Annotated in this window: 61 protein-coding genes, 3 tRNA genes and 1 pseudogene; 20 read left to right on the top strand and 45 right to left on the bottom strand. The window is 69.3% G+C overall.

Annotated elements, in window-relative coordinates; all coding sequences use genetic code 11:
- Positions 1–145: 145 nt before the first annotated feature.
- From ABZ717_RS14265 to ABZ717_RS14220, 10 genes are all read right to left on the bottom strand, one after another.
- Entirely contained in the window at positions 146–331 is a 186-nt protein-coding gene (locus tag ABZ717_RS14265; RefSeq protein ID WP_358509519.1) for a hypothetical protein, read from the bottom strand.
- Positions 328–2268 (bottom strand): TIGR03960 family B12-binding radical SAM protein, encoded by a 1941-nt coding sequence (locus tag ABZ717_RS14260; protein WP_358509516.1) that lies wholly within the window; start codon positions 2266–2268, stop codon positions 328–330. Before ABZ717_RS14260 ends, ABZ717_RS14265 begins: the two co-directional genes overlap by 4 nt.
- A gap of 190 nt (positions 2269–2458) precedes the next feature.
- Entirely contained in the window at positions 2459–3637 is a 1179-nt protein-coding gene (gene rodA / locus ABZ717_RS14255) for a rod shape-determining protein RodA (protein WP_358509513.1), read from the bottom strand.
- Positions 3637–5742, bottom strand: coding sequence for a penicillin-binding protein 2 (gene mrdA, locus ABZ717_RS14250; protein ID WP_358509510.1), 2106 nt, complete (start codon positions 5740–5742; stop codon positions 3637–3639). Before mrdA ends, rodA begins: the two co-directional genes overlap by 1 nt.
- 4 nt (positions 5743–5746) lie before the next feature.
- The gene (gene mreD, locus ABZ717_RS14245; RefSeq protein ID WP_358509507.1) at positions 5747–6307 is read right to left on the bottom strand and encodes a rod shape-determining protein MreD; all 561 of its coding nucleotides are present in this window, start codon (positions 6305–6307) and stop codon (positions 5747–5749) included.
- The gene (mreC, locus tag ABZ717_RS14240) at positions 6304–7203 is read right to left on the bottom strand and encodes a rod shape-determining protein MreC (protein ID WP_358509504.1); all 900 of its coding nucleotides are present in this window, start codon (positions 7201–7203) and stop codon (positions 6304–6306) included. Before mreC ends, mreD begins: the two co-directional genes overlap by 4 nt.
- Before the next feature lies 1 nt (position 7204).
- The gene (locus ABZ717_RS14235; RefSeq protein ID WP_358509501.1) at positions 7205–8239 is read right to left on the bottom strand and encodes a rod shape-determining protein; all 1035 of its coding nucleotides are present in this window, start codon (positions 8237–8239) and stop codon (positions 7205–7207) included.
- Positions 8240–8493: 254 nt separating this feature from the next.
- Complete coding sequence (gene ndk, locus ABZ717_RS14230; RefSeq protein WP_067602072.1) at positions 8494–8898, bottom strand: nucleoside-diphosphate kinase; 405 nt, start codon at positions 8896–8898, stop codon at positions 8494–8496.
- Positions 8899–9056: 158 nt separating this feature from the next.
- Positions 9057–9461, bottom strand: coding sequence for a DUF4233 domain-containing protein (locus ABZ717_RS14225; RefSeq protein ID WP_358509496.1), 405 nt, complete (start codon positions 9459–9461; stop codon positions 9057–9059).
- 34 nt (positions 9462–9495) lie between these two features.
- Positions 9496–10845 carry a folylpolyglutamate synthase/dihydrofolate synthase family protein gene (locus tag ABZ717_RS14220; protein ID WP_358509493.1) on the bottom strand — a complete coding sequence of 450 codons (1350 nt, stop codon included), beginning with the start codon at positions 10843–10845 and terminating at the stop codon, positions 9496–9498.
- A 111-nt stretch (positions 10846–10956) separates the two neighbouring features.
- On the opposite strand from ABZ717_RS14220, the gene ABZ717_RS14215 reads away from it, so the two are divergent.
- Together ABZ717_RS14215 and ABZ717_RS14210 are read left to right on the top strand one after the other, a co-directional pair.
- Positions 10957–12201: a hypothetical protein gene (locus tag ABZ717_RS14215; protein WP_358509490.1), complete on the top strand. Its 1245-nt coding sequence runs from the start codon at positions 10957–10959 to the stop codon at positions 12199–12201.
- 150 nt (positions 12202–12351) lie between these two features.
- A complete protein-coding gene (locus ABZ717_RS14210; protein WP_358509487.1) occupies positions 12352–13218 on the top strand; it encodes a hypothetical protein in 867 nt (288 codons plus the stop codon).
- Between the two features lie 66 nt (positions 13219–13284).
- Here the strand turns inward: ABZ717_RS14210 and ABZ717_RS14205 are convergent, their stop codons facing one another.
- Both ABZ717_RS14205 and ABZ717_RS14200 read right to left on the bottom strand, forming a co-directional pair.
- Complete coding sequence (locus ABZ717_RS14205) at positions 13285–14691, bottom strand: hypothetical protein (protein ID WP_358509484.1); 1407 nt, start codon at positions 14689–14691, stop codon at positions 13285–13287.
- 131 nt (positions 14692–14822) lie between these two features.
- The gene (locus tag ABZ717_RS14200) at positions 14823–16232 is read right to left on the bottom strand and encodes a hypothetical protein (RefSeq protein WP_358509481.1); all 1410 of its coding nucleotides are present in this window, start codon (positions 16230–16232) and stop codon (positions 14823–14825) included.
- 364 nt (positions 16233–16596) lie between these two features.
- Here ABZ717_RS14200 and ABZ717_RS14195 point away from each other — a divergent pair, with 364 nt between their 5' ends.
- Positions 16597–17310 carry a DUF305 domain-containing protein gene (locus tag ABZ717_RS14195; protein WP_358509478.1) on the top strand — a complete coding sequence of 238 codons (714 nt, stop codon included), beginning with the start codon at positions 16597–16599 and terminating at the stop codon, positions 17308–17310.
- A gap of 125 nt (positions 17311–17435) precedes the next feature.
- On the opposite strand, the gene clpX is transcribed toward ABZ717_RS14195, so the two are convergent.
- The 5 genes from clpX to ABZ717_RS14170 form a co-directional block, all read right to left on the bottom strand.
- The gene (gene clpX / locus ABZ717_RS14190) at positions 17436–18713 is read right to left on the bottom strand and encodes an ATP-dependent Clp protease ATP-binding subunit ClpX (RefSeq protein WP_358509474.1); all 1278 of its coding nucleotides are present in this window, start codon (positions 18711–18713) and stop codon (positions 17436–17438) included.
- A 294-nt stretch (positions 18714–19007) separates the two neighbouring features.
- Complete coding sequence (locus ABZ717_RS14185) at positions 19008–19664, bottom strand: ATP-dependent Clp protease proteolytic subunit (protein WP_358509471.1); 657 nt, start codon at positions 19662–19664, stop codon at positions 19008–19010.
- A gap of 60 nt (positions 19665–19724) precedes the next feature.
- Positions 19725–20273 (bottom strand): ATP-dependent Clp protease proteolytic subunit, encoded by a 549-nt coding sequence (locus ABZ717_RS14180; protein WP_067602127.1) that lies wholly within the window; start codon positions 20271–20273, stop codon positions 19725–19727.
- A 288-nt stretch (positions 20274–20561) separates the two neighbouring features.
- A complete protein-coding gene (tig, locus tag ABZ717_RS14175; RefSeq protein WP_358509468.1) occupies positions 20562–22025 on the bottom strand; it encodes a trigger factor in 1464 nt (487 codons plus the stop codon).
- A gap of 227 nt (positions 22026–22252) precedes the next feature.
- Positions 22253–22327: transfer RNA gene (locus ABZ717_RS14170), tRNA-Pro, on the bottom strand.
- Positions 22328–22444: 117 nt separating this feature from the next.
- Here ABZ717_RS14170 and ABZ717_RS14165 point away from each other — a divergent pair.
- The 3 genes from ABZ717_RS14165 (at position 22445) to ABZ717_RS14155 (ending at position 25378) form a co-directional block, all read left to right on the top strand.
- Positions 22445–22518, top strand: a tRNA-Gly gene (locus ABZ717_RS14165).
- A 381-nt stretch (positions 22519–22899) separates the two neighbouring features.
- On the top strand, positions 22900–23409 hold the full coding sequence (locus ABZ717_RS14160) for an adenylyltransferase/cytidyltransferase family protein (protein WP_358509464.1): 510 nt from the start codon (positions 22900–22902) through the stop codon (positions 23407–23409).
- Positions 23410–23515: 106 nt separating this feature from the next.
- On the top strand, positions 23516–25378 hold the full coding sequence (locus ABZ717_RS14155) for an ABC transporter ATP-binding protein (protein ID WP_358509461.1): 1863 nt from the start codon (positions 23516–23518) through the stop codon (positions 25376–25378).
- Between the two features lie 72 nt (positions 25379–25450).
- Here the strand turns inward: ABZ717_RS14155 and ABZ717_RS14150 are convergent, their stop codons facing one another.
- The 9 genes from ABZ717_RS14150 to ABZ717_RS14110 form a co-directional block, all read right to left on the bottom strand.
- A complete protein-coding gene (locus ABZ717_RS14150; protein WP_358509458.1) occupies positions 25451–25972 on the bottom strand; it encodes a (2Fe-2S) ferredoxin domain-containing protein in 522 nt (173 codons plus the stop codon).
- 205 nt (positions 25973–26177) lie between these two features.
- Complete coding sequence (locus ABZ717_RS14145; protein WP_358509455.1) at positions 26178–26444, bottom strand: Rv0909 family putative TA system antitoxin; 267 nt, start codon at positions 26442–26444, stop codon at positions 26178–26180.
- A gap of 143 nt (positions 26445–26587) precedes the next feature.
- On the bottom strand, positions 26588–27928 hold the full coding sequence (gene mgtE, locus ABZ717_RS14140) for a magnesium transporter (protein WP_358509452.1): 1341 nt from the start codon (positions 27926–27928) through the stop codon (positions 26588–26590).
- A gap of 274 nt (positions 27929–28202) precedes the next feature.
- Positions 28203–29306 (bottom strand): PP2C family protein-serine/threonine phosphatase, encoded by a 1104-nt coding sequence (locus ABZ717_RS14135; protein ID WP_358509449.1) that lies wholly within the window; start codon positions 29304–29306, stop codon positions 28203–28205.
- A gap of 491 nt (positions 29307–29797) precedes the next feature.
- Positions 29798–30265 carry a ribose-5-phosphate isomerase gene (locus ABZ717_RS14130; RefSeq protein WP_358509446.1) on the bottom strand — a complete coding sequence of 156 codons (468 nt, stop codon included), beginning with the start codon at positions 30263–30265 and terminating at the stop codon, positions 29798–29800.
- 110 nt (positions 30266–30375) lie between these two features.
- Positions 30376–30522 carry a hypothetical protein gene (locus ABZ717_RS14125; protein ID WP_358509443.1) on the bottom strand — a complete coding sequence of 49 codons (147 nt, stop codon included), beginning with the start codon at positions 30520–30522 and terminating at the stop codon, positions 30376–30378.
- Between the two features lie 150 nt (positions 30523–30672).
- Positions 30673–32094 (bottom strand): aldehyde dehydrogenase family protein, encoded by a 1422-nt coding sequence (locus ABZ717_RS14120; protein ID WP_358509440.1) that lies wholly within the window; start codon positions 32092–32094, stop codon positions 30673–30675.
- A 223-nt stretch (positions 32095–32317) separates the two neighbouring features.
- A complete protein-coding gene (locus tag ABZ717_RS14115; RefSeq protein ID WP_200816045.1) occupies positions 32318–32473 on the bottom strand; it encodes a hypothetical protein in 156 nt (51 codons plus the stop codon).
- Positions 32474–32491: 18 nt separating this feature from the next.
- Positions 32492–33124, bottom strand: a complete 633-nt coding sequence (locus ABZ717_RS14110) for a DsbA family protein (protein WP_358509437.1) — start codon at positions 33122–33124, stop codon at positions 32492–32494.
- A gap of 224 nt (positions 33125–33348) precedes the next feature.
- Here ABZ717_RS14110 and pepN point away from each other — a divergent pair, with 224 nt between their 5' ends.
- Positions 33349–35889: an aminopeptidase N gene (pepN, locus tag ABZ717_RS14105; RefSeq protein ID WP_358509434.1), complete on the top strand. Its 2541-nt coding sequence runs from the start codon at positions 33349–33351 to the stop codon at positions 35887–35889.
- 73 nt (positions 35890–35962) lie between these two features.
- On the opposite strand, the gene malQ is transcribed toward pepN, so the two are convergent.
- Positions 35963–37996: a 4-alpha-glucanotransferase gene (gene malQ / locus ABZ717_RS14100; RefSeq protein ID WP_358509432.1), complete on the bottom strand. Its 2034-nt coding sequence runs from the start codon at positions 37994–37996 to the stop codon at positions 35963–35965.
- A gap of 199 nt (positions 37997–38195) precedes the next feature.
- Here malQ and ABZ717_RS14095 point away from each other — a divergent pair, with 199 nt between their 5' ends.
- Entirely contained in the window at positions 38196–39560 is a 1365-nt protein-coding gene (locus tag ABZ717_RS14095; RefSeq protein ID WP_358509429.1) for an MFS transporter, read from the top strand.
- On the opposite strand, the gene ABZ717_RS14090 is transcribed toward ABZ717_RS14095, so the two are convergent.
- A complete protein-coding gene (locus ABZ717_RS14090; protein ID WP_358509426.1) occupies positions 39457–40896 on the bottom strand; it encodes an amidase in 1440 nt (479 codons plus the stop codon). The two genes, ABZ717_RS14095 and ABZ717_RS14090, sit on opposite strands and share 104 nt — an antisense overlap.
- Before the next feature lie 211 nt (positions 40897–41107).
- Between ABZ717_RS14090 and ABZ717_RS14085 the strand changes: the two genes are divergently transcribed.
- Entirely contained in the window at positions 41108–41890 is a 783-nt protein-coding gene (locus ABZ717_RS14085) for a nuclease-related domain-containing protein (RefSeq protein ID WP_358509423.1), read from the top strand.
- Positions 41891–42167: 277 nt separating this feature from the next.
- Entirely contained in the window at positions 42168–44030 is a 1863-nt protein-coding gene (gene ilvD / locus ABZ717_RS14080; RefSeq protein WP_358509421.1) for a dihydroxy-acid dehydratase, read from the top strand.
- 138 nt (positions 44031–44168) lie between these two features.
- Here the strand turns inward: ilvD and ABZ717_RS14075 are convergent, their stop codons facing one another.
- Positions 44169–44375 carry a zinc ribbon domain-containing protein gene (locus tag ABZ717_RS14075; protein WP_358509418.1) on the bottom strand — a complete coding sequence of 69 codons (207 nt, stop codon included), beginning with the start codon at positions 44373–44375 and terminating at the stop codon, positions 44169–44171.
- A 158-nt stretch (positions 44376–44533) separates the two neighbouring features.
- Positions 44534–45034 (bottom strand): HNH endonuclease, encoded by a 501-nt coding sequence (locus ABZ717_RS14070; protein ID WP_304069805.1) that lies wholly within the window; start codon positions 45032–45034, stop codon positions 44534–44536.
- Positions 45035–45412: 378 nt separating this feature from the next.
- Between ABZ717_RS14070 and ABZ717_RS14065 the strand changes: the two genes are divergently transcribed.
- Both ABZ717_RS14065 and ABZ717_RS14060 read left to right on the top strand, forming a co-directional pair.
- Positions 45413–47509, top strand: a complete 2097-nt coding sequence (locus tag ABZ717_RS14065) for a prolyl oligopeptidase family serine peptidase (protein WP_358509416.1) — start codon at positions 45413–45415, stop codon at positions 47507–47509.
- 175 nt (positions 47510–47684) lie between these two features.
- Positions 47685–48116, top strand: coding sequence for a thioesterase family protein (locus ABZ717_RS14060; protein ID WP_358509413.1), 432 nt, complete (start codon positions 47685–47687; stop codon positions 48114–48116).
- A gap of 9 nt (positions 48117–48125) precedes the next feature.
- Here ABZ717_RS14060 and ABZ717_RS14055 read toward each other — a convergent pair whose 3' ends face one another.
- The 9 genes from ABZ717_RS14055 to cobC form a co-directional block, all read right to left on the bottom strand.
- On the bottom strand, positions 48126–48674 hold the full coding sequence (locus tag ABZ717_RS14055) for a globin (RefSeq protein ID WP_358509410.1): 549 nt from the start codon (positions 48672–48674) through the stop codon (positions 48126–48128).
- 169 nt (positions 48675–48843) lie between these two features.
- The gene (gene ettA, locus ABZ717_RS14050; protein WP_358509407.1) at positions 48844–50508 is read right to left on the bottom strand and encodes an energy-dependent translational throttle protein EttA; all 1665 of its coding nucleotides are present in this window, start codon (positions 50506–50508) and stop codon (positions 48844–48846) included.
- 101 nt (positions 50509–50609) lie between these two features.
- The gene (locus ABZ717_RS14045) at positions 50610–51809 is read right to left on the bottom strand and encodes a DUF4192 domain-containing protein (RefSeq protein ID WP_358509404.1); all 1200 of its coding nucleotides are present in this window, start codon (positions 51807–51809) and stop codon (positions 50610–50612) included.
- A gap of 89 nt (positions 51810–51898) precedes the next feature.
- Positions 51899–53248 carry a GGDEF domain-containing protein gene (locus tag ABZ717_RS14040; RefSeq protein ID WP_358509401.1) on the bottom strand — a complete coding sequence of 450 codons (1350 nt, stop codon included), beginning with the start codon at positions 53246–53248 and terminating at the stop codon, positions 51899–51901.
- Positions 53249–53647: 399 nt separating this feature from the next.
- Positions 53648–56299 carry a GTPase gene (locus ABZ717_RS14035; protein ID WP_358509398.1) on the bottom strand — a complete coding sequence of 884 codons (2652 nt, stop codon included), beginning with the start codon at positions 56297–56299 and terminating at the stop codon, positions 53648–53650.
- The gene (locus ABZ717_RS14030) at positions 56296–58188 is read right to left on the bottom strand and encodes a dynamin family protein (protein ID WP_358509395.1); all 1893 of its coding nucleotides are present in this window, start codon (positions 58186–58188) and stop codon (positions 56296–56298) included. Before ABZ717_RS14030 ends, ABZ717_RS14035 begins: the two co-directional genes overlap by 4 nt.
- A 72-nt stretch (positions 58189–58260) precedes the next feature.
- Positions 58261–59541 (bottom strand): uroporphyrinogen-III C-methyltransferase, encoded by a 1281-nt coding sequence (cobA, locus tag ABZ717_RS14025; protein WP_358509392.1) that lies wholly within the window; start codon positions 59539–59541, stop codon positions 58261–58263.
- A 258-nt stretch (positions 59542–59799) separates the two neighbouring features.
- Entirely contained in the window at positions 59800–62268 is a 2469-nt protein-coding gene (gene cobT / locus ABZ717_RS14020; protein ID WP_358509389.1) for a nicotinate-nucleotide--dimethylbenzimidazole phosphoribosyltransferase, read from the bottom strand.
- A 148-nt stretch (positions 62269–62416) separates the two neighbouring features.
- A complete protein-coding gene (gene cobC, locus ABZ717_RS14015) occupies positions 62417–63448 on the bottom strand; it encodes an Rv2231c family pyridoxal phosphate-dependent protein CobC (protein WP_358509528.1) in 1032 nt (343 codons plus the stop codon).
- A 221-nt stretch (positions 63449–63669) separates the two neighbouring features.
- On the opposite strand from cobC, the gene ABZ717_RS14010 reads away from it, so the two are divergent.
- Together ABZ717_RS14010 and ABZ717_RS14005 are read left to right on the top strand one after the other, a co-directional pair.
- Positions 63670–64785, top strand: coding sequence for an N-acetylmuramoyl-L-alanine amidase (locus tag ABZ717_RS14010; protein WP_358509386.1), 1116 nt, complete (start codon positions 63670–63672; stop codon positions 64783–64785).
- A gap of 152 nt (positions 64786–64937) precedes the next feature.
- Positions 64938–65522, top strand: coding sequence for a GNAT family protein (locus tag ABZ717_RS14005; RefSeq protein WP_358509383.1), 585 nt, complete (start codon positions 64938–64940; stop codon positions 65520–65522).
- A gap of 58 nt (positions 65523–65580) precedes the next feature.
- On the opposite strand, the gene ABZ717_RS14000 is transcribed toward ABZ717_RS14005, so the two are convergent.
- Positions 65581–65868 (bottom strand): DUF6504 family protein, encoded by a 288-nt coding sequence (locus tag ABZ717_RS14000; RefSeq protein ID WP_358509381.1) that lies wholly within the window; start codon positions 65866–65868, stop codon positions 65581–65583.
- Between the two features lie 250 nt (positions 65869–66118).
- Here ABZ717_RS14000 and ABZ717_RS13995 point away from each other — a divergent pair, with 250 nt between their 5' ends.
- The 3 genes from ABZ717_RS13995 to ABZ717_RS13985 all read left to right on the top strand — a co-directional run bounded on the left by ABZ717_RS13995 (position 66119) and on the right by ABZ717_RS13985 (position 71414).
- Positions 66119–67963, top strand: a complete 1845-nt coding sequence (locus ABZ717_RS13995; RefSeq protein ID WP_358509378.1) for a serine/threonine-protein kinase — start codon at positions 66119–66121, stop codon at positions 67961–67963.
- A 144-nt stretch (positions 67964–68107) separates the two neighbouring features.
- Positions 68108–70312 (top strand): protein kinase, encoded by a 2205-nt coding sequence (locus ABZ717_RS13990; protein WP_358509375.1) that lies wholly within the window; start codon positions 68108–68110, stop codon positions 70310–70312.
- Between the two features lie 136 nt (positions 70313–70448).
- Positions 70449–71414 (top strand): quinone oxidoreductase, encoded by a 966-nt coding sequence (locus tag ABZ717_RS13985; RefSeq protein WP_358509372.1) that lies wholly within the window; start codon positions 70449–70451, stop codon positions 71412–71414.
- Between the two features lie 76 nt (positions 71415–71490).
- Here the strand turns inward: ABZ717_RS13985 and ABZ717_RS13980 are convergent, their stop codons facing one another.
- The 3 genes from ABZ717_RS13980 to ABZ717_RS13970 all read right to left on the bottom strand — a co-directional run bounded on the left by ABZ717_RS13980 (position 71491) and on the right by ABZ717_RS13970 (position 76195).
- Positions 71491–72573, bottom strand: coding sequence for an SPFH domain-containing protein (locus ABZ717_RS13980; RefSeq protein WP_358509369.1), 1083 nt, complete (start codon positions 72571–72573; stop codon positions 71491–71493).
- Positions 72574–72652: 79 nt separating this feature from the next.
- Positions 72653–73156, bottom strand: coding sequence for an NfeD family protein (locus tag ABZ717_RS13975; protein ID WP_358509366.1), 504 nt, complete (start codon positions 73154–73156; stop codon positions 72653–72655).
- 153 nt (positions 73157–73309) lie between these two features.
- On the bottom strand, positions 73310–76195 hold the full coding sequence (locus ABZ717_RS13970; protein WP_358509525.1) for a penicillin acylase family protein: 2886 nt from the start codon (positions 76193–76195) through the stop codon (positions 73310–73312).
- A 340-nt stretch (positions 76196–76535) separates the two neighbouring features.
- Between ABZ717_RS13970 and ABZ717_RS13965 the strand changes: the two genes are divergently transcribed.
- Positions 76536–77045 (top strand): hypothetical protein, encoded by a 510-nt coding sequence (locus ABZ717_RS13965; RefSeq protein WP_358509363.1) that lies wholly within the window; start codon positions 76536–76538, stop codon positions 77043–77045.
- A gap of 57 nt (positions 77046–77102) precedes the next feature.
- Here ABZ717_RS13965 and ABZ717_RS13960 read toward each other — a convergent pair whose 3' ends face one another.
- Both ABZ717_RS13960 and ABZ717_RS13955 read right to left on the bottom strand, forming a co-directional pair.
- Complete coding sequence (locus tag ABZ717_RS13960; protein WP_358509361.1) at positions 77103–78578, bottom strand: cobyric acid synthase; 1476 nt, start codon at positions 78576–78578, stop codon at positions 77103–77105.
- Positions 78575–79438: a cobalamin biosynthesis protein gene (locus tag ABZ717_RS13955; RefSeq protein WP_358509522.1), complete on the bottom strand. Its 864-nt coding sequence runs from the start codon at positions 79436–79438 to the stop codon at positions 78575–78577. The genes ABZ717_RS13960 and ABZ717_RS13955 overlap by 4 nt, the downstream gene beginning before the upstream one ends.
- Positions 79439–79947: 509 nt before the next feature.
- Between ABZ717_RS13955 and ABZ717_RS13950 the strand changes: the two genes are divergently transcribed.
- Positions 79948–80023: transfer RNA gene (locus tag ABZ717_RS13950), tRNA-Arg, on the top strand.
- Between the two features lie 700 nt (positions 80024–80723).
- Positions 80724–81153, top strand: a pseudogene (locus ABZ717_RS13945) (hypothetical protein); the annotation flags it as partial.

Raw genomic sequence — 81153 nt, 5'->3', positions numbered from 1 at the left:
CTCCTGCGGGTAGGCCGGTCGGGTCCTAGGCATCTTGAATCTCCTCATTCAGTAGCAAACTATCCGAAAGTGGACATCTGTCTACCGAACCGAAGCAAGATCACTTTTGTGTTTCAGGTGGCCTCTTTGGGCCGCCCAGCTCTGGCTATCCCCATTCCACCTCGAAGGTCACCTCGGTCTCGGAGTGGGCTTCTGGGATCTCACGAGGGGCGCTGTGGAACCGCTCGGGCTCGGGCCTGCGGGTGAACGGGAGGCCGGCGAGAAGATTTTTTTGCTCGGCCTCGGACAGGGTCATGAACTGTTCGGCGACGTGGTCGAAAGCCCTGTTCATCGGCGGTTCACCACCGTCAGGGGCAGGAGCTTCCTGTCAAGGTCTGCCAGTTGTGGGGTTGAGCCCATGCTGGGGCACACGCCGCAGTCGTAGCAGGGGTTCCAGCGGCAGTCGTCGACCTCCAGCGATTCCTCGCCGTGCAGGGAGTCCTGCCAGTCCTGCCAGAGCCAGGCCCGATCCAGCCCGGCGTCCAGGTGGTCCCAGGGCAGGACCTCGTCTTCGTCCCGATCTCGGGTGGTGAACCAGTCCAGGTCCACCCCGGTACCGGCGAGGCCGACCTCGGCCGCCTTCTTCCAACGGTCGTAGGAGAAGTGCTCGCTCCAGCCGTCGAAGCGGCCGCCCTCCTCCCAGGCCTGTTCTACGATCCGACCCACACGGCGATCGCCGCGGGACAGCAGTCCCTCGATGATCGATGGTCGGCCCTCGTGGTAGCGCAGACCGATCGACCTCCCGTACTTGCGGTCACCGCGCAGTCGGTCCCTCAACTTGCGCAACCTGGCGTCCACGTCCTCGTGGGAGGTCTGGCCGACCCACTGGAACGGTGTCTGCGGCTTGGGCACGAACCCGCCGATGGAGACCGTGCAGCGGATGTCCTTGCGCCCGGTCACCTCTCGCCCGGTCCGAATGACCTCGGTGGCCAGGTCCGCGATGGCCAGGACGTCCTCGTCCTCCTCGGTGGGCAGCCCGCACATGAAGTACAGCTTCACCTGTCGCCACCCGGCCGCGTAGGCGGCGGTGACGGTACGGATGAGGTCCTCTTCGGTGACCATCTTGTTGATCACCCGGCGCATGCGTTCGCTGCCGCCCTCGGGCGCGAAGGTCAACCCGGAACGGCGGCCGTTGCGCGTGAGTTCGTTGGCCAGGTCGATGTTGAAGGCGTCGACCCGGGTGGAGGGCAGCGACAGGCCGGTGTTGGTGCCCTCGTACTCGTCGGCGAGGTTCTTGGCGATGTCACCGATCTCGCTGTGGTCGGCGCTGGACAGGGAGAGCAGACCGACCTCCTGGAAGCCGGAGTTGCGCACGCCCTCCTCCACCATCTTCTGGACGGTGTCCTGGTTGCGCTCTCGTACCGGGCGGGTGATCATCCCGGCCTGACAGAAACGGCAACCGCGGGTGCAGCCGCGGAAGATCTCCACGCTGTAGCGCTCGTGCACGGACTCGGCCGTGGGCACGATGGGTTTCTTGGGGTAGGGCCACTCGTCCAGGTCCATCACGGTGTGCTTTTGCACCGTGCCCGGAACCCCCGGCCGGTTCGGTGTGTAGGCGGCGATCCGGCCGTCGTCGTGGTAGCCCACGTCGTAGAAGCGCGGGATGTACACCCCGCCGGTGGCGGCCAGGCGCGACAGCAGTCCGTCGCGCCCACCCGGTTCGCCCTCCTCCTTGAACTCCCGGATGATCTCGGTGACGGCCAGGGTGATCTCCTCGCCATCGCCCAGCACCACTGCGTCCAGGAAGTCCGCGATGGGTTCGGGGTTGAAGGCCGCGTGCCCGCCGGCCAGCACGATCGGGTCGTCCTCGGTGCGGTCGGCTGAGCGGCGCGGGATACCGGCCAGGTCCAGCGCGGTGAGCATGTTGGTGTAGCCCATCTCGCTCGCGAAGCTCAGTCCGAGCACGTCGAAGGCGCGTACGGGGCGGTGACCGTCGACCGTGAACTGCGGGATGCCGTACTCGCGCATCAGCCCCTCCATGTCCGACCAGACGGCGTAGGCACGCTCGGCCAGGACCCCCTCGCGTTCGTTGAGGATCTCGTACAGGATCTGCACGCCCTGGTTGGGTACGCCCACCTCGTAGGCGTCCGGGTACATCAGCGCCCAACGGACCCGGGTGTCGTCCCACTCCTTGACCACGGAGTTGAGCTCACCGCCCACGTACTGGATGGGTTTGCTCACCCGATTCAGCAGGGGTTCGATACGCGGGAAGAGACTTTCGACGGACATGGTGTGGGCCTTCGATCGGCGGACATCGTGTCTGCCCGGCTCCTGGCCGGATACCCGCGGGGCCGGTATCGCCCACGCGCGGTGGATCTCCCAGGTTACAGCCGTAGGGGGCCTCCGACCGGTTTTCCACAGGGTCTTCGGTCCGGGTCCCTGTCGGGTGCGTCCCTGGCGGGGCCCGGACCGAACGGGCTCAGTACTCGAAACCGCGGTCGCGGGAGTTGACGCCCAACACCAGCCCCAGGGCGAGCATGTTCGCCATGATCGCGGTGCCGCCGTAGGAGACGAACGGCAGTGGAAGGCCGGTCACCGGCACCACGCCCAGGCACATACCGATGTTGATCAGGCCCTGGAACGCGAACCAGGCGGCCACTCCCACGCACAGCATCCGCGGGTAGGGCAGGTCGCAACCCAGGGCGATCCGCAGGATCCTCCAGATGATCACGCCCATCAGCACGATGATCGCGGCGGCACCGACGAACCCGAGTTCCTCCCCCGCCACGGTGAAGATGAAGTCGGTGTGCTGTTCGGGTACGAACCGTCCGTGGGTCTGCTCGCCCTGGAACAGGCCGGTGCCGTCGAAACCGCCGGACCCCACCGCGATGAGGGCCTGGGCGGAGTTGTATCCCGAGCCCTGCGGGTCGGCGGCCGGGTCCATCAGGGTGGCGATGCGGTCGACCTGGTAGGGCTCCAACATCTCGAACCACCACACGGCGAACGCGCCGGCGGCCCCGACGGCGAGCATGCTCCCCACCCACACCAGGGGCGCCCTCGACAGGGTGAGCATGCCGAGGAAGGTCGCGCACAGCACCAGGGTGGTGCCCAGGTCGGGTTGGAGCATGACCAGGGCGAGCGGGATCGCCACGACCAGCACGCACAGCAGCACGTCGCGGCTCATCGGCCGGGTCTCGCCGTCCCGGGGTTCGCCCAGGAAGGTGGCCAGGACCAGGACCAGTCCGATCTTGGCGAGTTCGCTGGGCTGGAACTGGAACCCGGCGATCACGAGCCAGCCCCGCGACCCGTTGACGACCGCACCCAACGGGGTGAGCACCAGGACCAGGGCGATGACCGTCACCGCGTAGACGATGGGCGCGTAGGCACGCACCGTCCGGTAGTCGATCGTCGCCACGACCAGGCACACCACCCACGCCACCGCCAGGTGGGCCAGGTGGCGCAGGAGCGCGTCCATGGAGTCACGGGGGTCTCCCCCGTCACCCGGCAGGGTCGCGGACCACACCAGCAGCGCCCCGATGGCTCCCAGGAAGAGCACCGAGAGGACGAGGACCCAGTCGAGGCGTCGAGCGTTCCCCATCGCGGTGGCGGCGGTCCGGCCGAGGTTCCGTCGCCGGGACGTTCCGCTGTAGGTGTCCATCAGGGCTCCAGCGAGTCGATGGAACCGTCCGAACGAACGGTGGGCAGGTCGGAGTGGGGCTTGCCGTCGGGCAGCAGTTCCTTTCCGTCCCCGATCCCGTAGATGGCCTCGTAGATCTCGCGGGCGATGGGCGCGGCCGTCTCGCCACCGGTACCGCCCTGGGAGACCAGGACGGCCACCGCGTACTGCGGGTCGTCGGCCGGGGCGTAGGAGGCGAACCAGGACGACACCTGGCGCTGCTCGGCGTCGGCGCTACCGGTCTTGCCCGCCACGGACACCTCGTCCTGCGGGAAGTCGCCGAAGGCACCGCCACCGGTACCCGTCTTGGTCACCTCGGTCAGCGCCTCCTGCAGGTAGCGAAGGGTCTCGTCGCTGACGGGAAGCTCGCCCTTGACCGTCGGTTCGATGGGTTCCACGTCGGATCCGTCCGCGGCGACCAGGGCCTTGGCCACGCGCGGCTCGTACAGGGTCCCGCCATTGGCGATGGCGGCGTAGGCGGAGGCCAGCTGCAACGGGCTCACCAGCACGTCGCCCTGTCCGATGGAGAAGTTGATGGCCTCGTTGGCACGCCACTCGAAACCCTGGACGCAGTGTTCGTGCGCGAGTCGTTGAAGGTAGGAGGCGTGCGATGGGTTGGTCTCGGCGATCTCCGGGTATCCCTCGTCGGCGCGGGCGCAGTTACCCTCCCGGGTCTCCTCCCAGAAGGTGCGCTTCCACTCGCGGTCGGGGATGCGACCACCGGTCTCGTAGGGCAGGTCCACCCCGGTCGGCGAGCCGAATCCGTAGCCGCGGGCCATCTCGGCCATCGCTTCCTTCGGTTCACCGTCGGGATGCAGCCCGCCGTCCTGTTGCCACATCTGGTAACCGAAGTTGTAGAAGACGGTGTTGCAGGACTTGACGATGGCCTGCTTCAGACTGATGCTGCCCTGTCCGGCGCCCGCGTAGTTCTCGTAGGACTGCCCGGCCAGACTGACCGAACCGGGGCAGGCGTAGCTGTCGTGCAGCGAGTAACCGTTCTCGGCCGCCGCCGACATCGACGACACCTTGAAGGTGGAGCCGGGCGGGTAGGTGCCCTGAACGGCTCGGGAGAGCAGGGGTTCGCCCGCCTCCTCGCTGAGGATGTCGTCGAAGGTCTGCTGGTCGATCCCGCCCTGCCAGATACTCGGGTCGTAGGTGGGCAGGCTCGCCATGGCGACGACTCCACCGTTGGTGACGTCGAGGACCACGGCGGCGCCGGAGTCGGCGCGGTACTTGGGTCGTGCGCCCTCCATTCCCCGGGCGAGCGCCTCCTCGGCGGCCTTCTGCACCTCGATGTCCATGTGGGTGACGATGTGGCGGCCGGCCACGGGCAGTTCGTCGGAGATCACGTCCATGACCTCGCCGTGGTTGTTCACGCCCAGGGTGCGAAGACCGGCGGTGCCGCGCAGTTCCTGGTCGTAGACGGCCTCCAGGCCGTCCCGGCCCACCTGGTCGATTCCGGTGAAGCGGGTGCGCAACTCCTCCCGGGCGTCGAGTTCCTCCTGGGTGACGGGCTGGAGGTAGCCGAGCATCTGTCCGGCGTGCTCGCCCTGCGGGTACTCGCGCGAGGCCTGGGCCTGCGCGGTGATGCCGGGAAAGTCCTCGGAGCTCTCCATGATCTGCAGTGCCACCTGGCCCTCGATCCCCTCTGCGAGGGTGACGGGCTGGTAGGGCGAACCGGGCCAGCATGGGCGCTCGACCTCGGGGCTGCACAACCGCACGCGCTGTTGGAGGTCCTCCACGGGGACGTCGAGGACCTCGGCCAGGTCCGTCAGGACCTTCTCGCCGCCGTCCTCCATCGCCTGGAGCTCGTGGTAGTCGGCGGAGACGACGAGTTCGGTGCGGTTGTTGACCAGGGGTCGCCCGGCCGAGTCCAGGATCTGGCCTCGGGTGGCCGGCACGACCAACTGCTGGTGGTGGTTGGCCACCGCGAGCTCCCGGTAGTGGTCGGCCATGGGCACCTGCAGGTACCAAAGACGACCCACCAGGGCGGCGAACATGATCAGCACCATGAACTGGACGAAGAGCAGACCGGCCCGGCCGAGTTTGGGGCCGGGGAGCCTGGGGTCGATCGGTGGTTTGCGCACGACGTCACCACCTGCCCACGGAGGTCGGTCCCTGGATGGTCGCGAAGTCCTCCTCGGTGAACATGGATCGCGCGCCCAAGACCGGCAGGGTGACCAACGGGGCGACCAGAGTGGTCGCCAAGGTACCGATTCCGACGTTGGCGGCCACCGAGCCCACGGTCACGTGGGCGTCGCCCATGACCAGCCCGATGAACGCGTACCCGAGTCCTACGATGAGAGAGCCCACGGCCACGACGCCGAGGGCGGTCCACCAAGGGATCCGGCCTCCGACCGAACCTCCCAGACCGGTGTTGGCGCGCAACAGGGCCACCAGGTAGGCGGCCACGCACAGCACCAGGGCGTAGCGGCCCATGGGGTGCTCGGCGGGCGGCAGGACGTCCATGGCCAGTCCGGCCGCGAAACCGCAACCGGCGGCCGCGGCGGGGCTCGTGGTCAGGGCGACCGCCACCACGGCGGCCAGCACCAGGTCGGGCCCCGGCCCCCAGTCGAACGGGAGCCGGTTGACGATGGTGGCCTGGACGAGCACCGCGACGGCCACCATGAGCAGGGTTGCGACGGACCTCACTGGTCCCCCTCCGGTTCGGGCTTGGGCGGCAGGAGGGAGTCGCGCGGGTCCTCGGACGGACCCTTGACGACCACTCCCACCACGTCCAGGGCGGCGAAGTCCACCGCCGGGGTGATCTTGGCGATCCGGCTGAGCGCGCCGGGCGCCACCTCCACCTCGTCGACGGTTCCGATGGGCACCCCCGGAACGAAGGGCGCGCCCTCGTGCGAGCCGAGCGTGACCACCCGGTCGCCCTGGTCGATGGGCGCCTCCAGGTCGAACAGTTCCAACGTCATGTCGGCCTCGGGACCACCGGGGACGCTCCCCCCGGTGATCGCGCCGATCTTGCGGGACTCCTCCAGGCGGGCGCCGACCGAGGAGTCGACGTCGGTGGCGAGTTTGACGGTGGCGGTGCGCGGACCGGCCTCGATGACCCGACCGACCAGACCGTCGCCGTTGACCACGGTCATGTCCGTTTCGATGCCCGAATCCGTGCCGGCGTCCAGGGTCGCGGTGTGCGCGTAGCCGCGCGCGGTGGTGCGGGTGACCGCCTGGGCCGGAACGACCTCGTAGGAGCCGAGGCCGGACAGGTGCAGCATGTCGTCGAGCCTGTCGGCGCGATGGTCGTCGATCCGGGCGGCCTGGAGTTCGGACTCCAGCTCGGCGTTGGCGTCCTCAAGCTCGCCGATGCGGTCGGCCGCCTCCGGCCCGGCACTGAATCCTTCGTGGACACGAACGAACGGCCCGGAGACCAGACCGACGGCGGCGGCGGTGGGCGCGAAGACCAGTTCGCCACCGCTGCGGGCGATCGAGGTGACCGGATCACTGCCGGGACGCGCGTCGACGACCAGCAGGACCAGGGCGATCGCGGCCAGCACCGCGAGGACCAGCCGGGACCGCGTGGTGTCGCTCAGCATGTCAACGCCGCCGTTCCGGGACGAGGACCTGATGCAGGCGCTCGTAGTTCTCCACGCAGGTGCCGGAGCCGATGGCGACCGAGTCGAGCGCGTTCTCGGCGACGTGGATGGGCATCCCGGTCTCGTGGAGGAGTCGTTCGTCCAGGCCGCGCAGCAACGCGCCGCCGCCGGTCACGGCCACTCCGCGGTCCATGATGTCGCCGGACAGCTCCGGCGGGCACTTGTCGAGGCTGGTGCGGACCGCGTCGATGATCGCGATGACCGGTTCCTCGATGGCCTGACGCACGTCGGACTCGGACATCACGATGGTCTTGGGCAGACCGCTGACGAGGTCGCGTCCACGCACCTCGGCGTGCAGCTCCTCCGCCCCGGTCGGATAGGCGGAGCCGATGGCCACCTTGAGCTCTTCGGCGGTGCGCTCCCCGATCATCAGGGAGTACTCCTTCTTGACGAAGGTCGTGATCGCCTCGTCGAGCTCATCGCCCCCCACCCGGATGGACTGGGAGGTGACGATCCCGCCCATGGAGATGACGGCGACCTCGGTGGTACCACCGCCGATGTCGACGACCATGTTCCCGGTGGGTTCGTGCACGGGCAGCCCGGCGCCGATCGCGGCGGCCATGGGCTCCTCGATGATGTAGACCCGCCGGGCTCCCGCCTGGTAACCGGCCTCCTTGACGGCGCGGTGTTCGACGGAGGTGATACCGCTGGGCACCGCGACGATGATGCGGGGCTTGGCGAAGTGGCGACGGCGGTGGATCTTCTGGATGAAGTAGCGCAGCATCCGCTCGGTGACCTCGAAGTCGGCGATGACGCCGTCCTTGAGCGGTCTGATGGCCGTGATGTTGGAGGGCGTGCGCCCGATCATCTGTTTGGCCTCGATACCGACCGCCACGATCTTGCCGCTCGATGTGTTGAGCGCGACCACAGAAGGCTCGTTCAGTACGATTCCGCGCCCGCGCACGTACACCAACGTGTTGGCGGTACCCAGGTCGACGGCCATGTCCCGGCCTAGAAATGCAAGGTTGTTCGGCATGTAACGTCCTCAGAGGCGCCCTACAGGCGCGGAAACGCGGACGACCATACGTAGTCGTTCCGGCACGTTATGTATGCAGTCCCCCGTATCGTAACCCTAGGCACTTAGTCCGTTACGCAAACACACCGATTCGTTGCCCCGCTCCGCGCACACGGCGCGAAGAACACCACCGAACGCCCCGGAAACGACGAACGCGCCCCCGAAGGGACGCGTCGCGTCGATACTCGTCGCCCACGAGGGGCGCGCCGCAACCCTTACAGGTCCGGGAAGAAGAGCTTGATCTCGCGCTCGGCCGAGTAGGTCGAATCCGAACCGTGCACGATGTTCTGCTGCACCTCCAGGGCGAAGTCGCCGCGGATGGTGCCCGGGGACGCCGTCACCGGGTCGGTGGCGCCGGCCAGGGCACGGAAGGCCTCGATGGCGCGCTCGCCTTCGACCACCATGGCGACCAGCGGTCCACCGGTGATGAAGTCGACCAGCGACTCGAAGAACGGACGCGTGGCGTGCTCCTCGTAGTGCGTCTTGGCGGTGTCGGCATCGAGCGTGCGCAGCTCCATGGCGGCCAGGTTCAGGCCCTTGCGCTCGATGCGCGAGATGACCTCACCGACGATGTTGCGGCGGACACCGTCCGGCTTGATGAGAACGAGAGTGCGCTCCACGTGCGTTTCAACTCCTCACTGGACCCCCGCGCGGCACACGCGGCACTGGGCCCTCGGCGAGGCCGCGCGCGGTGGGGTGTACGGGTGTGCGTCCGGGACCGGCGGATGAGGGGAGGCCCGCTCGACGCGGCTCCTGGCCCGCCCGGACGTGCGTCACACTATCGCGTTTGCGGCCCCGACGACGCGGTGGTCACGTCCTCACCGCCGGAAGCGCCCTCGCCCGCCACGGACTCCGCGCGCGCGGCGTGGGCCGCCCGCGTCTCGTCGACCCGACGGCCCAGGATCACCGCGACCACCCACAGGGACACGAACACGATCGCGACCAACAGCGCGCCACTGACCATGAACGAGCTGAACAGGAAGGCGGCCTGCAGGGCCCAGGACGCGTAGTGCGCCCAGGTGTACTTCTGCAACCCGGACAGCAGCAGCGCGGCCACGGCCATGCCGCCCCACACCCCGCCGGCGATGGACGGGTCCACCCCTTCCAGCTGGATGGCGATGGGGATCGCCAGGCCGATCACTACGGCCTCGAACACGAGCACTACGGCGCAGACCACGCGCATGGTGTTTCCCTTCGTAGGAGGATCGTGGCGCCCGCTATCCGCCGGCGCCGCGCAGCAGGTGCACGACGTCTCCGGAGGTGACCACGGAACCGGTGACCAGCACGCCGACCCCACCGAACTCGCCTTCCGCCTCGGCCAGGCCCACGGCCCGGTCGATGGCGTCGTCGAGTCGGGGAGCCACGTGCACCCGGTCCTCACCGAAGATCTCTTCGGCGAGCGCGGCCAGCCTCTCCGGTTCGAGGGAACGCGGCGAGGAGTTACGGGTGACGACGATCTCGTCGAGCAGTGGTTCCAGGGGATCCAGAATCCCCTCGACGTCCTTGTCGGCCATGATGGCCACCACGCCGATCAGCCGGGAGAAGGCGAAGGCCTCCTCGACGGCGGCGACGGTGGCGATCATCCCGGCCGGATTGTGTGCGGCGTCGGCGATGACGGTCGGGCTGGTGCGCACGACCTCCAGACGCCCGGGTGCTTCCAGCCCCGCCAGAGCCTCGGCCACGATCATGGGATCGAGCCCGATGGCGTCCTCGGCGGCGGAGAAGGCCTCGACGGCGGCGACGGCGACGGCGGCGTTGCCTGCCTGGTACTCGCCGAACAGCGGCAGGAAGAGGTTGTCGTAGGTCCCGGTGAGGCCCTTGACGACGATCTGCTGACCTCCGACGGCCACCTCACGGGAGGTCACCCCGAACTCCAGACCCTCGCGTGCGACGGTCGCACCGACCTCGGCCGCGTGCCGGAGCAGGACCTCCGCTGCGGGCAGCGGCTGCTGCGCGACCACGGCGAGGGAGTCGGGTTTGATGATGCCCGCCTTCTCCTCGGCGATGCCGTCGAGGGTGTCGGGCAGGTAGTCGGTGTGGTCGATTCCGATGGGTGTCACCACCGCGACGTCTCCGTCGACGACGTTGGTGGCGTCCCAGGTCCCGCCCATGCCCACCTCCACCACGGCGACGTCCACGGGGGCGTCGGCGAAGACGGCGTAGGCCATGACGGTGAGGATCTCGAAGAACGACAGAGGGGCGTCGTTCATCGAGTCGGCCATCTCGATGTAGGGGTGGATGTCGTCGTAGGCCTCGACGAACCGCTCCTGGGAGATGGGCTCGCCGTCCACGACGATGCGTTCGCGTATCGTCCGCAGATGCGGGCTGGTGTAGCGGCCCGCGCGCAGGCCTCGTCCACGCACCAGGGCGTCGATCATGCGTGCCGTGGACGTCTTGCCGTTGGTCCCGGTGACGTGGATGACCCGGAAGTTGCGCTGCGGGTCGCCCAAGAGGTCGAGGACGGTACGGACCCGGTCCAGGCGTGGATCGATGTCGGTCTCTGGGGCGCGGGAAAGGATCTGCGCGGTGACCTCGGCGTAGCGCTCATGGGCGCCCTGGCCGCTCACAGGGTCTCGTTGGTCGGGGTGTACACCCGCGTCAGTGTACGCGGCCTCACCTGGGCCCGGGCTCCGGGTCGGTCGTGCGAAGCCCGATGTCACCGAGACCATACTTGGAGCATGCCAAGCCTTGACCCCTTCTTCTCCGAGTGGGCCGGCCGCGCCCCCGGACAGGCCCGCAGCCTGGACCGGGCGACCGCCCTACTGACGGCCTTGGGCCTGTCCAGCGAGCGCGCCCCGGTGTTGGGGGTGGTGGGTTCCAAGGGCAAGGGGAGCACGGCGACCGTGGCCGCGGCGACCCTGTCCGCGGCCGGGGCGCGCACGGTCCTGGTGACCGGGCCGAGCTTTCGGGGGTACCGCGAACGCGTGCGGGTGGACGGGACCTCCGTCACCGACACCGAACTGGACGCCTTGGGCGCGGAGATCGAGAACGCCCGGGGGACTCTCCCCGAACACGGCGGCTACCTGGCCCCGAGCGGGTTGTTCCTGGTGGCGGGGCTACTCAAGGCGCGTGAGATCGGCGCCGACGTCTGTGTCCTGGAGGCCGGCATGGGCGGTCACCGGGACGAGCTACGTCTGGTCGGCCCCGAGGTCGTGGCGCTCGGTATGGTCTTCGCCGAACACCTGGGGGTTCTCGGCGACACCGTGACCGAGATCGCCCGGGAGAAGACCCGGGTGGCGGGTGAGCGCACCCGGGCCCTGGTCTCCCTGCCGCAAAGCCCCGAGGTCTCCCCCGTCATCGAGCGAACCCTGTCGGAGGTCACCGCCGGCCGTGTCTCCCCCGAGATCGTCGACCCGGATCTCCCCGGCTCGGCGCCGCCTCCGGCCCTGCGTCCCCCGGGTCTGTCGGCCGCCTCGGGTGTCCTGGGCGTGGCCGCGGGGACCCGCGCGCTCGAACTCCTGGGCCACGGGCCCGCCCCCACCGACCGTCTGCACCAGGTGCTGGGGACCCTGAACCTGCCCGCCCGGCTGTCCGAACATCCCGTGCCCGGCAGCGCGACCGCCCGCGCGCTGGTGGACTCGGCCATCGACCGCGTGGGAGTGGCGACCGCCCTCGCGCGGGCCCACACCCGTTGGGGCGGTGTCGACCACGTGCTGCTCTGCCTGCCCGACCACAAGGACGTGTCCGGCGCCATAGGTGCCCTCGGTGGAACACCGGTCACCGCCGTGCGCTTGCCCGAGGCCCACCTGCGCTTCGACCACGACCTACCCGCCCACTGGGACCGGATCGACGCCGAGAGGATCACCCCGGACTTCGTGGCGTCCCTGGGCGACCGCGTCCTGGCCCTGGGCACGGTGTACTTCACCGGCCGTATGACCGAGGTCCTGGACGCCCCCACCGATCGCCTCTTCGCCCCTCGCTGACCTCGGGTTCCGGCCATACCCGTATTCGTCGATTCCTCGAAAACACCGACGCACCGCCGGAAATCACGCCATGCTCACTCTTGGTAACCCCTCGCAGGTCGGAATGTCTTCATGGCGTTGTTCGACCGTGTCCGAACCCCAGGAATCCGCATGCCCACACGAGAACACGAGATCCCACTGCGGCTCGTGCAGAACCAGCCCGCGATGGCCCCCGCGCTGTTGGAGTCCCTCGGTTTCGAGGTCCCGCGACACACCGAAGTGCTCAACACCAGTTCGGTGCTGACCAACTGCGACCCCAAGGAACTCAACAGCGACGGTGCCGTGGTGTTGCGAGACGGCACCACGAACGTCATGGCGGTGGTGATCGAACGTCAACACGGGTATGACCGAGAAAAGCACCGTAGTTGGCCCGCCTACTTGGTCACCCTGTACGTCCGATTGGGGTGTCCGACGATGCTCCTGGTCCTGTGCCCGACCGACACCATCGCGTCGTGGTGCGCCAAGCCGATCCGCACCGGCCATCCGGGTTTCGACCTGGAACCTCTGGTGATCGGGCCAAGCGACACACCAAGGATCATCGAGAAGGAAGAAGCTCGGAAACTTCCCGAACTGGCGCTGCTGTCCGCCAGGGCGCACGCCGACCACGACCCTGAAGCCCTGAAGGTCGTGGTGGAGGCTTTGAACTCCACGACCCCGGAAAATCGGACCTTCTATTATGACTATGTGCTCGCCGGCCTCAACGAGGCCGCTCGGAAGGAGCTGGAGGACTTGATGGCCGTGGAAACCTACGAGTGGCAAAGCGATTTCGCCCGCAAGTACGTCGGGATCGGTCGCGAGGAAGGTCGATCCATCGAGGCCGCCGAGAACGTCATCACTTTTCTGCAGGCTCGCGGGCTCACCATCACCCCCGAGGTTCGCACACGGATCGAATCCTGTACGGATCTGAAGACTCTGCGGCGATGGGTCCTGGCGGCGGCCAAGGTCGACCGGGCCGAGGAACTCTTCGAGCGGGAGTAGAACCCGGTTCGCCCACGGGGCGCGGGAAGGGGTCTCCCCCTTCCCGCGCCCCGTCCTGTCAGCCGGTCAGCGGCCGGGTCGGTAGCTCGGTTGGGTCTGCGGGTTGAACTCGTCGTAGGTGACGCGTTCGGCCGGGCGCAGACGCGGGTCGGTCAGTTCCAGGACGTCCAGGCCCCGGCGCATGTCCGAGGAGTAGACGTGGCCGTTGTAGTAGTAGGCCGACCAGGAGCTGCCGTTCTCGATGTCGGGGTCGATGCGGTCGTCCGGGTCCCAGTGGCCGATCTCGCGGGGGTTCTTCGGGTCGTTGAAGTCGATCACCGAGACACCGCCCTGGTACCAGGCCTGCACGAAGTAGTTCTGGCCGGGCACCGGGATCAGGGAACCGTTGTGCGCCACGCACACCTGCTCGTCGCCCTGGTGGCGTTCCAGTTTGTAGTAGGACTCGAAGTCGAGGGTGGCGTCGGTGCCCTCGCCGTCCAGGGTGTAGATGGCGTTCGCACCGCGTTCCGGGCCGATCTCCTCGGTGCAGGTGGCCGCGCCGCCGCCGCCGAGCTCGTCGGTGAAGATCACCGTGCTCGCGTCGTTGGTGAAGGTCGCCGAGTGCCAGAACGCGAAGTTCTCGTCCTGGACGACCTCGGTCACGACCGGTTCGACCGGGTCGGAGATGTCCATGAGGACGCCGTCGCCCATGCAGGCGCCCGCGGCCAGGTCCTTCTCCGGGTAGGCGGTGATGTCATGGCAGCCCTCGGTGGGACGTAGCAGGCCGTCCTGGTCGTGGTTGCCGCCGTCGGGGAACAGCACGGGTTCGTTGACGAGCGCGGCCGAGGCCGGATCGTCCAGCGGCACCTCGATGACGGAGATCTTGTCGTGCGGCGGCTGACAGTTCGGGAACTCCTCGGCCGGGGCGTAGGAGGACACGTACACGTACTCGCGTTCGTCGTCGCCGGGCACGAGGGTGAGGGTGTGCGATCCGCAGTCGGTGCGCACGGCCGCCACGTACTGGGGGTTGGCCTTGTCTGAGATGTCGAAGACGCGCACACCCTCGAAACCGTCCGGGTCGGTCACCGGAACCGCGGGGGCGCCGCACTCGTCGCTCGCGTTGGGGTAGTCCACGGCGAAGTACACCAGGTCGCCACTGACCGACAGGTCCCCCTGGCCGCCCGGGCACAGGACCTCGGAGACGATCTCCGGGTCCGCCGGCTCGGATACGTCGTAGATGACGAACCCGTCGTAGTTGCCACCGATGACGTAGTCACCGGTGAAGGCCATGTCCGAGTTGGTGTTGCTGACCGCCTCGGGCTTGGGCAGGTTGGCGATGTGTTCGACGTTCTCGCTGGTGACGTCCTCGGAGGGCGGGGCATCGGCCTGGGCGCTCGCCGGGCCGAGCAGCCCCGCGAGCAGGGTCGCCGCCGCGGTGAGGGCCACGACGGTCGATCGTCGAACTCCTCCGTGTCTCGGGGAAGCTGCGGGCATGCTTTCTCCTGTTGGTCGCATAGAGGGCGGGGGCTGTATGCGGCGGGGCCGCGGCGAACGCCGCGGCCCCTGGTCCTCCCGTTTGCCCTGACTCCCCAGGAGGAGCCACCGGGAGGGATTCGTGGGGTCGGTCAGCGGCCGGGTCGGTAACTCGGCTGCGACTGGGGGTTGAACTCGTCGTAGGTGACGCGTTCGGCGGAGCGCAGACGCGGGTCGTCGATCTTCAGGACGTCGAGTCCACGGGTGATGTCGGAGGAGTACACGTAGCCGTTGTAGTAGTACGCCGACCAGGAACCACCGAGGACGAGCCGATCGTCGTCGATCGGGTCACGGTCGAAGTGGCCGATCTCGCGGGGGTTCTTCGGGTCGTTGAAGTCGATCACCGAGACACCGCCCTGGTACCAGGCCTGCACGAAGAAGTCCTGGCCCGGGACCGGGATGAGCGATCCGTTGTGGGCGACGCAGTTCTCGGTGGCGGTCTGCACGCGCGGAAGCTTGTAGTAGCTCTCGAAGGTGAGTTCGGGATCGTCGTCGGTGCCGCCGATGGTGTAGATGGCGTTGGCGCCGCGCTCCTCCCCGTACTCCTCGGTACAGATGGCGCCGCCGCCACCGCCGAGCTCGTCGGTGAAGATCACCGTGCTCGCGTCGTTGGTGAAGGTCGCCGAGTGCCAGAACGCGAAGTTCTCGTCCTGGACGACGTCGGTCACCACCGGGTGGGCCGGATCGGAGGTGTCCATGAGGATGCCGTCGCCCATGCAGGCGCCCGCGGCCAGGTCGATCTCCGGGTAGGCGGTGATGTCGTGGCAACCGGTGGTCCTGGTGTTACCGCCGTCGGGGAACAGGACCGGCTCGCTGACCAGGGCGGCCTCGGACGGTGCGTCGATGGGGATCTCGACGATGGAGATCTTGTCGTGCGGCGGCTGACAGTTCGGGAAGTTCGCGTTGGGCGAGTAGGAGGACACGTACACGTAGTCGTGTTCGCCGTCCTTGCCCGGGACGAGGGTGTGGGTGTGCGATCCGCAGTCGGTGGCCACCGCCGCCACGTACTCGGGGGCGGCCTTGTCGGAGATGTCGAACACTCGAATGCCCTCGAACCCGTCCGGGTCACTGGTGGGCACGGACGGCGCACCGCACTCGTCGCTCGCGCGCGGGTAGTCGACGGAGAAGTACACCAGGTCGCCGCTGACCGACAGGTCGCCCTGACCGCCCGGACACAGGACCTCGGAGACGACCTCGGGGGCCTCCGGCTCGGAGATGTCGTAGATGACGAAGCCGTTGTAGTTGCCGCCGATGGCGTAGTCGCCGGTGAAGGCCAGGTCCGAGTTGTAGTCGTCCATGGCCTCGGACTTGGGGAGGTTCGCGACGTGGGTGACGTTGGGGCTGGTCTCGGCGTCGCTTTCGAAGGGGGTGGTGTCGGCGGCCGCACCGACGGGGCCGAGGAGGCCCACGGTCAGGAGTGCGGCGGCGGTGAGGGCGACACCGGTGAGTGCTCTGCGGTGAAGCGGGCGTCCTGCACGGGGGTGGGTGGGGGATGACGCCATGTGTACTCCTGATTCCTAATGGAGCGAAACAGAAAGAACGTACACAGTTCAACATCAATATGTATAGAGGGAAACAAAGGAAATATAGGTCTTAACAGTTCGAAGGCGCGGTACTGCGGGCCTCTGCGACGGTGACATCCTCCTGTCTTCGGGGACACACGACTGTGGCCCTCAGGACATCCCCACGAACACGCCGCCATCGGCCGCGCACCGACGGCGGACGCCTGGAGCCGGCCGGACGAACACCGGCTCCGCACTGGACAAAACACCCACGGAGTGAGTAGAAAACCCGCAGGATGTCGCATACCACCGACACCGGCGGTCCCCACCCGGCCCGTCCGCCCCACCCCCTGGAGGAGACCACGTGCGTCGCCTGGCACTCGCCGCCGGAACCGCCCTCGTCCTGCTCGCCGCCCCGGCCTGCAACGCGGACGACGACGGACAGGAGTCCGCCAACGTCATCTCCCCCGGCGCCCCCGGAGAGTCCTCCACCCCCGCGACCGCCGAGGAGATCGCCGCGCTCGCCGAGGAACAGGGACACAACGAAGCCGACGTCACCTACCTGGTGATGATGATCGAACACCATTCCCAGGCCCTGGAGATGACCGACCTGGTCCCGGACCGTTACCGGCGCGACGGCGTCGAACGCATCGCCGACCGCATCGCCGCGGCCCAGGACCCGGAGATCTCCGCGATGGAGAGCTGGCTGGAGGAGAACATCTTCGGTCCGGCCCGGGACAACCCCGCCCACCAGAACTTCTGCGGTCTGGAGGGCGAGGGCGGCCACCACTCGGAGGGCGAGGACGTCCCCCTCTGTGACCTGGAGGTCGACCATGACGACATGCAGGGCATGGTCTCCGAAGAGGACATGCGACGGCTCACCGACGCCGAGGGCGACGAGTTCGACCACCTGTTCGTGGAATTGATGACCGCCCATCACGAGGGCGCGGTGGCCATGGCCGTGGACGTCCTCTCCGATGGACACGACCAGACCGTGATGCGGATGGCCAACGACCTCATCGCCGAGCAGAACACCGAGATCGCCCGCATGGAGGCGGTCCTGGAGGACGAGGACTGATCCTTCCCGGCCGAGCCCCCGGGGTGCCCCGGGCACCAGGTGGTCGCACACACGACGGGGCGCCCTCGCTCGATGCGAGGGCGCCCCTTGTCGTGCGAGAGCGGTTCAGGGCCGCACGGAATCGATCAGGCGGACTTCTCCTGGCGATCGTCGTCCTCCGGCTTGCGGCGCGGGACGATCGTAGGGTTGACGTGCTGCTCCACCGACTCGCGCGTGATGATCACCTGGCCGACGTCCTCCCGGCTGGGCACCTCGTACATCACCGAGAGCAGGACCTCCTCGATGATGGCGCGCAGACCACGGGCACCGGTACCGCGGATGATGCCCTGCTCGGCGATGGCCTCCAACGCGTCCTGGGTGAACTCCAGCTCCACGTTGTCCAGCTCGAACAGCCGCTGGTACTGCTTGACCAGGGCGTTGCGCGGTTCGGTGAGGATCTGGATCAGCGCGGCCTTGTCCAGGTTGTGCACGCTGGTGATCACCGGCAGACGACCGATGAACTCCGGGATCATCCCGAACTTGAGCAGGTCCTCCGGCATGACCTCGCCGAACAGCGCCCGCTCGGACTCCTCGGTCTTGGGCCGCAGCACGGCGTTGAAGCCCATGCCCTGCTGCCCGGTACGGGACTCGATGAGCTGTTCCAGCCCGGCGAAGGCGCCACCACAGATGAACAGCACGTTGGTGGTGTCGATCTGGATGAACTCCTGGTGCGGGTGCTTGCGCCCGCCCTGCGGCGGAACACTCGCGGTGGTGCCCTCCAGGATCTTCAGCAGCGCCTGCTGCACACCCTCCCCGGAGACGTCCCGGGTGATCGACGGGTTCTCGCTCTTACGGGCGACCTTGTCGACCTCGTCGATGTAGATGATCCCGGTCTCGGCCTTCTTGACGTCGTAGTCCGCGGCCTGGATCAGCTTCAAGAGGATGTTCTCGACGTCCTCGCCGACGTAACCGGCCTCGGTCAGCGCCGTGGCGTCGGCGATGGCGAAGGGAACGTTCAGGATCTTGGCGAGGGTCTGCGCCAGCAGGGTCTTGCCCGAACCGGTCGGACCCAGCAGCAGGATGTTGGACTTGGCGATCTCCACGTCCTCGTCACCGGGACGGTCGCCCTCGGAACGAACCCGCTTGTAGTGGTTGTACACCGCCACCGACAGAGCCTTCTTCGCCTGCTCCTGACCGATCACGTACGAGTCGAGGAAGTCGAAGATCTCCCGCGGCTTGGGAAGGGAATCCCACGTGAGCTCGGTGGCGTCGGCGAGTTCCTCTTCGATGATCTCGTTGCACAGATCGATGCACTCATCGCAGATGTACACGCCGGGGCCCGCGATGAGCTTTTTCACCTGCTTCTGGCTCTTACCGCAGAATGAGCACTTCAGCAGGTCCCCGCCGTCGCCGATGCGTGCCACCCAGCCACTCCTCAAAACTAAGGCCACCCCGCCCCCGACGCGTTTCACGTCGGACGGCACGGAAGCGAACTCCCGTGAATCTTCCGTCCACGACCGACCGGTCACGGACGGGGCGATCTGTGTGTCGCTCCCCGCCAGGGTAAGCGAAAAACCGGACCGGCTTCACCACCGGGTTGTTCCAGGCGGGTCCCGAACCGGTCCGGCGCATGCTTTACGAGGCCGGAGAACCCCTACCGGAACATCCACGCGAATGCGCGGAGTCCGGTTCGGCTCGGGGTTTCTCCGGCGGGTGCCCTACTTCAGGGAAGCCTTGCGGTAGGGCAACACGAAGTCGATGAGACCGTACTCGACGGCCTCCTCCGCGGTGAGGATCTTGTCGCGCTCGATGTCCTTGGACACCTGCTCGGGCGAGCGACCCGTGTGCTTGGACAGGGTCGTCTCCAGCTGCTGCCGGATCCGGGTGATCTCGTTGGCCTGGATCTCGATGTCGCTGGCCTGGCCGTGCATGCCCTCGGTGGCGGGCTGGTGGATCATCATGCGGGCGTTGGGCAGCGCGCCGCGCTTGCCCGGGGTGCCGCCCGCCAGCAGGATCGCGGCGGCCGACGCGGCCTGTCCGATGCACACCGTCTGGATGTCGGGGCGCACGAACTGCATGGTGTCGTAGATCGCCATGAGGGAGGTGAAGGAACCACCCGGCGAGTTGATGTACATCTGGATGTCCCGCTCGGAGTCGAGCTGCTCCAAGGTGATGAGCTGGGCCATCAAGTCGTTGGCGGAGACATCGTCGATCTGCACGCCGACGAAGATGATCCGCTCCTCGAAGAGCTTGTTGTACGGATTCATCTCCTTGACGCCGTACGACGTGCGCTCCACGTAGGACGGCAGCACGTAGCGGCTCTGGGGAGCCATCGAGGCCGCGCCGCCGATCAGACTGGGGTTGAACTCGGTCATTTCACGCCTTCCACGCACTACGCCGATCCATGGACTGGGTCAGGACAGCACTGAGTACGGTCAACTGGTCACATCGAGGGTGCCTTCGAGCACCTCGTCGATGAAGCCGTACTCCAGCGACTCCTGGGCCGTGAACCAGCGGTCCCGGTCGGCGTCCTTCTCGATCTGCTCGACCGTCTGCCCGGTGTGCTCGGAGATCTTCGTGATGAACATCTTCTTCACGTAGAGCAGCTGGTCCGCCAGGATCCGGATGTCGGAGGCGGTGCCCCCGATGCCACCGGACGGCTGGTGCATCATGACGCGGGTGTGCGGCAGCGCGTAACGCTTACCGGCCGCACCGGCGCACAGAAGCATCTGCCCCATGGACGCGGCCATACCGATACCCACGGTACGCACGTCGTTGGGGATGTACTGCATGACGTCATAGATCGCCATGCCCGCCGTCACGGAACCACCCGGCGAGTTGATGTACATGGTGATGTCCCGCTGGCGGTCCTCGGCGGACAGCAGCAGGAGCTCACCGACAAGGCGGTTGGCGATGTCGTCGTCGACCTGTTGGCCGAGGAACACGATTCGCTGGCGCAACAGGCGCTGAGGCGTCTGCTCAATAAAAGGGGAAAGTTGCGGGTCCGACGTACGAGCGTCGAATCCCGGGGACTCATCAAAGGTCGGCGGCACTCTCGTCACCTGCTCCGGAATCGAAACGGTTGCGATACAGCGACACTAACGCCGCTGGGCGTCGGGCTCGTCCGTATAACGTCCCTGTTCGCTTTGAGCGCAGGGTGCGGGAGGGGTGGAAGACACCTTTTCTCCTGACAGCGAACAAAGCACCACGGGCCCCGATCGCCCCGGTTCCGGGGCGGTCGGGGCCCGTGCGAACGCTACGGACCCGAAGGACTACTTGCTGTCGTCCTTGGCGTTCTCGTCGGCCTTCTCGGACTCGGCGGCGTCGTCTTCGACGACCTCCACGGTCTCGACGACCTCGACGTCCTCGGTGGCGGCGGCAGCGGCCTTGGCCGCGTCCTCCACCACGTCGGTGTCCTCGGCCGCCTCGACCTGCGGGGTCTCGATGACGTTGCCGTCCTCATCGGTCACCTTGGCGTCGGCCAGGACCAGGTCCATGGCCTTGCCGCGGACGACCTCGGTGAAGGCGACGCGGATCTGGTTCGACTCGACCAGGTGCTGGGCCAGCTGGTCCGGGCTGACGCCCATGCGCTGGGCCTGCTCGAACACGTACTGGCTGAGCTCGCCCTGGTCGGCGCTCAGGTCCTCCTGGAGGGCCAGCTGGTCGAGGATGAAGCCGGCCTTGACCGCCGAGTTGGCGCCGGTCTTCAGCTCCTCCTCGAACTCCTCCTCGGTCTTCTCCTGCGACTCGAGGTAGGCCTCCTTGGTCAGACCGCTCTGGGCGAGCTGCTGCTCAAGGCTCTGGCGACGACGGGTGATCTCCTCGTCGACGACCGCGTCGGGCAGCGGCACCTCGACGGACTCGATGAGCTTCTCCAGCGCCTTGTCGCGGGCGGCGGAGAGCTGCTGCATGCGACGCACGTCGGCCATGCGCTTGCGCACGTCCTCGCGCAGCTCGTCGATGGTGTCGAACTCCGAGGCCAACTGGGCGAACTCGTCGTCCAGCTCCGGCAGCTCCTTCACCTTGACCGAGTGCACGGTGACGGTGACGTCGGCTTCCTCGCCCTCGTGGTCGCCACCCACCAGGGTGGTCTTGAAGGTGGCCTCGCCCTCGGCCTCCATGCCGCGCAGGGTCTCGTCGAGGCCCTCCAGCATGGCGTTGGTGCCGACCTCGTAGGAGTAGCCGCTCACGGCCACGTCCTCGAGCTTCTCACCGTCGACGGCCGCCGACAGGTCGATGGACAGGTGGTCGCCGTCCTCGATCGGACGGTCGGCGCCCACGAGCGTGGAGAAGCGCTCGCGCAGGGTGCCGATCTGCTCGTCGACCTGCTCATCGGTGGCGGCCGCGTTGTCGACGGTCACCTCGATGCCCTTGTAGTCCTTCACCTCGAACTTGGGGCGGACGTCGACCTCGGCGGTGAAGGCGAGCTCGTCGTTGTCCTCCAGCTTGGTGACCTCCACGTCGGGCTGACCGAGCGCGAAGATCTCCTCCTTCTGGATGGCTTCGTTGTAAAGCTCCGGAACGGCGTGGTTGACCGCTTCGCTGATCACCGCACCTCGGCCGACGTAGCGGTCGATCAGCCGCGCCGGTGCCTTGCCCGGGCGGAAGCCCTTGATCCGAACCTGCTTCGCGAGCGACTTGTAGGTCACGTCGAAAGCGTGCTCGAGCTCCTCGAAGGGCACCTCGATGGTCAGCTTGACCCGGGTCGGGCTGAGCTCCTCGACATCGGTCTTCACGGGGCGGTACTCCTAGGTTTGCCGGCTGGTGTCCGCGTCGGCCCGCAGTCGCACCACACGAACGGCGAATGCACGCGAGCACCCCGGACCGTGGAGACCACGTTCTACTGGGGTGCCCTGCGACGGGCTGGGACTTACAGTTTCCTGCTGATCGCACCAAGTCTAGGGCAGATACGCAGGGGGCCACGGCCGCCGGCCGAGAGGCCGGACGGCCGCGAAAGATTTCGTCGGGGTGGCGGGATTCGAACCCGCGGCCTCATGCTCCCAAAGCATGCGCGCTAACCAAGCTGCGCTACACCCCGTTGCCCGGCGGGGACACACCAATCCGAAAACGAGTGTGCGACCACCGCCCTGGAGACTGTACTCTTATCTCCAGCGGCAGGACGAGTCTAGAGGAAACTCAAGGGCTCTGAAGCCATGCGGGCGTAGTTCAATGGTAGAACCCCAGCCTTCCAAGCTGGTCATGCGAGTTCGATTCTCGTCGCCCGCTCCACTCGGAGCGAGCCGTGTGCCTCCAGGCACCGGCTCGTTCCGCTATTTCACCACGGGGACGACCCCCTGACCCCCGCCCCACTCGGAGCAAGCCCTATGCCTCCAAGCACCGGCCCGCTCCGCCATTTCACCAAGGGGACGACCCCCTCACCCCCGCCGCACCACTTTTCCGTTCCACATCGCGAACTCTTCACGTGATGGGGCACACATACCGCTCACGGGGTTCCCGGCAACGTCCGTCACACCCGAGGTGAACACCGTTCGGTTCTCCTCCCCAGAGGCGGAATACCCCCGCCCGGCAGGTACGTTGACCTTTCGGGTGAGCCCGTCCACGCGAGCGGACGCGGACGCCCCTCGGTCGTATGGAGGGAACGGGGGCCACATGCGGGAATCTGGCACGGACGAGGCGTACCAAGCGGCCACGCCGCTGGGTCTGCGTTGGTTCGAACGACCGGACCCCCTCGAACGACCGGTCGTGGTCACCGGGGTCTTCGACGTACTGCACGTGGGACACATCCGATTCCTGGGTGCCATCGCCGAACGCGGCCACCCCCTCGTCGTGGGCATCGAGTCCGACGAGCGAGTGCGAGCCTGGAAGGGCCCCGAACGGCCGATCAACCCGGCCGAGGAACGGGCCGAGACCATCGCCGCGCTCGCCTGTGTGACCGGTTCCTTCATCATCGACGGACCCCCCACGGTCGCCGACTGGGCCGCCTACGCCGACCTGCTTCGCCCCCTGGCCCCCGCCGCCCTGGCCTTCACCGCCGGGGACCGCTACACCCAGGCCAAGATCCGCGGCGCGGAGGCGCTCGGCGCCCGCTCCTGGGAGCTGCCCTTCACCCCGGGCCGCTCCACCACGGCGGCGCTGGGTCGCCTCTCGCACTCGCTCTGAACCCTCGATTCCCCACCATCCCCCTCCCCCGCATGCTCGGGAAGCGGCACGGCCCCATCGGTGTTGACACATGCGTGGCGAACCGATGTACGAAACGAGGCCGTCGATGATGTCAGGGAGGCCCTCCTACAGGGCCCTGGTCAACGATGGGAGCGCGCGAGGGCAGAGGCTGCCCCCGGGGATCACCCGACGCATCCTGTCGTACGCCCGACCGCACTGGCGGTCGATCCTGTTGTTCCTGTTGGTCACCTCGATCGGCGCGGGCGTGGTGGTGGCCAACCCCCTGCTGCTGCGAGCCATCATCGACCAGGGAATCATCCCGGGGAACACCTCGGTGGTGGTGTGGTTGGCGGTCGCCGCGGGTGCTCTGGCCCTGCTGGAGGGCGTCATCACCCTGACCGGCCGGTGGTTGTCGGCCCGGATCGGGGAAGGCGTCATCTACCTGCTGCGCACCCAGGTGTTCGCCCACGTGCAGCGAATGTCGATCTCCTTCTTCACCCGCACCCAGACCGGTTCGCTGATCAGCCGCCTGAACACGGACGTGGTGGGCGCCCAGCGGGCGATCACCTCGGTACTGCAGTCGGTGGTGTCCAACCTCATCAGCGTGGTGGCCGTGCTCATCACCATGCTGGCCCTGTCCTGGCAGGTGACCCTGCTGGCGTTGGTACTGGTACCGCTGTTCATCGTGCCCGCGAAACTGCTGGGCCGCAGACTCGCGACCATCTCGCGCGACGCCATGGACAACAACGCGTCGATGAGCTCGCTGATGACCGAACGGTTCAACGTCGGCGGCGCCATGCTGGTGAAGCTGTACGGCCGTCCAGACGAGGAGAACCGCGGGTTCTCCGAGAAGGCCGCGCGCGTTCGTGACCTGGGAGTCCAGCAGGCGGTGTTCGGTGGCCTGCTGTTCACCATGCTCGCGACCATCACCGCGCTGGCCGTGGCGATGGTCTACGGCGCGGGCGGCCTGCTCGCGGTGCGGGGCTCCTTCGAGGTCGGCACCCTGGTCGCGCTCACCACCCTGCTGACACGGCTGTACGGTCCGGTGACCACCCTGTCCAACGTGCACGTGGAGATCATGACCGCCCTGGTGTCCTTCGACCGGGTCTTCGAGGTGCTGGACCTGGAACCGCAGATCAAGGAGGACCCGCACGCCCGGCCGTTGCCGGAGGGTCCGTTGAGCGTGGAGTTCGACCAGGTGTCCTTCCGTTACCCGGGCGCCGCCGGGTCGTCGGTGGCCTCCCTGGAACTGGCCCCACAGGCGGAGAAGGACGAGGACACCCAGGTGCTGAGCGGGGTGTCGTTCCACGCCGAACCGGGCCGGATGGTGGCGTTGGTGGGCCCCTCGGGTGCGGGAAAGAGCACGCTCACCCACCTGGTGTCACGACTGTACGACCCGACCGAGGGGCGGGTACGGGTGGGCGACCTGGACCTGCGTGAGGCGACCGGCGACTCCCTGCGTTCGGCGATCGGCGTGGTGACCCAGGACGCGCAGCTGTTCCACGACACCGTCGGCGCCAACCTGCGCTACGCGCGTCCGGAGGCCACCGACTCCGAGTTGGTCGAGGTGCTGCGCATGGCACGTCTGGGCACGCTTCTGGAGCAGCTGCCCCAGGGCCTGGACACCATGGTGGGAGATCGCGGTTACCGGCTCTCCGGGGGCGAGAAGCAGCGGCTGGCGATCGCTCGGTTGCTGTTGAAGGCGCCGTCGGTGGTGATCCTGGACGAGGCCACCGCCCACCTGGACTCGGAGTCGGAGGCCGCCGTTCAGGAGGCCCTGGCCGTTGCCTTGGAGGGGCGCACCTCCCTGGTGATCGCGCACCGGTTGGCGACCGTGCGGGAGGCCGACCAGATCCTCGTGCTGGAGGACGGGCGGATCCTGGAGCGCGGGTCACACGAGGAACTCCTCGGCGCGGGTGGCCTCTACACGGCGCTGTACCGCACCCAGTTCGCCCCGCAGAGTCGCTGACGGCCCACGGCGCGGTCCGGGCCTCCGGATCGCGCCAGTGCCGCGTCGGTCAGGGTTCACCCCGTCGCGGCACTAGACCTTCTCCGGCTTCTTCCTTTTCTTCTTGGACTTCTTGGACTTCTTCTTGTCCTTGCCGTCCTTCTTGCTCTTCTTCTGCGCCTTGGCGTCCTCGCCCTTGCCGTCCTTGGGCTTCTCGCGCTTGGGCTTCTTGCGTTTCTTCGGCTTCTTCGCGTCCTTGGAGGTGACGTGGTCCGCCAAGACCTCGGGAAGCGGGGCCAGACCGGGACCGCCCTCGAAGATCCAGTCGTCGACGGCTTCCAGCAGGTCGTCCTCGGTCATCTCACCCAGCCAGACGGGGCGGCCACCGGCGGCGCGGCCCATCGCGGAGGGCTGGACCACGACGACGTTGGCCTGGAAGCAGATGCCCAGACACTTGCTGGTGCGGACGGGAACACGGCGGGCGGAGTGGTCGTCGATGGCGCTCAGGCGGGCGAGCTGGGCGTCGTGGTCGACGCCGGGGACCTTCTTCTCCGTTCCGCAGCAGCATCCTCGACAGACCGTGAGTTTGCAGGGCGCGTCCTCGACCGCACTCATCCCCCACCCCCTCACCCGCTGGTCGGGTTCGCCTTATCCGGCCAGGGTAATCATTCGTAGCACCACCCTGACCAGCGGGTACTCGATCGGTTGGGTGATCTTCCGGTGTGGGGGCACCGAAACGGCGAGGAGCGGATGGGGCGCCCACTTTCGTGGACCCGCCCCACCCGCCCCGTGTTCCGAGGAATCTTCGCCCGGCTCGAAACTATCCGCGCCGGTCGTCCTCGTCGGAACGGCCCTGTCCGCGGTCCTTCGAATCGCCGGTGTCCTCCTCCGAACGCCCCGCCCCGTCACCCTGCTTGCGCAGGTAGTCGGTGGCCGCGCCGGAGGCCTTGTCGATCTTGTCGTCGTGGGCGCCGCCCGTGGCCTTCTTCGCGGCGTCGGCGGCCTTCCCCACCAGACCCTCGGCCTTGTCCGCGTTGTCCTCGACCGTCTTGCGCAGCTTGTTGAACGCGTCACCCGCACCGGCCATGGTCTCCCCCTGGGGTCGTCGTCGATCGTCCGGGCCCACCCCGGGTTTCTCCGGGGTCCGCCCTGGTCACCCATCGTACGGAAGAGGGCATGGTTCAAGACACCTCTTCGACCGACGAGTTCGTCGGACGGGCCCCGTTCCGGTCAGATCCCCAGCACCGCGCGCGCGATCGCGAAGTAGATGAGCAGGCCGGTGGCGTCCACGAGTGTGGCCACCATCGGGGAGGAGACCACCGCCGGGTCCACTCCGACCTTGCGGGCGAGCAGCGGCATCGACGAGCCGATGATCGCCGCCCAGGTGCAGATCGCGACCACCGACAGGGCGACCGCCACCGCGACCGCGAAACCCACGAGCAACGAGCCGATGGCCAGGGCCAGGAGCGCGAGGATCACGCCCAGCAACAGGCCGACCCGGCTCTCCTTCCAGATCACCGATGGAAGGTCGCGCACCCGCACCTCGCCGACGGCCAGGGCGCGCACGATGGCCGTCGCCGACTGGGCTCCGACGTTGCCGCCGGTGCCGATGAGCATGGGCACGAACATGGCCAGCGCCGTCACCTGTTCCAACGTCGCCTCGTACACCTGCATGACGTTGACGGTGAACGTGGCGGCGACGATGAGCAGCATCAACCACACCGACCGTGCCCCCACCAGACGGAGCACTCCGACCGAGGCGTAGTGGTCGTCGATGGGACTGGCACCGGACTGGAGCGCCATGTCCTCGGAGTCGGCGGCCTCGATGACCTCAAGGGCGTCGTCGACGGTGAGCATGCCGACGAAACGGTCCTCGGAGTCCATCACGGGCAGGGCGACCAGGTTGGCCTCCTGCATGAGTCGGGCTGCGTCCTCGACGGGTTCGTAGGCGCGAACCCGAGGCGCGAACACGTCCACCAGGTCCTTGAGGATCATGTCGACGTCGCTGACCACCAGGTCGCTGAGGGTGACGGTGCCGACCACACGGCGGCCGTCGCTGACCACCGGCAACGTGTAGATGATCTCGGCGCCGGCCCCCTTGGCGCGGACCACCTCCAGCGCGCGGCCGACGGTGAGGTCACGGTGCAGGACGACCGTCTCGGGGGTCATGTACCGACCGACGGAATCCTCGGGGTAGCCCAGGAGGGCGGCGGTCATCCTGCGTTCGGAGGGGCTCAGGCCGGCCAGGGCACGGGTGGCGATCTTGGCGGGGGCCTCCCCGATGAGCCTGGCGCGGTCGTCGGGCTCCATTTCCTCCAGGAGGTCGTGGAAGTCGGTTCCACGCAGGCCCAGGAGGATGTTCTGCTGTTGGCTCGAATCGAGTTCCTCGAACACCTCCAGCTCCCGGTCCTTGTCCAGGAGCCGGAAGGGGATGATCGCCTCGCGTCCGGTCATGCGGGAGAGTTCGTCCGCGATCTCGTGGGGCCTGTGTTCGGCCAACCAGAGTCTGATCCCGGTCAGGTCGTTCGTCTCGACCAGATCGATGAGTTCTTCAGCGCGCTCGCCGTCCATGCGAAGCACCCCCTTGCATCGCCGGGGCCCGGCGCACACGTCCGCCGGGCCGGTGGTTCGGGAAAGGTCCGGCCCCTCGTCGCTGGTGGGGTCGGCCGTGCGAGCGTCGGCGTCTGGGGGGACGGGGAGGGCGGGCACGGCGATCCGGGGACGTGTACGAAGAACCTCGTACGGGGTCGGGGAACATGACGACCCTACCTCTGGCGGCGGCCGTCCGGTCTCATCCGGGACCCGTCGGCGCGGGGCGTTCGCCCATGAGCGCGCGGTGGGGTCTTCAGTTGCGCCAGAGGACGACGAGCGCGCAGTCGTCGTTCTTGTCCTTGCTGAGGGTGTCGACGATCTCGCTCGCCCCGGTGGCGAATCCCTGGGTGACCAGGGTGTCCGCGGCGCCGAGGAGTTTGTCGATGCCGGCGTCCAGGTCCTCGCCGGGGGTCTCGATGAGCCCGTCGGTGCAGAGCATGATGGCGTCGCCGGGACGGAGCCCGCCCTCGACGAAGGTGTAGGTCAACTCCGGGATCACGCCGAGGACCACGCCCTTGGCCTCGGTGGTGCTCCATACCCCGCCGCCGCCGTCGTAGTGCAGGGCGGGCGGGTGCCCGGCGGAGGCCACCTGGTACTCGCCGGTGACGATGTCCACGCTCAGGTGGACGGCCGTGACGAAGCCCTCACCGCCGCTGTTGCGCATGAGGTAGTCGTTGCAGTGGGCGAGGAAGTCGCGGGCGGGCACCGCGCCGATGAGTCCGCTGAAGGCACCGGAAAGCAGCAGGGCCCGGGTCCCGGCGTCCACCCCCTTGCCGGACACGTCCACGAGAGCGACGTCGAGCCGGTTCTCCCGAAGGATCGAGACCACGAAGTCGCCACCGAAGGAGGAACCGCCGGCCTGACGCAGCACGGCGGTGCGCCCCCATCCCTTGGGGAGCTTGGGCAGCCGACCCTGGTGGCGTAGTCGGTCGCGCAGGTCCAGCAGCATCATCTCGCCGCTGAGCCCCTGCACTCCGAGGCGTTCGCGCAGCCCGGACAGCAGGTACGAGAGCACGGCGGTGACCCCGATGGTGACCAGCAGCCCCGGCCCCACCTGACCGAAGTCGAGCATGTAGGCCACGAACACCAGGACCGCGGCGACCACGGCCAGTAGGAACGCCAGGCTCTTGCGTTTGAGGAGCAGGCCACCGGCGAGAACGGTGAGGATGGTGGAGCTGGGTGGGAACCAACCGGTGGGACCCCACACGGCCCCCACCCCGATGCCCACGGCCAGGGTCACCAGGGTGATGAGGACGAGCCGGTAGCGGAACAACACCTTGCGCCGGAGCACCGCGACGAGCCGCTGCGCGGTCGAGCGCAACAGCCGGGTGGTCTTGGCGGTCGGTGTGGAGTTCATGGGTCCTCGCGATCGGCGCGCCCGCTTCGCTCGCGGGGGTTACTCCTGGTCGTCGTACGGCGCACCGCCGCGGCCGGGGTCGCGTCGGGGCGGATCTCGCGTCGGCGGGCCGGGGGCTCGTGGGGGATCACCCGAAAGGAGTGGCGGTCGCCCGGAGGGTGACACCATCGCACCGCGGATGGCTCTGACCCGCCGCTGTGCACGAACTGTAGCGCTTGGGGCCTCGAAGTGGCACGTGCATCCGGGCCGGATCCGCCCCACTATCCCGGGTTTGGGGTCCGCCTAAACCCGTGGGGACGCGCCCTCGGCGGGCCGCGCCGTACCTGGTCACGCACCAGGATCCCCTGGCCGCCGCCGGCGTCGGTGGCGACCCCCGGGAGCGTTCGCCCCGATCCCCGACGACACGGCGTGTCCCGCCCCGGAAACACGAAGGGCCCCCACGGTGGGCGGGGACCCGGTCCGGCCGCTCGTGGCGGGCCATCGACGAGACGTTACGGAAGCGGGGGCAGTTCGCCGGTCCGCTCGTAGTCACCGAGCATCGCGATGCGGCGGGTGTGCCGCTCCTCGTCGCTGTAGGGGGTGGTCAGGAAGAGTTCCACGAACCGGGTGGACTCCTCCAGGGAGTGCATCCGCCCACCGATGCCGAGCACGTTCGCGTCGTTGTGCTCGCGCGCCAGTTTGGCGGTGTCCTCGCTCCAGGCCAGGGCCGCACGAACGCCCTCGACCTTGTTGGCGGCGATCTGCTCGCCGTTGCCGGAGCCACCGATGACGATTCCCAGGGAACCCGGGTCCTTCGCCACGCCCTCGGCGGCGCGCAGGACGAACGGCGGGTAGTCGTCCACCGCGTCGTAGACGGCCGGCCCGGCGTCCACGACCTCGTGGCCCCGCTCCTTCAGCCAGGAGACGAGGTGTTCTTTGAGCTCGAAGCCCGCATGATCTGATCCAAGGTAAACACGCACGTCACCAGTGTGACAGCTTCCACGCACGAAAAACGCCGCGCCCCACCCGTGAACGTTCGGGTGGGGCGCGGCGGAGCGTGTGGGAGGCGTACGCCTCGTCCGTGGGCCGCTCAGACTCCGGCCGCGGCGGCGGCGACGCTCAGCCCGAGAGCGGCGAAGCCCGCCATCGACAAGATGGCGATCACGTTGCTGATAAGGATCGACTTGAGGTCCTTACTCAGAGGACCTGCCTTGGAGACCGCAGGCTTGTTGCTCAACTCACACCTCGTTTGGTTTCGACCGGGGATGCCCGATCGGGATCTTCCCACACCGCACAACACACGCTTCACCGGGGGTGATTCCCCGCGAACGCGGTCCCGCGAAGTGACACCTCCCACAGGCGCCCCCGGCCACAACGACCCCGGATGCTACATCTGTACGGCCTTGACCTCGCAGAACTCCACCAGACCGGGCAGACCCCACTCCCGACCGTTGCCCGAGCGCTTGTATCCGCCGAAGGGCGCGAGCGGGTTGAGGGCGCCGCCGTTGAGCTCCACCTGACCGGCGCGCAGCCTACGGGCCACCTCCAGCCCCTGCTCGGAGTCGCCCGACCACACGGCCGCGCTGAGCCCGTAGACGGTGTCGTTGGCGATGCCGACCGCCTCCTCCACCGTGTCGTAGGGGATGAGCGCCAGGACCGGGCCGAAGATCTCCTCCTGGGCGATGCGCATGTCGTTGCGCACGTCCGCGAAGACCGTCGCCCGCACGAAGTAGCCCTTCTCGTGGCCCTCCACCGGCTCGGAGCCGCCGGTGACCAGGCGAGCCCCCTCCTTCACACCGAGGTCGATGTAGGAACGGACCTTCTCCAACTGGGTGGCGGAGACCAACGGGCCCAGGCGGGTGCCCTCGTCGGTCGGGTCGCCCGGGACGTACTTGGCGACGGACGCGGCGGCCAGTTCCACGGCCTCCTCGTAGGAGTCGCGGTGCACCAACATGCGGGTGAGCGCGTTGCAGCTCTGCCCGGTGTTGCGCATGACGTCGGCGACACCGCGCTTGACCGCCTGCGTCAGGTCGGCGTCGGGCAGGATCACGTTGGGCGACTTACCGCCCAGTTCCAGGGCGACCCGCTTGACCGTCTCGGCCGCCACCTGGGACACCCTGGTCCCGGCGCGGGTGGAGCCGGTGAAGGAGACCATGTCGACCTTCGGGTGCGCGGCGATGGCCTCGCCCACCACCGGGCCCGTGCCGCTGACCAGGTTGAACACACCGGCCGGGAGCCCGCTCTCCTCGAACACCTCGGTCAGGGCGTAGGCGCCCAGCGGGGCGACCTCACTGGGCTTGAGCACCACGGTGTTTCCCGCCAACAGGGCGGGGACCACCTTGAGCACGATCTGGTGCAGCGGGTAGTTCCACGGGGTGATGGCGCCGACCACGCCGATCGGTTCGTGCACCACCAGGGAGTTGCCGACCTTCTCACCGGTGAAGTAGCGCTCCCCGTGCTGCTCCACCAGGTCGATGTAGGTGCTGAACATCAGGGAGGGGAGGCCGACCTGCACCTTGGTGGCGAAGCCGGTGGGCGCGCCCATGTCCTCGGTCATGATCGCGGCGATGTCCTTCTGCCGCGCGGCGAACAGCTTCAGGGCCTTGGTCAGGTGGGTGACGCGCTGCCCCGGAGTGAGCGCGGACCACCCCTCGAACGCGGTGGCCGCGGCCTCGACCGCGGCGTCGACATCAGCGGTGGATCCGGCCGGAACCGTGTCGATGACCTGCTCGGTCGCAGGGTTGATCACGTCCAGGGCCTCGTCGGAGGTGGAATCGCGCCAGGCGCCATCGATGTAGAGGGATCGCATGACACCACCTTCGCAGAACGGGATTCGGGTTGGCCATACCCCCCGACGGCGAACGACCCGGTATCCGTGGTTTCACGGATACCGGGTCGTGTTCTCTGCGTCTTCGCCGGCGCTTCGGCGCGTGTTCGGGGCCTTCGCAGACGGTTCCTCATCGTCGTCTACGCCCACCACCCTCAACGGGCATCCCCTGTGACCCCCGTGGTGGTGTCCGGGTGGGCCGGGCTCAGCCCCAGTGCGGGGGGCGGTCGGCGATCAGTCGCGCCGTGGAGTCCTCCTCGGTGTCGCCCCACCCCTCGGCGCGCTCGTCGCCGGTGATGTCGGGCAGGATCTCCAGGTCATCGAAGAAGTCGACGCGACGGTCGTCATCCGGCCCGGGCATGGGTTCCTCCAGGGTGGGTCAGTCGAAGATGGGGTCACGGGTGCGGGTGCGCTTGAGCTCGAAGAAGCCGTCGATCCCGGCGACCAGACGCACGCCGTCCCACAGCTTCCCGGCCTCCTCGCCGCGCGGCGTCGGGGAGACGACGGGGCCGAAGAACGAGACACCCTCGACCTGGACGACGGGGGTACCGACGTCCTCGCCGACCAGCTTCATCGCCTCGGCGTGCGAGGCCCGCAGGGCCTCATCGTATTCGGTGGAGTCCGCGGCCTCGGCCAGGTCCGCCGGCAGGTCGGCGTCGGCCAGCGCGGCGCGGATCGTCTCGATGGCCTGGGGCTCGCCCTGGTTGTGGAAACGGGTGCCCAGCGCCGTGTAGAGGCGGTCCAGGACCTCGGGTCCGAAGCGCTGTTCGGCGGCGACGCACACACGCACCGCCTTCCAGGAGCGTTCGATCCCCTTCTTGTACTCCTCGGGCAGGTCCCGACCCTCGTTGAGGACGCCCAGGCTCATCACGTGCCAACGCACCCTCACCTGGCGTACCTTCTCCACCTCCAACAGCCAGCGAGAGGTCATCCAGGCCCACGGGCACGCGGGGTCGAACCACATGTCGGCCCAGACGACCTGATCGCCCTGCTGTTCGGGGGTCTGCGTCATTTTCCGGTACTCCTCGTCGAGTGGGTCGCGAACTTTCGTCGCGTAGATCCACAACCCCACGCATCGGTTGCGCATTCCGCACCCGCGCGTGGCAGGATCGAAGCCGATGGACGACCTCCGGCCCGACGAGGCCCGCCCCCGGCTGATCCGCTGGTCGGTGGGCTCGCCGTGACCGGCAATGAGACTCCGGCCGGCGAAGACGGCGGCCGCGAAGGGAGCTTTGCGTGGCAGGGAACCTCACAAGGGACGAGGCCCGGGAGCGGGCGCGCATCCTCGGCGTCGACTCCTACGACGTGGAGCTGGACCTGACGACCGGGGGCGAGACCTTCCGGTCCACCACCACGGTGCGTTTCTCCTCCTCCGAACCGGGTGCCCGTACCTTCATCGACCTGGTCGCGCCCACGGTGCGGGAGGCCACCCTCAACGGCGTGGAGCTCGACGTGGCCGCGCTGTTCGACGGTGAGCGGTTGGCCCTGCCCGACGTCGCGGCCGACAACGAGCTGACCGTGGTCGCCGACGCCGCCTACATGCGCACCGGTGAGGGCCTGCACCGCTTCGTCGACCCGGTCGACGAGGCCGTGTACCTGTACTCGCAGTTCGAGACCGCCGACGCGCAGCGTATGTTCACGTGCTTCGACCAGCCCGACCTGAAGGGCACGTTCGAGCTGACCGTGTACGCGCCGCCGTCCTGGGAGGTCGTGTCCAACAGCGCTCCCGACGTCGAGCGTGAGGCGGCCGGGGACGAGCGCGTGCGCTGGCACTTCCCCGCCACCCCGGTGATGTCCACCTACATCACGGCGCTCATCGCCGGTCCCTACCACGTGGTCCGCGACGAGCACGACGGCATCCCGCTGGGCCTGTACTGCCGCGCGTCCCTGGCCGAGCACCTGGACTCCGACGCCCTGTTCGAGGTCACCAAGCAGGGCTTCGACTTCTTCCACGGCCTGTTCGACGTGCGCTACGCCTTCGGCAAGTACGACCAGCTGTTCGTGCCGGAGTTCAACGCCGGGGCGATGGAGAACGCCGGCGCCGTCACCTTCCTGGAGGACTACGTCTTCCGGTCCCGGGTCACCGACGCCCGCTATGAGCGTCGCGCCGAGACCATCCTGCACGAGATGGCGCACATGTGGTTCGGTGACCTGGTCACCATGCGCTGGTGGGACGATCTGTGGCTGAACGAGTCCTTCGCAACCTACGCCAGCGTCTACTGCCAGGCCAACGCCACCAAGTGGACCGACGCGTGGACCACCTTCGCCAACGTCGAGAAGGCGTGGGCGCTGCGCCAGGACCAGCTGCCCTCCACCCACCCGATCGCCGCCGACATGGTCGACATCCAGGCGGTCGAGGTCAACTTCGACGGCATCACCTACGCCAAGGGCGCCTCGGTGCTCAAGCAGCTCGCGGCGTACGTGGGCGTGGACGACTTCTTCGCGGGCGTTCGCGCCTACTTCAAGGAGAACGCGTTCGGCAACACCGAGCTGAAGGACCTCTTCAAGCACTTGGAGGCCGCTTCGGGTCGGGACCTGTCCGGCTGGTCGCGCGAGTGGCTGGAGACCACGGGCGTCAACACCATGCGCCCGGAGTTCGAGGTGGACGCCGACGGGAACTTCACGTCCTTCGCGATCCTGCAGGAGGCCCCCACCGAGCACCCGACCCTGCGCTCGCACCGTCTGGCCGTCGGCCTGTACGACCGCACCGAGAACGGCATCGTGCGTCGTGAGCGCGTGGAGCTGGACGTGAGCGGCGAGCGTACCGAGGTGCCCGAGCTGGTCGGTCAGTCCCGCCCCGACCTGGTACTGATCAACGACGACGACCTCACCTTCACCAAGATCCGGTTGGACGAGCGTTCCCTGCGCACCGTGATCGAGGGCGTCGGTGAGATCCGCGAGTCACTGCCCCGGGCCCTGGCCTTCGGCGCCGCCTGGGACATGACCCGCGACGGTGAGATGGCCGCCCGCGACTACGTCGAGCTGGTCATCTCCGGGATCAGCGGCGTGAGCGACGTCATGGTCGCCCAGACCCTGCTGCGGCAGGCCGCGGGCGCCATCGTCAACTACGCCGACCCGGCCTGGCGTCCCGTCGGCTTCGAGAAGCTGGGGACCCGTCTGCGCGAGCTGCTGTCCTCCGCCGAGCCCGGTGGCGACCTGCAGCTGGCCTACGTCAACGCGCTCGCGTCGGTGGCGGTCACCGAGGCCGACCTGTCACTGCTGCGTGGGCTGCTGGACGGCGCGCTCACCGTGGACGGGCTGACCGTCGACACCGACCTGCGTTGGACCCTGCTGCACCGTCTGGTCGCCGCCGGTGAGGCGGGCGAGACCGAGATCACCGCCGAGTCGAAGGCCGACCCCACCGCCGCGGGTCAGCGCAACGCCGCCGGAGCCCGGGCCGCCGTGCCCACCTCGGAGGCCAAGGAGGCCGCCTGGGAGCGGATCGTCGGTGGCGACCTGGCCAACGCCGAGTTCCGCTCGGTGCTGCTGGGCTTCACCGAGCCGCTGCAGTCGGACCTGTACCGCCCCTTCCTGGACCGGTACTTCACGCAGTTGGCCCCGGCCTGGGACAAGTGGACCGGTGAGTTCGCCCAGACCTTCGCCGAGGTCGCCTACCCGAGCCACCTGGTCGAGGAGGGGACGCTGGAGCGCACGGACGCCTACATCGCCGAACACTCCCCCGCCCCGGCGCTGCGCCGGCTGCTGATCGAGGGCAAGGCCGGGGTGGAGCGCGCCCTGCGCGCCCGCGCCACGGACATCGCCGCCGGCCAGGCCTGACGCCGGGTCGAACACACGACGGCCCCGGAAGGGATCTTCCTCCTTCCGGGGCCGGAGTTTTCCTCGGGACCGGCTACCGGATACGCCCGGGGCCGCCCAGCGGGCCCAGGGTGCGCCGGATCCGGCCCACCGTTCGCGGGTCGGCGAGCAGCTCGTCCACCAGCACCGGTTCGCCCTCGCCACTGGTCAGTGGAATCCGCCAGTTGGGGTACTCGGTGCTGGTGCCCGGCTGGTTCTGCATGCGTCGCTCCCCCACCACGTCGGTGAGCGCCACCCCGAGCATCCGGGCCGGGGTGGCCTCCAGGTAGGCGTGCATGGCGGCGACGACCGCCGCCGGGTCGGCCAGCGGGTCGACGTCGGCGTCCAGCAACCCCAGTTCCACAAGCGTCTCGCGCCACCGGCCCACGCGTTCCTCGGAGTCCGCCCGCTCCTCGGCCACGGGCCGGTCGAGCAGTCCCAGGCGGTCGCGCAACTCCACGTGTTCGGCCGACAGGAACGACGCCACCGGCGGCAGGTCGTGGGTGTCGACGGTGGCCAGGCAGTCGGTACGCCAACGGTCGGGCGTGCGCGGCCGTCCCCGTTCGTCGTTCTCGAACCACAGCACCGAGGTTCCGAAGATCCCCCGGTCCGACAGGTGTTCGCGCACCCACGGCTCCACGGTGCCCAGGTCCTCGCCGATGATGACCGCGTCCGCCTCGCGCGCGGCCAGGGCCAGGACTCCCACCATGCCCTCGTGGTCGTACTCGAGATAGGTGCCCTGGTCGGCGGAGGCTCCCTCAGGTACGCACCAGAGCCGGAACAGCCCCATCACGTGGTCCATCCGCAGGCCGCCCGCGTGCCGCAGGTTGTGGGCGAGGATCTGGTGCAGCGGGCCGTACCCCTGCCGGGCCAGGTCCGTGGGGTGCCAGGGCGGCTGTCCCCAGTCCTGCCCGAGGCGGTTGAACTCGTCCGGGGGCGCGCCCACGTGCAGCCCCCGCACCAGCGTGTCCTGGAACATCCAGGCGTCGGCGCCGCCGGCCTGCACCCCGATGGCCAGGTCGTGCACGATGCCCAGACTCATCCCGGCGTTGAGGGCGCCGTTCTGGGCGAGGGCGAGTTGCTCGTCGAGGATCCACTGCAACCACCGGTGGAACTCCACCCGCGGCCAGCGTCGGAGCGCCTCCTTGCCGACGGCGAGGGCACCGACGTCGCGTAGGTGCGCGGGCCAGGTCCGGTGGTCGGAACCGTACTCCTCGGCCAACGCGGACCAGGTGGCGAACTCGACCAGCGCCTGTCCCTCACCGTCCAGGTAGCGGCGTAGTACCTCCTCGCGGCCGGGCGCGCGCGGCACTTGGAAGAGGACCTCAAGGGCGGCCTTCTTGGCCTCCCAGACGGCGTCGCGGTCGAGGAGGTCGGCGGTCCGTCCGCGTTCGCGCAGTGGCCGGGCCAGGCGTTGGACACCTTCGCGTTGGGCCGGGTCGAGCCGCGCGTACTCGGGCACGTCCTCGATCCTGATGTAGAGCGGGCTCCCGTAGCGACGGCTCACCGGCAGGTACGGCGAGGGTTCGATGGGGGCCGTCGGCTCGGTAGCGTGCAGGGGGTTGATCAGGGTGAAGTCGGCGCCCAGGTCTCGGGCGCTCCAGTCGGCGAGTTCGGTGAGGTCGCGTAGGTCGCCGGTGCCCCAAGAAGCGCGCGAACGCACGCTGTAGACCTGGGCCATCAGGCCCCACAGTCGCGGGTTCCGGCTCAGCGCGGTGGGTTCGATCCGGTCGGGGACCACCAGCAGCGGAGCGGCGTGGTCGGTGCCGTTGTCGGTGACCCGCAGGGTGTGCACGCCCAGTGGCAGTCCCGGATCGAAGGGCAGCAGCGCCCCGTCCGCGGTCTCCACGACGGCGCGCGCACCGTCGGGCAGCACCAGGTCGGGTGCCTTTCCCTCGCGGAGCACGACCGCCGGTGGCAACGGCCCTCTCTCCGGGCGCGGCTCGGGGTCGGCCGGATCCACCCCCATCGCCGCCAGGACATGACGGATCGTGTCGAGGCCGACGGGCACCCGTCGTCCCCGCCAGTCCTCGTACGTGGTCGCGATCCCGTACTGCTCGGCCACCCGGGCAAGCTGAACGTCCCTCACAGAAACCGATCATGCCCCACCAGGGCGTGTGTACACCGGAGGGCGCCCCGGCGTGGGGGCGAAAGGTGGTCGCCGGTTCCGTACCCGGACCGAACATGAGCCGAGCTCTTCGGCGACTTTCCGGTACGAACGGTGACCTCTGTCGCACGGTCCGTTCGTTCCGTCGCGGCTCCGCCCGGTCAAGCGCATAATCGGGAGCGTGCTCGCCAACTACCGACGGCTCTTCGCCGTGCCCCACGTCATGTCCCTGCTTCTGTGGTCCCTCATCGCGCGGTTCTACACCCCGGGACTGATGATCGCGGTCACCTTCCTGGTGCAGGGATGGACCGGTTCCTACACCTTGGCGGGTCTGGTCGCGGGGGCGTTCACCCTGGGCATGGCGTTGGTGGGGCCACTACGAGGGCGTATGGCGGACCGCGGCGGCGGTGACCGCCTGGTCCTGGTGTGCGGCGTGGTGTTCACCGTGGGATTGACGACCATGGCGCTGCTGCCCGCGTCGCTGTGGTGGCTGTCGATGCCGTTGGCGCTGGGGACCGGCCTGTTCGGCACCCCGGCCAACCAGATCGTGCGGGCGCTGTGGCCGCGGTTGACCCATGGGCCCGAGCGTCAGGCCATCTACGCGGCCGAGGCCACCACCCAGGAGTTGTTGTTCGTCTTCTCACCGATCCTCACCGCCGCCGTGGTGGCGATGGCCGGCCCCCGATACGCCCTGTTGATGTTGGGCCTGCTGGGGCTGGCGGGTTCGGTGGGGTTCGCGTGGGCGTTGCGGCGCGCCGGGGTCACCGGTCCGGCGTCGGTCGGGCACGGGACGTCCGCCGAGGCCGCCGCTCCGCGAGAGGTACGGCGGCGGAGTCTGCTGGCATCCCCCGCGCTGTGCCTGGTCTTCGTGACGTGCCTGCTCATCGTCTCCGGTGTGGTGGGCATGGACCTGGTGATCGTGGCGTGGGCCAACGAGTTGAACGCGCCCCGGTACGTGATGGTGCTGGCTTCCGTGTGGGCACTGGGATCGTTGGTGGGCGGTGCCGTCGCCGGCGGTCTGAAGGGCGTGCCGCGCCTGCCGCTGCGGGCGTTCGGCGCCGCGGCCGGTATCGCGATCCTGGTTCCGTTCGTGCCGCCCATCACGCACCTGCCCACGCCCCTGCTCATCACCCCGCTGCTGTTCGTGTCCGGGCTCGCCCTGGCCCCGACGCTGGCCGCGGTGATGGGACGGCTGGGCGACACCGCGCCCTCCCACCGGCGGGCGGAGGCGTTCGGGTGGATGGCCACGGCCATGAGCACGGGCGGCGCCGTGGCCGGTCCGCTGACCGGCGCGCTGGTGGACTCCAAAGGCATCGCCGGCGGGGTGTTGGGCGCGGTCGGCCTGGTGACGCTGGCCGCGGTGCTCACCCTGTTCCTGCGTCACCCGTCGACCCGCGAGGAAACCCCTCCCCGGGAGGAGGCCCCGGTCGACCGTTCGGAGGTCACTCCTCCCAGCCCGGCGGGAAACGGTGCGCCCATGGACGCGCCCTCTCCAGTTGGGCCGACAGGGACAGCAGGGTCCCCTCTCCGCCCATGCGACCCGTGAGCATCACACCGATCGGCAGACCACGCTCGGACCAGTGCAGCGGCACGTTCACCGACGGCTGTCCGCTCACGTTGTAGACCGAGGTGAACGGCGTGAACTCCGTCATCCGTCGGAACTCGGTCTCGGGTCCGTCGCCGGTGAAGTGGCCGATGGGGACCGGTGGCGCGGCCAGGGTGGGGCTCAGGACCGCGTCGTAGGGCTCGGTGGCGGCCAGCAGTGAACGCACGCCGCGTTGGAGCCGGGCCCAGGCCGCGACGAGGTCGGGCGCGGGGGTGGACCCGGCGCGTTCGCGCAGCCAACGGTTGATGGGGGTGAGTTCGCTCTCGCGGGCGGGGTCCACCGGGGTGGCCGCGCTCATCGCCTCCCACAGGTACTGGAAGTCGTCGGCGTAGGTGCCGGCGAAGTGGGCGTCGACGGGAGCCTCGATCGGCGTCACCTCGTGTCCCAGTTCCACGAGCAGCCTGGTCGTCTCCTCGTAGGCGGCCAGCACGTCGGGGTGGACGGGGATTCCGGCGGATCCGGTGTCGGTGTAGCGGCCGATCCGCAGCCGCCCCGGTTCGCGTCGGGCGTGGCCGGCGAAGGTCTCGCCGGGTGCCAGAGGCGGGGCCGCGTAGGCGTCTCCGGGGTGATCGGCCGCCATGACGTCCAAGAGCAGGGCCGCGTCCAGGACTGTGCGGGTGATCGGACCGGAGGTGGACAGGCCGAACAGGTCCACCCGGTCGGAGCCGCCGGAGATCCGGCCCCGAGTGGGTTTGAGTCCGAACAGTCCGCAGGCCGAGGCGGGAATGCGGATCGATCCGCCACCATCGCTCCCCTGCGCCGCCGGGGCGAGTCCGGCGGCCACCGCGGCCGCGGCGCCCCCGCTGGAGCCGCCCGGCGACAGTCGGGTGTCCCAGGGGTTACGGGTGGACGGGGCGATGTCGTTCTCGGTGTAGCAGGTCGACCCGAATTCGGGGGTGTTGGTCTTGCCGAGGAACACCGCGCCGGCCTCGCGCAGTCGCGCGACCACCGCAGAGTCGGTGGGGGCGGTGAGGCCCGTGTACAGGCGGGAGCCGAAAGTGACGGGTGCGCCGGCCAGGGGGTCCAGGTCCTTGACGGGCAGGGGGATCCCCAGCAGGGCCGGAAGAGTGGCCGGCGTGTCGGAGACGACCCGCTTCTCCGCATTTCGGGCCTGCTCCAGGGCGCTTTCTTCGAGGACCGAAACATAGGCGCCGGAACGTTCGTCGAACCTGCGAATCCGCGTCAGATAGTGCTCAGTGATCTCAACAGGCGACAGCTCACGACTGCGGACCAGTGCCACGAGCCGATGAAGGGGAAGTTCGTGCATCCGGGTCATACCGCCAGAGATTAACGGGGTAAGGCAACGGGCACCACGCGAATGAGGTCGATCTTCTCTAGAGAGACGACAAAAAAGTAATCCTTCCCCATTCTCGGCATCCGAACACGTACGGATGCAAGGGCGCAAGGTAAGAAAAGTGTGAGAAGTAATGCACTAGGACTCGGATATGGATGGAACTAACCTGTCCGTCGTGGAATCGGCAACCAGAGTGAACAGTCGCAACTCATCTTCCGGAGGGTCCGAACCCGAAGGAAACAACGCCCTCTTCTTCCCCAACCAACGCAGGACCGACGGGATCGGCGGCAAGGCCCTGTACGGGGCCCTCAAGTCCAACGACGCCCTCCGCCGGTGGATCATCCGGAGCACGATCGCCGCGATCGTCGCCGGTGGCATCGGCATGCTCACCGGGGAGTGGCGGGTCGGCGTCACTTTCGGACTGGTCGCCCTGGTCTCCGTCATGGTCTGGAGCTCGCGCCGGGAGTCCGAAATCCCACGCTGGCGCAAACCCTCGGCGGCACAGCGTCGCACCGAGGCCCAGCTCAAGGTCATGAAGCAGCTCGGCTACCGCGTCCTGCACGCGCGCGCCGTGCCCGGCGGCAACGGGCAGATCGACCACTTCATCGTCGGTCGCCGCGGCGCCTTCGCCATCGACTCCGAGTCCTGGGACAAGCGCCTCCCGCTGCGCAACAAGCTGGAGAAGCTGTACCACGGTCGGTTCAGCAAGAACGAACGGATCGACGAGGCCCTGGAAGAGGCCGAACGCGCGGCGGAGCTCGTCGGCAAGGAGCTCGGCCGCGAGATCAAGGTCCGCGCCTCACTGGCCATCTACGGTCCCGGCATGCCCTGGGACAGCCACCGCCTGCGCGGAGTGGACATCATCACCGGCACCAAGGTCCGCAAGTGGCTGCGCACCGGCCGCGACCGGCTCAGCGAATCCGAGATCGAGGAGATCTACCAGGCCGCGAGGAAGGCCCTGCCACCCCGATATTGACTTCGGTCCCCCGCCGCCGCTCGGCCCGGAAAAGCGCCACGACGCCGTGGTTCCGGGCCTTACGTATGCCCGAGACCGAAGCGACTCGGGCCGGCAGGAAGGAGCCGTCCGGCGCGCGAACGAGACCGCCGCCGGACGGAAGGCCAGGGACCTGACCGGGGAGAATCCACCCCGATGTCTCATTATCCGGAACGCCCGTCTTCCCGGGCGAGACCGAAGCGGCCCCGGAAGGGGACTACCATCGCAGGGAAACACCCGTAACGATGGGAGTCCACCCATGCCGCCCCTACGTTCACGTACGGTCACCCACGGCAGAAACATGGCCGGCGCACGCGCTCTCATGCGCGCGACCGGTGTGGAGCGCGAGGACTTCGGCAAGCCCATCGTGGCCGTGGCCAACAGTTTCACCGAGTTCGTGCCCGGTCACGTGCATCTGCGCGAGGTCGCCGAGGTCGTCGCCAACGCCATCCGCGAGGCCGGTGGCGTGCCGCGCGAGTTCAACTCCATCGCCGTCGACGACGGCATCGCCATGGGGCACGGCGGGATGCTGTACTCGCTGCCCAGTCGCGAACTCATCGCGGACTCGCTCGAATACATGGTCAACGCGCACTGCGCCGACGCCCTGGTCTGCGTGTCCAACTGCGACAAGATCACCCCCGGCATGCTGCTCGCGGCGATGCGCCTGAACATCCCCACCGTGTTCGTCTCCGGTGGTCCCATGGAGGCCGGCAAGGTCACGGTGGTCGAGGGCACCGCCGTCACCGTCAAGAAGCTCGACCTGATCAACCCGATGATCGCCGCCGCGGACGAGAGCGTCTCCCAGGAAGAACTGGACGAGATGGAGGAGAACGCCTGCCCGACCTGCGGTTCCTGTTCGGGCATGTTCACCGCCAACTCCATGAACTGCCTCACCGAGGTGATGGGCCTGGCCCTGCCCGGCAACGGCACCGTCCTGGCCACTCACACCGCCCGCCGCGCCCTGTACGAGGACGCCGGACGCCTGGTCGTCGAGGCCGCCAAGCGCTACTACGAGGACGACGACGACTCGGTGCTGCCGCTGTCCATCGCCACACCGGCCGCCTTCGGCAACGCCATGGCACTGGACGTGGCCATGGGCGGCTCCACCAACACGATCCTGCACCTGTTGGCCACCGCCACCGAAGCGGGCGTGGACTTCGGGCTGCCCGAGATCGACGAGGTCTCCCGACGCGTCCCGTGCCTGTGCAAGGTCGCGCCCAACACCGAGAAGTACCACATCGAGGACGTGCACCGGGCGGGAGGCATCCCCGCCATCATGGGCTCGCTGGCCCGCGGTGGGCTGCTGGACACCTCCCTGCCGACCGTGCACGGCAAGACCATCGGTGAGTTCATCGCCGAGTGGGACATCACCACCGACACCGCGAGCGACGTGGCCGTGGAGCTCTTCCACGCCGCGCCCGGTGGCCGCCGCACCACCAAGGCCTACTCGCAGAGCACCCGCTGGGAGACCCTGGACACCGACCGGGAGAAGGGCTGCATCCGCTCGGTGGAGCACGCCTACACCAAGGACGGTGGCCTGGCCGTGCTGTTCGGCAACCTCTCCCCCGACGGCGCGATCGTCAAGACCGCCGGCGTGGAGGAGGAACTGTGGACCTTCTCCGGACCCGCCAAGGTGTTCGAGTCCCAGGAGGACGCCGTCGACGGCATCCTCAACAAGCGGATCGAGCCCGGTGACGTGGTCGTCATCCGCTACGAGGGCCCCAGGGGCGGCCCCGGCATGCAGGAAATGCTGTACCCGACGAGCTTCCTCAAGGGGCGCGGCCTGGGCAAGGCGTGCGCGCTCATCACCGACGGGCGCTTCTCCGGCGGAACCTCGGGGTTGTCCATCGGCCACGCCTCCCCCGAGGCGGCGGCCGGCGGCGACATCGCCCTGGTCGAGGACGGCGACACCATCAGCATCGACATCCCCAATCGGGGTCTGGTGCTGGAGGTCCCCGAGGACGAGCTGAACACCCGGCGTGAGCGGCTGCTCAAGGAGCTGGGCCGGTTCCAGCCGCGCGATCGGCGGCGTCCGGTGACGGCGGCGCTGCGCGCCTACGCCGCGATGGCAACGTCCGCTTCCACCGGGGCCGCTCGCGACGTCACCCAGATCGAGAGGTAGGGGACGAGTCGAACATGGAAAGGGGCGGCCCCACCAGGGCCGCCCCTTTCGGCTGTGGACAACGGGTGGCCACGGACGACGCGCCGCCGTGGGCAACGCGTGGTCGTAGGCGACCCGCGTTCGGGAACGGCGTAGGGCTCAGCTGCAGCAACCGCCCCCGCAGCAGCCGCCTCCCCCGGAGGGAGCCGGGGCCGTGGCACGACCGCCCACGGCGACGGTGGACAGGAGACGCACGGTGTCGTCGTGCCCCTGCGGGCAGGCGGCCGGACTGTCGGACTCGGCCATTGGACGGGACAGTTCGAAGGTGTCGCCGCACTCGCGACAGCGGAAGTCGTATCTGGGCATGTCCCCAGAATAGGACGCCGCCCACCGCGTGTGGGGGGACCAGGGACCCGAACCTCCGGGCAAGGGGACGCCCCCGGGGTCGAAGGGGATTCGACTCCCGGGGGCGTCTGAGGGGCCGGGTGTTGGGACGCCCGGTACTCCGACCCTCACAGGCCTCGTCAGGCGGCCAAGTGCGCCATGTACGGCTCCCACTGTGGGTCACCGTGCAGGTCGCCGTTGATCAACCGCCAGTGGGGACCCTTGGGCACCTTGGGGGTGATGTGCAGTTCCCAGCCGATCTCGTCGAGGAACTTGTCCGCCTTGCGGTGGTTGCACGGCTTGCAGGCCGCCACGACGTTCTCCCATACGTGCGCGCCACCGCGGCTGCGCGGGATGACGTGGTCGATCGTCTCGGCCTTCTTTCCGCAGTACCCGCACGTGTGCCGGTCCCGCCGCATCAGTGCGACACGGGTGAGCGGCACCCTGCGGCTGTACGGAACACTGATGTAACGCCGCAGTCTGATCACCGACGGCACGTCGTAGGCCCTCGTCGCCGAATGCAGCACCGCTCCGGTGCCGTCCTCGTGCACGACATCCGCCTTCTCTCGGAGCACGAGCAGAATCGCCCTGCGCAGTGGAAGTGTCGTCAGTGGTTCAAAACTGGCGTTGAGCAGCAGCACGTGGCGTCGGGCGGTGCCTGGACCGCCCTCCTTGCTGCGCCGGCCGCTCATCGCGTCACCTCGGCCGTCGCGAACGACCGCCGTGTCTCTTCCCCGGCCAGCCGATCGGCCAGCCAGGAGACCTCCCTGTGCACCGATCCCAGGATCGGTGTCTTCTTACGCCTTGCCACACGGACCTCCCGGTGGTTCCCGCCGAGTTGCGTCCCGCATTCAGTCTGCTTGGTGGAAGCACTCCAGCGCCACCCCAATTTACGCTGGGCTGCCCAGAAAACGTCTGTTGTCGATTTCTCGAACCCATTGTGCGGCCCGCACGGTGAGTTCCATGGTGACGCCGCGCCGAACACGCAGGGTGAGATATGGGTGGATAGGGTGCAAAGCATGCGCGAACTCCGCTATCCCCCGGCCGAACGGCTGGACATCGAAGAGAACCTGCACGGCCACACGGTCCACGACCCCTACCGGTGGTTGGAGGACGCCGACGCCGCTTCCACCAAGGAGTGGGCCTCGGCGCAGGACACCCTGTACCAACGGATCGGCGTCGACCAAGACGCCCGTGAGGTGTTCGCGGAACGGCTGCGTTCCCTCATGGGAGCCGGCGGCGTCGGTGTACCGCTGTGGCGGGGCGACCGCCGTTTCGGCGTACGCCGCGACCCCGGCCAGGAACACGCGGTGCTGTACGTACGCGATGGCGAGGGTCCCGAACGTACGCTCATCGACCCCGGGGCCATGGATCCCTCCGGGCTGACCACCCTGGACTCCTGGCGGCCCTCTCCCGATGGCCGACTGCTCTCCTACCAGCTCTCCGAGGGCGGTGACGAGGAGTCGCTGCTGCGGATCATGGACGTGGAGACCGGCGAACCCGTCGACGTCCCCATCCCCCGCACCCGGTACAGCCCGGTGGCGTGGCTACCCGACAGCTCGGCGTTCTACTACGTGCGTCGCCTGCCCGAGGAACGGGTCCCCGACGGTGAGGAGGCCTACCACCGTCGCGTCTACCTGCACCGCCTGGGCACTCCGGTGGAGGAGGACCCCATCGTCTTCGGCGAGGGCCGGGACAAGACCGACTACTTCGGTGTCTCCCTCAGCCGGGACGGTCGCTGGCTGACCCTGACCTCGGTGCGGGGCACCTCGTCCGCCACCGAGGCCTGGGTCGCCGACCTGAGCACGAGCCCGCTGGAGAGCCCCCGCCTGCTCACCGTCCAGGAGGGTGTGGACGCCGACCTGAGCCCCCATGTGGGTCGGGACGGACGCCTGTACCTGCTCACCGACCGTGACGCCTCGCGTGGGCGCCTGTGCGTCGTCGATCCCGCCGATCCGTCCTACGAGAACTGGACCACGCTGGTCGCCGAGGACCCCGAGGCCGTCCTGGACGGTTTCGCCCTCCTGGACGGGGACGGGCTCGACTCGCCCGAGCTCCTCGTCACCTGGAGTCGGCACGCGATCAGCGAGATCACCCGGCACGACCCGGCCGACGGCGCCCCCCTGGGTTCGGTGCCCATGCCGGGCCTGGGCAGCCTCGCCGGCCTCACCTCCCGCCCCGAGGGCGGCCACGAGGCGTGGTTCGGCTACACCGACAACACCCACCCTTCGTCGGTGTACCACTACGACGCCCGCACCGGCGCGGTGGAACTGTGGGAGCGCGCACCCGGCGACATCGACGTGCCGCAGGTGCGCACCGAACAGGTCGCGTTCACGTCCAAGGACGGCACCACGGTGCGAATGTTGGTGGTGTCCCCGCCCGAGGCGGCGGACGGGCCTCGGCCGACCATCCTGTACGGCTACGGCGGCTTCCAGATCTCGCTGACCCCCGCCTACTCCGCGGCGATCCTGTCGTGGGTGCGGGCCGGCGGCGTCTACGCGGTCGCCAACCTGCGCGGTGGGCTGGAGGAGGGCGAGGCCTGGCACCGCGGTGGCATGCTCGCCGCCAAGCAGAACGTGTTCGACGACTGCGCCGCGGCCGCCGAACACCTCATCGACACCGGAGTGACCACCCGCGACCGGCTCGCCGTCATGGGTGGCAGCAACGGCGGGCTGCTGGTGGGTTCGATGGTGACCCAGCGGCCGGACCTGTTCCGCGCGGCCGTGTGTTCGGCGCCCCTGCTGGACATGGTGCGCTACGAGCGCTTCGGCCTGGGACAGCTGTGGAACGTCGAGTACGGCACCGCCGACGACGCCGAACAGCTGGGTTGGTTGTTGGGCTACTCGCCGTACCACAACGTGCGCGAGGGCACCCGATACCCGGCGATCCTGTTCACGGTGTTCGACAACGACACCCGGGTGGACCCACTGCACGCCCGCAAGCTGTGCGCCGCCCTTCAGCACGCCACGTCGGCTCCGATCGGGGAACGCCCGGTGTTGCTTCGCGCCGAGGCTCAGGTCGGGCACAGCTCCCGCTCGGTGAGCCGGAGCGTGGCGCTCAGCGCCGACCAGCTGGCCTTCCTCGCCCACCACCTGGGACTGGAAGTGGGCCGGTAGGTCCGGTCACCGCACGCTTCGGGGCCCGGGGAGAGCAAGGACACAAGTTCACCCGGGCCCCGTGGCCTCCCCCTTTGCGAGAATGGGCGGATGGCTGTCCCCGTGCGCGCCGCGCCGGGCAACGCCCGCGCACGGCCCCCGTCCTCGGGGGCTCCCCAGGGAGAGGACCCCAGAAGTGACCCAGACCCAGGACGAGGTCGCCACCATCGCACCCAAGCGGCACGTGCACCATCAGCAGGTGCGCTACGCCGACCTGGACCCGCAGCAGCACGTCAACAACGTGCGGATGCTGACCTACCTGGAGGACGCCCGGGTCTCGTTCCTCAACTACGGAGGGGTGGCCGGCGGCGAGGGGTTCGGCGCCATGGTGGTGGCACGGCAGGAGGCCGACTACGTCGCCCCGCTGCTGCCCCGTAGCGAGCCGGTGCGCGTGGAACTGTGGGTCACCGAGGTGCGCAACGCCAGCTGCACCCTGGCCTACGAGATCCTGGACGACGAGAAGGTCTACCTGCGCGCCAAGACCGTCCTGGTCGGTTTCGACGTACCGACGCAGAGCGCTCGGCGTCTGAACGACACCGAGCGCGCCCTGCTCGCCGAATACTCCTGAACCGATCGGTCACCGCTTCAAGGAGATGGTGATGGCCTCACCGTCGTCGCCGTCGTCGCGGCGGCTCTCCTTGCGGGCCTGACCGTCGCTACCGATGGTCATCGAGGTGGGTTCGGCCACCGCCGGCGGCGTGGCCTCCTCCGCGACGTTGACCATGCTGTGCGCGGCCATGACCATGTACTCCCACATCTGGCGGTCCAGAGCCTCGGGCAGCTCCAGGGAGTCCATGGCCACACGCATGTGCTTGAGCCAGATGTCCCGCTCGGCGGCGCCGATGCGGAACGGAACGTGGCGCATGCGCAGGCGGGGGTGCCCACGCCTCTCGTTGTAGGTACGGGGTCCGCCCCAGTACTGGATCAAGAACAGCCGGAGGCGCTCCTCGGCGGGGCCGAGGTCCTCCTCCGGGTACATGGGTCGAAGTTCGGGGTCCTCGGCCACTTCCTCGTAGAAACGACGGACCAGACGGACGAAGGTGTCCTCGCCGCCAACGGCCTCGTAGAACGTCATCTGCGCGGGCTCTTCGCCGGCGCCCTGGTGGTCATCACGCGCGGAACTCATCGTCACCAGGGTATGCGACGTTCGCCGACGCCCTCCGGGACCCAAGGACCGGGGGACAACGACACAGGTCACCTCCACACCAGGGCCGAGGTTCCCCGCCCTAGGACGACGAAGGCCCCGCCGACCGGACGGTTCCGGATGGCGAGGCCCTCGTCGTCGACCACCGCGATCAGTCGCGGGTGAGCTTGCGGTGGGTGACCGCGTGCGGGCGCGCGGCCTCCGGACCCAGGCGCTCGATCTTGTTCTTCTCGTAGGACTCGAAGTTGCCCTCGAACCAGAACCAGTTGGCGCCACCCTCCCAGGCGAGGATGTGGGTGGCGACGCGGTCCAGGAACCAGCGGTCGTGGGAGGTGATCACCGCGCAGCCCGGGAAGTCCAGGATGGCGTTCTCCAGCGACCCGAGGGTCTCCACGTCCAGGTCGTTGGTGGGCTCGTCCAGGAGCAGCAGGTTGCCGCCCTGCTTGAGGGTGAGCGCCAGGTTGACCCGGTTGCGCTCACCGCCCGAAAGCACACCGGAGGCCTTCTGCTGGTCGGAGCCCTTGAAACCGAAGGCGGCCACGTAGGCGCGGCTGGGGATCTCGACCTTGCCGACCTGGATGAAGCTCTCCCCGTCGGAGATGCTCTCCCAGACGTTCTTGCTGTCGTCGATCCGACCCCGGTACTGGTCGACGTAGGAGATCTCGACGGTGTCACCGACGGTGATCTTGCCCTCGTCGGGGGTCTCCTCCCCCACGATCATCTTGAACAGGGTGGTCTTACCGACACCGTTGGGGCCGATGATGCCGACGATGCCGTTGGGCGGCAGCGAGAAGCTGAGGTCCTCGATGAGGACACGGTCGTCGAAGCCCTTGGTGAGGTTCTTGACCTCGACCACGGTGTTGCCCAGACGCGGACCCGGAGGGATCTGGATCTCCTCGAAGTCCAGCTTGCGGGTCTTGTCGGCCTCGGCGGCCATCTCCTCGTAGCGGGCCAGACGGGACTTGCTCTTGGTCTGGCGGGCCTTGGCGTTGGAGCGGACCCACTCCAGCTCCTCCTTGAGGCGCCGGGACTTCTTGGCGTCCTTTTGCCCCTCGACCTTCAGGCGGGCCTGCTTGGTCTCCAGGTAGGTGCTGTAGTTGCCCTCGTAGGGGTAGAACTGGCCGCGGTCCAGCTCCAGGATCCAGGTGGCGACGTGGTCCAGGAAGTACCTGTCGTGAGTGATCGCGATGATGGTGCCGGCGTAGTTGGCCAGGTGCTGCTCCAGCCAGTTCACGCTCTCGGCGTCCAGGTGGTTGGTGGGCTCGTCGAGAAGCAGCAGGTCGGGGGCTTCCAGCAGGATCTTGCACAGGGCGACCCTGCGCTTCTCACCACCGGAGAGCTGGGTGACGTCGGCGTCCCCGGGCGGGCAGCGCAGCGCGTCCATCGCCTGTTCGAGCTGGCTGTCCAGGTCCCAGGCGTTGCGGTGGTCGAGCTGCTCCTGGAGCTTGCCCATCTCCTCCAGCAGGGCGTCGGAGTAGTCCGTCGCCATCTGCTCGGCGATCTCGTTGAAGCGGTTCAACATCGCCTTGGTCTCGGCGACGCCGTCCTCGACGTTCTCCAGGACGGTCTTGGTCTCGTCCAGGTGCGGTTCCTGGGCGAGCAGGCCCACGGTGAAGCCGGGCATGAGTCGCGCCTCGCCGTTGGACGGCTGCTCGATGCCGGCCATGATCTTCAGCAGCGTCGACTTACCCGAGCCGTTGGGGCCCACGACGCCGATCTTGGCTCCGGGCAGGAACGAACCCGAAACGTTGTCCAGGACGACCTTGTCGCCGTGCGCCTTGCGCACGTTTTGCATGGTGTAGATGTACTCCGGCATGCCTCCCAGCCTAGGCCGTCGGAGACCGTGCCCCCGCCACTTCCGTCTCTGAGTGCGGAACCCGTGCCCACACCCGACCGGCGCCGGATGTGGGCACGGGGTCAACGTGGTGGTGGGACACGACCCGGACCGGGTTCCGTCCCGTCCCCGGGCCCTGCGTCGAACTCGAACCGGTCCGCGTGCTCGGCCATGTGCCGGGCCCAACGTTGGGCCGACAACCCCCAGCCCAGCGCCCGTTCCATCAACACCGCCATCGCGTATCCGGGCCGCGCCGCCAGGGCGCTCTGGATCGCGGCCCGGGCCAGGGCCATGTCGCCGGCCTGCCAGGCGGCCACGGCCAGCAGGGAGGCCGGGCCGGCCCGGTGCCGGTGTGGGACGTGCCGGGTCACCCGGGACCACAGCCGCCGGTGCAGCGGGGCCTCCTCCGGGGTGATGCGGGCCCACACGGCGTCGCGTACCCGCAGGTCGAGGATGGCCACGCCGAGCATCGCCAAGGTGTCGGGGTCGCGGACCCGCTCGCTCACCTCCCGGCGCACCACCGACCGCACCCGCCGGATCCGACTCCGTGAGGCCTCGCGGCCGCGTTCCGCGCGGAACCGTTCCTCCAGGAGCGCCGCGGACTCGGCGACGGCCGCTCGTTGCTCGCCCGCCACGGGTTCCAGCAGCGCCCGGACCCGGGCCGGGTCCGTCTCCTCCGACCCCGCGTCCTCGGGCTCCACGGCCTCGCGCTCGACCGGTCGCGATGACCCGTCGTGTCGTTCGGCGACCAGGTCCGGAGGTTTCCACAGGGTGGCGCGGGCGCGCGGGTCGAAGGGCGTCCCCTCCGCGGGGCAACAACCCTCGTCCTCGCACAGGTAGGACCAGAACCGGTCCCCCGTCGCCCGGTAGGCGGCCGGGACGGGCAGACCCGCCGCGGCCGCCTCGGTCAGGAACGACCTGACGTGCGGGTCCACGCGTTCGGGCGGGCCGAACCCGGCCAACAGGGCCGCGCCGCCGGACAGTTCCAGCGCCGCCCGGACGGCCACCGCACCGCTGCGCGCGGCGGTCAGGACGTGGTCCAACCGGTCGAGGGTGCCGTGCAGCAACCCGCGTGGGTCACCCCGGTCGACGACCAGGACCAGCACGGAGTCGCGCACCGAACGCCGCGCCATGGTGGGCAGGGCGGCCAGGAAGGCCCGTGGGTCGGCCAGGTGGGCGGGCGGAATCGCGGAGCGGGGTGGGGGCAGGGCCCGCGCACCGGGGCGGGCGTGATCGTGTCGGGAGGATGCGCCGTCGTCGTGTCCATGCTGATCACAGGGCATGTACTCACGTTCGGTCACCGAGGCCCACACGGCAAGCGACGCCCTCCGAGCCTGTGGAAAACTCACACCGGCCCGGAGGTATCAGCAGGTCAGGGGCGGTTCTCGGTACTTCCGCCATCGTAGACGCCGCCCTCGCGCGGCCCGGGTATCCGGTTACTCACCTCGGGCCGCCCGGCGGGCAGGCACACACGGTCGCGGCCGGTCTCCTTGGCCCGGTACAGCGCCAAATCGGCGGCGGTCAGCAATTCCACGAGGTCGTCTCCGTGGTCGCCGACCACCGCCACACCGATCGAGATGGTGATCGAGACGGGAACCTCGTCCACCGCGATCTCCATCCGGCCGACCTGGGAACGTAGTCGCTCCGCCGCCTGCCAGGCCTCGGTGACGTCGGAGCCCGGGAGCAGGACGACGAACTCCTCGCCACCGAACCTGCCCAGCAGGTCCGACTCCCGCAACTGTTGGGAGATCGTGGTGGCCACACCCAACAGGACCTGGTCACCGAACAGGTGTCCGTAGGTGTCGTTGACCCGTTTGAAGTGGTCGATGTCGACGATCAGCACCGCGGCCCGGCCTCGGGACTCCCGCGCGCGGGCGATCTGACTCGCCGCCTCCCGCTCCCAGGTGGGCGCGTTGAGCAGCCCGGTCTTGGGGTCGGTCCGCGCCGCGGTCTGCAACTGCTGGTAGACGAGGCTCCGCTGCAGCAACAGGACCGGCGGGACGGCGATGACCAGGAGGAACAGGGAGAGCTGGGCCAGGATGGCCACGGTGACGCCGACACATAATTCGACGCAGTCCACCAGGAACGCCTCGCGGTCCCACATGCTCGGCGTCCCACCGTCGGGGCTGAGCCGGGCCGCCAGGAACACCAGCGCCGTGTTGAAGAGGGTGAAGACGACGCAGCACAACAGGGCGAGGAAGACTCCGTTGACACTGGCGAGGGTGGCGTGCGCGGTGGTGGATCCCCCGAGCCCCTCGACCGGTCCGCTCTGCGCACCGTGCCAGAGCAGCGAGGCCACGAACCCGGAGACGCCCACCGCGGCCGTGTTGAACATCTGGCGGTGCAACATCGCGCGCCGCTTGCGGCGTTGGAGCAGGAAGACCGGGATGGGGATGAGCAGGGAGTACAGGGGTGGCAGCAGGAGCATGGCGGGGAGCCACCACGCGCCCAGCAGATCGCGGCTCAGTCCCTCGGGCACACCGATCCGACGTATCGCCTCCAGACACACCAGTGCGCACAGGACGAGGGCGACGAAGAGCACGAGGTCGAAGCTCGTGATGGACGTCTGGGCGACGGTCACGCCGATCAGGAACAGTGCGGAGGTCACCAGCAGGACGAGGTACACGACCAGCCCACGGGGCTGTTGGAAGACCGGCCAGGACCGTCGTCGCTGCCCGGGCGGATTCTCCTCGGGGGCCATCGGCTTCTCCGAGATGCTCACCGCTCCGTCCTCCCTTCCCGCCACGCCCTCTGTCGTCCGTACGCGACTACCGACTCTGATGTGCCCACCGCCTCTCACGGTTCTCACTACGACGAACCGGAATCGCCTCCCGTTCCCCCGCGGTGCCGCTCGGTCACCGGGTCCGACGGAGAACCCCCGATTCGAAGACCGGCAAGCACACCCCCTCACTTTACATTACTTTGGGTAATAACTTAATCGCCGATTGTATGTAGCCCGCAGGTTGAGCCTACGGTAGCCGTCACCCTGTGTCTCTGGGGCATTTACAAGCGTCACGATTTGTCCTCTACTGGCCGTGAACCTCCCCCGGACACGCGAACGGGGACGGTGCCCATCGGCATCCGCCCCCGCCCCTACGGCGATTCCTCGAAATCGCCCAGGTCAACCCCTGGGTCGAGCCACCTCGTAGGCGGCACGGAAAGCGCGGTGGCGCGCCAACTCGTCCTCCATCGGGGTCACCACACGCATCCCCGCGATCTCGCGGACCCGTTCCCGGGCGTCACGCTCCACGTCCTCACGGCGCTGGACCGCGGCGACCTCCACGAGGTTGCCGCATCCCACCCCCGTCAGCCAGCCCACCAGCAGGCTCGCCACGGCCACCGCGCCCGCGTAGGCCATCGCGGCCGGATCGTCGAACAACACCAGACCGGTGATGCCACCGCCCGACCAACTGACCAAGGAGGCCAACGTCCACAGCAGACCGACACCGGCCACGGTCAACAGCGCGTACTGCACCGTGCGCGCGGCCTTCCACCAGGAAGGGCTGCGGTCCGGGTCGCCGACCGCGGCGGTCACCGCCTCACCCAGCTCGGCCGGCAGCTCCGAGACCCCGCTCCGGGCGGCGCCGCGCATCCGCCGACGCCACACCGCGGGCATACCCTCCGACACCTCGTCGGCGGACTCGCCCAGGACCGTCTCCAGTTCGGCCTCGTGCGCGTCGACCGGGCCACCCACACCGGGGGTGTCCCGGCGCAGGAACTCCAACCGCACCGCGGCGAGCGGGTCCTTGCGTAGCTTCATCGCGCGGCGGGCCACGGGCCAACCGACCCGGCGTCGCCCGCGACGCACGTCGTTGGTCTCCACCACGTCCGCCACGGCGGACACACCGGCGGCGTCGGCCAGCCCCTGCTGGATCCGTGACCGCACCCGGGCGGACACGGTCCCGTCGGGCTCGGTCCCGCCGTGGAACTCCTCGAACGGTTCGATGACCTGGTCCAGGTCGGCGACCAGGCGATCCACCAGGGCGTGCTTCTCGGTCACCGACTCACTGAGGAACTCACGCAGCTCGTCGATGCCGTGATCGGTGATGGTGGAGGTGGTGATCACCCGCGGGTGCACCCCGGACTCGGTCTCCAGCAGGCGACGCAGGTCGGTGAGGAGCTCCTCCAGCTCCTCCGGCTCGACCTTGTCGACCTGGTTGAGCACCGCGACGGTGACGGCCCCGTGCCCGGCCATGTTGGCCAGGTAACGGTGGTGCACGGCCGCGTCGGCGTACTTCTGCGGGTCCAGCACCCACACCAGCAGGTCCACCGAGCCGATGAGCCGGTCCGCCTCGGCGGTGTGCATGCTGCGCACCGAGTCGTGGTCGGGCAGGTCCAGCAGGACCAGGCCGGTCAGTCCGGATTCACCGCTGTCCAGGACGCTGGTGCGGGAATGACGGTAGCGGGTGGGCACGCCCAGCCAGCTCAGCAGGGCGTCGGCGCCCTCGTGCCCCCACACACAGGCGTGCGCGTTGGAGGTGGTGGGGCGGGTGACGCCGGTCTGCGACAGTTCCAGCCCGCACAAGGCGTTGAACAGGGAGGACTTACCGCTTCCGGTTCCCCCGGCCAGGGCCACGACCGTGTGGTCGCCGGACAGGCGCAGCCTCGCCCCGGCGTGGTCGAGCAACTGTCCGGCCCGGCCCAGCACCTCCTCGGGCAGGTCGTCCTTGCCGATCTCGACCAGGGTGCTCAACGCGTCCAGGCGTTCGATGAGTTCGGCGCGGCTGGTGGTGCTGGTGGGCTGCCACCGGTCGTGGTTGGTGGGTCGGTACTCCTCGTCGTCGGTGGAGGGGTCCTCATCGGCCGCGGAATCCGCCTCCGCCGAAGTGGCGGTGTCGTTCCCGATGGCCCGGAAGGCCCCGGAGACCGCCGAGGGTCCGGGGACCCTGCGTGGCAGCGGAGGGGGAGCGTCGTCCGTGGCGTCCGCGGCGGCCTCGCCGGTCTCGTCGGCCGGTTCGGCGACCTCGACCCGTTCCGGGTGGGAGGCGCTCGTGTCCTCGGAGGGCGCCAGGACGTCACCGCCGCCGGTGTAGGCGGCGCTCGTCCCCTCGTCGACGTCGCCGGGTCCCACCCGAGTGGCGGCGGGGGGCTCGGGCTCGGCGCGCCAGACCCTGGAGCCCACCGTGCGACCCTGCTCGGCGCGGGAAACGTCGCGCTCGGGACCCTCGTCCGAGGCCTCCTCGGTGTCGGAACCGCCCGGGGCGTCCTCGTCGGGGCGCACGACCGGGAAGGACCCGGTGTGACGACCGGCGATGCGGGTGTCGTCGGCGGCCTTGCTGAGGCTGCCGACCCAACCCGCGAGGTTGTCCGGATCGTCCTCGCGCGTCTCCTCGCCCGAGGCACGGCGCCCGGCACCGGGCTGCCCCGCGGCGAGACGGGTGTGCCGGCCGCGCCGCTGCGCTCCCCGGTCCCGCTCCTCGGGCCCTTCCCCGGGCTCGTCCCGGCGCTCGTTCTCGGAGGGGTTCCGTGGCACGCCCGGGTTCTGCAGTCCACCGAGGGCGGCACCCGCTCCGGACGGATCCGGGTAGCCGGTGATGCCGTCGTAGGCGGCGGGTTCCTCCGTGCCGCGGATCCGTTCCCGAGCGTGCTCGGGATGTTCGGGCACCGGCATGGTGTAACCACGCCACGGGCCGCTCTGGTAGGGCTCCGGCGCCTGCTCGTCCGCCCAAGGTTCGGGGGTCGACGAGCTCTCGCGCTCGGTGTCCTCACCTGGGGTGTTCGACTCCCCGGGGCCGCTGTCCCCCGCCTGCGCGGGGTTCCACTGAGTCGTCATCTGGCAATCTCGAGGTTGTACGTGGCCTGATAGAGCTGGACGGCGCTGTCATCGGACGGAATTCCGGCGGAGGACAGGGCGGTGTCGAAGGGGACCCGTTCCCGGGCCAGCAGGCCCAGCACGCGCCGGCGCAGGTTCTCCCGCGCCGACCGGCCGATGCCGCGCAGCGACTGCGCGGCGAAAAGCCCCTTCAACAGACGTTGCGGGGACGTACCCGAGGTGTCGGCGGCGTGGGCCCCGCCCCCGGAGTGTGAACGTTCGTAGCCCAGCAGGTCGATGATCATGACCAGGGCGACGACGTCGTGGTCGAAGGTGACGAAACGGGCGACCGAACGCTTGGTGGCGCCGTCGGCCGTGGTCATCTCCGCGATCTCGCCCCGCCACTCGTCGATCTCCTGGCGGATCTCCTGGGCCAACATCCCGCTTCCGGGCATCTCCAGCGCCTTGGCGGCCAGGTCGCCGCCGCCGGCCACCTGACGCCAGCGCTGTTCGACCTGTTCGGCGGCGCGCTCACTGCTGGAGACGATCAGGGCCTCCAACGAGTCGCGCACCGCGCGTTCCAGGGCCTGGATCCGCTCGCCGCGCTCCACCTGGACCTCGCGGGCCTTGCGGGAGCGCTTCTTCTTGCGTGGACGCATGCTCTTGGCGAGTTCTCCGCCCGCGGCGAGCTCCTGCCAACGGGCCGAGAGCGAACCGCGCAGCAGCGAACCGTCGGCCAGGGAGGTCTCGATGTGCTTCTCGGCCGCCGCGTAGGCGTCGTCGACGGCGGATCCCAGAGTGCGGCCGGTCTCGATCTGCGCCTCGACCTGACGGGCCAGTTCCGGCACCCGGGTACGGAAGCTGTCGATGACACCGATGAAGGTGCGCCGGGAGACCCGGTCACGCTGTTCGGCCTCTCCTGCCACGTTCGCGAGGAAGTCACGGATGTGGTCGGCGACGTTGGAGGTGAAGCGTTCGCCCTCGATCTGGTCGGTCTCGGGGATCGCGAACCGGGAGGCGTTGCTCAGACCGTTGGCCTCCAGCATGGCGCCGAAGTGGTCGAGCAACTGGCGACGGCCCTTGCGCGGCACCCGGGAGAGCACCACGGCCAGGGAGGTGTCCCGGTCCCTGGCGACCTGGAGGAACTCCCAGACCCGCGCGTCGGCGTAGCGTCCGCTGGTGGTGACGAACACCCACAGGTCGGCGGCGTCCAGGAACTTGGCGGCGAACTCGTGGTGGGCCGACACCGCGGAGTCGACGTCGGGAGTGTCCAGCAGCGCCACCCCCGCGGGCATGGCCTCGGTGGCGGCCAGCACCAGCATGCCGTCCTTGCCGGGCATGGCCAGACCCTGCTGACGTACTCGCGGCAGGGTGGGGATGAAGGAGGCCTCGCTGAACCAGTCCACGTCGGCCGGGTTGCAGGCCAGGACGGGGCTGTTGGTGGTGGGGCGACGCACGCCCGTGGTGGTCACCTGCTCGCCGACCAGACTGTTGACCAGCGTGGACTTACCGGCACCGGTGGAACCGGCCACGGCGATGAGCAGGGGGATGTCGGGGCGGCGCACCCGCGGCAGGACGTAGTCGGACAGCTGGGCGAGCACGTCCACCTGAAGGGCCTTGCCATCGTCGGCGCCGGCCAGCCCCTCGGCGAAGCGCAGATCGCGGATCTGCTTGCGCAGCGACTCCAGGACCTGTTCGAAACGGTCGTCCTCGTTGCCGGGCGCCCGATGTTTGGCCGGCCCGGAGGGCACGGGAACGGTGGGACCCCGGCGGCCGTTGTCGGGGGTCTCGTCCCCGTGCACGGCTGAGGGGTCCGCGGTGGGTCGCGCGGAGGTGGCGTCCGGTCCGGTGGTGAACCGGTCCGGGGCATCGGAACCGGAGGTGTCCGGTGCGGCCGACGGCCGGGTCATGATCGGTATGCCCTCCTCATCACTGCTGATGGTCCCCGTCGACGGGCCTGGCGTGTGCCGCCGTCGGAGGTCTCACTCCAGATCGCGCCCGGTCGCCAGACGATCCAGGTCGCTCTGGGTTCCCGTGTGCAGTATGTCAAGTTCCCGCGCTGTTCGGACCACTTCTCCGATGATCACCACCGCGGGGGGCCGCATTCCGGCCGATCGAACCGTGGCTGCGATGTTCGCCAGCGTACCGGTCACGGTTCGCTGCGATGGCAGGGTCGCTTCCTGGACCACGGCGACGGGGGTGTCCCCGGAGCGACCGTTCGAAGTCAGCGCCTCGACGATCGCCTCGATCCGTTCCAGACCCATGAGAGCGACGATCGTACCGTTGGAACGGGCCAGGCCCGCCCAATCGACGGTCGAGCGCGCGTCGCCCGGGGCCACGTGCGCGGAGACGATGTGCACGTCCTGCGTCACTCCGCGGTGGGTGGTGGGGATGCCCGCTCCGGCCGGGGCGGCCAGCGCGCTGGTGACCCCGGGGACCGCGATGACCGGGACGCCTGCGGCGACGCACGCGGCCACCTCCTCCCCACCTCGACCGAACAGGAAGGAGTCCCCGCCCTTGAGCCGGACGACGAACTTCCCCTCCTTGGCCCGTTCGACGAGGACGGAGTTGATCTCGTCCTGGGTCATGGAGCGGCCGTAGGGGATCTTCGCGGCGTCCACGATCTCCACGTCCGAGGGCAGCGCGTCCAACAGGGAGGTGGGGGCGAGCCGATCGACCACCACCACGTCCGCCTGGGACAGGAGCCGGCGGCCGCGGACGGTGATCAGGCCCGGGTCGCCCGGGCCGCCGCCGACGAGGGCGACGCCGCTGAGGCGTTCGCGTCCGCGTCGGGCGTCCAGGGCGCCCTCGGCCAGACCCTCGATGATGGCGTCGCGTACCCCGGCCGAACGTTTGGGATCGCCGGAGGCCACCACGCCCACGGTGATTCCACCGGAGTCACCGCTGGCCGGGGTCCAGGCGGAGGAGGCGTGCCGGTCGTCGGCGCGCACGCACCAGATCCGGGAGTCCTCGGCCTCGGCGGCCACGGCGGCGTTGACCTCGGCGGAGTCGGTGGCCGCGTGCACCAGCCAGTAGGCGGGGGAATCGGGACCGACCACGTCACCGGGTTCGAAGGGGCGGCGCACCCAGGTGAGACGTCCCGCGTCGGCGAGGTCCTCCAGCGCGGCGGACACCTCCGGAGAGACGAGGGTGACCCGGGCGCCGGCCCCGAGGAGGACGGGCACCCGACGTTGGGCGACCCTTCCGCCGCCCACGACCAGCACGTCACGGTCCCGCATGCGCAGGCCAAGGAGATAGGTCACGGATCGTACCCCTCATGGTCGTCCGTACCGGCCCCCGACATCGGCGGCGGGGTGCGCGCGGGACCGATGCCCCGGCACGCCGCCGGAGAATTTCGGCGATTGCTCCAAAATACCTTGTCAAAGCGGTATTACAGCCGTGTAAAGGGGTGAGCACGGAGCGGGGTGACTCCCGCCGCATCGACGCGAGGGGACCCCACCACCTCCTCTGGTGGCGGGGTCCCCTCGTCCCAGGACACGTACCATCACGGCCCGACCGGATCACCGGTCCGTGGAGACCCCCGCGGAATCGAAGGTGGCGACGGTGCGCAGCGCCCGCGCCGAGCCCTGCAGCAGAGGCAGCGCCAGCAGCGCGCCGGACCCCTCGCCCAGTCGCATCTCCAGGTCCACCAGCGGGGTCAGTCCCAGGTGGCGCAGGACCACACCGTGACCGGGCTCGGTGGAACGGTGCCCGGCGAAGCAGGCGCTCAACGACTCCGGGGAGATCGCGGCGGCGGCCAGCGCGGCCGAGCCGGCGATGACCCCGTCCAACAACACCGGGATCCGCAGCGCCGAGGCGCCCAGGATGAATCCGGCCAGCGCGGCGTGCTCCAGGCCGCCCAAGGCCGCCAGGGTTCCGATCGGGTCCTCGGGGTCCACCGGGTTGGCGGCCAGGGCCTTGCGAACGACCTCGACCTTGTGTTCGTAGGTGGCGTCGTCCACACCGGTGCCCCGACCGGTGGCCTCGGCCGGGTCGGTTCCGGTGAAGGCGCACACCAGCGCCGCGGCGGGGGTCGTGTTGCCGATCCCCATGTCCCCGGTGATCAGGCAGCGGTTGCCCGCCGAAACCAGGTCGCGGGCCACCTCGATCCCGCCTTCCAGGGCCTGTAGCGCCTGCTCGCGGCTCATCGCCGGCCCCTGGGTGAAGTCGGCGGTCCCCCGCGCGACCTTGCGGGGCAGCAGACCGGCGGCCGAGGGCAGGTCGCCGACCACGCCCACGTCCACTACGGTCACCTCGGCGCCCACCTGCTCGGCGAAGGCGTTGACCACGGCACCGCCGTCGATGAAGTTCTGCACCATCTGCGCGGTGACCTCCTGCGGCCAGGCGGTCACCCCCTGGGCGTACACACCATGGTCACCGGCGAACACCGCGACGGCGGCCGGTTCGGGGATGGGCGGAGGGCACTCCCCCGCCAACCCGGCGAGCTGCACCGAAACGTCCTCCAGCACGCCGAGGGACCCCAGCGGCTTGGTCATCCTGGCCTGGCGGTCTCTGGCCTCCTCCACGGCGCGGGCGTTCAGCGCTCCGATGGCGGTGATGGTCTCCTCCAGGAGGGTGGTGGGCTCCTGGCCGGGCAGACCGCGGCGACCGTAGCGGTCACGGTGCACCGCCCAAGACAGGGGGCGTCCCTTCACCCAGCCGCTGAGGCCGAGCTCGGGTTCGGTGGGGAACTCGTCGACGTAGCCGACGCACAGGTAGGCGACGACCTCCAGATGGGAGGGCAGGGCGAGCACGTCGGCGACACCGCGCTCGTCGGTGATCCCGACCCAACCTACGCCCAGTCCCTCGGCGCGGGCGGCCAGCCACAGGTTCTCGACGGCGAGCGCGGCCGCGTAGGAGGCGGGCTTGGCGTGGCGTCCGGGCGCCTGCGCGCCCCGGGTCGGGTCGACCGTCACCGCGATGTTGAGCGGGCTGTCCAGGATCGCCTCGACCTTGAGACCGGAGAAGGCGTGGGCGCGAGCGCCGGGACGGTCCCCGGAGTGGGAGTCCCGTTCCTGCTCGGCGAGGTCGCGGACCCGTGCGCGCAGTTCCGTGTCGTCGATGACCAGGAAGTCCCAGGGCTGGGTGTGCCCGATGCTGGGCGCCTGGTGGGCGGCCTCCAGGACGCGGGTGAGCACGTCGGCGGGGATCGGGTCGGGCCGGAAACCCGCTCGGACGTCGCGACGTTCGCGGATGGCACGGTAGACGGCGGCGCGTTCGGCGTCGTCGAAGTCGTGGCCGGTGTGCCGCCAGGCGTCGTCGGCGGGCGTTTCGGGGGCCGGAACGGGCCGGCCGCGGACGTCGCCGGCCGGCTCTCCCACCCGGGGTGGCCCGGTGTGCTGCGGCTCCGGGAAGGAGGCCGCTGCTTCGTGTGCGTGCACGGTGTCGCTCTGCTCCGCTGGTTCGGCGGCCGCGGGGACCTGGTCCACGTGGCCGGGGTTCGTGGCTGTGTCGGGTTCGGTGGAACCCTGCGCGGGGGGTGGTTCCTGTGCGATTCCTTCTCGCGGGGAGTCGGACCCGGGTGCGGGGGGCTCCTGTGGCCGTGCCGCCGGGTGGGGGCCGCCGCGGAAGGGGATGACGTTCGGTCGAGGATCGCGGGCGGTGCCCGGCGCCCGTGTGGACACGGGTTCGGCCTCGGGTTCCGGCGCGGCCTCGGGTTCCGGTTCCGGAGCGGGCTCGGGTTCCGGTGTCACGTTCCTGGGAGGTGCGGGTGGAGCGGCCGGTGCGGGCGGGGTCGCCGGGCGCACCTGCCGACTGGGCGCCGCGGGTTCCCGCAGGGGTCTGCGGAAGGGGTTGCCCGGCACGGACCGCGGCTCCTCCCCTTGCGGGGCCGGTGCGCCGGGGGCGCCCTGGGCGCCCTTGCCGCTCTCCGGCAGCCCGTCGAGCAGACCTCCCAGGCGCGGGCCGAGGCCCGGCGAGGGCTTGCCGCGCCGTGGTTCGGAGGGATCGCCCTCCGTGTGACGGGCTTCCTCGCGGTCATCGTTGGTCATGGTCGCTCCCCGAAGGCAGAGGTCCGTGGGCTGCCCGTTCGGGCCCGGTCCGAGATGGATCCGAACCAGCGTAGTCCGCGGCGTTCGCGCCGCTCAGTGGGGGTCCCTCCGACCCCGGGCAACCCGTTCCCGGCACACCGCCGGGCCCTCAAGTCACCATCAACTGTGCCAGAGTCCGCGTCAGCGCGTGCCGTGTACCGGAGTCCCGCACCGCCACACGGAACCACTCCGGCCCCAGTCCAGGGAAGGTGTCGCCGCGTCGGACCGCGATGCCCTCCGCACGCAAACGAAGCCGCAACGATTCCCCGTCCACCGCCTTGACCAGCAGAAAAGATGCTCTCGCGCGAGGGACGACGGTGAGTCCGTGGTTCGTCAGGTCTTCGGTGAGCGCGCGACGTTCCTCGGCCAGGCCCCGAGCCCAGTGCTCCGTCTCGGCGAGGGCCTGGGGCGTGACGCACTCCTCCATGGCGGCCAGGGCCGGGGTGGAGACCGACCATAAGGGTTGTGCCTCGGCCAGTCGGGCGACCAGGTCCGGTGCGGCGAGCAGGTAGCCGGCCCGCAACCCGGCCAGGGACCAGGTCTTGGTGAGGCTGCGGACCACCACGAGGCCGGGCAGGTCCGTGCGGTGGGCCAGGGACTCCGGTTCGCCCGGGACGCAGTCCGCGAAGGCCTCGTCCACCACCAGGATCCGCCCCGGTCGGGCGAGTGCCGCGATCGACGCGGCGGGGTGCAGGACCGAGGTCGGGTTGGTGGGGTTGCCGACCACGACGAGGTCGGCGTCCTCGGGGACCGACCCGGGGTCCAGGAGGAAGTCGGGTGCCGGCAGCAGGACCCGGTCCACCCCGTGGCCGGCGGCGCGCAGGGCGGCCTCGGGTTCGGTGAACTGGGGGTGGATCACGACGGCCCTTCGGGGGTTCAGCGCCCGGGCGACGAGCACGAACGCCTCCGCCGCGCCGGCCGTCGGCAGGACCTGACGGGGGTCGCGTCGATGCCGCCGGGCCACGGCCACGCGGGCCCGTTCGGGGTCGGGGTAGGAGCCGAGGTCGGTGAGCGAGTCGGTGATCCGACGGAGCACCCGGTCCGGCGGGGTGCGCCCGCGGACGTTGACGGCCAGGTCGAGTAGTCCCGGTCCCACCTCCGCGTCGCCGTGGTGGCGCAGGTCGTGGTGATCGTCGTCCATGTGCTCGCCGTCTCGGTCCTCTCCGGTCCGTTCCAACACCCCACCCATCCTTGTTTCCGATGTGACCAGTGGTTCCAGTGTGGTCCCCGCGTCCGAGCGCTTCGGACTTCGAGGACGCGCCCACGTGCCGTATGTCACAGGCATGTGGCAGGCTGTTGCGGTCCCCGTCCCCTGACGCCCTGCCCCGCGATGAACACAGTCGGCGAACAGAACGGACACACATGCGACGGCGTACCTTCCTGACCACCGCCACGGCGGCGGGCCTCGGCTCCTTGGCCCCCGTGCTGCTCACGCCCACGGCCGCTTCGGCGCAGGGCTCCGACACCCGGGCCGTCCCCCGGGTACTCACCGAGACCACCACCTCCACCGGCTCCCCTGTACGCCCCGACCGCCGGTTCGACCTGGTCTCCGTCTCCAGGTCGCCCGATCGGGCCTCCGGCGCCTCGGTGCGCTTCGAGCTCCCCGACGGGTGGGGCTCCTGGCGGGAGCTGCACTTCCACACCGAAGGACCGGACCACCTCGACCCGGCCTCCACCGCGATGGTGCGCGCCCCGGAAGGCGCGATCGGCTACCAGGTACGCGGCGCCGACGGTTCCGACCTGACCGCGGTGAACGTCCGCGACGGCGAACCGCTCACCTTCGGTGGACCGGAGCGGACCACGCTCTCCGCCGAGGGCGGTGAGTACCGATCGTTGTCGGGCACCTCCCTGTTGCCGGTGCGCACGCGGGCGGGCTGGGGCGCGGACGAGTCCCTGCGCTTCGACGAGGACGGCGACGACCTCTGGCCGGCCGAGTTCCATCGGGTCCAGGCGCTGACCGTGCACCACACGGCCATGGCGACCACCGACGACCACGCCGCCGACGTGCGCGCGGTGTATCGACTCCACGCGGCCGAGCAGGCTTGGGGCGACATCGGCTACCACCTGCTCATCGACCCCGACGGCGTGGTCTACGAGGGTCGGCACTCGGGCGAGGACCGGATCCCGGTCTTCTCCGGGGTGCCGCTGCCCGGCCGCGCCCGTTCGGTGACGGCCGGCCACGCGGCGGGCTTCAACCACGCCAACATCGGGGTGTGCCTGCTCGGCGACTTCACCCACGAGGTGCCCACCCGCGCCGCCCAGGACTCACTGGTGACGGTGCTGCGGGTGCTGTGCGCGCTGACCGGCGTGGACCCGGCTCGGGAGATCGAGTACGTGAACCCGGACACCGGCGCGGTCACCCCGCAGGAGGCGGTGGCCCGGCACCGGGACTGGCTGGACACCGAGTGCCCCGGCAACGCCTTCGCCGACGTGTTCGACTCCGCCATCCGAGAGCGGGTGGCCCGTGGCCTGCTCTAGCACCCCTGTGGCGAAGGCCTCTTTTTGCAGGTCACGACGGTGACCACCTCGATATCCGGTTGCGGCGACCCTGGCCGGCGCGGCTATCGTGAGCGCTGCCGCCACGCCGTGGGTGCGCGGCGCGATTCGAGGAAAGAGGGTCCGACTCCACCATGACCACCGTTCAGAGCACGCCGATCATGCCCGCGGTCATCCTGGAGACCGAGCGGCTCCGACTGCGATCGGTACTCGAACGCGACATCGACGACGTGTACGCCTCGTGCGTGGACCCCGACCTCCAGCGGTGGGTTCCGCTACCGTCCCCGGGCGAGCCCTACACCCGGGAGAACGCGGAGGACTTCTGTCTGCGTCTGGCGCCGGGCATTCGTACGTCCGGCGACGGCCAGCACTGGGCCCTGTTGGAGCGCGAGGGCGGCCGGTTCGTCGGTTCGGCGGCCCTGCTGCGCACCGAGTGGCCCGCGAAGGTCACCGAGGTCGGCTACTGGATCTCGCCTTGGGGGCGGGGCCATGGCTACGCCGCCGAGGCGGTCGTGGCGGTGTCCCGCTGGGCGATCGAACAGGGCTTCCAACGGATCGAGATCAAGGCAGCGGTGGGCAACACCGCATCTCGCCGGGTGGCCGAGTCCACCGGATTCGTCCACGAGGGCGTGGAGCGCAACGCGATGCCGTTGAACGAGGGCCGCACCGACCTGGCCGTCTACAGTCTCCTGCCGACGGACCTGGAGACGACCCCGTAGACGAGGACGGCCGGGTCGGTGGTAGCACCGACCCGGCCGTCCCCTGTTCTCCCCCGGATCATCCCCACACCCGGGAGAGCAGCCACTCACCGGTGGTGGTGTCGTGCCGGAGTTCGTACACCCCCTGGGAGTAGGACGATCCGGCCTCGACCCTCCAGTGCCGACATTCGGGTACCTGGGAGCTCTCACCCGGTGTCCAGTCACGGCGCAGGGTCACCCACTGGTCGATGATCCTGCGCACCCCGTAGACCCGCCCGTCCCACACGAAGCGGGTGGGCCTGCCGTCCTCCTCCACGACCGTGACGTCCGCTCCGTAGTACCGCCCCACAACCGTTCCCCCAAGCATCGACCGACTCCTCGTTTGGCGTCCGGCGGTGCCAGGGCGCACCGCCGGGGTGCCCGCACGCGGGGAAGTACGAGCAGGCATTCGAACGTGTGATCGAATACTAGCGAAGGGAAGGCCGCCGTGGAACTGTTTCCGCCTCGACGACATCACCACCTGTGAAACCATCCGTGGGACCGAGAAGCCCCCGAGCCACGGACCCGCGAGCACCGTGGCACTCGGCGCCCCCCACGACCCCCACGAGGCATCCCACATGTTCAACGGGCACGACGGCCCCGCCACCCCCCATTCCGGAGACCCCACGGAGATCGACGGATACCGCCTGTCGCGCCGGCTGGGACGCGGCGGCATGGGCACCGTGTACCTGGCCGAGGACCACTCCCGGCGACAGGTCGCGCTCAAGGTCGTCCACCCCGACCTGGCCGAGAACCCCTCGTTCCGGCGACGCTTCGCCCGCGAGGTCGAGACCGCACGCCGTGTGGCCCGCTTCTCCACCGCCGGGGTCATCGACGCCCGCCTGGAGGGCGACCCCCTGTTCGTCGTCTCCGAGTTCGTCCCGGGCCCGGACCTGTCCCGGGCCGTGCGCGAACGCGGTCCCCTCCGCGGCGGTGACCTCGAAGGACTGGCCATGGGCGTGGCGGCGGCGCTCACCGCCATTCACCGCTCGGGTGTGGTCCACCGCGACCTCAAACCCGCGAACGTGCTGCTCTCCCCCGTCGGACCGAAGGTGATCGACTTCGGCATCGCCCGCGCCCTGGACGACGACGGCGGCGGCATCACCCGTTCCAGCCGGCTCATGGGCACGCCCTCCTACATCGCGCCCGAACTCCTGCACGGTCACCCGGCCACCCCCGCCGCGGACGTGTTCGCCTGGGGATGCCTGGTGGCGTTCGCCGGCACCGGCAGGACGCCCTTCCACGCGGCGACGGTCCCGGCGGTCCTGCACAACGTCACCACGGCCGCGCCCCGGCTCGACGGGCTGGACCCCGCCCTGACGGTCCTGGTGCGCCAAGCCCTCGACAAGAACCCCGCGAATCGGCCCACCGCCCAGGCGATCCTGGATCGGCTCGTGGGACGGCCCGGCGTCTCGGAGGAGGAGGCCGGTCGCACCATCAGCGCCACGTGGACGCCGCCCCCGGTCACGGCCACACCCCCGACCCAGACCGCACAGGGCGCCGGCGGACCCCCCACACGCCGACGCGGGCTCCTCCTCGGAGCCGGGGCCGGGACGGGCGCCGTGGTCCTGATCGCCGGTCTCTCCTTCGCCTTGGCGGCGGGGAACGACGCGCCCCCGGAGGACCTCACCACCCTGTACGGCTCCGACTTCGCCACCGACCCCGGGTGGGGCGACTCCATCTACGACGAGGACGACGGCCCTTACGACAGCGGCTACGCGCCGGGCGAGGGGATCGTGATGGCGATGGACCCCAACGCGGAGATGGATCCGAGCGTCGGACGCAACTGGATGGCCCCCTCCGCCCAGGGCGTGAACACCACCGAACGACTCCTGGTCACCAGCGACGTCCAGGTGCTGGAGGGCTACGACTACCTCACCGTCGGACTCCGGTGCATCCGCGACCTGCACCCGACCGACGCCGAACTGGACGAGGACGACACCGACGGTTACCCCGACCACCCGGACCAGGACTACACGGCGACCTATCGTGCCTGGTTGCGGGCGGACGGCGCGGAGGCCGTGATCGACAAGATCTCGGGCACCCTGGCCGACGACTCCTGGGATCCCGAGGAACTGGCCAAGGGCGAGGTCTCGGAGTTCCGCCCCTATCCCGCGGTCCCCACCGACGGAGCGGATCAGGCCACGTCCCGTGGGGAGGAACCGGAGCCGGTGAGCAACAACATCAAGCTCGCCTGTGAGTTCACCCCGGGCGACGAGGGTGAGGTTCCGACCGCCGAGATCCGAATGTGGGTCAACGACGGACTCGCGGTGAGCGCGGTGGACGAGGAGCCCTACCCGGACGACTACGCCGACCACCAATACGTCCAGCGCCAGGCCGTGCAGTACCACCGCGGTCAGAGCACGTCCCCGTTCCGGGTGCTGTACGAGAACTTCCGGGTGGAGCGGATCCTCGACGAGTGACCGTGGCGGTTCCCGCGCTTTGACGACCACCACCGACAGAACCGTTTCGTCTCCAGTGGGATCACACCCCTCCGAAACGCGCTCCGGTACCGGCGTCGGTACGCTGATAGGCGCTTATCACACGATTTGTGAGGACCCTCGACTGTGACGTCCAACGGCCACTCAAGCGGCAAACCCCTGCGCGCGGGCGACCCGCGCGAACTCGACGGTTACCGCATCGTCAGTCGGCTCGGACGCGGCGGCATGGGCACCGTCTACCTCGCCGAGGATCCCGGCGGCCGCTCCGTCGCCGTCAAGCTCATCCACCCGGACCTGGCCGACGACGAGTCCTTCCGGAAACGGTTCGCCCGAGAGGTGGACGCCGCCAGGCGGGTGGCCCGTTTCTCCACGGCCGGGGTCATCGACGCCCGGTTGGAGAGCGAGCCGCTGTTCATCGTTTCGGAGTACGTGGCCGGCCCGAACCTGGACGAGGCTGTGCGCGCGCAGGGGCCGATGCACGGCGGCACCCTTGAGGGTCTGGCGATGGGCGTGGCCGCGGCGTTGACCGCCATCCATGGCTCCGGGGTGATCCACCGCGACCTCAAACCCGCCAACGTTCTGCTGTCCACTGTGGGGCCGAAGGTGATCGACTTCGGCATCGCCCGCGCCATGGACGACGCCGGCGGCGGCATCACCCGTTCCAGTCAGCTCATGGGCACCCCTTCCTACATGGCGCCGGAGCTGATCCTGGGAGAGCAGGCCACACCGGCCGCGGACATCTTCGCCTGGGGTTGCCTGGTGGCGTTCGCCGGCATCGGGGACGCGCCCTTCGACGCGGCGACGGTGCCCGCGGTGCTGCACAACATCTCCTCGGCCGAACCCAAGCTGGACGGGTTGGATCCGAGCCTGCTGGACCTGGTCGGGGGCGCGCTGGACAAGAACCCCGCCAACCGTCCCTCCTCCCAGCAACTGCTGGCCAAGCTGACCGGTCAGGAGGACCCGGAGGAGTCGGAGGTACGACGGACCATCAGTACCTCCTGGGCACCACCGAGTAGCGCTCCGGTGGCGGGCACGCCACCGCCGGAGGAATCCGGTCCGCGGCGGACGGGTGCCGCTCCCACGGACCAGGTGCCGACCGAACACCTTCAGGGCCCCGGCCAAGGGCAGACGCCCAATGGGGGCGTCGCCCCGCCCATCGGCGGTCCGGTCCCGCCGCACACCCGACAGGCGCACCAGGGCGGGCCGGGCGCCCCGGGGCAGCCCGGGTTCCAGGGCCCCTCCGGTCCCCAAGGGCAGCCGGGCGTCCCCGGTGCGCCCGGAACCCAGGCCTTCCACCCGCAAGGGCACCGGCAAGGCCCCATGGGAGGTCACGGTGCCCACCCGCAGTCCGGCCCCCAGCACGGCCAGGGACAGGTCGGGTGGCACGGGCAAGCGCCCCCGTACGGTCAAGCCGCGTACGGGATGCACAGCGGCCCGAACGGCCCCGGTGGTCCCGGCGTCCCGAACGGCCCCGGACAGCCGGTGAACGGCGCCTCCGGTGGCGGCCGGCGCAAGCTCATGCTCATCGGCGGTGGTGCGGTCGCGCTGGTGTTGGTCGCCACCATCGGCGGCTTCGCGCTGTTCTCCGGATCGGACGCCCCTCCGGAGAACGTCACGAGCATCTACACCACCGACTTCGCCACGGACCCCGACTGGCCGAGTTCCACCCATTTCGACCAGCAATACCCCGACCTGAACAGCATCGGGTACTGGGACCAACAGAACGCCATGGTGGTCTCGATCGACTCGTCGTTCAAGGAGGGCCAAGGCGCGCGCGTCCCCTCCGTCGGGGAGACGCCCCCGCAGGTCCTCATCAGCACCACCATGGCGCCCCTCTCCGGTCCGGGCGAGGCGACCACGGGCGCCTACTGCTGGGGACAGGAGGATGAGGAGGGCACCATGTACGAGGCACAGGTCCGCCTGGACGGCGGCGAGGCGCAGATCCGTCGGGTGACCGAGGAGAGCGGCAGCACCGCGCTCGCCTCCACCACCGAGATCGAGGGGTTCTCCACCTACGACCTGTTCGACGAGGAGAGCGAGGTCGACGGTCTTCCCTACGACACGAACCTGGGTGACCTGGTCACCAACAACCTCAAGTTCTCCTGCGAGTACGTGACCGAGGAGGGCGAGGACCCGTACATGGACCTGAGCATGTGGATCAACGACGAACTCGCGCTGAGCACCGTGGACGAACAACCGCTGCCGGACAGCTCCGACCTCGACGACGACGAGCGACGCCAGGTCGGTCTGATCCAACGGGCCGCCTCCGGCAACGAACAGATCGCCGTGGCGTACACGGACTTCGCGCTACACCGCGTCGACACCGAGTAGGGAATCCATCCTCGGTCCCACCCGGCTCCGAAGCGGGCGTTCCCTCCCGAGGGCGGGCGCGTTAGCGTCGAGGCCACGACGACCAGGGTGATCCGGTGGCCCTCGGAGGTCATCGCGACAGGGAGGACGAGACGACATGCGCGCCATCGTGATGGAGGAGTTCGGCGGACCCGAGGTCCTACGCACACAGGAGATCGACGACCCGACCCCCGGCCCGGGCCAGGTGCTCCTGGACGTGGCCGCCCGGGGCGTCAACTTCATCGACGTCTACCAGCGCGGCGGCGTCTACAAGGTGGACCTGCCGTTCGTTCCGGGCATGGAGGCCTCGGGCACGATCACGGCGGTCGGTGAGGACGTCACCGACCTGAAGGTGGGACAACGCGTGGGCTGGGCGATGTCGCCCGGCGGGTACGCCGACCGCGCCACCGTCGACGCCCGCCTGGCGGTCCCCGTCCCCGACGGGGTCACCGACGAACAGGCCGCCGCGCTGCTGCTCCAGGGCATGACCGCCCACTACCTCACCTACTCGGTACACCCGGTGGCCGAGGGCGAGACCATCCTGGTGCACGCCGCCGCGGGCGGCACCGGGCTGCTCATCACCCAGCTGGCCAAGGCCCGGGGCGCCCGGGTGATCGGCACCGTCTCCACGGAGGCGAAGGAGGCCGTCGCCCGCGCGGCCGGCGCCGACGAGATCGTCCGCTACACCGAGGTCCCGGTGGCCGAAGCCGTCCGTGACCTCACCGACGGCGAAGGCGTCGCGGCGGTCTACGACGGCGTCGGCAAGGACACCTTCGACGCGAGCCTGGCCTCGCTGCGCCCGCGCGGGGTTCTGGCCCTGTTCGGGCAGTCCAGCGGCCTGGTGGAACCGGTGGACCCGCAGCGGCTCAACAGCGCCGGTTCGGTCTACCTCACCCGCCCCTCCCTCGCCCACTTCGTCACCGACCGCGAGGAGCTGCTGGGTCGGGCCCGCGACCTGTTCGAACTGGTCGAGCGGGGGCGTCTGGACGTTCGGGTCGGCGGCCGCTACCCGTTGGAGGAGGCGGCCCGGGCGCACGAGGACCTCACCTCGCGTGCCACCACCGGCAAACTGCTGCTGGTCTGAGGGTCCACGCGACGTGCGGTGGCCGCCCGTTGTCGGGGCGACCACCGCCATCGTCGTCGATTCCGTCCGGTCGGCCTCACTCGCCCTTGCGCTGGGACGGGGTCGAACCCATGTTGGCCCCGGCCCGGCGAACGTCGTCCCGGGCGTCGGCGACCGCCTTCTCGGCGGCCTCCGCGGCCTGCGCCGCCGCCTGAGATGAGGTGGACCTCGCCGGGTCCGGGCCGGTGATCTGCGCGGGGCCCGAGTCCCCCGCCTCCCGCTGCCCCTTCTCCGTGGACGGAGCCGTCTTGGCGGCGTCGCCGGCGAAGGCGTGCGAGACGTTCTTGACCGCCTCGGTGAACTCGCCGGGGATCACCCAGAACGTGTTGCCCTCGCCCTCGGCGAGGCTCGGCAGGGTCTCCAGGTACTTGTAGGCGAGCAGCTTGGCGTCGGCGTCGTTGGCGTGCACCGCCTGGAAGACCTGCTCGATCGCCTTGGCCTCACCGTCTGCGCGCAGGATCGCCGCCTGCTGGTCACCCTGGGCCTCAAGGATGGCCTGCTGGCGGGCGCCCTCCGCCTTGAGGATGCGGGACTGGCGTTCACCCTCGGCGTGCAGGATGGCCGCGCGCTTGTCGCGGTCGGCCCGCATCTGCTTCTCCATCGCCTCCTTGATGGTGGGCGGCGGGTCGATCGCCTTGATCTCGACCCGGTTGATGCGGATGCCCCACTTTCCGGTGGTCTCGTCGAGGACCCCGCGCAGCCGGGTGTTGATCTCCTCGCGGGAGGTCAACGTGCGTTCCAGGTCCATGGAACCGATGACGTTGCGCAGCGTGGTGACGGTGAGTTGGTCTATTGCCTGGATGTAGTTGGCGACCTCGTAGGCGGCGGCCTTGGGCTGGGTCACCTGGTAGTAGAGGACGGTGTCTATGTTGACCACCAGGTTGTCCTCGGTGATCACGGGTTGGGGACGCGAGCTGAAGACCTGTTCGCGCAGGTCGAACTTGGAGTTGACCCGGTCCACCCCCGGAATGATGAAGTTCAGTCCGGGGTCGAGGGTGCGGATGTAACGGCCGAAGCGCTCGATGTTGTAGGCGCGGGCCTGGGGAACGATTCGGATCGCCGACAAAGCGATGGCGACCAGGAGAACGGCGATGATGATGAGCGGTATCGCAGGGTCCATCTTCTGTACCTGTGCCTAGGTCGATTGGTGGCTTGTGCGGCTCGGTTTCGGATGACCGTGGTGACCGTGGTGGCCGTGATCAGTCCGCTTCGGGACGGTCCTGTCCCGGTCGGGTCTGGTCGGGACCGTTCGGCTCGATGGGTTCGGGCAACGCCTCGCGCGGATAGACCACGGCGGTGGCCCCGTCGATCTCCACGACGTCGACGTGCGCGCCCACCGGGATGACGAGGTCCTCGTCGATGGACCGCGCCGACCATTCCTCCCCGCTGAGCTTGACGAGTCCGTGGTCGGCGTCGACCGGCTCCAGGACCAAGGCGGATCGCCCCACCAGGGCGGCCGTGCCGGAACGAACGTCCGGTCCGCGGGCGATCTGCCGGTCCATGATCGGTTTGACCAGCCAGACCCCGGCGGCGGAGGCGGCGGCGAACCCGATGATCTGCACGACCACCGGTAGTCCCAGGGCCCCCAGGAGGCCGGCGACCAGTGCGGCGGTGGCCAGCAACCCCAGGACGAAGGTCAGGGTGAAGAACTCGGCGGCCCCGAGGGCGGCCGCGAGGATGATCCAGATCAGCCAAGCAGGCATGTTCCTGTCGGCCCTCCCGCTGTGGTTTCGGGTAGTCCTTAAGCTACCCACACAACCCTGGCCAACCACAAGAATCCGGTAATGGATACAGGATCGCGGCCCGTGGCGGGATGCCACGGGCCGCTCTCGTCCCCTATGCGCGGGTGGTGGGCGTCACCGGCCGCCGGAGAACTCGTAGACCAACTGGTAGGTGGGCCGGTTCTGCCAGGCGATCGGCCACATGTCGATTCCGCCCACCGACTGGTGGATCACGGTGTCGGCGCACAGCTGGTCACCGGCCGAGCAGTGCTCGTCCCCGGGGTAGACCTCCTCGGCCGGGGTGGCCGCGGCCGAGGCGAGGCTGTCCAGCAGCACCGTCCGGCAGTCGCCGAGGTCGCCCTCGCCGCAGTAGACCCGGTCGCCGAGCGCGCCGTCGACCTCCTGGTCCAAGGCCGTTCGCAGGTCCTTGTCCACGTACGACCACCAGCCGTACTGGAACGCCGAACCACGGTGCGGCTGCCCCTGGTTGACACTGCCCGGTTCGCCGCCGCCGATGGAGCCGGAGGGCGACTCGTCGGTCTGGACGGCGCGGGTCAGCTCCTCGTACAGACCCTCGCCCAGACCGGGTTCGAACTGGGCTCGCACCAGGATCGGCCACCAGGCGTCCAGCACCCGGATGGCGTCGGCGTGCTCGTAGTGACCGGCGTCGCGTTGGGGTTCGCGGCGCAGGGCCCCCGAGTCCGCCCAGGTGCGCAGGGACTCGACCGTCTCGGCGAGTTCGGGGTCGTCCACCTCCGCGGTGTCGATGACCTCCAACAGCAGTGGAAGGACCTGTTCGGCGCGCAGGTCGGCGACCCCGGCCTCCATCATCGTGCCGGTGAGGGAGGCCGTGGTGAAGCGGTGGCCGTCCTCGATGAGGCCGGAGACGCGACCGTCCAGCAGGTCGTTCCGGTGCACCGAACCGGTCGACCAGCCCGACGTGTAGCCCTGGGCCGGCTTGTTGTTCCAGTTGACGATGTAGTCCGGGTTGATCTGCTGCGGGTGGTCGGACGGCGGGTGGTAGTCGGCCCCGTTGGTGGCCGGGTCCCAACCGGACCAGCCGGCGTCGGAATAGGCGTCGATGGGCATGTTGGGGTCGGTGCCCTCGGTCCGGACGGGGTTGTCGCCGGAGTTGATGAACGCGATGTCCTGGTCGTCGACGTAGTGCCAGTTGAACGCGTAGGCGATGTCGTGGGCGGCCTCGGTGAAGGTCTCCGCCGAGTTGATCAGGTCGGGGTCGTTGAACTTCTGGAACCCGATGATGGAGTCGACCTCGCGCATGTAGGTGGACCGCAGCTCGGTGAAGGCCACCGGTGCCCCGTCGACGGTGGCGAAGGAACTCACCAGGCCGTGTTCGGAACGCAGCGAGGTGAGCGTGTAGCCGCCCTCCTCGGTACCGTCGGCGATGGTGGGCGTCCAGTCGTTGCTGACGCTCAGGGCCTCGAAGTCCACGCAGTCGCCGGAGGAGTTCACGTAGGAACGCGAGGCGGTGGTGGGCTCGGAGCCGTCGGTCTCGCACAGGTCCACGGCGAAGGTGTCGGTGATGTCCTGGCCCGCCGAGGTGGCGCTCCAGGCGTAGTCGACCCCGCGCCCCATCTGGACGTAGAAGCTCACACCCGCGAAGGAGGCGCCGCGCGCGCTGATGCCCGGCCCCTGGAGTTCCTGGAGCATGAGCAGCTGCGGGGAGAAGTATCCGGTCTGCGGTCCCATCACCGCGACGGGGTTGCCGCTCTCGGTGTGCTCGCCGGACACCAGCAGGGCGTTGGACATGCCGCGCGGGTCCATGAAGCCCTCGGGCAGCACTCCGTCGTCGAAGATGCCCTCGGCGGCGGACAGATCGCCCTCCTCGACCATCTCCTCCAGCTCGGCCCGCTGGTCCTCGTCGAGTTCCGCCACGGTGGGCGCGTCGGCTTCGGGGACGTCCGGGGCCTCGGTGGTGGAGGCCTGGGACGCGGCGTCCGGGGCCGCCGAACCGTACTCGTCGTGGACGATGTCGTAGGGCTCGACCGAGCCGGGATCGGGGACGACCTGACCGATCGGATCGTCGGGGGTCTGGGAGTAGGGGAACTCGCCGTCGACGGTCACGGAGGCCTCGGGATCGTTCTCCATGCGCCAGGCCCGCCAGAGCTCCAGGCCCTCCTCGGCTCCGTAGCGGTCCTGGAAGTTGGCCAGGACGATCGCGGACTGGACCTCACCGCCGCCACCGCCGCCGAAGATGCCGCCGACCATGGCGGCGATGCCCACGACGTCCGTGGTGGTGAAGGGCTCGATCTCACCGGAGTTGGTGATGGCGTCCTTGTGCCCGGTCAGCACGTACTCGCCGGGGAAGTAGCGCCCGCCGTCGGCCTCTTCGATGTAGGCGTTGACGCCCTCCAGGTAGGAGTCGACGTCGGCGAGTGCCTGCTCGCCACGTTCGCCGCCCTCGCTCGCGATCCGGTCGATCTGGAGCTGTTTGTCCTCCTCGGTGTAGGGGGCGGTGGCCCACAGGTCCTGTTCGAGGCCCCGGTTGCCCTCCGCTCCGCCGGCGAAGGAGGTGAGCTCACCGCGACCGACCCGGCGCAGGATGTCCATGAGGAAGAGGCGGTCCTCACCGGCCGCGTACCCGGCACCGAACATGGTGCCCTCTCGCGTGGTGCCGGTGATGTGTGGAATGCCGTGCGCCGCGTCGCGGACGATGGTGACGTCCTCGCGCGGCCGGTACTCGCGGTCGACCTCGTCCTCGTCGACGCCGTAGGAGGCGTCCTGGAAGAAGTCGTCGAGGCCTTCCTCGGTGAGTCCGTCGTAGTGGTGCACGAGGTCGTCGTACATGTCGAGTTGGCTGGAGGAGTGCTCCGGGCGTGTGCCGAAGACCTGGTGGCCGAGGATCTCGACCAGCGTGGCGTTGCCGTTCTGGCCCGGGGGAAGGATGTCGTGGCACCCGGAGGGCGCGCAGTAGTCCTCGTAGGCGACCGGCTCGGCCATGACCGGGGGGGCCGGCAGGGCGGCTGCGAGGGAGGCCGTGACGGCCAGGGCCGCGCCCATGGCGCCGGCGCGGAACGGGATCCTGCGCGAGGAGGGTCGAAGGGGCGGGGGTGCGGGAGACATATACGTCACCACCTGGGGGTGCGGGCGATGGATCAGCGAAAGGTTACGCACGAGTAAGGAAATCGCGAAAGACTTTCATGTTTTTCGGGAGGGTCCACCGCACACCGGTTCGGAGCGCCACGTTTACGGTGAGCCAGGCCACACCAGCCGAAACGGCTGCGTACAACCCGTATCCACCACGCCACCGAACGTCGAAGGGTGGCCACAACCGGCCACGATCCACACTCGACCGTCCGCAGGGCATCGGCCGGGACAGGGGCTTTGACACAATTCCCACATGAACGAGTACCCCGAGCAAGGCCGCCCCTGGCAGCAGCCGGACGGCCAGACCCCCGGCTGGGGCCTTCCCCCACAACAGCACTCCGGAGGGCAACTGGAGCCCTACGGAAACCCCACCGGTGGTTACCTGCCGGCCGACCCGGGAGGCCACCCCGCCCCCGAACCCACCCTGCTCACCATCGGGGACATCGCCGTCACCCAGACCAGCGTCATCACCCCCGCCGGCCGCTTCCCCATCAAGGGCAGCGTGTGGACCCTGTCGGACATGAGCCGCACCGAACAGTCCACCCCCACCTGGGCGATCATCGTCGCCATCCTCATCTTCTGGTGGACCTGCCTGCTGGGCCTGTTGATCCTCCTGGTGAAGGAGACCAAGACCACCGGGCACGTGCAGGTCACGGTGCAGGCCGACGGCAGGTACCACGCCACACAGCTCCCGGTGAGCAGCCCGGCGCTCGTGCGTCAGATCAACCAGCAGGTCAACTACGCCCGATCCCTGGCGGCCTGACCCCTCGCGTGTCCCGGGACGCCCTCGGTCGGGCGTTCCCGGTGACCGCGCGCCGGGTCACGACACGCCCGGCGCCCCCGGCGGGATGAACGGCGCCCCCTTCGGGACACCCTCCCCGAGCAGTCGCCACACCGCGTCGGTGTCCACATGCTCCGCCACCAGGTCACCCAACGCGTCCAGTCGTTCCGCGCGGGCGGCAGCGAAGTCCGTGTCCGGAGCCACCACGAAGTCACGACCCGCCACGTGCGCCACCTCGGTCAGGAAGGCCCGGCGGAATCCGTCGTTCTCCAAGGCTCCGTGCCAGGTGGTCCCCCACACACGACCGTGCCGGCAGCCGTCCAGGAACGGTTCGCCCCCGCGCACGGACACCCTGCCGTGATGGATCTCGTAGGCCTCCACCCGCTGCCCATAGGCCCATCCCACCGGACGTCCCAACGTCTTGTCCGCCGCGAACTCCACCGTCGTGGGCAGCAGACCCAACCCCGGCACCGAACCCGCGTGCGACTCCACCTCGTCGCGGATGGACTCGGCCAGCATCTGGTAACCGCCGCAGATCCCCAACACGGGCCGGTCCGCCAGCACCCGGTCGATACCGCGCTCGCGCACCCACGCCAGATCGCGCACGGTCGCCCGGCTGCCCGGCAGCACCACCAGGTCGGCGTCGGCGGCCTCCGTCGCGGAGGTCACGAACCGCACGTCGACCCCCGGCTCCACGGCCAGGGCGTCGATGTCGGTGAAGTTGCTGATCCGCGGCAGTCGCACCACCGCGACCCGCAGCGTGCGGGCGAGCGGCGGAGCCATGGGCCCCCGATCCACACCGAGCGCCAGGGAGTCCTCCACGTCCAACCACAATCCGTCCAGCCACGGCAGGACCCCCAACACCGGGCGCCCGGTCAGGTTCCGCAACATCTCCAGGCCGGGTTCCAACAACGACCGGTCGCCCCGGAACTTGTTCACGACGAAGCCCGCGACCAGCGCCTGGTCTTCCTCGGCCAAGAGCGCCAGTGTCCCGAACATCGACGCGAACACCCCGCCGCGGTCGATGTCGCCGACCACCACCACCGGTAGATCGGCGGCGCGCGCCAGCCCCATGTTCGCGATGTCCCCGGCCCGCAGGTTGATCTCGGCCGGGCTGCCCGCCCCCTCGCACACCACCACGTCGTAGTCCTCACGCAACCGGGCCAGGCCCGCCAAGGAGGCGGCGCGCATGCGTTCGCGCATGACTCCATGGCCCAGGGCGTCCACCTCGCCGACCGCCCGTCCGTCGATCACCACCTGGCTGCCGCCCGCCCCCGGCTTGAGCAGCACCGGGTTCATGTCGGCGGTGGGTTCGATCCCACAGGCGGCGGCCTGCATCGCCTGGGCGCGGCCGATCTCCGCCCCACTCGGCGTCACCGTGGAGTTCAACGACATGTTCTGCGCCTTGAACGGGGCCACCCGCACCCCCTGCCGGGCCAGCCACCGGCACAACCCCGCCGTGACCACGCTCTTGCCGGCGTCCGAGGTGGTACCGGCGACCAGGATCGCGTTCACCGGGCCACCGCCACCAACAACGCGCCCAGGTTCACCACGCGTGCCAGACGCACGGCCCGACGAATGTCCGCCACTCCCACCTCGGGCCCCTCCCCCATCACCGGTCGATGCTCCACCCGGTCCCCGTAGACGTTCGTGCCACCCAACCCGCGATCCAGCGCCCCGGCGAACGCGGCCTCGCACTGCCCGGCGTTCGGACTCGGATGCGCACCACCGTCCCTTCGCCACACCCGCCACGCCCGTTCGGGGCTTCCACCCACCACCGGCGCCGCCGCGATCGCGAGCAACGCGGTCAGCCTCGACGGTGCCCAACCGGCCACGTCGTCCGAGCGCGCGGCGGCCTTGCCGAACCGTTCGTAGCGCTCACTTCGGTGTCCGACCATGGCGTCCAGTGTGTTGACCGCCCGGAACCCCACCAGCCCGGCGGGGCCGCACAACGCTCCCCACAGCAGCGGCCCGACCACTGCGTCGGAGGTGTTCTCCGCGACCGACTCGACCACGGCCCGCGCCATCCCGTCCGCGTCCAGGTGCTCGACCTCGCGCCCGCACAACCCACCGACCAACGTGCGCGCCCCGTCCAGATCCCCACGCTCCAGTGCGTCGGCCACCCGTTCGGCCTCTCGCCCCAACATGCTGCCGCCCAGGACCGCCCAGGTCGCGACGGCCGTGACCGCCGATCCCCGCAGCCGTGACCCCGCCGCCACCACCGGAAGCACCGTCGCCCCGACGAACAGAACGCCCGCGGCCACGGAATCCCGGTAAAGTCGACGTTCACACCATCCCGCGGCCGCCCCGAAGAGCGCCACGGGGTGTCCCCTCCGGGGGTCCGGCACCAACCTGTCCAGCACGAATCCCGCGATCAGTCCCCGTCTCACCCTCTCAGTCAACAGCACCTACGAGGGTGCCCAAACCACGGCAAACCCGGGTTTGCCACGCAATGCAACGGCCCATACACCTAGAGGCTCTAGAGTCGAGGGAAAGGGGGAGCGCATGCTGTTCGCGGTGGCGTCACTGATGGTCCTGGCAGGTCAATGGTGGGTCTTCTGACCCTCCCGGCCGCCCCCGCGCCGGGGCGGCCAGTTCACGAAACACCGGCCGCGCAGCGGCGCACCCGGGGTTAATCACGGGTAACGTGGGGCTCGAAGCCCATAGCGACCGATTTGGTGGAGCGCGCGTGGTAATGAGACGCAACTGCGAATCACCGTAGTTGGTGAGTCTTTGCCCTCCCGTGGGCGACATCTGACGAATACCCTAGAATGTCTGCCCGGGACACCACTGCCCAGACCAGCCGCCCACTGGACCGCCACCCCACCCCACAAAACGTCACGCCCTGATCACCCGCAGCAATGTCAGGTCACAACCCAATCGAGCACCCGTAGCTCAGTGGATAGAGCACCGGACTTCTAATCCGACGGTCGCAGGTTCGAATCCTGCCGGGTGCGCCACAAAACCCCAGGTCAGACGGGGTACACGAGGACCTCAGGCGAGGTCCTCGTCGTGTTTCTGGGCGATGTGTGCTCCTCGTGTGCTCCCCAGTACAAGGTGGGTGCAGGTGGGGGTCGACCTCCCGAAGCACTTTGCCATTCCGTGACCCTAGCGGCCCCGCCCCGGGATACCCCCATGGCCACCCACCAGCGCCCCACAGCCGCCCCGACGGTCACATGGAGCACGCTTTGGGCCCGGGCCACGTCCTGTCACCCCACCGGCCGTATACGGCCGATTCCACCGAAGCCCCGGCCGCCCTGGCGGTCAGATCCGATACACGGTCGAACAGAATGTCGTCATGCCTTGAGAGCCTTAACTCATGAGCTATGACCTAACCGTCTGGGAGGGGCGATACCCCTCCACTCACGCGCGGGCCAGCCGTCGTACCACGGCAGTTTCGTCGGGGGACCGCCCCTGTGGCCAGAAGACCGACCTTGCTCCGTATGTGACGGCTCGCACCACGACCGCGATGCCAGCACCCCATGGAGGGGAAGTCCGCCTCATCGTGCTCCTCCAGCTCTATCGAACGAACGTTACTGACGTCTTCTCCCGAGGCGCGACCTTCTGCAAGCGCTGTGGTGCCCCTACCACGGCTGAAGACATCGGACTCAATCATCTAGGGCAGGAGCCCTGCGCACAAACCCCAATCGGAGGCACATCATGAGGCACGTCGACTACTTCAAGAACTTTCTCGACAACACCGTCAACCTCTCCAAGTTCAAGCTGGAGACCCTCAGCGGACGGGTCGATGCCATCTACGACCTTCTGAAGGCCGACGAGGAACTGGGGCCACTCCTCAAGAAGAAGATTCCTCAAGGCTCATGGCCGCAGAGGACCATCATCAACCCGCAGAACGGCAAGGCCTTCGATGGCGACTTCATGGTCCAGATGGTCAAGAATCCCGAGTGGAACGACGACCTGAAGAAGTATGGAGACGCCATCTACAATGAGGTGATCTCAGCGAGTTTGCTTCTCGATATTGGTCAGCGCCAACTCGGCTTGCACGATCATCCCGATCTTGGACGGGCTCATCGTGGTGTGATGCAGCGCTCTCCACCGGCCGGTGAGTACCGCCATCGCACGCTCGCCG

Origin of the sequence: Nocardiopsis sp. NPDC006832 (genome assembly GCF_040635885.1) — a bacterium.
In the GTDB taxonomy this organism is placed as follows: domain Bacteria; phylum Actinomycetota; class Actinomycetes; order Streptosporangiales; family Streptosporangiaceae; genus Nocardiopsis.
The sequence above is the reverse complement of the archived record's forward strand: the minus strand, read 5'-3'. Positions and strand labels throughout refer to the sequence as shown.

Bases quoted from the DNA above. Each gene is read 5' to 3' on its own strand.
- ABZ717_RS14265 (WP_358509519.1), bottom strand. From the start codon at position 331: ATGAACAGGGCTTTCGACCACGTCGCCGAACAGTTCATGACCCTGTCC.
- ABZ717_RS14260 (WP_358509516.1), bottom strand. From the start codon at position 2,268: ATGTCCGTCGAAAGTCTCTTCCCGCGTATCGAACCCCTGCTGAATCGG.
- rodA (WP_358509513.1), bottom strand. From the start codon at position 3,637: ATGGACACCTACAGCGGAACGTCCCGGCGACGGAACCTCGGCCGGACC.
- mreC (WP_358509504.1), bottom strand. From the start codon at position 7,203: ATGCTGAGCGACACCACGCGGTCCCGGCTGGTCCTCGCGGTGCTGGCC.
- ABZ717_RS14235 (WP_358509501.1), bottom strand. From the start codon at position 8,239: ATGCCGAACAACCTTGCATTTCTAGGCCGGGACATGGCCGTCGACCTG.
- ABZ717_RS14225 (WP_358509496.1), bottom strand. From the start codon at position 9,461: ATGCGCGTGGTCTGCGCCGTAGTGCTCGTGTTCGAGGCCGTAGTGATC.
- ABZ717_RS14215 (WP_358509490.1), top strand. From the start codon at position 10,957: ATGCCAAGCCTTGACCCCTTCTTCTCCGAGTGGGCCGGCCGCGCCCCC.
- ABZ717_RS14210 (WP_358509487.1), top strand. From the start codon at position 12,352: ATGCCCACACGAGAACACGAGATCCCACTGCGGCTCGTGCAGAACCAG.
- ABZ717_RS14205 (WP_358509484.1), bottom strand. From the start codon at position 14,691: ATGCCCGCAGCTTCCCCGAGACACGGAGGAGTTCGACGATCGACCGTC.
- ABZ717_RS14200 (WP_358509481.1), bottom strand. From the start codon at position 16,232: ATGGCGTCATCCCCCACCCACCCCCGTGCAGGACGCCCGCTTCACCGC.
- ABZ717_RS14185 (WP_358509471.1), bottom strand. From the start codon at position 19,664: ATGACCGAGTTCAACCCCAGTCTGATCGGCGGCGCGGCCTCGATGGCT.
- ABZ717_RS14160 (WP_358509464.1), top strand. From the start codon at position 22,900: ATGCGGGAATCTGGCACGGACGAGGCGTACCAAGCGGCCACGCCGCTG.
- ABZ717_RS14155 (WP_358509461.1), top strand. From the start codon at position 23,516: ATGATGTCAGGGAGGCCCTCCTACAGGGCCCTGGTCAACGATGGGAGC.
- ABZ717_RS14150 (WP_358509458.1), bottom strand. From the start codon at position 25,972: ATGAGTGCGGTCGAGGACGCGCCCTGCAAACTCACGGTCTGTCGAGGA.
- ABZ717_RS14145 (WP_358509455.1), bottom strand. From the start codon at position 26,444: ATGGCCGGTGCGGGTGACGCGTTCAACAAGCTGCGCAAGACGGTCGAG.
- mgtE (WP_358509452.1), bottom strand. From the start codon at position 27,928: ATGGACGGCGAGCGCGCTGAAGAACTCATCGATCTGGTCGAGACGAAC.
- ABZ717_RS14135 (WP_358509449.1), bottom strand. From the start codon at position 29,306: ATGAACTCCACACCGACCGCCAAGACCACCCGGCTGTTGCGCTCGACC.
- ABZ717_RS14120 (WP_358509440.1), bottom strand. From the start codon at position 32,094: ATGCGATCCCTCTACATCGATGGCGCCTGGCGCGATTCCACCTCCGAC.
- ABZ717_RS14115 (WP_200816045.1), bottom strand. From the start codon at position 32,473: ATGCCCGGGCCGGATGACGACCGTCGCGTCGACTTCTTCGATGACCTG.
- ABZ717_RS14110 (WP_358509437.1), bottom strand. From the start codon at position 33,124: ATGACGCAGACCCCCGAACAGCAGGGCGATCAGGTCGTCTGGGCCGAC.
- ABZ717_RS14090 (WP_358509426.1), bottom strand. From the start codon at position 40,896: ATGACCCGGATGCACGAACTTCCCCTTCATCGGCTCGTGGCACTGGTC.
- ilvD (WP_358509421.1), top strand. From the start codon at position 42,168: ATGCCGCCCCTACGTTCACGTACGGTCACCCACGGCAGAAACATGGCC.
- ABZ717_RS14075 (WP_358509418.1), bottom strand. From the start codon at position 44,375: ATGCCCAGATACGACTTCCGCTGTCGCGAGTGCGGCGACACCTTCGAA.
- ABZ717_RS14065 (WP_358509416.1), top strand. From the start codon at position 45,413: ATGCGCGAACTCCGCTATCCCCCGGCCGAACGGCTGGACATCGAAGAG.
- ABZ717_RS14055 (WP_358509410.1), bottom strand. From the start codon at position 48,674: ATGAGTTCCGCGCGTGATGACCACCAGGGCGCCGGCGAAGAGCCCGCG.
- ettA (WP_358509407.1), bottom strand. From the start codon at position 50,508: ATGCCGGAGTACATCTACACCATGCAAAACGTGCGCAAGGCGCACGGC.
- ABZ717_RS14045 (WP_358509404.1), bottom strand. From the start codon at position 51,809: ATGCCCTGTGATCAGCATGGACACGACGACGGCGCATCCTCCCGACAC.
- ABZ717_RS14035 (WP_358509398.1), bottom strand. From the start codon at position 56,299: ATGACGACTCAGTGGAACCCCGCGCAGGCGGGGGACAGCGGCCCCGGG.
- ABZ717_RS14030 (WP_358509395.1), bottom strand. From the start codon at position 58,188: ATGACCCGGCCGTCGGCCGCACCGGACACCTCCGGTTCCGATGCCCCG.
- cobT (WP_358509389.1), bottom strand. From the start codon at position 62,268: ATGACCAACGATGACCGCGAGGAAGCCCGTCACACGGAGGGCGATCCC.
- cobC (WP_358509528.1), bottom strand. From the start codon at position 63,448: ATGGACGACGATCACCACGACCTGCGCCACCACGGCGACGCGGAGGTG.
- ABZ717_RS14010 (WP_358509386.1), top strand. From the start codon at position 63,670: ATGCGACGGCGTACCTTCCTGACCACCGCCACGGCGGCGGGCCTCGGC.
- ABZ717_RS14005 (WP_358509383.1), top strand. From the start codon at position 64,938: ATGACCACCGTTCAGAGCACGCCGATCATGCCCGCGGTCATCCTGGAG.
- ABZ717_RS14000 (WP_358509381.1), bottom strand. From the start codon at position 65,868: ATGCTTGGGGGAACGGTTGTGGGGCGGTACTACGGAGCGGACGTCACG.
- ABZ717_RS13995 (WP_358509378.1), top strand. From the start codon at position 66,119: ATGTTCAACGGGCACGACGGCCCCGCCACCCCCCATTCCGGAGACCCC.
- ABZ717_RS13985 (WP_358509372.1), top strand. From the start codon at position 70,449: ATGCGCGCCATCGTGATGGAGGAGTTCGGCGGACCCGAGGTCCTACGC.
- ABZ717_RS13980 (WP_358509369.1), bottom strand. From the start codon at position 72,573: ATGGACCCTGCGATACCGCTCATCATCATCGCCGTTCTCCTGGTCGCC.
- ABZ717_RS13975 (WP_358509366.1), bottom strand. From the start codon at position 73,156: ATGCCTGCTTGGCTGATCTGGATCATCCTCGCGGCCGCCCTCGGGGCC.
- ABZ717_RS13970 (WP_358509525.1), bottom strand. From the start codon at position 76,195: ATGGGCGCGGCCCTGGCCGTCACGGCCTCCCTCGCAGCCGCCCTGCCG.
- ABZ717_RS13965 (WP_358509363.1), top strand. From the start codon at position 76,536: ATGAACGAGTACCCCGAGCAAGGCCGCCCCTGGCAGCAGCCGGACGGC.